General features: G+C 40.9%; 110 protein-coding genes and 1 riboswitch (1 of these 111 cut by a window edge). Of the genes, 10 read left to right on the top strand and 100 right to left on the bottom strand.

Annotated features, from left to right (window positions below):
- From ACYQ1I_RS08265 to ACYQ1I_RS08130, 28 genes are all read right to left on the bottom strand, one after another.
- On the bottom strand, window positions 1-3240 hold the 5' portion of the coding sequence (locus tag ACYQ1I_RS08265) for a right-handed parallel beta-helix repeat-containing protein (RefSeq protein ID WP_459764195.1). It extends 1566 nt beyond the left edge of the window; 3240 of the gene's 4806 nt are visible here — the first part of the coding sequence; the start codon lies at window positions 3238-3240; the stop codon falls past the left edge of the window.
- A 373-nt stretch (window positions 3241-3613) separates the two neighbouring features.
- Entirely contained in the window at window positions 3614-3850 is a 237-nt protein-coding gene (locus ACYQ1I_RS08260; RefSeq protein WP_459764193.1) for a hypothetical protein, read from the bottom strand.
- 158 nt (window positions 3851-4008) lie between these two features.
- On the bottom strand, window positions 4009-4440 hold the full coding sequence (locus tag ACYQ1I_RS08255) for a ferritin-like domain-containing protein (protein WP_459764191.1): 432 nt from the start codon (window positions 4438-4440) through the stop codon (window positions 4009-4011).
- Between the two features lies 1 nt (window position 4441).
- A complete protein-coding gene (locus tag ACYQ1I_RS08250) occupies window positions 4442-4879 on the bottom strand; it encodes a hypothetical protein (RefSeq protein ID WP_459764190.1) in 438 nt (145 codons plus the stop codon).
- A 178-nt stretch (window positions 4880-5057) separates the two neighbouring features.
- Entirely contained in the window at window positions 5058-6230 is a 1173-nt protein-coding gene (locus tag ACYQ1I_RS08245) for an S-layer homology domain-containing protein (RefSeq protein WP_459764188.1), read from the bottom strand.
- A gap of 212 nt (window positions 6231-6442) precedes the next feature.
- Window positions 6443-7297 carry an HDOD domain-containing protein gene (locus ACYQ1I_RS08240; protein WP_459764186.1) on the bottom strand — a complete coding sequence of 285 codons (855 nt, stop codon included), beginning with the start codon at window positions 7295-7297 and terminating at the stop codon, window positions 6443-6445.
- A gap of 116 nt (window positions 7298-7413) precedes the next feature.
- Window positions 7414-7611 (bottom strand): YjfB family protein, encoded by a 198-nt coding sequence (locus ACYQ1I_RS08235; RefSeq protein WP_459764184.1) that lies wholly within the window; start codon window positions 7609-7611, stop codon window positions 7414-7416.
- 201 nt (window positions 7612-7812) lie between these two features.
- Window positions 7813-8181, bottom strand: coding sequence for a DUF8042 domain-containing protein (locus ACYQ1I_RS08230; protein ID WP_459764183.1), 369 nt, complete (start codon window positions 8179-8181; stop codon window positions 7813-7815).
- Window positions 8182-8208: 27 nt separating this feature from the next.
- Window positions 8209-9282, bottom strand: a complete 1074-nt coding sequence (locus tag ACYQ1I_RS08225; RefSeq protein ID WP_459764181.1) for a Gfo/Idh/MocA family protein — start codon at window positions 9280-9282, stop codon at window positions 8209-8211.
- A gap of 13 nt (window positions 9283-9295) precedes the next feature.
- Entirely contained in the window at window positions 9296-10621 is a 1326-nt protein-coding gene (locus ACYQ1I_RS08220; protein ID WP_459764179.1) for a nucleotide sugar dehydrogenase, read from the bottom strand.
- A gap of 12 nt (window positions 10622-10633) precedes the next feature.
- Window positions 10634-11212: an acyltransferase gene (locus tag ACYQ1I_RS08215; RefSeq protein ID WP_459764177.1), complete on the bottom strand. Its 579-nt coding sequence runs from the start codon at window positions 11210-11212 to the stop codon at window positions 10634-10636.
- A gap of 2 nt (window positions 11213-11214) precedes the next feature.
- Window positions 11215-12405, bottom strand: a complete 1191-nt coding sequence (locus ACYQ1I_RS08210; RefSeq protein WP_459764175.1) for a DegT/DnrJ/EryC1/StrS family aminotransferase — start codon at window positions 12403-12405, stop codon at window positions 11215-11217.
- A 25-nt stretch (window positions 12406-12430) separates the two neighbouring features.
- Window positions 12431-14269, bottom strand: a complete 1839-nt coding sequence (locus ACYQ1I_RS08205; RefSeq protein WP_459764173.1) for an asparagine synthase-related protein — start codon at window positions 14267-14269, stop codon at window positions 12431-12433.
- Window positions 14270-14279: 10 nt separating this feature from the next.
- Window positions 14280-17369: a glycosyltransferase gene (locus ACYQ1I_RS08200; protein WP_459764171.1), complete on the bottom strand. Its 3090-nt coding sequence runs from the start codon at window positions 17367-17369 to the stop codon at window positions 14280-14282.
- Window positions 17370-17426: 57 nt separating this feature from the next.
- On the bottom strand, window positions 17427-19892 hold the full coding sequence (locus tag ACYQ1I_RS08195; RefSeq protein WP_459764169.1) for a glycosyltransferase: 2466 nt from the start codon (window positions 19890-19892) through the stop codon (window positions 17427-17429).
- Window positions 19893-20036: 144 nt separating this feature from the next.
- A complete protein-coding gene (locus ACYQ1I_RS08190) occupies window positions 20037-20861 on the bottom strand; it encodes a flagellin N-terminal helical domain-containing protein (RefSeq protein ID WP_459764167.1) in 825 nt (274 codons plus the stop codon).
- Between the two features lie 172 nt (window positions 20862-21033).
- Window positions 21034-21267: a carbon storage regulator CsrA gene (csrA, locus tag ACYQ1I_RS08185; protein WP_459764165.1), complete on the bottom strand. Its 234-nt coding sequence runs from the start codon at window positions 21265-21267 to the stop codon at window positions 21034-21036.
- A gap of 11 nt (window positions 21268-21278) precedes the next feature.
- Window positions 21279-21722 (bottom strand): flagellar assembly protein FliW, encoded by a 444-nt coding sequence (gene fliW / locus ACYQ1I_RS08180; RefSeq protein ID WP_459764163.1) that lies wholly within the window; start codon window positions 21720-21722, stop codon window positions 21279-21281.
- Between the two features lie 42 nt (window positions 21723-21764).
- On the bottom strand, window positions 21765-22328 hold the full coding sequence (locus ACYQ1I_RS08175; protein ID WP_459764161.1) for a DUF6470 family protein: 564 nt from the start codon (window positions 22326-22328) through the stop codon (window positions 21765-21767).
- Window positions 22329-22379: 51 nt separating this feature from the next.
- Window positions 22380-23351 (bottom strand): flagellar hook-associated protein FlgL, encoded by a 972-nt coding sequence (flgL, locus tag ACYQ1I_RS08170; RefSeq protein WP_459764159.1) that lies wholly within the window; start codon window positions 23349-23351, stop codon window positions 22380-22382.
- Between the two features lie 11 nt (window positions 23352-23362).
- Window positions 23363-24847, bottom strand: coding sequence for a flagellar hook-associated protein FlgK (gene flgK, locus ACYQ1I_RS08165; protein ID WP_459764157.1), 1485 nt, complete (start codon window positions 24845-24847; stop codon window positions 23363-23365).
- A 17-nt stretch (window positions 24848-24864) separates the two neighbouring features.
- A complete protein-coding gene (locus ACYQ1I_RS08160) occupies window positions 24865-25365 on the bottom strand; it encodes a flagellar protein FlgN (RefSeq protein WP_459764155.1) in 501 nt (166 codons plus the stop codon).
- A 31-nt stretch (window positions 25366-25396) separates the two neighbouring features.
- On the bottom strand, window positions 25397-25687 hold the full coding sequence (gene flgM / locus ACYQ1I_RS08155; RefSeq protein WP_459764153.1) for a flagellar biosynthesis anti-sigma factor FlgM: 291 nt from the start codon (window positions 25685-25687) through the stop codon (window positions 25397-25399).
- A gap of 72 nt (window positions 25688-25759) precedes the next feature.
- On the bottom strand, window positions 25760-26185 hold the full coding sequence (locus ACYQ1I_RS08150) for a TIGR03826 family flagellar region protein (RefSeq protein ID WP_459764151.1): 426 nt from the start codon (window positions 26183-26185) through the stop codon (window positions 25760-25762).
- Window positions 26186-26205: 20 nt separating this feature from the next.
- Entirely contained in the window at window positions 26206-26910 is a 705-nt protein-coding gene (locus ACYQ1I_RS08145) for a ComF family protein (protein ID WP_459764149.1), read from the bottom strand.
- Window positions 26911-26999: 89 nt separating this feature from the next.
- Window positions 27000-29240 carry an SF1B family DNA helicase RecD2 gene (gene recD2 / locus ACYQ1I_RS08140; protein ID WP_459764147.1) on the bottom strand — a complete coding sequence of 747 codons (2241 nt, stop codon included), beginning with the start codon at window positions 29238-29240 and terminating at the stop codon, window positions 27000-27002.
- Window positions 29241-29348: 108 nt separating this feature from the next.
- The gene (gene metK, locus ACYQ1I_RS08135; protein WP_459764145.1) at window positions 29349-30539 is read right to left on the bottom strand and encodes a methionine adenosyltransferase; all 1191 of its coding nucleotides are present in this window, start codon (window positions 30537-30539) and stop codon (window positions 29349-29351) included.
- 183 nt (window positions 30540-30722) lie between these two features.
- Window positions 30723-30819, bottom strand: a riboswitch (SAM riboswitch).
- A gap of 120 nt (window positions 30820-30939) precedes the next feature.
- Window positions 30940-31407 (bottom strand): COG2426 family protein, encoded by a 468-nt coding sequence (locus tag ACYQ1I_RS08130; protein WP_459764143.1) that lies wholly within the window; start codon window positions 31405-31407, stop codon window positions 30940-30942.
- 202 nt (window positions 31408-31609) lie between these two features.
- Between ACYQ1I_RS08130 and ACYQ1I_RS08125 the strand changes: the two genes are divergently transcribed.
- A complete protein-coding gene (locus ACYQ1I_RS08125; protein WP_459764141.1) occupies window positions 31610-31768 on the top strand; it encodes a hypothetical protein in 159 nt (52 codons plus the stop codon).
- 679 nt (window positions 31769-32447) lie between these two features.
- On the opposite strand, the gene ACYQ1I_RS08120 is transcribed toward ACYQ1I_RS08125, so the two are convergent.
- The 19 genes from ACYQ1I_RS08120 to ACYQ1I_RS08030 form a co-directional block, all read right to left on the bottom strand.
- Window positions 32448-33005, bottom strand: coding sequence for a GerMN domain-containing protein (locus ACYQ1I_RS08120; protein WP_459764139.1), 558 nt, complete (start codon window positions 33003-33005; stop codon window positions 32448-32450).
- 88 nt (window positions 33006-33093) lie between these two features.
- A complete protein-coding gene (locus ACYQ1I_RS08115) occupies window positions 33094-34503 on the bottom strand; it encodes a sensor histidine kinase (RefSeq protein WP_459764138.1) in 1410 nt (469 codons plus the stop codon).
- Window positions 34504-34509: 6 nt separating this feature from the next.
- Window positions 34510-35184, bottom strand: coding sequence for a response regulator transcription factor (locus tag ACYQ1I_RS08110; RefSeq protein ID WP_459764136.1), 675 nt, complete (start codon window positions 35182-35184; stop codon window positions 34510-34512).
- Window positions 35185-35196: 12 nt separating this feature from the next.
- Window positions 35197-36936, bottom strand: coding sequence for a phospho-sugar mutase (locus ACYQ1I_RS08105; RefSeq protein ID WP_459764134.1), 1740 nt, complete (start codon window positions 36934-36936; stop codon window positions 35197-35199).
- Window positions 36937-36993: 57 nt separating this feature from the next.
- Entirely contained in the window at window positions 36994-38562 is a 1569-nt protein-coding gene (gene murJ / locus ACYQ1I_RS08100; RefSeq protein WP_459764132.1) for a murein biosynthesis integral membrane protein MurJ, read from the bottom strand.
- Between the two features lie 138 nt (window positions 38563-38700).
- The gene (gene fabZ / locus ACYQ1I_RS08095; RefSeq protein ID WP_459764130.1) at window positions 38701-39156 is read right to left on the bottom strand and encodes a 3-hydroxyacyl-ACP dehydratase FabZ; all 456 of its coding nucleotides are present in this window, start codon (window positions 39154-39156) and stop codon (window positions 38701-38703) included.
- A gap of 211 nt (window positions 39157-39367) precedes the next feature.
- Window positions 39368-39685: a rod-binding protein gene (locus tag ACYQ1I_RS08090; RefSeq protein ID WP_459764128.1), complete on the bottom strand. Its 318-nt coding sequence runs from the start codon at window positions 39683-39685 to the stop codon at window positions 39368-39370.
- Between the two features lie 34 nt (window positions 39686-39719).
- Window positions 39720-40514: a flagellar basal-body rod protein FlgG gene (gene flgG / locus ACYQ1I_RS08085; RefSeq protein ID WP_459764127.1), complete on the bottom strand. Its 795-nt coding sequence runs from the start codon at window positions 40512-40514 to the stop codon at window positions 39720-39722.
- A 92-nt stretch (window positions 40515-40606) separates the two neighbouring features.
- Window positions 40607-41689, bottom strand: a complete 1083-nt coding sequence (locus ACYQ1I_RS08080) for a flagellar hook-basal body protein (protein WP_459764126.1) — start codon at window positions 41687-41689, stop codon at window positions 40607-40609.
- A gap of 110 nt (window positions 41690-41799) precedes the next feature.
- Window positions 41800-42825: a rod shape-determining protein gene (gene mreB, locus ACYQ1I_RS08075; RefSeq protein WP_459764125.1), complete on the bottom strand. Its 1026-nt coding sequence runs from the start codon at window positions 42823-42825 to the stop codon at window positions 41800-41802.
- Between the two features lie 324 nt (window positions 42826-43149).
- Window positions 43150-44841: a hypothetical protein gene (locus ACYQ1I_RS08070; protein WP_459764124.1), complete on the bottom strand. Its 1692-nt coding sequence runs from the start codon at window positions 44839-44841 to the stop codon at window positions 43150-43152.
- Window positions 44835-45545: a C39 family peptidase gene (locus ACYQ1I_RS08065; protein WP_459764123.1), complete on the bottom strand. Its 711-nt coding sequence runs from the start codon at window positions 45543-45545 to the stop codon at window positions 44835-44837. Before ACYQ1I_RS08065 ends, ACYQ1I_RS08070 begins: the two co-directional genes overlap by 7 nt.
- 183 nt (window positions 45546-45728) lie before the next feature.
- Entirely contained in the window at window positions 45729-46922 is a 1194-nt protein-coding gene (locus ACYQ1I_RS08060) for an IS701 family transposase (protein ID WP_459764122.1), read from the bottom strand.
- Between the two features lie 553 nt (window positions 46923-47475).
- Complete coding sequence (spoIIID, locus tag ACYQ1I_RS08055) at window positions 47476-47730, bottom strand: sporulation transcriptional regulator SpoIIID (protein ID WP_459764120.1); 255 nt, start codon at window positions 47728-47730, stop codon at window positions 47476-47478.
- 147 nt (window positions 47731-47877) lie between these two features.
- Window positions 47878-48696 carry a peptidoglycan DD-metalloendopeptidase family protein gene (locus tag ACYQ1I_RS08050; RefSeq protein ID WP_459764118.1) on the bottom strand — a complete coding sequence of 273 codons (819 nt, stop codon included), beginning with the start codon at window positions 48694-48696 and terminating at the stop codon, window positions 47878-47880.
- A 69-nt stretch (window positions 48697-48765) separates the two neighbouring features.
- Complete coding sequence (gene spoIID / locus ACYQ1I_RS08045) at window positions 48766-49767, bottom strand: stage II sporulation protein D (RefSeq protein ID WP_459764117.1); 1002 nt, start codon at window positions 49765-49767, stop codon at window positions 48766-48768.
- Window positions 49768-49830: 63 nt separating this feature from the next.
- Window positions 49831-51102: a UDP-N-acetylglucosamine 1-carboxyvinyltransferase gene (murA, locus tag ACYQ1I_RS08040; RefSeq protein WP_459765322.1), complete on the bottom strand. Its 1272-nt coding sequence runs from the start codon at window positions 51100-51102 to the stop codon at window positions 49831-49833.
- Window positions 51103-51156: 54 nt separating this feature from the next.
- Window positions 51157-52002, bottom strand: a complete 846-nt coding sequence (locus ACYQ1I_RS08035; RefSeq protein WP_459764115.1) for a YwmB family TATA-box binding protein — start codon at window positions 52000-52002, stop codon at window positions 51157-51159.
- A 192-nt stretch (window positions 52003-52194) separates the two neighbouring features.
- Entirely contained in the window at window positions 52195-52737 is a 543-nt protein-coding gene (locus ACYQ1I_RS08030; RefSeq protein WP_459764113.1) for a YueI family protein, read from the bottom strand.
- A gap of 194 nt (window positions 52738-52931) precedes the next feature.
- On the opposite strand from ACYQ1I_RS08030, the gene ACYQ1I_RS08025 reads away from it, so the two are divergent.
- The gene (locus tag ACYQ1I_RS08025) at window positions 52932-53348 is read left to right on the top strand and encodes a NusG domain II-containing protein (protein WP_459764111.1); all 417 of its coding nucleotides are present in this window, start codon (window positions 52932-52934) and stop codon (window positions 53346-53348) included.
- 60 nt (window positions 53349-53408) lie between these two features.
- Here the strand turns inward: ACYQ1I_RS08025 and ACYQ1I_RS08020 are convergent, their stop codons facing one another.
- The 23 genes from ACYQ1I_RS08020 to prfA all read right to left on the bottom strand — a co-directional run bounded on the left by ACYQ1I_RS08020 (window position 53409) and on the right by prfA (window position 72546).
- Complete coding sequence (locus ACYQ1I_RS08020; RefSeq protein WP_459764109.1) at window positions 53409-53813, bottom strand: F0F1 ATP synthase subunit epsilon; 405 nt, start codon at window positions 53811-53813, stop codon at window positions 53409-53411.
- Window positions 53814-53821: 8 nt separating this feature from the next.
- Window positions 53822-55216, bottom strand: coding sequence for a F0F1 ATP synthase subunit beta (gene atpD, locus ACYQ1I_RS08015; protein ID WP_459764107.1), 1395 nt, complete (start codon window positions 55214-55216; stop codon window positions 53822-53824).
- A 51-nt stretch (window positions 55217-55267) separates the two neighbouring features.
- Complete coding sequence (gene atpG, locus ACYQ1I_RS08010) at window positions 55268-56134, bottom strand: ATP synthase F1 subunit gamma (RefSeq protein ID WP_459764105.1); 867 nt, start codon at window positions 56132-56134, stop codon at window positions 55268-55270.
- A gap of 31 nt (window positions 56135-56165) precedes the next feature.
- Window positions 56166-57683: a F0F1 ATP synthase subunit alpha gene (gene atpA / locus ACYQ1I_RS08005; RefSeq protein WP_459764104.1), complete on the bottom strand. Its 1518-nt coding sequence runs from the start codon at window positions 57681-57683 to the stop codon at window positions 56166-56168.
- 17 nt (window positions 57684-57700) lie between these two features.
- Window positions 57701-58243 (bottom strand): F0F1 ATP synthase subunit delta, encoded by a 543-nt coding sequence (locus tag ACYQ1I_RS08000; protein WP_459764102.1) that lies wholly within the window; start codon window positions 58241-58243, stop codon window positions 57701-57703.
- Window positions 58231-58734, bottom strand: a complete 504-nt coding sequence (gene atpF, locus ACYQ1I_RS07995) for a F0F1 ATP synthase subunit B (protein ID WP_459764100.1) — start codon at window positions 58732-58734, stop codon at window positions 58231-58233. Before atpF ends, ACYQ1I_RS08000 begins: the two co-directional genes overlap by 13 nt.
- Before the next feature lie 77 nt (window positions 58735-58811).
- Entirely contained in the window at window positions 58812-59069 is a 258-nt protein-coding gene (gene atpE, locus ACYQ1I_RS07990) for an ATP synthase F0 subunit C (protein WP_459764098.1), read from the bottom strand.
- 75 nt (window positions 59070-59144) lie between these two features.
- Window positions 59145-59837 (bottom strand): F0F1 ATP synthase subunit A, encoded by a 693-nt coding sequence (atpB, locus tag ACYQ1I_RS07985; protein ID WP_459764096.1) that lies wholly within the window; start codon window positions 59835-59837, stop codon window positions 59145-59147.
- Entirely contained in the window at window positions 59838-60248 is a 411-nt protein-coding gene (locus tag ACYQ1I_RS07980) for an ATP synthase subunit I (RefSeq protein ID WP_459764094.1), read from the bottom strand.
- Between the two features lies 1 nt (window position 60249).
- Window positions 60250-60468 carry an AtpZ/AtpI family protein gene (locus ACYQ1I_RS07975; RefSeq protein WP_459765320.1) on the bottom strand — a complete coding sequence of 73 codons (219 nt, stop codon included), beginning with the start codon at window positions 60466-60468 and terminating at the stop codon, window positions 60250-60252.
- A 295-nt stretch (window positions 60469-60763) separates the two neighbouring features.
- The gene (gene wecB / locus ACYQ1I_RS07970; RefSeq protein ID WP_459764092.1) at window positions 60764-61894 is read right to left on the bottom strand and encodes a non-hydrolyzing UDP-N-acetylglucosamine 2-epimerase; all 1131 of its coding nucleotides are present in this window, start codon (window positions 61892-61894) and stop codon (window positions 60764-60766) included.
- Window positions 61895-62009: 115 nt separating this feature from the next.
- On the bottom strand, window positions 62010-62423 hold the full coding sequence (locus ACYQ1I_RS07965; protein ID WP_459764090.1) for a DUF3842 family protein: 414 nt from the start codon (window positions 62421-62423) through the stop codon (window positions 62010-62012).
- A gap of 256 nt (window positions 62424-62679) precedes the next feature.
- Entirely contained in the window at window positions 62680-63720 is a 1041-nt protein-coding gene (locus ACYQ1I_RS07960; RefSeq protein WP_459764088.1) for an MraY family glycosyltransferase, read from the bottom strand.
- An 80-nt stretch (window positions 63721-63800) separates the two neighbouring features.
- Complete coding sequence (locus tag ACYQ1I_RS07955) at window positions 63801-64244, bottom strand: deoxycytidylate deaminase (RefSeq protein WP_459764086.1); 444 nt, start codon at window positions 64242-64244, stop codon at window positions 63801-63803.
- 145 nt (window positions 64245-64389) lie between these two features.
- Complete coding sequence (gene upp, locus ACYQ1I_RS07950; RefSeq protein WP_459764084.1) at window positions 64390-65019, bottom strand: uracil phosphoribosyltransferase; 630 nt, start codon at window positions 65017-65019, stop codon at window positions 64390-64392.
- Window positions 65020-65106: 87 nt separating this feature from the next.
- Entirely contained in the window at window positions 65107-65571 is a 465-nt protein-coding gene (rpiB, locus tag ACYQ1I_RS07945) for a ribose 5-phosphate isomerase B (RefSeq protein WP_459764082.1), read from the bottom strand.
- Between the two features lie 72 nt (window positions 65572-65643).
- Window positions 65644-66336, bottom strand: a complete 693-nt coding sequence (locus ACYQ1I_RS07940) for a low molecular weight protein arginine phosphatase (RefSeq protein WP_459764080.1) — start codon at window positions 66334-66336, stop codon at window positions 65644-65646.
- A 14-nt stretch (window positions 66337-66350) separates the two neighbouring features.
- Window positions 66351-67406, bottom strand: a complete 1056-nt coding sequence (locus tag ACYQ1I_RS07935) for an L-threonylcarbamoyladenylate synthase (protein WP_459764078.1) — start codon at window positions 67404-67406, stop codon at window positions 66351-66353.
- Window positions 67406-68803, bottom strand: coding sequence for a peptidoglycan D,D-transpeptidase FtsI family protein (locus tag ACYQ1I_RS07930; protein ID WP_459764076.1), 1398 nt, complete (start codon window positions 68801-68803; stop codon window positions 67406-67408). The genes ACYQ1I_RS07935 and ACYQ1I_RS07930 overlap by 1 nt, the downstream gene beginning before the upstream one ends.
- A complete protein-coding gene (locus tag ACYQ1I_RS07925; RefSeq protein WP_459764074.1) occupies window positions 68790-70025 on the bottom strand; it encodes an FtsW/RodA/SpoVE family cell cycle protein in 1236 nt (411 codons plus the stop codon). Before ACYQ1I_RS07925 ends, ACYQ1I_RS07930 begins: the two co-directional genes overlap by 14 nt.
- Before the next feature lies 1 nt (window position 70026).
- Window positions 70027-70467, bottom strand: coding sequence for an FHA domain-containing protein (locus ACYQ1I_RS07920; RefSeq protein ID WP_459764072.1), 441 nt, complete (start codon window positions 70465-70467; stop codon window positions 70027-70029).
- 113 nt (window positions 70468-70580) lie between these two features.
- Window positions 70581-71318: a ZIP family metal transporter gene (locus ACYQ1I_RS07915; RefSeq protein ID WP_459764070.1), complete on the bottom strand. Its 738-nt coding sequence runs from the start codon at window positions 71316-71318 to the stop codon at window positions 70581-70583.
- Window positions 71319-71475: 157 nt separating this feature from the next.
- A complete protein-coding gene (gene prfA, locus ACYQ1I_RS07910; protein WP_459764068.1) occupies window positions 71476-72546 on the bottom strand; it encodes a peptide chain release factor 1 in 1071 nt (356 codons plus the stop codon).
- A gap of 207 nt (window positions 72547-72753) precedes the next feature.
- Here prfA and ACYQ1I_RS07905 point away from each other — a divergent pair, with 207 nt between their 5' ends.
- The 3 genes from ACYQ1I_RS07905 (at window position 72754) to ACYQ1I_RS07895 (ending at window position 74247) form a co-directional block, all read left to right on the top strand.
- Window positions 72754-73095 (top strand): encapsulin-associated ferritin-like protein, encoded by a 342-nt coding sequence (locus ACYQ1I_RS07905; RefSeq protein ID WP_459764066.1) that lies wholly within the window; start codon window positions 72754-72756, stop codon window positions 73093-73095.
- A 17-nt stretch (window positions 73096-73112) separates the two neighbouring features.
- Window positions 73113-73904, top strand: coding sequence for a family 1 encapsulin nanocompartment shell protein (locus tag ACYQ1I_RS07900; RefSeq protein ID WP_459764064.1), 792 nt, complete (start codon window positions 73113-73115; stop codon window positions 73902-73904).
- Window positions 73905-74037: 133 nt separating this feature from the next.
- Window positions 74038-74247: a zinc ribbon domain-containing protein gene (locus ACYQ1I_RS07895; RefSeq protein WP_459764062.1), complete on the top strand. Its 210-nt coding sequence runs from the start codon at window positions 74038-74040 to the stop codon at window positions 74245-74247.
- A gap of 60 nt (window positions 74248-74307) precedes the next feature.
- Here ACYQ1I_RS07895 and prmC read toward each other — a convergent pair whose 3' ends face one another.
- The 4 genes from prmC to ACYQ1I_RS07875 all read right to left on the bottom strand — a co-directional run bounded on the left by prmC (window position 74308) and on the right by ACYQ1I_RS07875 (window position 77943).
- Window positions 74308-75180: a peptide chain release factor N(5)-glutamine methyltransferase gene (prmC, locus tag ACYQ1I_RS07890; protein WP_459764060.1), complete on the bottom strand. Its 873-nt coding sequence runs from the start codon at window positions 75178-75180 to the stop codon at window positions 74308-74310.
- Window positions 75174-76124 (bottom strand): DUF1385 domain-containing protein, encoded by a 951-nt coding sequence (locus tag ACYQ1I_RS07885; RefSeq protein ID WP_459764058.1) that lies wholly within the window; start codon window positions 76122-76124, stop codon window positions 75174-75176. The genes prmC and ACYQ1I_RS07885 overlap by 7 nt, the downstream gene beginning before the upstream one ends.
- Before the next feature lie 120 nt (window positions 76125-76244).
- On the bottom strand, window positions 76245-76982 hold the full coding sequence (locus ACYQ1I_RS07880; RefSeq protein WP_459764056.1) for a YetF domain-containing protein: 738 nt from the start codon (window positions 76980-76982) through the stop codon (window positions 76245-76247).
- 190 nt (window positions 76983-77172) lie between these two features.
- Window positions 77173-77943, bottom strand: a complete 771-nt coding sequence (locus ACYQ1I_RS07875) for a DUF7847 domain-containing protein (protein WP_459764054.1) — start codon at window positions 77941-77943, stop codon at window positions 77173-77175.
- 240 nt (window positions 77944-78183) lie between these two features.
- Between ACYQ1I_RS07875 and ACYQ1I_RS07870 the strand changes: the two genes are divergently transcribed.
- On the top strand, window positions 78184-79470 hold the full coding sequence (locus tag ACYQ1I_RS07870; RefSeq protein WP_459761661.1) for an IS30 family transposase: 1287 nt from the start codon (window positions 78184-78186) through the stop codon (window positions 79468-79470).
- 945 nt (window positions 79471-80415) lie between these two features.
- Here ACYQ1I_RS07870 and ACYQ1I_RS07865 read toward each other — a convergent pair.
- The 5 genes from ACYQ1I_RS07865 to ACYQ1I_RS07845 form a co-directional block, all read right to left on the bottom strand.
- Window positions 80416-80610 carry a hypothetical protein gene (locus ACYQ1I_RS07865; protein WP_459764052.1) on the bottom strand — a complete coding sequence of 65 codons (195 nt, stop codon included), beginning with the start codon at window positions 80608-80610 and terminating at the stop codon, window positions 80416-80418.
- 24 nt (window positions 80611-80634) lie between these two features.
- Window positions 80635-81960: a helix-turn-helix domain-containing protein gene (locus ACYQ1I_RS07860; protein WP_459764050.1), complete on the bottom strand. Its 1326-nt coding sequence runs from the start codon at window positions 81958-81960 to the stop codon at window positions 80635-80637.
- A 939-nt stretch (window positions 81961-82899) separates the two neighbouring features.
- Window positions 82900-83661 (bottom strand): RIO1 family regulatory kinase/ATPase domain-containing protein, encoded by a 762-nt coding sequence (locus tag ACYQ1I_RS07855; protein WP_459764048.1) that lies wholly within the window; start codon window positions 83659-83661, stop codon window positions 82900-82902.
- A 147-nt stretch (window positions 83662-83808) separates the two neighbouring features.
- A complete protein-coding gene (ytvI, locus tag ACYQ1I_RS07850; protein WP_459764046.1) occupies window positions 83809-84900 on the bottom strand; it encodes a sporulation integral membrane protein YtvI in 1092 nt (363 codons plus the stop codon).
- A 114-nt stretch (window positions 84901-85014) separates the two neighbouring features.
- Window positions 85015-86253, bottom strand: coding sequence for an HlyC/CorC family transporter (locus ACYQ1I_RS07845; RefSeq protein WP_459764044.1), 1239 nt, complete (start codon window positions 86251-86253; stop codon window positions 85015-85017).
- A gap of 216 nt (window positions 86254-86469) precedes the next feature.
- Between ACYQ1I_RS07845 and ACYQ1I_RS07840 the strand changes: the two genes are divergently transcribed.
- A complete protein-coding gene (locus ACYQ1I_RS07840) occupies window positions 86470-87549 on the top strand; it encodes an acyltransferase family protein (RefSeq protein WP_459764042.1) in 1080 nt (359 codons plus the stop codon).
- On the opposite strand, the gene ACYQ1I_RS07835 is transcribed toward ACYQ1I_RS07840, so the two are convergent.
- Genes ACYQ1I_RS07835 through ACYQ1I_RS07820 form a run of 4 tightly spaced genes read right to left on the bottom strand, consistent with a single transcriptional unit; the run spans window position 87538 to window position 91411 of the window.
- The gene (locus ACYQ1I_RS07835) at window positions 87538-88659 is read right to left on the bottom strand and encodes a metal ABC transporter permease (RefSeq protein ID WP_459764040.1); all 1122 of its coding nucleotides are present in this window, start codon (window positions 88657-88659) and stop codon (window positions 87538-87540) included. The two genes, ACYQ1I_RS07840 and ACYQ1I_RS07835, sit on opposite strands and share 12 nt — an antisense overlap.
- Window positions 88652-89650 carry a metal ABC transporter permease gene (locus tag ACYQ1I_RS07830; protein ID WP_459764038.1) on the bottom strand — a complete coding sequence of 333 codons (999 nt, stop codon included), beginning with the start codon at window positions 89648-89650 and terminating at the stop codon, window positions 88652-88654. The genes ACYQ1I_RS07835 and ACYQ1I_RS07830 overlap by 8 nt, the downstream gene beginning before the upstream one ends.
- Window positions 89647-90447, bottom strand: a complete 801-nt coding sequence (locus ACYQ1I_RS07825) for a metal ABC transporter ATP-binding protein (RefSeq protein ID WP_459764036.1) — start codon at window positions 90445-90447, stop codon at window positions 89647-89649. The genes ACYQ1I_RS07830 and ACYQ1I_RS07825 overlap by 4 nt, the downstream gene beginning before the upstream one ends.
- A 13-nt stretch (window positions 90448-90460) precedes the next feature.
- The gene (locus ACYQ1I_RS07820) at window positions 90461-91411 is read right to left on the bottom strand and encodes a metal ABC transporter solute-binding protein, Zn/Mn family (protein WP_459764034.1); all 951 of its coding nucleotides are present in this window, start codon (window positions 91409-91411) and stop codon (window positions 90461-90463) included.
- A gap of 260 nt (window positions 91412-91671) precedes the next feature.
- Between ACYQ1I_RS07820 and ACYQ1I_RS07815 the strand changes: the two genes are divergently transcribed.
- The gene (locus ACYQ1I_RS07815; RefSeq protein WP_459764032.1) at window positions 91672-92172 is read left to right on the top strand and encodes a metal-dependent transcriptional regulator; all 501 of its coding nucleotides are present in this window, start codon (window positions 91672-91674) and stop codon (window positions 92170-92172) included.
- Between the two features lie 56 nt (window positions 92173-92228).
- Here ACYQ1I_RS07815 and ACYQ1I_RS07810 read toward each other — a convergent pair whose 3' ends face one another.
- The 8 genes from ACYQ1I_RS07810 to kal all read right to left on the bottom strand — a co-directional run bounded on the left by ACYQ1I_RS07810 (window position 92229) and on the right by kal (window position 99096).
- Window positions 92229-92816 (bottom strand): thymidine kinase, encoded by a 588-nt coding sequence (locus tag ACYQ1I_RS07810; protein WP_459764030.1) that lies wholly within the window; start codon window positions 92814-92816, stop codon window positions 92229-92231.
- Between the two features lie 177 nt (window positions 92817-92993).
- Window positions 92994-93191, bottom strand: a complete 198-nt coding sequence (gene rpmE / locus ACYQ1I_RS07805; RefSeq protein WP_459764028.1) for a 50S ribosomal protein L31 — start codon at window positions 93189-93191, stop codon at window positions 92994-92996.
- Between the two features lie 133 nt (window positions 93192-93324).
- Window positions 93325-94638, bottom strand: coding sequence for a transcription termination factor Rho (gene rho / locus ACYQ1I_RS07800; RefSeq protein ID WP_459765318.1), 1314 nt, complete (start codon window positions 94636-94638; stop codon window positions 93325-93327).
- 130 nt (window positions 94639-94768) lie between these two features.
- Complete coding sequence (glpX, locus tag ACYQ1I_RS07795; protein ID WP_459764026.1) at window positions 94769-95728, bottom strand: class II fructose-bisphosphatase; 960 nt, start codon at window positions 95726-95728, stop codon at window positions 94769-94771.
- 40 nt (window positions 95729-95768) lie between these two features.
- A complete protein-coding gene (glpX, locus tag ACYQ1I_RS07790; protein WP_459764024.1) occupies window positions 95769-96770 on the bottom strand; it encodes a class II fructose-bisphosphatase in 1002 nt (333 codons plus the stop codon).
- 468 nt (window positions 96771-97238) lie between these two features.
- Window positions 97239-97883 carry a fructose-6-phosphate aldolase gene (gene fsa, locus ACYQ1I_RS07785; RefSeq protein WP_459764022.1) on the bottom strand — a complete coding sequence of 215 codons (645 nt, stop codon included), beginning with the start codon at window positions 97881-97883 and terminating at the stop codon, window positions 97239-97241.
- A 1-nt stretch (window position 97884) separates the two neighbouring features.
- Window positions 97885-98703 carry a 3-keto-5-aminohexanoate cleavage enzyme gene (gene kce / locus ACYQ1I_RS07780; protein ID WP_459764020.1) on the bottom strand — a complete coding sequence of 273 codons (819 nt, stop codon included), beginning with the start codon at window positions 98701-98703 and terminating at the stop codon, window positions 97885-97887.
- A 12-nt stretch (window positions 98704-98715) separates the two neighbouring features.
- The gene (gene kal, locus ACYQ1I_RS07775) at window positions 98716-99096 is read right to left on the bottom strand and encodes a 3-aminobutyryl-CoA ammonia lyase (protein ID WP_459764018.1); all 381 of its coding nucleotides are present in this window, start codon (window positions 99094-99096) and stop codon (window positions 98716-98718) included.
- 774 nt (window positions 99097-99870) lie between these two features.
- Here kal and ACYQ1I_RS07770 point away from each other — a divergent pair.
- Both ACYQ1I_RS07770 and ACYQ1I_RS07765 read left to right on the top strand, forming a co-directional pair.
- On the top strand, window positions 99871-101223 hold the full coding sequence (locus tag ACYQ1I_RS07770; protein WP_459764016.1) for a sodium-dependent transporter: 1353 nt from the start codon (window positions 99871-99873) through the stop codon (window positions 101221-101223).
- Between the two features lie 444 nt (window positions 101224-101667).
- Window positions 101668-103017, top strand: coding sequence for a sodium-dependent transporter (locus ACYQ1I_RS07765; protein ID WP_459764014.1), 1350 nt, complete (start codon window positions 101668-101670; stop codon window positions 103015-103017).
- Window positions 103018-103086: 69 nt separating this feature from the next.
- On the opposite strand, the gene ACYQ1I_RS07760 is transcribed toward ACYQ1I_RS07765, so the two are convergent.
- The 9 genes from ACYQ1I_RS07760 to ACYQ1I_RS07720 form a co-directional block, all read right to left on the bottom strand.
- Window positions 103087-106311 carry a hypothetical protein gene (locus ACYQ1I_RS07760; RefSeq protein ID WP_459764012.1) on the bottom strand — a complete coding sequence of 1075 codons (3225 nt, stop codon included), beginning with the start codon at window positions 106309-106311 and terminating at the stop codon, window positions 103087-103089.
- 18 nt (window positions 106312-106329) lie between these two features.
- Window positions 106330-107331, bottom strand: a complete 1002-nt coding sequence (locus tag ACYQ1I_RS07755; RefSeq protein WP_459764010.1) for an S-layer homology domain-containing protein — start codon at window positions 107329-107331, stop codon at window positions 106330-106332.
- Window positions 107332-107541: 210 nt separating this feature from the next.
- A complete protein-coding gene (locus ACYQ1I_RS07750; RefSeq protein WP_459764008.1) occupies window positions 107542-108480 on the bottom strand; it encodes a MerR family transcriptional regulator in 939 nt (312 codons plus the stop codon).
- 71 nt (window positions 108481-108551) lie between these two features.
- Window positions 108552-109406, bottom strand: a complete 855-nt coding sequence (locus ACYQ1I_RS07745) for a MurR/RpiR family transcriptional regulator (RefSeq protein ID WP_459764006.1) — start codon at window positions 109404-109406, stop codon at window positions 108552-108554.
- A gap of 118 nt (window positions 109407-109524) precedes the next feature.
- Window positions 109525-110367 carry a PHP domain-containing protein gene (locus tag ACYQ1I_RS07740; RefSeq protein ID WP_459764004.1) on the bottom strand — a complete coding sequence of 281 codons (843 nt, stop codon included), beginning with the start codon at window positions 110365-110367 and terminating at the stop codon, window positions 109525-109527.
- A gap of 22 nt (window positions 110368-110389) precedes the next feature.
- Window positions 110390-111787 (bottom strand): PTS transporter subunit EIIC, encoded by a 1398-nt coding sequence (locus ACYQ1I_RS07735; protein ID WP_459764002.1) that lies wholly within the window; start codon window positions 111785-111787, stop codon window positions 110390-110392.
- Window positions 111788-111820: 33 nt separating this feature from the next.
- On the bottom strand, window positions 111821-113476 hold the full coding sequence (gene pbp4b / locus ACYQ1I_RS07730) for a penicillin binding protein PBP4B (protein ID WP_459764000.1): 1656 nt from the start codon (window positions 113474-113476) through the stop codon (window positions 111821-111823).
- A 189-nt stretch (window positions 113477-113665) separates the two neighbouring features.
- Complete coding sequence (locus ACYQ1I_RS07725) at window positions 113666-114160, bottom strand: MgtC/SapB family protein (RefSeq protein ID WP_459763998.1); 495 nt, start codon at window positions 114158-114160, stop codon at window positions 113666-113668.
- Between the two features lie 115 nt (window positions 114161-114275).
- Window positions 114276-115010 (bottom strand): GntR family transcriptional regulator, encoded by a 735-nt coding sequence (locus ACYQ1I_RS07720; protein WP_459763996.1) that lies wholly within the window; start codon window positions 115008-115010, stop codon window positions 114276-114278.
- Window positions 115011-115343 lie beyond the last annotated feature (333 nt).

Here is a 115343-nt window from a genome sequence, read left to right as displayed (position 1 = left end):
ACGAATAAAATCAATTCCCTTTACATGCCAATAGTTTCCGCTTAATACAACCCCCTCGGTCTTTTTATCAAAATCAATAATAGGCCTTGCCCCGGGGGCGGCAACCATATATTTCATGGCATCAGCCGTACCATCATTATATTTTTTAATTTCCAGCTTGGCATTACGTACATAGCGGCCATCCATCAACACAATTTTTTGTCCGGGCTTCAAGAAGGCAATGGCGGTATCCAAATCAAGGGGATCATCTGCTGTACCTGTTCCGTTGCCGGTGCCCGTGGGCGAAACATAAATGTTTTCTCCTATATCATAGCTTCTGTTTTCAACAGTAAAATGCTTGATAATCTTATCATAGGAAGTTAAAAGGGCTGTATCATCTGGAATAAAGGTGGCTATAAAACCGGTGGTGCGATTTTTCCCAATTTCTGTAGAAACTTTAAAAATCTCATTTGAATCCAGGGCCTGGTCTTCAATCAAGGTCTTATGGCCCATTTTGAGGGTTAGATAGCCCTTTACATTGGATTTCAACAGTAATTCATAATTGGTGCTTGCGGTTTGCTCCAAAGATAAAAATTCAAAGTCTGGCTCCACCGGAACCTTAGGCGGCTCTACCCTGGGGGCATCAGTGATGGCAGCCGTTACCGAAAGCTCCACGTTGCTGACTTCAATGGTGGCCAATCGGGCCGCATAAAAGCCCACATAAATTTTACCATCCATCACATTCAGCAGCTCCGGCTCATAGAAGATGGCGGTTTCACCGTCATTCAGGCTGGCAGTATAGCCACTGTTGGTCTTGGACAGGGTTAGGCGATAGGGGGCCTGGGGATAGGTGTTGCTTTCCTGTGGTCGCTCTTCCTTCAGCATAATGCTCTTAATTCCCTGACTTCCGGCACCGTCAGGGGATTCTACCCCGGTTCTGATGAAGAATTGTGTCCCATTATCATTTCTTGTTCCTCCGCTGTAGCCCCCAACGGCTGCAATATTTGAAGCAAAAACACTGGCATCACCATGGGGCCCGACGGCATCCCGAGCCATGATTCCAAAGGACTCCTGGCCGTCATGGGGGGTTTTGGCATATTCAATTACCTTAATGTCAGCCGATAGGGTAAAATTATCACTGCCGGCATCGATCTCGGTATAATAGAAGGTGATTCCATCATGGTCTCCTGTAACCTTTCCGCCCCCCTCCAGGGCCACCAGCTCAATGGTACCGTCAGCCCTTACCGTACCGTAATTCCTGCTGTCAGACGAGGATTGCCCAAATCGAATAAACTGCCATTCATGGCTTGGGGCCTGCTGAACGGTTACTTTCAATATAATGGGCTCAATGGATTCATCTGCTGGTAAAATTTTAATATCATAAATACCCGCCTGGCTGGAATCATACTTCCCTAGATCGATTTGATACTGATCTTTCTCCAGTACTTCCTTTTCTCCATTATCGTAGGCCTTTACCACCACTAGACCTGTAGAATCAAAAACTTCTCCTAAATAGTAGGTGGTTTTTGGGTAGCTTCTCACCTCAATTCCCACCAGCTCCCTTTCCTTCACCAGTACCTTAAAGGAAACGGTCGTTCCCTTATGGAAAATAGTTATTTCCTTTTCTCCTGTTGTGGTGGTATCCAGCGCTGATACTGTATATTCTGACCTAGATAGTCTTACGGAACGGTTATCGCTGTATTTTGCATAGACAATCATCCCCTCCAGCTTTAGCTCCTCCCCTGGAAAGTACAGGGTTTTTTCTGGCATACGGATGATTTCCAGCTCTGTAATTTGTGCATTGACTACTGTGACGGTAAAATCCACTGTAACAACGGGGGTATCAATGGCCTGAACAGTAATGATTTTCTCCCCGGGCGTATCAAAGGTATAGCTGGCCTCATCAATTGGCTGGCCATCTATCAGCAATCGATATTGTTCCCTTTCCAGTTCCTCCTGATAATAGCCGTGATTATAGGTGGCTAAAACTGTTAAACCTTGAATTTCAATGGAATCACCAGGATAATAGGTGGTCTTTGCAGGATGATATAAAATGTCTAAGCTGGTAATACTCAATGAAATAATGGTCAGCTTAATTGTGGCAATGGCACCGTTGTAATGAATGGAAATGACCACCTGGCCCGCCTCGCTGCTGTCATAGCCCATTACAATGTAATCATCGCTATTTAAAGCTTCCTCTGTTCCATCGGAATAAAGGGCTTTAACGATTAAGCCTGTTGTATCTAGGGTCTCCCCCACCAGATACTCAGTTTTCATCTGACTGTAGTCAAGGCTTAGCTCTGTCACCCTTCGTTGGTCTATGGTAATGTCAAAGTCACTAAAGGTGATCTCTGCATCTCTGGCTACAAATAGTCCTACATAGGCAGTTTCATCAAGGAGCCCTTCCAATGTAACTGCTTCGCTGATTCCATTGCAGGTAAAGACATAGGTACTGCCTGATTTCCTTAAGCTTAAGCTGTAAACCTCGTCGGCCGTTGGTGCATTGATACCTTCATAGGGGGGCAGCTTTGTCTGGGTTCCCTGGGCCTTATAGAAGCCCTTCATGACGGTATCCAAGGCCCCCACTGCAGCGTAGCTGCTGGTTTGGACAGCTGAATCGCCATCCTCCCCCACCTCGTTTCTTACCATCAAGCCAAAGGATTTTTGATTGGGCGTGCTGATGGTAGCTGTATTGTTAAAGCTATTGACTGTCACCTGGACGGTTAATTGAAAGTTCGTCTCAGAGGGCAGTTCCTGATAAAGGAAGGAAATGCCTTCATCACCGCTGGCAATTTTTCCTCCCGTAGCCCCTATGGTAATGGAGCCATCTTCATTTTCCATGGGTTTTGGATTCCTTTCAGTACTGGTATTACTCCCAAAGGCGCTAAATTGCCAGTCTGAAAGAATTTTAGTCATATGCTGATGGATATCTATATTGTTTTCCAATGCTTCCAATTCTAAATTAGCCTGGTCTTCATCAGGAAGCAGCACTTCTTCTGGCGTAGGGATCTCCCCTTCCTCAACAGCCTCCTCTGTTTCCCGGGGCAATTCCTCCTCGACGGGCCCTTCTGCTTCCTGAGACTCCTCGTCCTCTGGTGCTGTATCCCCCTGCTCTTGAGGCAGTTCTGCTTCAAGGGGTGATACTTCCTGGATAAGGGAATCATCTGGGTCTTGGTCAGCCGCCAGGGCCATTATGGGCATGTTTGCCAGCAGCAATACTAGAACCATCATTAAACTTAAAATACCTCTAAACCTAATCACCTAAAAACCCCCTTTAAATATTTTACCTGGATCTTATCTTTTTGAAGACCTTTGTATCCTTTCCTCCCTTCCTGTCTTGTTAATGGAAAGGCCTAGATTTTCCAGCCTATACCAGAATTGCACACGTGAACAAGTTCTTTTAAAAAAATACCTATCCCATAGATCACAATTCAAGTTTTAGCTTGCACACGTGAACATTTTAAATTAAAAAGAATATTGCTTGATATGTATGAAAACGTTAACATTTAAATTATAATATGACTTTTTTATTGGCACAAGCCCTTTTGCAAAAAAATATTGAATTTTTAAAATTTATTTTTTGAACAGCATCAAGGCCACCAATGTTAATTTGATGGCCCTATCAATCTTTTTTCTATTCATCTTTCTCCTGTATCACGTCGATTTTTCCATCCTTTACATATTTTAAAATTAGCTTCACGTCAACCCCTGTTGCCTCTGATACCTCTAAAACGCTGGCCCCGTAGTGATCATACACATATCTGACCACCTTTTGATAGGGCCCCTCCTCATTACTTAAACAACGAGGACATATTTTTGAGTCAGTACCTTTGAATAATCTACCGCAGACCGTACAATTAAAAAGCGCCATCCTTTACTGTTCTCCCTTCAAATATAATGGGGTATCTAATCTAATTATGTAATGTTATTTTTATTGTACTAGCTTGGAGTGAAGGAGACAATCAGATTTGTAAATCTTTCCGCAGTTTTTTGTTTAAAAAAGGAGCGTACTTTAATTACGCTCCCATCTTATTTTTCTGCATATCTATGTAAAATCCCCTCCAGCATACGAGCGTGTCTGGCCTCGTCCTTGGCTGATTCATTAAAATAATCCCTGGCGGAATAAAGCCCCAGTTCTTCTGCCATTTGGGCAGCCTCACGCTTGCCTTGATTGGCAAAGGTTTCTCCCTCCAACATCTCCTTAATATTTTCAAACAGATCTACCTGGATCATACCGTTTAATTCTGCAAAGTGGGCAGCATGCTCGGCTTCCTCCCAGGCAATGGTTTTTAATACCTCTGCAATTTCAGGGTAGCCCTCTCTTTGGGCTAATCTTGCCATTGCCAAATATAGGCCCGCTTCACTGGTTTCACCCTTGAAATTTTGACTGACGATCCGCTCCAGCTTCGTATCCTTTGTTTCTCCGATAATTGCTTCAATTGTTAATTCCCTCTTTTTCATTTTAGTTCCTCCCAGCTTGTTTAAATTGTTGAAACACCCTTTGGGCGATCTCCTTGTTCTTCTTTTCCAGCTCGCTGATATAAACCAGATTACTGCCCTTATATTCAAGGGAATCACCAATAAGGGCCACCTCAAGGGAGCTTCTGATGATATTAATGATACAATCCTCGTCATGATATACTCTGCAATTTCGACATTGATTTAAAGTAAAGGCGATGGCCCTAATTATTTCTTCCTCGTCGAATAGCTTGGAATCCTCATAGGGAATGTCCTCCATTCCGCCGTCTAAAAATTCTTCTTGGCTCTTTAATGCCGTTACCAAGGCCTGCTTGCAATACCCCACCAAACAGGCCTCATTTTCACAGGAACCACACTGCGTTTCTGTCAGACAGCAGGCACCCACAGCTTCTATTAATCCATTGTAATTAATAGCTTCCATTTAAACACGCTACCTTCCTTCAATATTGATATTTTCCTGACAAGATGACCCATGGTACTAGATACCCTTGTTTTTGACTAATAAGCAGGATTTTTGGTTTATGTTGTATATTTAATGACTTTAAAGCCCGCTTATTTAACAGTCTAGGAAACCGGGCTTCAAAGTCATTTTCAATTTATTAAAGAATATTTTCTAAGATTTCATACATCCACTTGCATAATTCTCCTCGAGTAATATATTCCTTAGGGCGGAATAATTCTCTATCTGCAATTACCTCTTCATCAAGGAAATAGACGATTGCCTCCAGGGCCCTTCGTCTGACACCCTCCAAATCTCCAAAGGGTATGGCATCCCTTGGTATTTCTACAATATTGGGGGCAACATCATCCGGCAATCCATTATAAAGCATAATCAACGCCTCTTCACGGGTGACATATTCCTTGGGATTTATATATCCATACTCATCTGTGGTGACAATCCCATTATCGAAGGCCGTTGCAAAATAATCCCTTGCCCAGCCTACAATTTTTTGATAATCTACTGCGGCAAATTCCTGGCTTATCAGCTCCAAATCGAAGCCATCCACCAGGATTTTTGTCATCTGCTCCCTTGTAACAGGATCATCGGGTAAAAATAAATCGTTGCCGACACCACTGACAATCCCTTTTTCAAATAGTTCTTCTATGTATTCTCGCTTGGGATGATCCACCAGATCAATAAAAAGTACAGGTTTTTCAGCAAAATGATGGATTTCAGGGGTAGGAATCACGAGATCACCCCCTGGCAGTCCACTGGCCGGCAGATGGCTGGCATCAATGGAGGTAACAGGCTGCTGATATTTATCACGAATCAATTGAAAAATTTCCTCTTGAAAGGCCTTTTCACCGGAAACATTGGGATTATTCCTTGCCACCCAGCCATTGTATCCCCATAGGGCAAAGTACCAATGTTCCAATATGTTTGGGTCCATGTTTCCAATTTTGGGATAGGTTGTTCCTGAAGCATACCACCGGCCCAGCAGTATATCTGCTCCGGCCTCTATATTGTATTTGATATCGTATTTTAATTTCTCCTGATCAAAGTGTTTATGTATACTATTAATTTGCATAATTCCTGTGTTGCCTCTGGAAACAAAGGGGGCACCGCTGCTGGTAAACTGTTGATATTGGCTTTCCTTCCAGGCCAAGGCCTTTAAGATTACAGCGGGTATATTTTTTTCCTCCGCTACCTCTTCTATAATCCTTTCTATTTCCTCATAACTTAGATCGGTTGAACCAAAACTGATTAAGGTCTGCATGACAACAGATAATATTAAAGTGAATATAATTATCGCTATTTTCCCTTTCTTCATTAGAATCCTCCCACTATCATTATTTCTTGAACCGCCTGAAAGAACGATTCAAGATTTTGAAGGTGTTTTGACTTTTCCTGTTATTTCTACGTTTCATTATACCTTACTCCTTTGGCCCATGCAAGAATGAACCGGGTAACCCTAATACATAAAAAAACAGCCCCTACGTACATAGCTTTACGTTAGGAGCTGGATTTTTCGGTATAATCAAATTAATAATGGAAGGAATCTTCATCCACCAGAAAATCTGAAGCCTCAGCCATATATTGCTGAAGATCCAACTCATCTAGTTTTAACAGCTCCAGTGCGTGGGGTGAAAAGCGATAGGCCAGACCATCTATGCCCAAACCCATCCCCATCATCATGATCATAGCATCTGACACATGGACAATGGCAGTCATTTTTTCATTCACCTTCGCCCTATCGGGGGTATGATGATAGGCAATGGCCTCTACCAATTCCTCTGGAAGATTCCACTTTTCAGCAATTTTAGCCCCCACTTCTGCATGGTTAAAGCCTAAGATCATTTCCTCAGCCTCTAAAAAGGTTATGCCTCTGGTTTCAACCTCGTTGATCACCTGCTGATACTGTTCTGTAATATAATAGTTTAGGATGACCTTTCCAATATCCCGCAGCAACCCTGCCACATAGGCATTTTCAGCCTTACTGAACCTTAGCTTCTTGGCCAGGAACCTTGATATCATTGCACAGGCCTGGGACTGTCTTAAAAGGGCCTTACTTTCTAGGGCATAGCCTTCAAGCTCTTTATCTAAAATATTACTGACCGTTGCACTGAGGGCCATACTTCTAACAGTTTGAAAACCCAGCAATACAGTGGCTTGGGATATAGTACTGATGGTTCTGGGGTACCCATAATAGGCTGAATTGGCCAGCCTCAATATTTTGGTTGTCAGGCTTTGATCCTTCAACACTTCCCGCTCTATATCCTGCACGGTAGAGTTGGCATCATCGGTTAGCTGAATAATCCTGGTGATGGTATCGGGCAGCGTTGGTATGTCTTCCACACGGCTGATAATTTCCTGCAAAGTAATTTGCTTGGTAGCCATTGGTATGCTCCTTCCGTATATGTTTCCCCTAACTGTCTTCACTAAAACAGCTTTCTTCTATTATAAACAAAAGGTACTGCTCTTTATATAGTTACATTGGCCTATTAAACAGTCTGTTATAGGTAGATATCAATGCTTCCACCTAAGTGGGGATGAACAGACTGCTCCAGGGCCTTATTGGTGCTTTCCAAGGCCTTTATTAATTCAAGTCCCTGGCTTTGAGCTTGATCCATGGTCATTTTCAACACTGAGACAGCAGCCGCCTGCTTCACCTGGGCCATGCTTTGTATGGTAGATAGAGCTTCTATGTTCATAAAAATCACTCACCTTTCCTAGGCGTGTCTGAAAACCCACTCTAGGGCATCTTTCACCGCTTTTTTGTCCCACGCAGCGTTGCTTTTCCTTGACGTACTCCCTGGTATGCACCTTTCGGAGTATTCAGACACACCCTAATTAGTTGTTATATCAATTTTACCAGAAACATATTTTACCATCAAATTAAAGTGAATATTTTTCTATTGCAGTACCAAAGGCCCGATTACTTTTTGTAATTCCTGCTTCCATGCCTGACAGGTCGGAATGAGCTTTTTAGCTGGCCTTTCAGCTGCCATTTCCATTTGGTTACCCTCAATCAGAATGAGTATTTCCTTAATTTCCTTAAGCAGATTATAAATTAAATAATTGATACTATTGTCTGGCAGTTCCTCCTCTATAGGGCTTAGAGACTGGTCAATGGCCTCCAGGGCCTCAGCCACATCATGGAGTAGAATCTTGGCATCTTCAATCTTTTCTTCAGCCAATTTCAATTGTATATGTTCAATTCCTTCCTGCAGGGTGTCGCTTAATTCTAAAATTCGTGTCAGTACCTCTATGTATTTTTCCATTCTTTTTCATTCCTTCCTTCAAAGGCTTTAGTTTTCAATGGAGTAGGCCTTTAGAACGATCTCCAGGGCCTTTTTTCCCTCTTCCCCGTTTACCAGGGGCTCTTGGTCTTTACATATTGCCTCAATAAAGTCTTTATACAGTGGTGTGTGGCCGTTACCATATACACTATCTATTTCTGAGCTTTCGTCAGCTTCATCGTAATCTCTTTTATCGGCAAACTGCCAGGTTTTGATTTCGTTCACTGCCAGGCCCCCAATAACCACTGTTCCCCGCTCTCCAAATATGCTCAGGGTCTCTTCCAGGTTTTTAGGGTAAACGCAGGCACTGCCCTCTACAATTCCTATGGCTCGATTTTTAAATCGGATTAGTATGGCCCCGAAGTCTTCCATCTCTATATTTCTTAAAAAGGTATCCCGTTCTGCATGGATTCTCTCCACCTCTGACCCCATCATCCATTGCAGCAGGTCTATATTATGAATACACTGGTTCATCAGGGTACCTCCATCCAGGGCCCTGGTGCCACGCCAGGGGGCCTGACGATAATAATTGTCATCCCTCGTCCATAAAATTCTGGCGGTGCCGTTGATAATCCGGCCAAATCTTCCCTCTTCTATGGCCCTTCTCAGCTTTTGTATTGGCGGATTAAACCGATTTTGATGGGAGACACAGATTTTTTTATTTTTTTCCCTGGCCAGGGCAATCATTTTATCGGCATCCTCCAGGGAAAGGGCCATGGGCTTTTCCACCAGCACATGGGTGCCGGCCTCCAAGCAATCCAGGGCTATCCTGGCATGGTAGCCGCTTTCTGTGGCTATGGTTACGATATCAATCGTCTCTTTTTGAAGCATTTCTTGATAGTCACGGTACTGGGCTACTGTTTCCCGAGCAGCGGCAATTTCTTCAAGGGGTCCTTTTTGAATATCTCCTTCCTGCTCTTTCAACATCAGCTCTCCATATTGGGTGGCCCTTTGCTCCATCCTTTCGGGTACTAAGTCACACACTGCCACCAGCTCTGCTATTTCTCTATTATTGACAATCCCTTCAATATGCTTATATGAAATTCTTCCGCAGCCTATTAAAGCTATCCTTAGCCGTTTCACCGAAAAACCCCCTTTATAGCAGCTCGATATTGTCTCTGTTTAATACTCTTTTCATGGCATTTTTCGTATCAAATATGTAAGGGGCATTTTGCTGAACAAATTCATAATCAATCACCGTATGGGCCGTAGTAATCACCACTAAATCGACCCCTTGAAGCAATTCAGCCCTTAATTGATCCATTCCAGACTTCTCTTTGCCCTTATATTTATATTCCTTCACAAAGGGATCATAGAAGTCCACCTGGCACCCTTCTTTTTGAAAAATTTCAATGACCTTTAATGCTGGGCTTTCCCGATAATCATCTATATCTTGTTTATAGGCAACCCCCAGGATTAGTATTTTGGCTCCATTCAGGGGCTTTTTAAAGCGATTTAGAATTTTACTGGCCCTTTCCACCACATATTCGGGCATACTATCGTTAATAATGCCGGAGGTTTCGATGAGCTTTGTATGATACTGATATTCCCGAGCCTTCCAGCTTAAATAGTAGGGGTCCAGGGGAATACAATGGCCCCCCAGGCCTGGCCCGGGATAAAATGCCTGAAACCCATAGGGCTTTGTCTTGGCTGCCTCTATGACCTCCCATATGTTAATTCCCATCTTATTACAGATAATTGCCATTTCATTGATTAGGCCAATATTGATATTCCGGTAGGTATTTTCCAATATTTTTTCCATCTCTGCCACCTTTGGTGAGGAGGCTTCAAAAATATCACTGTCCAACACCCTGCGGTACATGGCGGCCGCCAGCTCTGTGGCATCCCTGCCCACTCCCCCTACTACCTTGGGGGTATTTTTCGTCTTGTAGATCAGGTTACCTGGGTCCACCCTTTCTGGGGAAAAGGCCAGAAAAAAGTCTTCTCCACATTTTAGGCCGGAGCCCCTTTCCAGGATGGGCATCAGCAGCTCCTCTGTGGTACCGGGATAGGTGGTACTTTCCAACACTACAATGGACCCCCGCTTTAAATATTTGGCAATCTCAATGGTAGAATCTCTTACATAGCTGATATCTGGCTGTTGATACTCGTCCAGGGGAGTGGGTACACAGATGGCTATAAAATCTGCTTCTCCCACCACAGAAAAATTCGTCGTAGCCGACAGCAGGCCCCGTTCCACGATATCGGTCAATTCTGCATCTACCACATCACCTATATAGTTGTGTCCCTTGTTTACCAGATTGACCTTTTCTTCCTGAACATCAAAGCCAATGGTTCGGTACCCGGCCTTGGCCTTTTCCACCGCCAGGGGTAGCCCCACATAACCCAGACCGATGACCGCCACCTTAGCAGTTCGATCTTCAATTTTATCCATTAACACCTGTTTTAGTCCTTTCTTCATTGGCCCATCACCTTATCCTTTCAACAATATATTATCATCAACCGAGTCATATACCTTATCGCAGGTGTTACACCGATAAGCCTTTTCCCACAATGTTAAGCGGTTTCCACAAATACAAACATAGCCAACCACTCTGGCGGGATTCCCAACTACCAAAGCAAAGTCAGGCACATTCTTGGTAACCACTGCCCCGGCACCAATAAAGGCATACTGACCAATTGAAATCCCACATACAATAGTGGCATTGGCTCCGATAGAGGCTCCCTTCCCTACAAGGGTTGTACGATACTCGTCCCGCCTAATAATAAAGCTTCTGGGATTAATAACATTGGTAAAAACACAAGAAGGCCCTAAAAAAACATCATCTTCACAAACAACCCCCGAATACACCGAAACATTATTCTGGATCTTCACACCATTTCCCAGACGAACTCCCGGGGAAATGACTACATTTTGTCCAATATTACAATTGTCACCAATCACCGAATCTCGCATAATATGAGAAAAGTGCCAAATTTTAGTCCCTTCTCCAATCTTACAGGGCTCGTCTATATAAGAAGACTCATGAACAAAAAAGTTTTTGCCAGCCATATTTAAAGGTTAAACCTCCTTATCATTTCCACAATATATTCCCTTTCATCCGTCGTCAGCTCTGGAAACATGGGAATGGCAAAGGTTCTTTTGGACAAATATTCGGCAGTAGGCAGGTCTCCCTCGGCATAGCCCAGGGAAAGATAAGCCTTTTGCAGATGCAGCGGTACGGGGTAATAAATGCCTGTAGCAATTCCCCTTTCCTTCAAATAGGCCACCAGGGCATCACGCCCTTCCGACTGTATAACATACATGTGATAAACATGCTCATTATCTGCTGCCTCTACGGGCCTGACCAGGTCCATCCCTTCCAGGGCATTATGATAAAAGGCTGCATGGTTCCTTCTGCTGCTATTCCAGGTATCCAGCAGCGGAAGCTTCACCCTTAAAATCGCCGCCTGAACCTCATCCAGCCTGGAATTATGACCAATTAAATAATTAAAGTATTTCAAAGGATTATATACCGTGTTATCGGTAGAAGAATCTACCTCAACCACTTCATCAATACCCTTTAACAGATTATATGCCCTTCGCCCGTTTTCCCCACTGCCATGGGCCCGAAGTCCCCGACAAATCACCGCCAGATCATCGTCATTGGTCACAATCATACCGCCATCACCGGCACAGCCAAGATTTTTCGTAGGAAAAAAAGAAAAGCAAGCAATATTCCCTAAAGAGCCCAGCATCTGACCCCGATATTTACCGCCCACTGCCTGGCAGGCATCCTCAATGACATAGAGGCCATGACGCCGGGCAATATCATTCACCTGGTCCATATCCACCGCCTGACCAAAGATGTGAACCGGCATAATGGCCTTTGTTTTAGCCGTAATCCTATCCTCAATTAGGTTAGGGTCGAGATTGAAGGTATCTGGTCTTACATCGACAAAAACAGGGGTTGCCCCCACAGCCGAAATACTTTCAGCTGTGGCAAAGAAGGTAAAGGGCGAAGTAATCACCTCGTCCCCTTCCCCAATCCCCAGGGATTTCAGGGCTATTACCAGGGCATCGGTACCATTCCCAACTGAAATAGCATGTTTAACCCCTATATATTGGGCAAACTCCTGTTCAAAGGAAAAAACCTCCTTGCCCATAATGTACTGGGCATTGGACAGCACCTCTAGCACCTTGGCTTCTAAGGCATTTTGAATTTGTTTATATTGAGCCTTAAGATTAATTAATGGTATGTTCATTGCTGATCACCTTCTGTCTAATTACTTAATCAATTTTTTGTAGGCCTGCTATAGCAGCTGTTAGTATTTCCTTTAGCTCATTAATAACCGCCGGATCTGCCTCTAAATGTTGATTTTGCTTGAGTAATTTTTGATAGCCATTCATCAATTTATTTGAATACTCGAAATCTAGCAGCTCTACCACCTCAATAGATCCTTCGATTAAACCCTTGTCGAAAATACCTATTTTTAATTGATTTTCAAACATTTTTATTGTTTCCATAAGATCTGTCATGATTCCATATAGATTCACTTTATGGACATATTTTTTTAACTCCCCAGTTTGATCAGGGATTGTTTCACTCAACCTGGTAACGACATCATCTGCTATAAAGGCATTGATATTATATGAATTTGCTGCCTTGGACTTTTCTTTATATTGTTCCAAAGAAATAATTCCATACCATGCCATTGGATGATTGTTATATGTTTGTTCAAGGGCCAGGTCCCTTTCAACATCAAAAATTCCCTTTAAATAGGTTTCTTTTAATGCATGGTCATATTTAAAGTACAAATTGCGATTGATGCGAAGGTTCCATGGAACCTGCTTCCAATATTGTAAAATCTCCTTGTCCCAGAATGGAGTACGCCATTGGAATCCCCAAAATTCATATACCCGGAGGGCATTATTGATAAAATTAGCCTGCCTGTATTGATAATCCCAAGCTTCGATGATGTCTGCCGCTACTTCTCTTCCGTAATTAGTTTTATATTGATGCTGGGAAGAAATCGACGTATTAATCTTATTAATAAAATAATCCCTTGATTTTTGATTAAAGCTGTTTAAATTCCATAACGAATAATGTACAGAAAATAGATACCTGATAATATATTCATGGGGAATTTGTTCATGATTTAAAAATTCCTTAGGAATATGGCTTCCTGCCACCATATCTCCGCTGTATCCTGGAATAAAAATACTATTTTCAGGTATTTTATTATTATGCTTTAATTCCAGTACAGCCGGCCAATCCTGAATGATCGGTATGGCTGCCCCGCTGGATGAATGCTCAAAATATGCTTTCATTTCAGGGGAGTGGTACCATTTATTCCATTTTTCATTACTATACTCAACAAATTCCCACTGGTAGCCCAATAAACGGGCTGTCGCCTCTGAAATTTTAGATTCATGATTTCCTTTAACACCATAGGTGAAGCAGATGACATTTTGATAGCCCAGTCTTTTCAAGGCCACTGCAATACACCTGGAATCGCAGCCTCCGCTGAGGGGTACGACAACCGTTTTGTTTTGAAGGGTTCCTATCATTCTTTTGAAGGCATTCATATAGCATTCATCAAGTCTTTGAAGCATGCTGCTTTCTTCTTCCTTAATAAAGCCGGAATGGTGAAACTGATAATGACTTTGAATTTGAAGCCTTCGGGTATTTTTGTCAAACACCAGAAATTGACCAGCCTCCAGCTTCTTAATTTGCTCATAAATTGTATCGTCTTTAGTAATAAAGCCCGTCATCTTCAGCTCATCTATTGCCAGTTGATCATAGGTTAATTGGCTGATCTTTGACTTAAGGATATCTAAACAATCACTAAGCAGGAGTTCTCCTTCCACAAGGCAGTAAAAAAGAGGAAAGCTCCTGATATGGTCTACACAAGCAATGATTTTATCCGCCATTTCAATAATAATCGAGTAGGCTCCATTTAAGTCCTTTAGTATTTTTTTAAGTTCTTCAATATGCTTGATATTCACCAAACTACTTTTTACCAAATTCAAGTTTTCAGAATACAACTCATTAGTAATATAACCTTTAAAATAAATATTCTCATACTGAGTCCAATCAAAGGGCCCATTACTTAAGTAAATGTTCATTGTATCCCCCTTAAAATAGTTCTTCTTTTAATATATTTGTAAATTTTGAAGCTCCCTTTTTATTTAAATGGGAAGTATCCCAAAAGTCTTGATCGGCAAATTCCCTTGAATCAAAATAGTCTAATACCTTAAAGCTATATTTCTGCTGAAACTCATTCATAATATTATAAAATTTATTTTTTTGATATTGATTTGCAAATTGCCTATGATAATACTTACTTGTAGGCAAAATGACAATGACCGGTTCTATGTTATGTTCCTTTAACAATTTCAGATATTGGTCAAAGAGGATTTTATTTTCTTTAACTGTATCGGGATAATTCATTTGTGCCTGTTTCATTGCAATAGCTTCTTCTTCCTTTATGCTTTCTTTATTTAAAACAGTATTTAACTTGTAATGATGGTAATTGATATAATCTTCTTCATAATTATTTTTTTTATAAAGACTATGGCATAATCTTAAATGCAGAATATTATCATAACGATTGGTTTTTCCCAATTCATAGTAATATCGATGGATACGACTATTTTGAAGGATTGAAGATAAATCATAATCAAAGGCATAATAGGAAATACATATGCACAATTTTTTAATGTGGTTTTTCACTGAATCATAGGACAATAAATACTTTGTCAAATGATAATCATAATACAGATCTTGAGAAGACAATGCAAAATTAAAGGCGCTGTATGGAAATTCTTCTGCATTAATGCCTACCTCTGCATAGGATAAACCCGTAATTAGAAATTCTATCTTACTTTTTTTCAGAAACTCATTTAGCTTTGTTTCAAAGCCTTCAATAAAATAATGGTAAGGATAATTATGGAAATCATATATTTTATCCTTCTTAGTAACCATAGCCAAGTCGTCGATTATTTTTTGAGCCTTGTTTCTATCCTTTGATAATACAATAACATAATCGTGCTGTATTTTTTCTAGGGAATTCATACTAATTTCCTGGTAGGGTTGATTGGTTTTATATTCCTTCAATACTCCTTTTATATTACCAACATCCGTTAATAAACCCATTTCAAAGGGAGTAACCTCATCTCCCGCCAGAATAAAATTATATTTTAATGTCCTTTTAAATGGCCCTAAATGCAAATTACTATTATAAATTTGCTCCTGTATCTTATTGATATGAGCCGCCATTACCTTATTTTTATTGGTCTTTTCAGCCATCTTAAAAAAACGATATGATTCATAATACCGTTGCTGATTCAACAGATTCTGGCCTAAACCGAATAGTAATTTTTCATTGTTGCTGTCGTGCTCAAGATGCTGCTTCAATAATAGTTCTTCCTGACATAGACTTTCTTTGGCTGACATCAGTATTTTTTTATCTGCTTCCATTTGTTTTTTATATTGTTGTGATAGATTGCTGTATTCTTTCTTTAATTCTTCATCAAATATAGAAGCCAGTTTTTCCGTCAAGCCCTTACGTTCAAACTGTTGTACTTCATCGGTAAGTTTTAAGGTTGGCAACGCTCCTTCTTCCCACTTCCGATACATTTCAAATACGAATTTTTCCATTCCCTTTACGTCATGGTATTCTACGTTTCTTCCACGCTCAGTTTTTTTGATTAGTTTTTCCAGCACGCTTCCCTTGGGTGACAGGGATAATATCGGCTTTGACAGTCTTAAATATTCAAAAACCTTTCCGGTATATACGCTATACCACCTTGGGCCCTCACCCGTTATAATTAGCAGCAGGTGGCAACTACTGGCTTTAACGAGACTCTCTCGATGTGATAAGTATCCAATAAACCGAATATTATCTTCCAATCCCAATTTCTTAACATATTCTATGTATGTATCATCATTATCTGTGTGGGTGAAATAAATAATCAGCTTATCTTTTTGGATTTTTCCGGTTTTAATAAGATTACTGATACAATTAATAAAGGTGATGGGTGTTCGATTGCCATATAATAGACCATTGTGGATAATGGAAAATTTGCCTTCCTCTTGCCCCTCTGGGTGAATACCGTCAAAATCTGCTTCATCATATCCATTGGTTATAGAGGTTATTTTGCTTGACGGCACATTAAACAATTTTACATAGTTATCTCTCATAATTGGTGCAGCCACTACAACATGATCGGCATGACTTAAAAACTTATTTTCCAAATGATAATCTATTTTATATTGAATACTGCTACGATTATATTGTGCCATAGGGTTATTGGTCCACTCATCACGAAAATCTATGATCCAGGGCTTGTTGTATTTTTGCTTCAATAAATAGGCTACAGCATGGTCGGAATAGGGGCCCGATGTGGAATAGATCAAATCTATTTCGTTGAAATTGACATGCTGCTCGATGTTCTTTAAAACTTCCTTTCCCCACATGATATAGAAGTCCGGTATAAAAAGAATTTGCTCCAGTCGATCTGGGTTATTATTAAGTAAGTTAATATACTCATTGAGTAATGCCTTATCATCAAGCAAATCATCATAGAGTTTGATTAATTCCTGAACAGCACCATTATTAACCGAACTTGGTTCATCGAATCTAATTACTTCAATATCCTTATCAACCTCTTCACACAGGCTTTCATCCTTCAGGGGGTAATGGGTATGTCCTACGGTTACGACAATTGGCTCCCAGCCAAAGCTTCTAAGATATTTGATAAATTTCAGTGTTCTTTGCACACCTGAGCCCCCAACAGGAGGAAAAATATGAGCAATAACCAATACCTTTTTTCTTACGGCATGTTTTTGGATCACTTCCAATTGATTAAGCTCCTCAAGTTTGCTATGTAACATTTCTCTGGTTTGCGGATCTTGGCAAACCCCATGGGCCTGCCTGTAAAGCTTATAGGCCGTTATATTGTTCTGCCTGGCCTCATTGATATGGGCTAAGTTACACAGTAGATCTACATTATGATGATCCATTTTTAAGCCTGCTTCAATATGGTTTTCTGCCGCTTGATAATCTCCGTTTAAAATATTAATCACGGCTTTAAAGGAGAACATATCAATATCATCACCGGCCATTGCCTCGTATTTTTCAATAATCTGATTGGCCCTTTCATATAGACCCTTTTCAATTAAAATCGATATATTTTCTTTAATCTCTTTTTTTATTTGATCCAATGATTTCTCCAATTTATCACACCTTCATTTCCTTTGTTATTGAAGCGTTAAATAAAATTACTCCCTTATCAGAAGCTCAGATTCCAATAATACCGATTCCATGTCACCTTCAATAATAGAATTATACTCCTTTAATAACAGCCTGGCCTCATGTAAATTGTTATTATTGATTAACGCCTTTATTTTATCCTTGATCGATTCCTTATAATGCTCCAGCTCATCCTGTGGGTGCTTTTGGGAATCAGCTTGATTGTATTGATTATTTAAAGGATTTCCCTTAAGATCAGCGATTAGCTCCTTTAGCTGCTGCCGCTGCTGCTCTGAGCTGGTCGCTAAGATAGCCCCTTCATATAGGGTGATGGCCTCTTTGGTCTGGTTCATGGTTTGGCAGTAGAAGGCACCATTGCATAGCAAATCGAAATTATATAATTCCAATGATAATCCTTCCTTTATGGCTTCCTCTGCCTTAACCCAATTTTTCTTATGCATTTCAATCATCGATTTTATCGAATAAATTGCTATATCCTTCGGGTTGACGGCCTCATATTCCTTTAGTATTTCTTCGGCCGCTTCAATGCTTCCACTTACAATGTAATCGTTGATTGTTGATTTCAATTTTGCAGCGATGCTTAAAAATTCACTGTTGGTGTTCAATCTTTCATCTTTTTCTTTAATTAATAATTCAATCCCCCTGCTCAGCTCAGGTAACACCTTTAAGGCCTTTCTCAGGAGCCTTATCGCGTCGGATGGACTTTCCTCCCTTAGCATTAAATAATGATACATATGGGCAAAGAATACATCTTCATCGGTTTTAAGTCTGTTAAAACAACTTTGATCCTCGATTAGCTGCCGTTGATAGGTGGTGAATAAATCCTGTATACCTTCAAAAATAAAGCCTTTAAACACACCCAGGTAATGTTTGTCTACCAATAATTTATCTGTTAATAAGCACTTTCTGATTACCTTTCTTAACCTAAAATCTTTACAGCCATACAAGTCCTTACTATAGTCTAAAATCAATTGGAACAGTTCCCTTTGGCTATGCCGATTGGAATCAAAAATATACCGGAAAAATTCCGTTAGTTTCCTTTCACTGCAGCCCCGCAGCATTTCAACAATACTATCATTCATTTTAATTTGATACAATAAAATATCGCCATAATATGAAGGCAGCTCGTTAAAGCTCCATTTCCTTGTTTCATCTATTGCATCCTTTTCTTCAGGCCTTATACGAATTTTCATTAGCAAACCGTATTGACCGCTTTCGTCCTTAAAGAGCTCCCATATCTTTCTTCTCACCTCAGGCTCTTCTGCAAGCATGTATTTTTCCAGATCCGAAATAAAATCCTTTTTCTTGTCAGGTAATAACTCACTACTATAATAGTTCTTTAATTCTTCAAGTCTTTCAGTTTTAACACAGGCACCAATAAAGGCAATAGAGATTTTTCCCTTTAATACAGGGTCTTTAAGTAATTTAAATTGAGATAAGGCCATTTCATATTTTTTTTCATTGTAATAAAGAGTGCAGGTTTTGGCCATGACCCTTTCCAGGTACCCAGAAGTTAAGGAGGGCGTTGCAATGTCATTGTAGCCTATAAATTTTTCATAATTACTGGCCATATCAATAAATTTTTCGTAGTTTTCCAGGGCTTCATCAATTTTATTTAGCTTCTCAAGGGCTGCCCCAAGAAAATAATAGACATCTAAATAACCGTCCTGGGTCGAAATGGCTTTTTTCGCCAGTTTTACCGTTTCTTCATTTTTCCCATTGGAAAAAAGCATATTTAATAATTGCATATAAATATACATTCGATGCTTTAAATCCAATTTATTTTTTAAAGCAGTATCATAGGCCCTTTGAATGTATTTTAGTGCGGTAATATTGTCATGATACATTGAATAGGACTGGGATAACTGATATAGAATATAAACGTTTTCCGGGTCCTTTTCCAGCTCCTTTTCCAGAATGGGCACATTTCGCTTAAATTTTTTTTCCATTAATTGAGGATCATCAGAAATATAACCATAATGGCCCAATAGAGAGTTAATGTGATACATGGGCATTTTAAAATTGGGCTGCTCATGAACAGCACCACTGTATTGGAATCCTATTCTTTTGAAGAAGCGGACAATTGTACTGATATTGATGGTCTTTTTTCTAACATCCATGTAGTTTTTGATTTTAAGGGTTGCCGATTGATATTTTTTGTGCTTAGAACCCTTAAAAAAATCGATGATATCTCGGGTATCCTCCAACACCTCATCGCCATCCAGAACAAGAATCCATTCTCCCTTGGCATAGCTGATGGAAAGATTTCTCATGGCAGCAAAATCATCATTCCATTGATGAAAATACAGTTTATCAGTATAGTTTTTTGCAATTTCTGGGGTACGATCATCGGACCCGGTATCAAGGATAATCAATTCTGATGGAATGGAATTCCTTAGGGGCTCAAGACTTTTTAAGGATGCTTCTATATATTTTTCTTCGTTTTTTACCATCATGACAATGCTTAGTTTCATTATTTCGCCTCCTAAACAATTTTGGCTAATTTATAAAAGTTTTGTTTAAAGAAAAAATATTTTTTCCTTAAACAAAGCTTTTATTTGATTTAAAAAAGAGGGTAGACTGGCTACCCTCTTTTCATATGTCACTTTTTACATTAATTATCTTAATAATTGAAGTACCCCTTGAGGTGCTTGATTAGCTTGTGCTAGCATAGCTGTAGCAGCTTGTTGAAGAATGTTAGTTCTTGTGAAGTTCATCATTTCCTTAGCCATGTCAGTGTCTCTGATTCGAGATTCTGAAGCTTGTAGGTTTTCAGCGGCTACGTCTACGTTTTTGATTGTGTGCTCTAATCTGTTTTGAACGGCTCCAAGATCTGCTCTGAACTCAGCTACTTTAATAATAGCATCGTTTACTGTGTTGATTGCAGCTTGTGCAGCTGTTTGAGTTGCTACACTTACTCCGCTCATACTTAAAGCCTCAACAGTAACAGCATTTAATGTAACAGAAATTCTATGGCTAGCTTCGTTGTTTGGCCCAACTTGGAAGTCGATTGAAGTAGTAGTATTAAGAAGTTTTTGTCCGTTGAACTCAATTTTTTCTGAAATGGCATCAATTTCTTTTAGTAATTGAGAAATTTCCTTTTCAGCTAGGTCTCTATCTTCATCTTGGTAAGTTCCATTGGCTGTTTGAACAGCTAGCTCTCTCATACGTTGAAGAATTGCATGAGTTTCATTTAAACCACCTTCAGCAGTTTGAATTAAAGAAACACCATCTTGAGCATTTCTGGAAGCTTGCTCTAAACCTCTGATTTGAGCTCTCATTTTTTCAGAAATTGCCAAGCCTGCAGCATCATCAGCAGCTCTGTTGATTCTTAAGCCAGAAGACAATTTTTCTACTGCCTTGCTTTGATCGCTTCCTGTTAATTTTAATGATCTGTGGGAGTTGATTGCCAACATATTGTTGTTAATTACCATGTTACTCATTTTGTATTCCTCCTTGAATTTTTTTATTTACCCTGACGTCCATGTCTGGGTTGGTAAACCTTTTTGTTGATCCATTTCCATGCCGGCATTATTATGGAAAAAGGATTTTTTTGCCTTACAATATATTTATCGGATAAAAAACAGGATACTTTATAGCATATTATAAATTTTTTTAATCTTTTTTGTAGAAAATCTTTTTCAGCTGCTCTATATTTTTGACATCAACACTGGTGGCTGCCTTGTTTTCTGCCTCGATGGTAACATAGACCTCTTTACGATAAATTTCTACATTTTTAGGCGCCTCAATTCCCAGCTTTACCTTTCCCTCTTCAATTCCCAGAATTTTAACTTCTATGTTTTGTCCTATGATAATGCTTTCATCCTGTTTTCTAGTCAATACCAGCACCGGCGCCCCTCCTATCCTGCCTGCTTTATTTCTTCCAAGATCAAATGCTTGGTATGATACTGCTGCCCCTCTAAAACAATCTGCTTGCCCCGGTTATTCTCTTGATTGATGATAATAGGCGCCATCAGATTAGCGGTCATTTGATTGATATCATTGGGTATCACCACAATGGTATAAATTAAAAGGGACTCTGGAGCGTTGATTTCCAGTCTTTCGACAATTGACTTGGGAATTTGAAAGTCGTAATCTTTTTTGAATAAAAAGGGATTGATAATTACAAAGGCCAGTTGAGGATCTTCAACCGATTGAAGCCAGTGAAAGGGAATTTCTTCTTCAGGATTTTTAATTATGACATATTGAGTCAATTTTTCAAAGCCTGGAATACCGTCTTGAAACATGATAATCTCTTCCTGCTTGATCTCTAATTCCCCAAAATTACGAGTGTGTATCAGCATTAAATTACCCTCCTGCAAATAGATGATAGAAAAATCCTATACTCAACCACCATAAACATCAACATTTTTCCCGACAAACTGTATTTCAACGGAATTCTTCTGCCTTAAATAAATATCCAATTTACCAGGGTAATAATCTATATCAGGCTTAATTTTTCCTGTTTTAACTTCCACATAGCCTTTTTGGTATTGCCCTGTAACCTCCTGGGGAATGACCGTGATTTTAGGCCTGGATTTCGGAATCATTGTATATTGAAATTCTTGTCTTCTGGAATGGTACCTTCTCTTAGCCTGTTTTGCAATGGCCGGTCCCTTATGGATATCTGCCAGCTCCTTACCCTCCCTGGCAATTCTTGCAATCCCCCTCAGGGCATCTCTATGACCCTTTGCCGCATAGTCTCGATTAATTTGCTGTATACCCTTAAGGCCAGCTTCAGCAAAGCACTGGCTTTGGTCTATCAACAAGATCGCATCTGACATTTTAATCTTTAGCTCCGGCTCCACTGCCCTAAGCTCCATGAGCCATTGATGCTGCCTGATGGAATATTGACCATGGGTGGACCCTATTCCTATCAAAGCATTTTGTGACCGAATTTGTATCTGCATTTTCCATCACCTAACTTTCCATCTTCGGCATACGCTATTTGGTTGCCCAATCTAACGGAGGAAATCCAGCAATGAGGGTTGAATAATTCTGGCTCCGATGGACAGGGAAGAGCGATAGACATTTTCCTCTGTCAGCAGATTCATGTATACCTCAGCCAAGTCTGCATCCTCTATTTCTGACTGCAAATTGGTAAAGTTTATTTTATCATCGGCAATACGATTTTGAACCAGTTCCATACGGTTAACCTTGGCACCTACCTGGGCCCGGGCGGTTAAATTGACATTGATGAATTGGTCTATTTTTTCCAGGGCACCGGTCAGCTTCTCGTCATCATCAGCCTGAAGGTACCCTTCAATTTCGCTGATAAAATCAATTAAGCCTACCGAATCACCTGCTGAACAGCTTCTTCCATCTTCTGGATTATCATCTGGATCCACTAAGTCAAAAAGCTCAAAGCCTAGGGTATTGATGGCAATTCGGTCGTTTATGCCCACTTCAAATAGAATCTTATCATCCATTTCTGTAGGGTCGTATTCATCAACCAGGTTAACATTATATTTGTAGGTCTGGTTTACACTGTCATATTCCAAAAGGGGCTTGTCAGATGACTTTCCTGAAAAGATATATTGACCGGCATAGGTGGTATTTCCCAAGGTGACAATCTGATTTTTCAGCTCTGCCATTTCCTCTTGTATTTTAACCCGCTCTTCCACCGTTAAAACGCCATTGGATGCCTGTACTGTCAATTCTCTAATCTTTGACAGGGCATCGCCCATACCCTTAATGGCCAGCTCGGTGGTTTCCAGAAAGGACACCACATCATCAACATTTTTCTTGTATTGCTCCATTTGGCTAAGATCCGTCTTGATTTTCATACTTTTGGTAATGGCCACAGGATTATCTGAGGGTAAATGATACTTTTTACCCGTTGATGCCTGCAGCATGGTTTTATCCATCCGAAGCATATTCCGATTCAGGTTCAGCATCAACTTGCTGATCATCATATTATTGGTAATTCTCATGGCTTACCCTCCTATCTTCCTACGATTCCTATTCTGTTAATGACAACATCCAGCATTTCATCCATGGTGGTCATCATTCTGGCGGCGGCATTGTAGGCATGCTGGAACTTCACCATATTTGAAAGCTCCTCATCCATTGATACACTAGAGACGGCAAGCCTTTGACCATCAATGGTGGCCAAAAGGAACTCCTGGTTACCGGCCATTCGAATGGCCTCCTGGGTATCTACACCGAGATTTCCTATAAGGGATTTAAGATAATCCTCGGGCTTTACATTGCCCGGAAAAATTCCTTTATCCCGTAATGCAATTAGTTCTAATGCATTGGTATTTCCCTTGGGAAGTCCTTCTTCCTTTGCTGCAGCTGCAATTTTATTGGGGTCAGCATCAATATCCAAAGAAATCCTTATATTTTTTGCATTAAGTCCTTCAGCAGGATCAGTCGTAGAAGCAACTCCGTTAACTGTAAAGAAATCAAGATTTTCGCTTCCGTCTAGACCAACACCTTGTCGATGTATCTCATTAACCGCCTCGGCAAACTCCTGTACAAATGTGTTTAATTGCTCAATATAGTAGGGGATACCCTTACTGGTGGCGGTGGCACCATCTCTAATATCTAAAAGCCCCTTCAGCTCTCCCCCAAGGTTTTTGACGCTAAGCATGTCGCCATTGGCCCATTTAACCTGCTTCATTGAAATATTGGGGTCAAAGCTGCTTGGAGTTTCAACGCTGCAGTCAAGCTTGTTGACCCGGTCGTGATATACCAAAGGTTGTCCATTAATTTGAAGCACCATCTTTTCACTCAGGCCGTCATTGTTATCGACCACCTTTACCACGTCAACATTAACCATCTTTGACAGCTCATCTATTAATACATTTCTTCTGTCTCGAAGGTCATTGGCATGGCTTCCGTCAGCCTCTGTACGATATATTTGGGCATTCAGAGCGGCAATTTGTTCCGCATAGGAATTGATGGAATTAACTGTGGTTTGCACCTCATAATTTAAATCCTTAGCCATTTTTTCCAGCTGATTATACATATTGTTTACGGTATTGGTAAAGGTAATGGCTGTTTCCCTTACCAGGGTTCTGGTGGTTAATTTTTCTGGAGTTTTACTGAGCTCCTGAAGGGCATTAAATAATTCATCTACCACAGTGGTGATACCTGAATCTGAGGGTTCGTTGAAGATCGCTTCTATAAAGCTTAGGCCCTCCTGCTTGGCAGCCCAATAACCATATGTAGTAACCTCGCCACGATATTTGTAATCTAGAAATTCATTTCTGACCTGGGTAATCGACAGGGTATCAACGCCGGTTCCCAGCATCCCCTGTCCGCCATAGAGGGCCATGGGGGTACTTTGGGCTTGATTTAGCCTTTGTCTGGAATACCCCACCGTATTAACATTGGATATATTGTGACCGGTGATATCTAAGGCTCTTTGGGCGGCAAATAAACCTGATCTGACTGTATTAAAACCTAAAAAAGTTGAACGCATTTGTAACCCTCCTTTTATTAAACCCTTGCATCGAAGAGGTTTGTCTTAACTTTTCCCTTTCCATCTGCTTTTTTCCCATAATTGTTATCATCAGTTAAATGATCAGTCATTAATTCCAAACTCATTTCAATATATTCCAGATGCTGCTCCATTAGCTTTTGGTTAATTTGATTGGTTTCATGGATTGCCTCAATGGTTTCAAGAAGCTTATATCTTATTTCATCTAATTCATCTATTACCTGTTGATCGGTCAAATGAAGCAAAAACTCTGACAAGCTGTCAATTTCATCTACCTCAAGGGTATCGGCAGCATTGATAAAAACGGATCTTCTAATTCTCTCAAAGGTTCCCATTTTCATCATATATTGCTGCTCTTTTTTAGTCATTTCTTCCAATTCCTTTACCTTGCCCCTTTTAATGACCTCTGTTTTACTCTTTTCAAGATTTAATACCTCTTCATACATTTGGAGCTCTTGAAAAAGTGCCTCTTTTAACTGCTCCACTTCCCTTTCTAGCATATTATCACCTCAAACCCTTCTCCAACGGAGGCTAGATTTTTTTATCAATGTGAATACTGGCTATTATTTTATCGGCAATTTCCTTACCCGAAATATCGTAGGTTCCCTGTTGTATTTTTTCCTTCAGGGCCTTCACCTTTTCTTCTCGAATCTCGGGTAGCTTATTAAAGGCCTTCACTGCCACCTGAAAATCCTTGGCGCCGTCGGATAGCTGCAATTGATCCTTACATCGCTGCGATTCCTTCACCGATGATGCCTGGTGATTGGTTTTATCGTAGATTTTCATAGCCTGAATGACATTGGGATGATGATTAATTTTCATAAAAAAACACCTCAACTCTTTCCGATTTATCTCTCTAACATATTATCGGCAATCGTCAGGTGTTTCTTAAGCTTATTTTAACTTTTTTCTGATTTCTGTAATGTACATCTTGTGTCCGCTTTTGTCTATACGATTCTTTTCACGATTCTTTTCCGGGGCCTTTGGCTTGGTTACTGCTGTAAATTCCCGGTGCATTTCAATAATACATTCATCACAAAATCTTCCGCTTCTAATTGATTTTCCACATCTTTCACAATCCAACAGATAATTATTTTCCTCTCGGATTTCAATTCTATTCTCTCGAAGATAACGCAGTATTTGCTTTTCTGTGACCTGGGTTGCTTCAGAAACCTCGGAAACCGTCGCTCCCGGGTTATCATAAAGGTATTCCTTTACCCTTTTAAAATCATCCTCGTCGTTAGACATACAACGGGAACAAACATCGATTCCATTGTATGCAAATACCCTGCCGCATTTTGAACAATTCCTCAGTTCCATAATAAGATCCCCCTCTCAGACTATACATTCTTTTTAAGACTGCGGGCCAAGGTAAATACTGTCACTGATTTGGCTCCCGCCTCCAGTAATAGCTTGCCGCATGCTTCAACTGTTGACCCAGTGGTCAAAATATCATCAATTAACAAAATATTCAGTCCCATCACCTGATGGGGTTTTTTTAAAGCAAAGGCATCCTTGACATTTTGTCGTCGCTTAAGCCTCGACAGCTGATGCATAACTCTGGTGCTTTTAATTCTGATCAAGTTATTAAGGCTGGTGTCTACCTGACATTCCATTGCAATATATTTTGACAGCAGGGCTGATTGATTAAAGCCCCGCTGGCTGTGTCGTTTTTGATACAGCGGTACGGGTATCATCAAGTCTATATTTAACCGTTCCCGCTGAATATGCAGAGCCATCATCCTTCCCAATATCCTGGCTAAATAAGTTTGATGCTGGTATTTTAGCCTGAATATTAGTTTAACAATATCACCCTGATATTCAAAGACTGAAAACATCCGCATTGATTCAGTGCCCAATAAAACCCCAGATTGTATCCATCTGCCTTGAGGAACAAAGGGAAGCTGATCTCGGCAGCCAGTGCATATATAGGAGCGATCTTTTTCTGTTAGGGAGTTCTTACAGATAATACACTCTGTTTTGGGCGGAAAGATTAAATCTCCAAGGGCTTCAGCATAGGATTGAATATATTTTCTATATTTCATAGCTCACCTGTTTCTTTAATCATATTGAATCCTGTCTTTTAATTCAACATTTTTTTGACTATTTCCTGCCGGAAAAGGAATATTTAAGACTATATTCCCCCCTGTTGAAATTCAAAAAAACCTTTCATCCGTTGCCCAAGGCCTGAATATCGCTGAATAATTCTGTCATTTTTCACCATTTGATTCAGGTAGGCCTCTGTACCTACCATCACCACTAAATTTCTAGCCCTGGTTACGGCGGTGTAAAGGAGATTTTTTGTCAATAGCATCGGCGGCCCCCAGGTTATGGGCATTACCACTACGGGGAACTCACTTCCCTGGCTCTTATGTACCGTCACGCAATAGGCCAGCTCCAGCTCATCCAATTGATTAAACTCATAATTAACCAGACGATTTTCGTCAAAGAGTACGGAGAGCTGCTGCTGCTGGAAGTCAATGGCGTGGACTGAGCCAATGTCGCCATTAAAAACCCCCTCCCCCCGTTCATCTTGTCCCTGGGAATCGATGATAATCCATTGTAGAGAATAATTATTTTTGATTTGCATGACCTTGTCTCCAACTCGATACAGCTTTCCGCCATATTCCTTTTCAGCCTTCCATTTTTCCGGTGGGTTTAAGGATTGCTGCAGGGCTTTGTTCAGATTGATCATACCCACCTCACCCTTTTTCATGGGCGACAGCACCTGAATATCCTTCAAGGGATCAAAGCCATAATGCCTTGGCAGCCGTTCCTTTACCAGCTGAACCAGTGTTTGTAAAAGGACTTCTTTATTATTTCGGCCAATAAAATAGAAATCTTTATCCTTTACATTACATTGGGGAGGATCGCCCTGGTTAATGCGATGGGCATTAACGACAATCATGCTTTCCCGGGCTTGTCTAAAAATTTCTGTCAACCGGACCACCTGAATAATCTTACTTTCGATTATGTCCCTTAATACATTGCCCGCCCCCACAGAGGGAAGCTGATCAACGTCTCCTACCAAAATTAGGCGAGTTCCCGGCCGGATAGCCTTTAACAGGCTATGCATCAATAAAATATCTACCATGGACATTTCATCAACAATAATGACATCGGCCTCAAGGGGGTCCTCCTCATTTTTTTGAAAGCTCATTTCCTGTTCTTCATCGCCATACCCTATTTCCAACAATCTATGAATGGTTTTGGCCTCTTTTCCCGTGGCCTCTGTCATTCTTTTGGCAGCCCTTCCCGTAGGGGCCGCCAGCAGTATTTTTAACTGCAGCTTTTCAAAAATCCGAATTAGCGTATTAATCGTGGTGGTCTTGCCGGTACCAGGCCCTCCGGTGATGACTGTAATGCCGTTTTGTATCGATTGCTTAATGGCTTCTTTTTGATTGGAAGCCAAAAGAATTTCCTCCTCCTTTTCTATTTTATGTAGCTCCTCATCAATATTTAAGCTGGAGGACTGGAAATTAACCTGGGCAAGCTCAATCAGTTTTTTGCATGTATAGGTCTCTGCATAGTAATAGACCATCGAGTAGATATGAAAGGTTTCGCCATTCCTTTCAAGATGAATCTTTTGTTCCAGGGTTAGATGCTGTATGGCATCCTCCACCGATTGAGGGCTTACTCCCACCAGGTCAGTCGTCCTATGGACCAAGTCTGCCCAGGGGGCATAGGTGTGCCCCTCGGTGTGAAAGCTGTTCAACAGATATTTGGTTGCTGCTAAAATACGATATTTTGAATCAAGGGGAATTCCCATGGTCTGGGCAATATGATCTGCCTTTTTAAAACCAATTCCAGTTACATCCTCTGCTAATCGATAAGGGTTTTCCTGAATCAAGGGGATTGTTTTTTCTCCATATTTTTTATAAATTTTGATGGCATAGTTGGGGGTAATACCATATTGAGAAAGAAATAATATAATCTCCCTCAGCTCCCGCTGCTCTCGAAAGGCCTCAGCAATGGAACCGGCCTTTGCTTCTCCAATTCCCGGCACCTCCTTTAGACGATGGGGCTCAGCCTGTAAAATATCAAAGGTTTCCAAACCAAAATAATCTACAATTCTCCTGGCCATCTTTTCTCCGATTCCATGGATCATACCAGATGATAAATAGCTGATCATCCCCTCTATGGTGGAGGGCTTCACCGGCTTATATTCCTGCACCTCCAGCTGTCTGCCATAGCTGGGGTGCATGGTCCACCTACCCTTTACAATGAGGTCCTCCCCTTCCCGGAGGGCAGGCAGGATTCCAACGACGGTGATATCCTCTTCCGCCGCAGACAAAATCCCTACCGTATACCCATTGGATTCATTTTGATATATCACTTCAACTAGTTTTCCTTCTACCTCTATCAGGGTTCTCACCTCTTAAGCAATTGTTAATAGTAATATTATACCATAAAAGTTAGCTGAACATAATAAAGACCCTATTCCATCACGAATAGGGTCTTTATAAATCATCCAAGGGATATCTTATTGTCCCAGGGCCTCTCTTCTAAGAATTTCTGCCTTGTCAGTTTTTTCCCAGGGTAGGGCCAAATCGGTTCTTCCAAAGTGTCCGTAGGCTGCAATTTGTTTATAAATTGGCCTTCTCAAATCTAAGTCTCGAATAATGGCCGCTGGTCTTAAATCAAAGTGTTTCCTCACCAGTTCAACCAGCAATCCCTCATCCACCTTTCCTGTACCAAAGGTTTCTACCAATACCGATACAGGCTGGGCCACCCCAATGGCATAGGCCAGTTCAATTTCACATTTATCGGCAAGGCCTGCAGCCACGATATTTTTTGCTACATACCTGGCAGCATAGGCAGCAGAACGATCCACCTTTGTTGGGTCCTTCCCAGAAAAGGCACCGCCGCCATGACGGGCATAGCCGCCATAGGTGTCAACAATAATCTTTCTACCGGTTAACCCGGCATCACCCTGGGGTCCACCGATTACAAACCGGCCCGTCGGGTTAATATAATACTTGGTATTTTCGTCCAGCAAACCAGCCGGCACCACCTGATTGATCACATGCTTGATTAAATCCCTTTCGATGGTTTCCTGGTCTACCTCAGGGCCATGCTGGGTGGAAATAACAATTGTGTCAATACGCAGGGGCTTATCGCCATCATACTCTACAGTCACCTGGGTTTTTCCATCAGGTCTTAAATAATCAAGGGTACCATCCTTGCGTACATCAGAAAGTCGCTTTGAAAGCTTATGGGCCAAGGAAATTGGTAAAGGCATCAATTCAGGTGTTTCATTGCAGGCAAAGCCAAACATAATCCCTTGATCACCAGCACCGATGGCCTCCAGTTCATCTACCATTTGCCCCTTTTTTCTCTCTAACGCCTCATCAACCCCCATGGCAATATCAGAGGACTGCTCGTCAATGGCTGTTAAAACGGCGCAGGTATCGCAGTCAAAGCCAAACTTTGCACGGGTATAGCCAATTTCTTCAATTGTCTTTCTAACTACCTTTGGAATATCAACGTAGCAATCGGTGGTGATTTCACCGGCCACCAGAACCAATCCAGTGGTAACAGTGGTTTCACAAGCAACTCTGGCCTTTGGGTCCTTTTCAAATATTGCATCTAATACTGCATCAGAAATTTGGTCACAGATCTTATCTGGATGTCCTTCTGTCACTGACTCTGAAGTAAATAGTCTTCGTGCCATTAAAAATTACCTCCCTTTTCCTAATGTTATCAGGCTATCTGTATAATCGAGCTTCCTGAGCGTGAAGGTTTTCTGTACTAATATACCCATCCATGCCAGGAAAATATGCTGATCTGAAATAGGAATAATTGATTGCAATAAAAAAACCTCTTTCAAGAAGAGGCATATCAACTATATATGCTTACCTCATCTTTCAGAATCAGAATCTGTGGGAATTAGCACCGTACGCTACGGTTGCCGGGTATCATCGGGCCCTTCCCTCCACCACTCTTGATAAGGCATCAAGATTTTTATTTAATTGAATTACTAACTCATAATATCATTGAGTTGTATATCTGTCAACATATTTTTTACTAATATGAAACTTTTAAAAAAGCTTGTATTTTCATCTAACCTGCTTCTAAATACTTGTAATAACATAGCTCAAGGTAAACATAATGCTGCCCGCTACGACGGTGCCCAGGGCGATGGCCGGAAAGGCTATTTTGATAGGAATATTAAATATTGTGGCGGCCAGGCACCCTGACCATACCCCGGTGGTTGGTAATGGGATAGCAACAAACAATACCAGGCCCAGGGCACTGTAACGTTTAATTTTATCGCTTTTCTTAATGGTCCTTCGTAAAATTCGGTTCACCAGATTTTTAAAGGGCTTTAAATCTCTAAAGAATAATACAACAGGCTTTAGAAAAAATAACAGAAAAGGTACAGGAATTAAGCTGCCCAGAACCCCCAATAATGTTGCATGTAAAGGATGCATTCCTAAGGAAACCCCCAGTGGGATCGCTCCCCTCAGCTCTGCCAAGGGCATGGCGGCAACCAGCAGCACCATCAGTTCTCGGGTTATCACCTCAAATATTTTTCCCATCAGTTCACCTCAATTCTTCTGTATTACCATTATATCATATATTTTGAAAAAGATTCCTTAGAGGATGGTCTGTTATTTTTAGGAATTTTGTATAATTTTAACTTAAATCTATTGTTTATTAAATGTAATCATTGGTATAATAACATTACATTTAGCTGCATGTTTTCTTTAGACAGCACTTATTGGTTAAGGGGGGCAGAGTATGGATAAAGTGAAGATGCTAAAAAACGAGATTGAATCTTTAAAAGCTCATCTGCGACACCTTATGGAGGAGAAAGCCGACAAACAGAAAATCTTAAAGCTTAATGGCCAGATAGACGACTTAATTAACCAGTTCCACGAATTAAGTAAGAAATCATAGTAAAAACAAAACCTTCGGATGTTCACTTCACACTGAAGGTTTTTTTTTGACCGATCATTAGGTTGATCAAAGGAATACTGAGACTCGACAGGGCCTTTGTGATATATACTCCCTTACCTGACCAAAGCCACGTATTGTTCTGCTCATCTTATGATAGCAGACTTAAAAGGGTGAATCAATGGACAGGGGCTTTTTTTCTGCAAAAAACTATAGGCCCTGATTATCAGGCCTATAGAAGGAGGAGGGGGAATAGAATATATTTCAATATTGAGGGTCTTTCTGCTTTTCATCTCGTCCGTTAAAATCCAGTAAAATATAAAGAGCAATTAAAAATACAATAAAAATTATTTTCATTTATACCACCACCGAAATTTTTCCAAGACTATAATTAGAGTCTACCATAGTTTACAAGAAAAAACTGCTTTGTAATACACTTTTAACATAAGTGAAAAATATGTAATATTCACTTAGCACACCATTGCAATTCCCTATTAGTTGATTTCTTCACAAAACCAATAACAGTTTTTTTCTCTTCCCCCTTATGATAATATGATTGGGTCGTTTACCAAAATCTTCTCATTTATGTTAAAGCTTGTAAAGGGGTCTCTGGTACTAAATGACAAAATCTTCGAAAAAATTTACATAAAAAAATCAGCGAAGGTCTTCGCTGATTTTTTTCTTAGTATCCTATATCCTTTCTGGTTAAGGGTTCCTGAATAAAATAATGAGACATCAGGGTTTCCCTTACACTTCCGTCTACATAAATCTGAACCTGTTCAATACCTTCCAGCTCTGTTAAAGAAAGAATCATCTGGGTCAAAATCGAGGTTTCCTGCAGAGAACCTCCATGGAGTTTATCTCCGGCTAAATTAACATAGGCTGTATTTTCAGCAGTTTCAACACTTAAAACCTTGATTTCTTCTAGGGACGTTGTGATTCCCTCCTCCTGGGGCTGCTTTTGGAGCTCTGCTAAAACCACTTCCTCCAAGGGTTTTTCCCCCACCAGCACTTCTCTCTTGACGGCAATAGCCTTTTCTAGACTTTCATCACCAGTGGCAATATATTCTTCATTCATATAATACAGGGTTACCTCAACCTTTTCCCCCTCTGGCTTGGGATCAATAATAATATCTTGATCCTTGTCAGGGTCCTGGGGTGTTTCTACCGGCTGCCTGCCGCAGGCTGCCAATGATAAAGCCATAATTGCTATCAATAGTATGGTTATTGTTCTTTTCATTTTTTTCTCTCCCTTCCAGACTAATTGCTGCTTTGTAATAACATTATACTCAATATTTATGAAGGGCCGCTGAAGATTTGTAAAGATTCTATGAAGGAAGGCTAAAGGAACCTTTAGGAATGTGGATTGAAAAAATCGTTCCTTCTCCAGACTCGCTCTCAACACTGATTTTCCAGTGATGTACATCAAGTATTCTCTTGACCAGAGAAAGTCCAATGCCTGCTCCCCCTGTATCTCTGGAGCGGGAAACATCGGATCTATAAAATTTTTCGAAAATTGCCTCTCGATCTTCCCTACTTATTCCAACACCATTATCGGCGATCATTAAATGAAGACCATCTCGATTGATTTTATGAGAGATCCTTACAATTTGATGGGCCTTTGATATATCTCGATATTTGATGGCATTATCCATCAGATTGATAAAAACCTCCTGTATTCGATTGGGATCACACTGAACATAAACTGATTGAGGTAGGTCTATCGTGACGGCTACTGCGGTTTGTTGAATCAGCGGCCTTAAAATTTTTACTGTATCGGCCAATAAAAGATTTATATCTATTTCTTTAACTTTGATTCCCTGCTCCTCTAGCTTTGTCATGGTCAATAGGGATTGAATCAAGCTTGTTAACCGATCAATTTCTGAATCCATATCCTGTAAATATTCTCGATAAATAGCCAAATCATCTTCACCATAAAGTAAGGAATCAATTAGGGCCTTCATGGAAGCCAAAGGAGTCTTTAATTCATGGGACACATCGCCTATAAATTGGGTTCTACCCTGATCTATACGATATAGCTCCTGGCTCATTTGATTAAAATTATCTGCCAGTCTTCCCAATTCGTCCTTTGATTTGATTTGTACGGTTTCTCCCAATTGTCCCTGACCAATCCTTTTAGCCGCCTTGGAAAGGGCCGCAATAGGAGCCGCCATTCGACTACTGGCTATAAAGGCTGCCAGCCCCCCCACCAGGGCAGCAGTAAATGAAACCAAATTAAGCTGTCTTCTAAAATCCCTTACCTGTTGATAAAGATCCGTAACGGCAGTGGAGATCAATACAATTCCCACCACCTGCCTTTCCCCTTCAATGGTTCTAAAGATTGGTACAGCCACCTGCAGGATGTCTTCCTGCCGTTCATAATAGCCTAGGGATTCTTGCCCATCCAGGGCTTCCCTTACTTCTTTATTGTTTATCGTCTCCCAATCCAACAGATTATAGCTATCTACCAGCACACTTCTCTGGTCATTTACAATTAGAATTCTGCCTTCTATGGACGACCCGTATTGCTTGGTAATTCTTTTTAGATATACCAGGTCGTTGATGTGGTCTCGACTTAAATTCCCAATAATATTGGCGGTTTTCAAAGTGTTCACCTGAACCTCATTAAATACGGATCGGCTCATATTTTGAACGGCCATGTAATTCACCAGCACTAAAGGAATAAGAATTAAGAGGGTATAGATGACTGTTAGCTTATTTCTGATTGAAAAGAACATGCTTAATCAATCCTTTCTAAAGTAATAGCCTACCCCCCATTTAGTTTGAATATAGGGCTGCTCCTCCTCTTCATCCTTCAGCTTTTCTCTAAGATTTTTTATATGAACATCAATTGTTCTTGTATCAAAGCAGGGCTCGTTCCAAATATACTGAAATATTTGCTCCCTGGTGAAGACCTGGCCCTTGCTTCTGATTAAAAACTCCAAGATATCAAATTCCTTGGGGGTCAGATCAATTATTTTGCTTCCAATCGTGACAGAGCGATCGATGGCATTTACCTGAAGGTTTTTTGAACTGAAGGTCACCGTCTTTTTCTGCTGTTTTTCCATTCGTCTAAAGATGGCCCTGATTCTGGCAATCAGTTCCCGGGTGTTAAAGGGCTTCGTCATATAATCATCGGCCCCCAGCTCCAGGCCTAAGATTTTATCGATGTCTGAGTCCTTGGCTGTTAGCATAATAATCGGCACCTCTGATTTTTCCCTAATCCTTCGACAAAGGCTGATTCCATCGATTTTAGGCAGCATAAGATCTAGAATAACGATATCAAAATCCTTATTCTGGAGAGTGTCCCAGGCCGCCTCCCCGTCATAGGCTGTGGAAACTTGAAAGCCTTCCTGCTCGAGGCTTTTTTTTAGCCCCTTTACCAACAGCTTTTCATCATCAATAATTAATACCTGCATTCAACCACCTCGTTAAGATAATCCCATGACCTCTTCAAAGGCCTCCAATAGATGCTCTAGCTCCAATTGTCCCTCATTAAGGCCTCGAGCCTTGATTCCAGTATAGATTTTAAGCTTCGGCTCGGTTCCTGAGGGTCTCAAACACACCCAGCCCTCGTCCTCCAGCTTAAACTTTAAGACATTTTCCCTAGGCAACTCAATGGTGTAGTGGCGGCCTGTAGCAAAATCATAGGCCTCCCCCTTTAAATAATCCTCTAAAACCTGTACCTCTCTCCCGTGTAATTCCCTAGGCGGATTAACCCTTAAATTCTCCAGGGTTTCTTGTATCTTTTCAATTCCTTCCTTCCCCTTCAGGGTAATGGATTTTAGTCCTTCTAAATAATAGCCATGGCGTTGGTAAAGCCTTTCAAGGGCTTGGTATAAATTTAGTCCCAGGGTATGATAATAAGCGGCCATTTCACAGATTAGCATGGAAGCCACCACTGCATCCTTATCTCTGGCATGGGTTCCTGCCAAATAGCCATAGCTTTCCTCGTATCCAAATAAATATTGATATTCACCGGTTTCCTCAAAATCTTTAATTTTAGCACCAATATACTTAAAGCCCGTAAGGGTATTCAAAGTAGCCACACCATAGGATTCAGCAATGGCTGCCCCCATTTCACTGGTCACAATGGTTTTAATAATGACACCATTTACAGGCAATGTTTTCTTTTCTTTAAGGCCCTTTAATATATAATCCACCAGCAGGGCACCAATCTGGTTTCCGCTTAAGACAATAAATTCCCCGGTCTGATCCTTTACCACAGCCCCCACTCGATCACAATCGGGGTCAGTACCAATGATTAATTCCGCCCCTGCCCTTTCAGCCAGTCCGATGGCCAGCTTAAAGGCTTCCCTTTCCTCAGGATTGGGATATTTCACAGTAGAAAAATTAGGATCGGGACATTCCTGCTCTAAAACTCCGTATACCTGTTGAAAGCCTATTTCCTTTAATACCCGCTTCACCGGCAGATTACCGGTGCCGTGAAGGGGTGTGTAGATAATCTTCAGGCTTTGGCCTGCTTCTTGAATCGACTCCGACCTTAGGGACAGTGACTTGACAGCTGCAATATAGTCATCCTCAAGGCCTTTTTCAATATATTGAAAGAGTCCCAGCTTCTTCGCTTCTTCAAGGGCCATGGCATGTATTTCGTGGTATTGGTTCAGGCGATTTATTTCATTGGAGATTTCCTTTGCACGCTGGGTTGCCACCTGGGCACCGTCATCCCAGTATACCTTATAACCATTATAATTAGAGGGGTTATGACTGGCAGTAATCATTATTCCCGCTGTTGCCCCCAGGGCCCTGACAGCATAGGATAATAAGGGAGTGGGAACCAAGCGCCTGAATACATAGGCCTTGATCCCATTGGCCGCCAGCACACAAGCTGCCTCTTCACTGAATTCCCTAGACATATGCCTGGAATCATAGGCGATAGCTACCCCCTTTTTGGAGACCACCTTGCCAAAGGAAAGAATGTAATTAGCCAGGCCCTGGGTTGCCTTACGAACGGTGTAAAGATTCATTCTATTGGTTCCTGCCCCTAAAATTCCCCGTAGGCCGGCAGTACCAAATTCCAAATCCTTATAAAAACGATCTTCAATTTCCTGATCCTGCCCCCTGAGGGCCCTTACCTCTTCCCTGGTCAATTCATCAAAATAATCATCCTGTAACCAGCTTTCATAATTTTTAATGGTTTTTAAATCCATGGATGCTCTCCCTCCCGATTTGCTTCATTCCCAAATATAATATATTCATTGAATACCTTAAAATTTAAGTATTCCCTTCCGCTTTAAATAACCTTGCCCCTTATTAATAACCAGCTTTAATTCCTTAATGTCCAATAGATAGCATAAAACACCATAGAGGAATCCACCTGCTAGGATAACAAGGGTCAGGTAAATGACACCTGTTGAAAATCCTAATTCAATCCCCCTCCAAACCAGGGGCTTAAACAACCATAGAGTCAGTCCCATGACCCCAGATGCCAGGGATATTTTCAGGGCAGTTTGTAGAAGATAGCTTCCCTTAATGGTCCCTAGCTTTTTTCTTAATACGATCATCATTAAAAGGGCCGACACCAGTGTTGCAATGCTGGTTGCCAGTGCGAGGCCGCTATGCTCCAGGTATCTGATTAAAATCAAATTCAGCGTAACATTGATGAAAACCCCCATTACCCCGATCAGCATGGGGGTCTTGGTATCCTTTATGGAGTAGAACATTTTACTGGCCATTTCCCTGATACCGATCCCGGTTAACCCAATGGAATAAAAAATAAAGGCCATGGAGGTCATTGCAGTGGCGGTTTCATCAAACATGCCCCTCTCAAAAAACAGCTTTACTAAAGGCTGTGAAAGGACAAAGACACCAACCGTTACAGGTATTGTTACCAGTAAAATGAAATTAATGCCATAGGACATGATCTCCTTCATTCCAGTATAATTCCGGTGGGAAAATTCCTTTGTCAGCATGGGAAAGAAAATACTTGAAACTGTTAATATAAACACGCCCACAATAACTTCTTCAAGCTTTGAGGCATAGCTTAGACTGGAAAGGCTGCCGGGCTTCAATTGAGAAGCCAGATTGGTGTCAATGACAGTGTTAATTTGCTGAACTGTTGTTCCAATCATAACCGGAACCGCAAGGCCAAGGGTTTTTTTCAGATAGGGGCTTTGAAAGCCGGTACGCCAGCTGTGTTTATATTTCATTTTTAACAGAAATAGTATCATAATTAATAATTGTATACCATAGCCCACCACCATGGCAGTCATAAGACCTTCAATTCCCTTGATTCCGGCAAACAACAGCAGAAACCCAACTACCACAATATTAAGGGGTATCCCTGAAGCTGCCGGAATGGTAAATTGCTCATGATAATGCATATAAACGGTGATGACGGAGGTAATCATGACAAAGATAATCATGATAAATCCAACCCGAAACAGTTCCACGGCTAAAGAGACCTGTTCTCCCGAAAAACCCGGGCCCAAAATTTTTACGGCCCAGGGCGAGATAATCCAAATGACTAGGGTCAATAGAACCGTAAAAATTCCTGCGGTGTTCATCATTAGACCTGCAAACCCCTGAAGCTCACCTTTTCCCTTTTTTTCATTTATCTCGCTAAAAATGGGCAGTAGCGTCGTGAGTATGGCACTATTGAGTATACTGATAAAAATTCCAATTCCCTTATATACAAGATAATAGGTGTCAGTGGTCTCGCCAGAGCCATATACAGCAGCAATCAATATTTCACGAAAAAAGCCCATGGCCTTGCTGGCTAAGATAAAAGCCATTACAATAACGGCCGATTTCGCAGCCCGTCCACTTTTTGACATAGGTCATCTCTTCCTCTATTGGATCCCTCAGGATCAATTTTATTCACTCAGTTGATATAAAATGTCTTTTATTACCACATTCCGTTCCCTGGTAAGGTCAATTTGCCAGGGATTTACCCGCTGCCCCCTTTTCCTGCATTAAGTAAAAGTTCGAGATCCCTGGGGAGTGTCTACCATTGCAAAGGTTAAATCTGCACTACAGGCGACCTCATTGTCTACCAGGGCCTTAGCCCTTGCCTTTGCGATTCCCTTACGCATGGCTGTAATTTCAACTTCAAGTCTTAAGATATCTCCTGGTACCACCTGTCTCCTAAATTTACATTGATCAATTCCAGTAAATAGCCCCAGCTTTCCTTTGTTTTCTGCCTGCCCCATGCAGGCAACGGCTGCCACCTGGGCCAGGGCCTCAACAATTAAAACCCCCGGCATAATTGGAATTCCAGGAAAATGCCCTTGAAAGAAAGGCTCGTTAATCGTAACATTTTTAATCCCTACAGCCCTTTTACCCGGCTCCATTTCTAAGATTTTATCCACCAATAGAAATGGATAACGATGGGGTATTATACTTTGTATTTCCATATTATTTAACAACATAATTGTATACTCCTTCCATGATAACGCGGCTCTTTATATATTGTTTACGAATGACAATAAAGCCTGTCATTATTTATTTTATCCTACTTTCCACAGGGATACAATTATTAAACAGCAATTCTTTTTAAAGCAAAGGGCATCATAGCTGATTGTGACAATAGTCAGCTATGATGCCCTTCTTTTTTAATATGAGACTTAAACAGCTATCTTTTTATTCCTGTCCTTCATAGGATGGACGCTGATAAAAGGTAGATAACTGCTGATATAATTGTTTGGCAAGACCGAGTCCCTCACCCTGTACCAATTCCTGAGACAACGCTTCATCATACATTGATTCATATATTTCCCTAGCCTGACTTTTTTCTGAATCCACAGGAACGGTGGCCCGCATCTGTTTAAGCATTAGGTTGACCAAAATGCTTTCAAATTCCTTACAGGCCTTCAGCAGCTCCTCGGGTTGTTCCTTTAAATTTTGATCACTTTTTACCGATAAGGATTGATTTATCCAATTAATATTATTAATTTCCATCTACTCCACCTGCCTATTCAAGTCTGTTTCAGGCCTATCGTTTCAGATTATTGGCAATGCCCAACATTTCATCACTGGTTTGAATCGCCTTTGAATTGATCTCGTAGGCTCTTTGGGCGGTAATCATTCTAACCATTTCATCCACCAGCTGTACATTGGAGGTTTCAAGATATTGCTGTAAAATCTCACTGGTACGCTCTTCACCCTCCATGGCGATTTCTTCACCAGATGCCACGGTGGTCTTGTAGAAGTTTTTACCTACTGCCTCTAAGCCTTCAGGGTTAATAAATTTCACCAGCTTTAATCTTCCTACTTCTACAATTTCACCTTCTTGATTTTTGGCGGTAATTAGTCCGTCTGAGGCGATATTGATATCACTCATGTTTTCATCAAAAACAATGACATCGTCAAAATCGCTCAACACAAAGTACCCATCGGATGTCACCAAGGTCCGATCAGTATCTTCAACACTTAGCTTAAAGTTTCCATCTCGAGTATACAGCAGTTCCCCATTGGGGCCTTCAATGGCAAAAAATCCATCCCCGTTAATGGCTACATCCAATGGGCTTTCTGTTCGCTCCATACTTCCCGTTAAGAAATTTCTTGAGGTGGCCACCGGCATGACTCCGTGCCCCACCTGTAAATTGACCGGCTTACCTACACCATCATTTAAATCGGCCCTGCCCAAGGTGGCATATAATAAATCCTTGAACTCAACCCTTTGCTTTTTATAGGAGGTTGTATTGACATTGGCCAGGTTGTTTGATATGGTATCAATATTCAACTGCTGAGCCTTCATCCCCGAAGCGGCTGTCCATAACGCTCTCATAATCTTACTCCTCTCTTATGGCTATTTATCAAATGCTATGCTATATTTCCATTACCCCAGGGCCTAATACCCTTGTTATTTCGTTCAATTTTTTAAACCTTTCCGATATCATTTACTGCCCGCTGTAGAATTTCATCGTAGGCCCTTACAACCTTTTGGTTGGATTCATAGGTACGATAGGCACTGATCATCTCAACCATTTCCCTTATGGGATTGACATTGGAGGCCTCTAAGTATCCCTGAAATACTTCGCCCTGGAAGGGTCTAATCTCTGCTTCTGTATTGGGGGCCATGTAGTAATGACCTTCACCATGCTTTCTGATGTCTCTTTCATTGACAATATCGATAAGGGCCACCCGATCAACGACCTGCCCATTGACCAAAATCTCTCCCTGCTCACTCAGGATAAAATCCTGACCTGCAACAGGAATTGACCAGCCCTGCTCATTTAAGAGATAGTAGCCTTCTGAATTAATAATTTCACCTGCATCATTTAAAGTAAAGGCTCCATCTCTGGTATAAAAGCGTTCTCCCTGTTGATTCATTACCTGGAAAAAGCCCCTTCCCTTAATGGCAAAATGAAGTGGGTTGCCTGTTTCTTCAAGGCCTCCCTGGGAATAGTTGGCCTCTATCATATTGAGGCGAAGTCCACCATTAATGGTACCAATTACATTGGGCCCACCCCGGGTAAGAAGGTTGGCAATGGCCTGTCCATTGACTACAACCTGCCCTCCTGGGCTGATTTCAAAGGGCTGTTGCCCTACATTAACAGGATTCCCACCGTTATCTAATATGAGATAACCATAGGTCGTATCAATATTTCCATCAATATCCCTGCTGTAGGTTCTTAAATACCCTTCTGGGTCAACAGCAAAATAGGTTTCCCTGTTATAGCTGGTTCCATTGGGAGTTTGGGCAGCAAAAAAACCATTATCCGCCGTTAGCTGATAAGCTTCTCCTTCCCTTACAGCAGAAACCCCAGCAGTATAATCAAAGGTTTCTACAGGCAGCTTCCCGTTAATTTTATGAAGCAGCACCTCAGGAAAGGTCTCTGTTACCACCACATCCCTTTTAAAGCCTGTGGTATTGACATTAGCCATATTGTTGGAAATGACATCAATTCGTTTTTCTGTTGTCTGCATCGCCGAAACGGCAGTGTATAATCCTCTTAGCATTTAACCACCTCAAATTATCTTCTCTATAGTATATCGGCTTTTTTATTGAATTCTTTGAGGATATTCTTTAATTTTTCCAATCTAGTGCTGAATACCTATTAAGCTCTTTTTCATCGGTATTTTGTTCTGGAAACCTGCATACCATGTTCTAATATATGCAGCGAGTCTAAGGCCTTTCCCGTTCCCTTTGCCACACAAGAGACCGCATCCTCTGCAATGTAGACGGGAATTCCCGTGCGCTTCTCAATGAGCTTGTCAAGGCCCCACAGCAGGCCGCCGCCACCGGTCATAATAATTCCCTGATCAGCAATATCTGCCGCCAGCTCAGGGGGAGTCCTTTCCAATACACTATGGACGGCGTCGGCAATGGAGGTCACTGATTCCTCCAGGGCCATTTGCATTTCAGAGCTGGTAATTTTAATATTGACCGGTAAGCCCGATACTAAATTTCTTCCTCTTACCTCCATAGCTGCCTCTTCTTTTCTTGGATAGGCGGTACCAATATTAATTTTTAAATCCTCTGCTGTTCTTTCACCAATCATGATATTATGCTTTTTACGCATATATCGAATAATGGCTTCATCAAATTTATCACCGGCAATCTTAATCGAGGTACTGACGACAATTCCCCCCAGGGAGATGACGGCAATATCTGAGGTTCCGCCTCCGATGTCTACCACCATATGTCCATTAGGCTTGGAAATATCCAGGCCTGCCCCAATGGCGGCTGCAATTGGCTCTTCAATAATATAGGTCATTCTAGCTCCGGCTTCGTTGGTAGCATCGATTACTGCTCTTTTTTCAACCTCGGTTACACCGCTGGGTACACAGACAATAATTTTGGGTTTAAAGAAAAGTTTTCTGCCAACGGTTTTGTTGATAAAATACTTTAACATTCTTTCGGTCATTTCATAGTTGGAAATAACACCGTCCTTCAAAGGTCGAATGGCTACGATATTTCCTGGCGTTCTCCCAAGCATTTTTCGAGCCTCATGGCCTACTGCTAAAATTCGATTAGTATTATTATCAATGGCCACAACGGAAGGCTCCTGTAGCACAATACCCTTTCCTTTTACATAAACCAAAACACTCGCTGTACCTAGGTCAATACCAATATCCGATCCAAATCCAAACATGAATTTCCCTCTCTTTCAATATTGTTTATTTTAAAAGACATAGTCCTGTGTCTAAGTCAATTCCAGAATTTTAGTGTCCTTTCAGCAATAAAAACGAAATTCATTCCTAAAACGACATTCAACTATGATAACTTCTATATATTTGTAAAAATCCCTTTATTTTTTTGAAACTTAAATTATTAAAAATGGAATGTAAAACCCTTGAAGGAAGGCAGAATTTATTTCGAAGGACAAAACATAAAATAAGATGGCTCAAACAGGAGCCACCTCATATATACATATTGAATTAAATACTGAACCTTTTAATATTAGACCAAGAAAATACTATCTATTGCTTATGGCCATAATTTTGGCTCGTCTACCGGTGCCAATGATCAAATACTCTGTAAAATCTCCAGAAGGATATTGCGGATAGTAATCATCCATATAGGTAATATTACCTTGTACTTTTACAATGCTGTAATCTTTAATCATATTTTTGCTGGTAAACTCTTCAAAGCCTATCCCTGAATGGAACATAACAGTTTCTAAATCCAGATCCTGCTTTGCTTCATCAGCATTGTATGTTTCTAGTTTTTTAATCACAATTTCTTTAAAACCTTTATCCTGTTGATAAATATTTTTAGAATTCTCTATTAGAATTTTTAAATCAGTAAATAGTTCTTTATCAATCAACTCATTCCAATGATCAAATTCACCAGTAATTTCTGCTAAATAATAATTACATACTGTTATTTCATAATTATTTTTTGGCTCTTCCTCTACAATAAACAGTCGTTCGTCTTTACTTATTGGATTTTGAAAATTTACCTGTATATCCTTTTTGTTATTTCTAAATAGTGCAAAGCCTGCTAAAATCACTAAAAAAACTATTGTTAATGAGATAATTTTCTTTGAAAGCATTGTATTCCTCCATTCAATAAAATGAAAAGTTGTTCTGTTTTCATGATGCTTCCAGTATACAAATTTATCATTTTGAAGACTAATATAATTAGATGACTCTCGTATTGAAGAAAAATCTTTTTTGTAGAGCCTATCTTTACTATAGCTATATATATATCCATATTGTGGAGTTAAAAACATAATAGCATCGTCACTTAAAATAGTCGAGTCAATTATGTCTACTCCCGATCTAATATTTTCAATTAGATATCGCTCAATAATTTCGTTGTTCTGAATTGAATACACTTTTCCACTATCTTCAATGGGGTATTCATAAGCATACTCTGATGTGATTAGAAAATGATTCGTTCCAGTAATATGCATCGACTTATTATCAATAGTATATTTGCCTAATATATCGTCATCCTGTAGTGAATACTTTAAAATGTAATATTTTTCACATTCTTCTAAGTATTCATTGTTAGGCTCTAGCAGTTGGTAATATATTACTTCTTCAGTGCCCCCAGCATATACAACAACTTGACCAGTATATTTTCCATCACTTGAAAATCTATAGCTAGCTGACGCAATAGTATCAATCATATCAGTAGAAGGATTAATTCTAAGTAAATTACTTTTTCCATAAATGTTATAATTTAGTAATATGTTTTCTTTTGAATTATATAAGTACGGCATTCTTTCACAAAAATCCTCATATAGAATTTTTTCATGGTCCGGTGAGATTTCTTTCAATATAAAATACATGCCATCCCCCTTAGAGGATAGCATATTTTTATTTACAATTTCTAGTATTATAACAGAATTACCTAAACTTTTCATTTGAGTCATAATAACATTTGTTTTAGAATTATATATTTCCCGATGAGTTTCCCCTGTAGGAGGAACTAAATATAACCTAACCGTATTATCAAATGTACCATAAATCAACCCTTCCTCAAATTTACCTGCAAAGATAATATGTTTCTCTTCTAAAGAAGGCTCAATCTCTATTACATTTTCAATAAAACCTGGTGATTTTATTAATGAAGCATGTATTAAAACACTAAATAATATACATAGCATTAAAGATCCAAACAAAAGAAATTTTTGAGATTTTTTTGTTCTGATTACCATATAATTGCACTTCTCCAATGTGCTCTATTAGCATTATATAAATCTGTACGTTCATACCATCTGTTGCCTAGACCTGGTCCATATGGATCTGTAATTCTTACTCTATCGCTATGTCTCAAATCCATACCACTTACATTAACAAAGTGTCCACTGGATCTATATGGAAATGCACTAACTTCTCTTGTGTCTATATCTAATACAGCAGGCATATTATTATTTAATCCCCATAACAACTTATCAGTCCAATCTGCCTTTTGAGTAAATGAATAATATACATAGTTTTTTCCAGTAAGTGTTCGTAATTTTTCTGCAATAACAGTCATATCAGTTCCACTTGTAGTTGTACCTAATAGCTTTGCATAGTTGGACTGACTTTCCGAACTTCCCTTTATAAATTGAACAACTTGTTTAACAGTTGCAGGACCGCACCAATAACTTGTTTCTTGTTGATATACGGGAACATTTAATGTTATAAATGGAGCATCCGGATCATATAGTATGCTAAAATCTCTCTTTTCCATTTCTTTAAATTTTTGATTAAGAATATGTGCATCCTCAGGTGTCATAATATAAGGATTGGCACCTTCATCAAGAGATAAGTCTCCATTTACATCTTCATTTGAAGAAGCATAAGAAAAGTTTGCTAAAAATGCAATACAGATAACTGTAAGTATAATGTTAGTTATTACCCTATTTTTTCTCATAATAAAACCTCCCCTTAAATTAAAATGCCGAAATTTAAAAACAGATTAATATTATAAGCATCACTAAGGTGATTTTTTTAAAAAATATTTAAAACTATTCATAATCTCACCCCCCTAATAAGTTAATAACTATACTTGAGAAAAAGTGCTGTAAAAATTTTACATGGACAGGATGCAGTACCCCTAGGATACTTTCATCACTTTGAAAATTTCATTCAATGTCATTTGCTCTTTAGCTTTTTCATAGATCCAAGTAATCTGCTCTTTTTTAATCTGCTTCTGGACTTGTCTCGACCCTTTGGAGAAACTGTATTCCTTACTCTGGGTCATACAATATAAATGGGTTAAAGCAATTAGCGCCAAAAGCTTATCAATGGATTCTGTAGATCTGACCTGGTATTTATTGAGTCCCAAATTGTTTTTAGCTTCTCTGAAAAAAATCTCTATGGGCCACCTCTGACTGTAGTATTCCAGGATTGTCTTTGTCTCTAATTCTGGATTAGTTGAGAGGAATGCCCGGAGGGCTTTGGGGTGATTAAAAGCATCTTTAGGCCAACACATTAAAACAACAGCATTCTCTATCCCATTTAAGGCTCCTTCATATCGATAAACCCAGTCATCTATGCTGTTTACGGTCACGGAGCAAACGTCGCTTTTTTCTATGTACTGGGTAAAATCTTTTATTTTGATTCTAACTCCTTTAGGATAGATGATTCTGTTTGTTTTCAAGGCACCAATGAGATGGTACCCTCTTTTGAAGTGGGCTTGAATGACTTTTTCATTGGTAAACCATGAATCACATAACCCATAGGCTCCTCCTACTGGTATTGGAAGATTTTCTACCAGTTCACATACCATTTCAATTTTGCTTTTGACGTCTTTGACATATCTTTCGATATGATAGATAAAAGACTTTTTACAACAGGAGAGCATCACACAAAGCATTTGGTGTCCATAGACCTGCTTTCTTTTTAGGTGAGAATGATGAAAACCAGCGGCTTCAATAGGACGAATCGCCTGTAACGAAGGCTTTGTCTTTTCAACAATGGTATCATCAAAAATCACGAAGAAAGGCTCTTGAGTATCCTTTGAGAGCTTAAAAATCAGGCTAAGGACTGATTTCTTAATGGCCTGCCACATAAAAGCATGATTCCATTTTCCCTGGCTTAAGAATTTGCCTAAAGACGTTCTGTGACAGGCAGAGAGACTTAAGGTGGCCAAATCAGAGATTGTTCCACGATACCCCTTTTGAACAGCAGCAGTCATAAACTCAAGGATATGGATAAAATTAGGCTTCGTAAAAAACAAAGAGAAATTAAGCCCAATTAAAAACTGGTATATGGGAGACTTTTTTGCTATGATGTATTTAGAAGACATTTACTTCACTCCTGTGTATGGTTTTGGGTTAGAGCTTAACTAATATCACAGAATTGAAGTTTTGTCTTCATTTTTTATGAAATTTTTATGATTGGAAATTATTTGAATGAAATTTTCTCATTCATAGTTAATAAGTATAAAATTTTGAATAGATAGCAGTAATAGACGTCTTCATATATAATTATATTTGCTCTTTATTAATTGATAAGAGAAACCAAAACTCCAGTATAATCCAATAAATACATAAATTAACTATAATTAAATTATATATTATGATTTTTCTAAATACAAGTCCCAATTTATATGTAAAGAAGTTTAGTGACACGTTATTGCTAATTATACATAGTTGTAATTAGTAATAATTAGATAAAATATTTTAATTCTAATTGTTTGTAACTTTCCATTCCATTTAAATTTCTTTCTTAATTTATATCATGTTTATATAAATAGTATATATATAATTTTAGAACAAATTTTGTACTTTTTCAAAAAATATCAAGAGACCCTCTTATGGCTAAGAAGGTCTTTTTTACTGGTTAGTTTATCGTGCTCTCTATTCATTTCCTGCTCTGTACTTTAGCTTTGTTGCTCTTCCACCTCGAATATGTCTTTCAGCCTTATTAATATCAAGAATTTGCTTTACTTGATTGGCCACCAGAGGGTTTATCTTAGGAAGTCTTTCTGTTACATCTTTATGTACGGTACTTTTACTTACTCCAAATACCCGTGCTGTATGCCTGACTGTAGCTCCTTCGTTAATGATGAAATAGGCAATCTCCAATACCCGTTTCTCAATATAATCCTTCAAACCTTTAACCCCCCTCTATTAAAGTGTCTTAATAATTCATATGAGGGAAGGGGCTATTTTAGAATTAAGTTTTCTGGAAAATACAGCCTTTCTTTTCAATTGACTGAAGACAATTGGCTTTATTCGGCAAAATACAGTATATGTGAGCTAGTTTTTCGGTAAATACAGCTGTGGATCAACCGTACGGCTATCAACAATGACTTGGAAGTGCAGCAAAGGCCCCTCTTCTGATTTAATTGAGGCAGTTCTGCCAACACCACTAATGATTTGACCCTTGGTAACATAATCTCCCACCTGAACCATAGCATCGGTGGATAAGTTGCTGTAGCGGGTTAAAACATCTCCTTCATGGGCTAAGGTAATGGTGATTCCCATGATGGTATCATTAACCACCTCGATTACTTCACCCGGCAGGGCAGCCCTGACAGGAGTTCCCTCATCGGCAAGGATATCAACCCCCTTATGGGTGCTCCATTGATCCAGGGTTTTATGATAAACTAATCGGTCATCGGCATAGGGCAGTCCAATCCTTCCAATGACAGGCAATGCCATTACTTCAGTGATGCCACCTTGAACTGGTGCCTCATCCATGGCAGTTTCCTCTGAATCTGATTCAGTCTTTTCTTCTGAATCAGATTGAGGCTCCTCATCTGTATCAGCCTCTGGTGCTGCGGTTTTTTCCTCCTCCGCCTCATCCTTCTTTGGCGACACATTCTCAAAGGTTTCGCTGCTCTCAGGTTCTTCTTCCTCTGATGGTCCCTCCACCAAGGACTGTTCCTGGTCTACCAAGGGAGGCTCCTCTACCATTTGGGGATCCTGATTTTGATTTGATACCCATATGGCAGTGACTGCAACTATGCAGACACAGAGGAATAAAATAATATAGAAGCCCTCCTTGTCTAAAAACTGATACAATGATTTCTTTTGATTTTTCTTATTATTATCTTGGTTGTTGTCAAATGACATAAAATCCACCTCCATTTGCTATTATCACCATTTTCATGGCTTTCATACAAGGTAGGTGGATTATTTTCATTAATGAATATAGCTTTGCAGCTTACTGAGGGTCACACCAAAGTAATAATGCTTTAAAATTTCTTCATAGCTATGGCCCCTTTCGGCCATGCCATTGGCCCCCCATTGACTCATTCCTACTCCATGGCCATAGCCCCGGGTAATGAAGCAAATTTCACCGTCTCTAATTTCAAATTCAAAGTTAGCTGACCTGAGGCCGAAAATCTCTCTAATTTCTCTGCCGGTAAACTCGCCGTTGCCTATTTTTATCCTCCGAACACTTCCTCCATTGGTCCTTTCCAGAATCGATATTTGGCTGCCAAGGCTGTCAGCCTTCAGTCCCAGCTCTGCTTGCTTTTGATTAAGGGTATCAATAAATTGGGAAATATTAATCGACAGCCGATCGACTAATACTGGGGAACGCTCTTCATAGGGGCTGGAAACACTTCTTAAATAGGGCAGGGCCGATGCAAAAACATCCTCTGAATTTTCCGTCTGTCCACCACTGGTCGAATGATAGAGGGGTTCAATAGGCTTCATATCATAGGTCATAATGATCCCTCTGGTTTCTTCAACTGCCTTTTCTATTTTTGGCCAATATTGATACATCCACAGGCGACCATGACGTTCCCTGAGGACTTCCTTTGAAAGCCACTCTTGACAATGGGTATGACTGGTACACAGATCAGCCCCCGGATGGTGGGGATTATTTTTATCAGGATAGGAATTTAATTTCCAAACAGCATAGGTCCTTGCAGCCACAGCTTGGGCCTTCAAGGCTTCCAACTCAAAGGCAGCTGGCATCTCAGCAGCCACTACGTTCAATAGGTAATCCTCCAGATATAGCTCCATAATTTCTCCTGTTTCATGATTTAATACCTTCAACGCCAGATCCGATTCAACGGTTTCCTGTCTTGGCTTGTCTCTTATGGGCGCATTCAATTCACAGCTGGTGACAATTAACATAGGAATCAGCAGGGTGGTAATGATCATAGACAAAATCGCAAAAAAAATACCCTTCATGCAGCATATCTCCTTATCTTAAGACTATAATAAGGTATATGATCGCTTCGAAGGGTTTAGAACCTATTCTATTCCATCTTCTCCCTCTATTCGATAAATCCTGGCTCCTAGATTGCGCAGCTTCTCTTCTATATCTACATAACCTCTGTCAATGTGATTGGTATTGGTAATTTCTGTTTTTCCCTCTGAAACCAGGCCTGCTAAAATCAATGCAGCCCCGGCCCTCAAATCGGTTGCCTTAACCGGTGCCCCCAATAGCTTTCTCTTTCCCTCAACAACAGCACTGCGGCCTTCTATTTTGATATTGGCTCCCATACGTTCCAGCTCACGAACATGCATAAAACGATTTTCAAAAACCGTTTCAATGAAAACACTGGTTCCTTCGGCAATACTCATTAAGGCCATAAACTGCGCCTGCATATCTGTTGGGAATCCCGGGTAAGGCAGGGTTTTAATGTCAACCGCCTTTGGCCTCTCTTTTCCAATTACCCTGATGCCGCTGCCCTCTTCATAGACCTCCATATCACATTCCTTAAGCTTGGCAATAACCGGCTTTAAATGATCAGCCACAACATTATCCACCAATACATTTCCACCGGTTATAGCAGCAGCCACCATATAGGTACCTGCCTCAATTCGATCTGGTATGACGGTATGGGTAGCACCCTTTAGTTTTTTCACTCCATTGATTCGGATGGTATCGGTACCGGCCCCCATAATCTGGGCACCCATTTTATTTAAGAAATTAGCCAGATCAGTAATTTCAGGTTCTTCGGCGGCATTTTCTATTATTGTTTGCCCTTCAGCCAATACGGCTGCCATCATGATATTTTCAGTAGCCCCGACACTGGGGAAATCTAAATAGATTTTGGTACCTATGAGCTTATCGGCCTTAGCCTCAACAAATCCATGACCAAGGGTAATTTCTGCCCCCAGGGCCTTAAAGCCCTTAAGATGCAGGTCAATTGGCCTGGTTCCAATGGCACAGCCCCCGGGCATTGAAATTCTTGCTTCCCCCATTCTTGCCAACAGGGGCCCCATTACCAGGAAGGATGCCCTCATTTTTCTAACCAGCTCATAGGGAGCTTCAAAATTGTCGATGGAGGAGGCATTTACTTCTATTCGTTCACGGTCAAGTCTTTTCACATCGGCCCCCAGACATGCCAGAACCTCACAAATTACATCTACATCATTTAAATCAGGTACATCTTCTAACAGGCATTTTTCTGTTGCCAATAAGGAGGCAGCCAATATAGGTAATACTGAGTTCTTGGCGCCGCTTACTCTTACAGTCCCCTTAAGGGGGCCGCTCTTTTCTATTATAATTTTAGCCAATCTCGTTTCCTCTCTTTCCATTGCCAGCATTCAATCATCCCTTATCCCTGGTTTTTAATAGGTGTTGGTGATCAATGGAGTTGCGATCCACAAATAGGTTTTCTTCTCATAATCATTATATCGAGTTGCCAGCTGAAGGTTTACCCTTTTTCCATTATACGCTAGGGCCCAATCAATAGCCGGTGTATATAGGGTGACACTGTGGTAATGATCATCAGCCGCTTCATCCACCCTTATGGCACCCGAAGCTTCAATCAGTTTATTCATTAATTTTTGGTTTTCAGCCCCTGTCTTTTTGCCTGGACTGACTGCAGTAATCGTTGCTGTTGTTTCGATGGTATCTCCAAACTCCTGGAGCAGGGTCTTATTTTCCTTAATTATTGCTCCTATATCTTTATATCTTTTATTTTGGACGATGTCAATAATAATATACGATTCTTTTATATCCTCCCAGGCAGCAGAATAAAGCTTTAATACCGTTGTATTGCCCATTTCATCCACTTTGGTGGCTAATATTTGTTTTGTTCCAATATCTTCTTGTCTTTCAATATAAATTCGATTGAAGCCCTTTTCAAAATCGGCTCCTCCTTCATATTCATATAAAGGCGGATAATATTCCTGATGCGATAAATTCATTATTTCCCCCTCAAATTTCAAGGCTGTCATTAAATGATCTACCATGGCATCCAGTTCCTCCATGGTATAGGCAGCATCAGGCAAATGAAGGGATGTAAAAACATTTGAGGTTAAAACATCCATACCACTGGCCTCCAGGGTCCTTAAAAGAACCTCGGCCTCGGTTCCTTCCGAAGCAGCTCCTTTAAATATGTACGCTTGAGAGCCGTCAATAACGGCCACTAAAAGTAAAATTATTATACCATAAAATAAGATTTTTCTCATTTCTTTGCCCTCCTGTCTAATACGTCTACATTAAAAAGAGAAGAGAACAAGGTTGCACGCCGATGTTAAAGGGGGACAAAAAACATCTTCCTGACAACTTACTCTCTTCTCTTTGTATTTTAATTATTGACAATTGTAAGGGCCTTATACATTGCTGATAAAAAAACTTGGTTAATTAATGATTTTTTTATTTTATGAATCCTTTTTCTCCCCCTGACAGGCTTTGCAGCCTGTTCCCAGCAGTCTGTCGAGGAAGGAAAGGGGCTTAAATTCTTTTGCAAAGTGAGGTGAAATTTCTTTTAGCTCCTCCATGTGTTTTGAACAAAGACGCTTGGACCCCCTGCCCCTGAATTTTATCGGTATTTCCTTAATGGTGGGAATCACTTCTTGATAGTCTACAGGCTTGTCGCTGGCTACCACAATCCCCATGGCCTCCCTTGCCTCGGTGGAGATTGCCTTGTATTCTATGTTGGCCTCCTTTGCCAGCTTCATATAGCTGCCCTGCTTTTCCATTGAAATTTTATTATTGAGGATTAATCGTTTGGCATCAGGATTTTTTAAGGCTTCGCCCACATAACCGAGGGTTTCCTCTTTATTAATTTCACCCAGGGGAATACCTAAGACCACCCGTTCACGAAATTCTCCTAACCATATTCTCTTTTCATCCGCCTTTAATTCAGGTGCTCCCTTAAGGCCATATTCAACGGTTTTTCTCAATTCATCATGCTCTGCCATGGTGTCTCCCCCTTTTGTCGTTATTGTATCTATTATATTCAAAAAAACTTCTATGTCAAAGTGGTATTTTTCATCTTTATATAAAATGCCCTCTTTAGGGTTGCTTTATTCGAAAGATTATTTGTCAACCTGGCCTAAATGGTTTATAATAGGTGTAGCAGCGCCATAGGCTGCCATTAGTTAGGAGGATTTCAATGAAATTCATGACAACTGCCGATAAACTCTTAATTCTTTTTTTAGTCGTTGCCAGCATTGCTTCAATCTTTGCCATTCCGAGGTTGTTAAACACTGAAGCTGAAGGTAAAAAAATTATTGTTAATTTAGACGGTGAGGTAATTTATACCTTTCCCCTGGTGGATAGCGAGGAATCGGAGCTGATTGAATTTGACTTCACCTATGGTTCCCAGGAATATACGGGTACCCTAGAAATGAAGGATGGCCGTGTCAAGCTTCATCGTTTGCCAGAGGGTATTTCACCCCTGTCAATTCATACTGATATGGGATGGATCAGCGAACCCTATCAGGTAATTATATGCTTACCTATTAAGCTATTTATTACCATTGAGACCACCACACCTGAGGAGCAGCCCTTTGACATCATCTCATTTTAATTTAATAATCTAACCGTAATTGAGATAATAAAAAAACGTCTGCTGACAGACGTTTTTTTATTATCTCTTATTGGCCACATCAATACGATTCAGGGCCTTTTTAAGGGCAATTTCCGCCCTCAGGGTATCTACTTCGCCCCCTTGGGATTTTATTCGACCTTCGGCTCGATTCCTGGCCTCCTGGGCCCGGTTAACATCTATTTCCTCCGGCCATTCCGCAGCATCGGTAATGACTACGGTTTTTTCTCGATCTACATGTACAAAACCCCCTGCTATGGCAGCTTCTCTAGTTTGTCCATCGGCAATCAGTTTTAACTTACCAATGGACAGGGGTGTTACCAGGGGGATATGGTTCTTCAGGATTCCTAAATCTCCCTCAACCGTTCTTAAAACCACCATCTCCACCTCTTCATCGAAAAAAGTTCGATTCGGTGTGATGATCTGTAGATGAAACTTGGCAGCCATCCAATCACCTACTTCCCTTTAGCCTTTTCAACCGCCTCATCAATGGTTCCTACAAACAGGAAGGCAGATTCTGGCAGGTCATCATGCTTACCCTCCAATATTTCCTTAAAGCCCCGTATTGTTTCAGAAAGGGGCACATATTTACCGGGAGTACCTGTAAATTCTTCTGCCACGTGGAAGGGCTGAGACAGGAACCTTTGAATTCTTCTGGCCCTGGCCACGGTCATCTTATCTTCATCTGAAAGCTCATCCATCCCCAGAATGGCAATGATATCCTGCAGCTCCTTATATCTTTGCAATACCTCCTGTACCCCCCGGGCCACTCGATAATGCTCTTCCCCTACAACAATAGGGTCGAGGATTCTTGAGGTGGAATCAAGGGGATCCACTGCCGGATAAATACCTAACTCCGAAATTTGCCTGGACAATACGGTGGTTGCATCCAGATGGGCAAAGGTGGTGGCAGGGGCCGGGTCGGTTAAGTCATCGGCAGGAACATAAACGGCCTGTACCGATGTAATTGAACCTTTTTTAGTGGAGGTGATTCTTTCCTGAAGGGCCCCCATTTCTGTAGCCAGGGTAGGCTGATAGCCTACGGCACTGGGCATACGGCCTAAAAGGGCTGAAACCTCACTACCTGCCTGGGTAAAACGGAATATATTATCTATGAACAAAAGCACGTCTTGTCCTTCCTGATCTCGGAAGTATTCAGCCATGGTCAAGCCGGTTAAGGCCACCCTCATTCTCGCCCCGGGAGGCTCATTCATCTGACCATAAACCAGAGCGGTTTTATCAATAACTCCAGAATCAATCATTTCATGATACAGGTCGTTCCCTTCCCGGGTACGTTCACCAACCCCTGCAAAAACCGATAAACCGCCGTGCTCCTTGGCAATGTTATTGATTAATTCTTGAATCAGTACCGTCTTACCAACACCAGCCCCTCCAAAGAGACCGATTTTACCACCCTTGGCATAGGGGGCAATTAAGTCGATTACCTTAATTCCTGTTTCAAATATTTCTGTTGCAGTTTCCTGCTCATCGAATTCAGGCGCAGAACGATGGATTGGAGCGTTAAATTCTGAGAGAACCGGCTCCTTTTCATCCACTACTTCCCCCAGTACATTAAAAATTCTGCCCAGGGTTGCCTGACCCACAGGCACTGTAATTGGTTTTCCCGTATCAATGGCATCCATACCACGTACCAGGCCATCAGTTGATTTCATTGCCACGCAGCGTACAATCTCATCACCAATATGTTGGGCAACCTCAGCCGTAACCTTTTCCTTTTCGCCATTGATTTCTATCGCATTCAACAAAGCCGGTAAATGGTCTCTGTCAAATCGTATATCCATAACTGGTCCAATAATTTGAACCACTTTGCCGACATTTCCTGCAGCCATTACTTTACCTCCTTCTAACCTAAAGTCCCTCGGGAATAGGCTGTTTTTCGATTACTTCAATGCCTCTGCTCCCCCTACGATTTCTGCTATTTCTTGAGTAATAGAGGCCTGCCTTGCACGATTATATTGCAGCTTTAGCCCATCAATCATTTCCTCTGCATTATCTGTGGCACTTTCCATGGCTACCCTTCGTGCCGCCTGCTGGCTGGTGGAGGATTCCACCAGGGCACCAAAAACCATTCCATCCAGATATTTAGGTACTAGATAATCTAATACCACCTCGGGGGAAGGCTCATAGGCCATTAGGGTTTTGCTTTCCTTTTTACTCTCGTCTGCCGGCACCTCAATTTCTAAGGGCAGCAGTTTAATCAGCTTGGGTTTTTGATTGATGGTGCTGATAAATTCAGTAAAGACAAGATAGACTTCATCCACCAGCCCTTGCTTAAAGAGCTCAAGGCTTAAGCGGCTAATGCTCTGGGCTGTGCTGTAGGATGGATTTTCTGTTACATAGTTAAATTCACCGTCCAGGTCATAGCCTCGCTTTTTAAAGAAATCCCTGGCCTTTGTTCCAACGGTAATAACTGATTTGTTGGGTTTTTCAGCCATATGCTGCTGGGCCGCCTTAATCACATTGGCATTATAGCCGCCGCACAGGCCCCGATCGGCAGATATAACAATGTAAGCGGTTTTCTCGACCTCCCGGGGATTCACAAAGGGATGCTGTATTCCCTTGGTGTTCAAAAATATATCCTGAATGGTTTCTTCCAGCATATTAAAGTAAGGCTTTGTTTTTTCCAGTTCCTCCTTTGCCTTTCTCAGCTTGGCAGAGGAAACCAGCTCCATTGCCTTGGTAATTTGCTTTGTACTGTTGACACTTTTAATTCTTCGCTTAATATCACGCATTCCAAGTCCAGCCAAAATTTCACCTCCCGGTTAACGGCCTACCTGACTATTCCACTTGGGCCTTGAATTGTGCTTTAAATTCTTCAATGGCCTTCTTCAGCTTAGTCTCTGCTTCTTCACTTAGATTACCTGTAGCAGTAATGGTTTGGCCAATTTCTGCATACTGATTTCTTATATGCTCCAGAAGCTGAGCTTCAAATTCCCCCACCTTATTTAATGGAATATCGGTTAGATATTTGTTGGTAACAGCGTATATAATCATAACCTGCTCTTCTACAGGCACAGGACGATACTGGAGCTGCTTCAGAATTTCAACAATTCTTTCCCCTTGAGCCAATCGTTCCTGGGTTTCCTTATCCAGGTCAGAACCGAACTGGGCAAAGGCCGCCAGCTCTCTATACTGGGCCAATTCCAGCCTTAGTTTTCCCGCAACCTTTTTCATGGCCTTAATTTGGGCGCTACCGCCAACCCTCGATACCGATATACCAGGGTTAACCGCCGGACGAACACCGGAATGGAACAGCTCTGATTCAAGGAAAATTTGTCCATCTGTGATGGAGATTACATTTGTTGGAATATAGGCAGAAACGTCACCCGATTGGGTTTCTATAATCGGTAATGCCGTCAGGGAACCGCCGCCATTTACATCACTTAGCTTTGCAGCCCTTTCCAAAAGCCGGCTATGAAGATAGAAGACATCGCCCGGATAGGCTTCACGACCCGGCGGCCGGCGTAATAACAGGGACATGGCCCGGTAGGCAACGGCATGCTTGGACAGGTCATCATAAATAATTAATACATGCTTTCCATTTTCCATAAATTCTTCACCCATGGCGCAGCCGGCATAGGGTGCTATATATTGCAGCGGTGCCAATTCACTGGCCGATGCCGAAACAATAATGGTGTAATCCATAGCACCATTTTGAGATAGTACATCATAAATTTGTGCTACAGTAGACTTCTTCTGCCCAATGGCCACATAAATACAAAGAACATCGGTGTTCTTTTGATTGATGATGGTATCAATGGCAATGGCAGTTTTACCGGTTTGTCTGTCACCGATAATTAATTCCCGCTGGCCTCTGCCGATGGGGATCATTGAGTCAATGGCCTTAATACCCGTCTGTAAGGGCTCATGAACCGATTTTCTTTTAATGATTCCCGGGGCCACCTTTTCAATTTCCCGGTACTGGGTACTGTTAATGGGGCCCTTTCCGTCAATAGGCTGCCCTAAAGCATTGACTACCCGCCCCAGGAGGGCTTCACCAACAGGCACCTCAACAATTCTTTGGGTTCGCTTTACGATATCTCCCTCTTTAATATTATCATCGGACCCCAAAAGTACACAACCTACGTTGTCTTCTTCGAGGTTTAACGCCATCCCATAGACATTTCCGGGGAATTCCAAAAGCTCACCGGCCATACAATTGTCAAGGCCATGGATTCTTGCAATACCATCCCCCACCTGAATAACAGTACCTACATCTTTAACTTCTAATTTATTTTCATATCGTTTAATTTGCTCCTGAATGATGGAGCTTATCTCTTCGGGTCTGAGATTCACGTTATATCACCCCTATCCTATACTATAATTTGCGAAAGCTGCTCCTTCATCTGCGATAAACGGTTTTTTACCGTTCCATCAATGATCTTATCACCAATTTGAATGAGTACACCACCCATGATTTTGTGATCAATTTCATTTTTCAGTGTAATGTTTTTGCCGGAGGTCATGGAAAGCTTGGCTTGTAACCGTTCTATTTCAGCAGCCTCCATGGGCTTAGCGGTTATCGCCACTGCCTCTACCATATTATTGGCTTCCTCTACCATGGCCACATAGGCTTGTACTATATCTTGTAAATGATTTTGTCTTCTTTTGTCTACCAGGATATACAGAAAATTCAGTACCTCTTGGCTAATTCGGCCTTGAAGGATTTTTGCAATAATATCCTTTTTTTCCTGGGCATGAATTTGAGGAGATTTTAACAGCTGGTCAAACTGAGGATGAGCCTTAAGAAGCTCAATAATACCCAGGAGCTCTTCTTTGAAAATTTGCTCCTTGTTCAATTCCAGGGAAACCGCATAAAGGGCACTTGCATATCTGCTTCCTACTAATTCTGCCATTTTGCTTCCCCTACCTCATCAATAAATTGTTTGATTATTTCATCATGCTGATTAGCATCCAGCTCCTTATTAATCACCTTGGCAGCAGCCATAATGACCAGCTCAGACATTTGCTCCTTCAGCTCATTTAAGGCTTTTTGCTTTTCTCTTTGAATATCAACGCTGGCCTTTTCAAGGAGCTTTTTAGCTTCTGCTTCTGCCTTTTTAACAATTTCACCGCCCCGCTCCTCGGCTCGTTTAGTGGCTTCTTTGATAATTTCATTTCTTTCCTGCTTAATATCATTCAGCCTTTGTTCGTATTGGGCCATTAGCGCTTCAGCTTCCTTATTTTTAGCCTCAGCATCCAATATTGAATCTTCAATGCCCTTTTGGCGCTTTTCCATAAACTCTGTTACGGGCTTAAATAGCAGCTTTCTAAGGACTACAAAGATAATAATTGTATTGAGAAGCTGGAACACAATGCTCCAGTTTATACTTACTAAATCCTGCACTGTTTTGCCTCCCTTCATGGAATACTTGGGTAAGAATGAGGGGGAGCAGTTTTTGTCCCCCGATTAACCTCTGCCTGCTATACCAATGGGTTAGCAAATAATAGGATTAGGGCAATAATTAATCCATAAATACCTGTTGTTTCAGCAACGGCTTGTCCTAAAAGCATGGTTTTAATAATATCTCCCTGGGCTTCAGGCTGTCTTCCTACTGCCTCGGCACCTTTACCGGCGGCATAACCCTGACCAATCCCAGGACCAATACCAGCGATGGCCGCCAGACCTGCTCCGATTGCAGATGCTGCTAAAATTAACTCTCTTCCTGTAATTCCTTCCATAATATAATTCCTCCTTTAATTTTCATAATTAGGTTTATTTTAATTGGATAAAATAAAATCCGAATTAAAAACAATTTAATCCATGGCGTTGGAAATGTAAATCATAGAAATCATCATAAAGATAAAGGTTTGAAGGACCCCTGAAAACACATCAAAATACATGTGCAGTACCGCTGGAATCCCTGCTTGCAGAATGGGGATAGGACCAATACTGAAAATGGCTGCCAGACCACTGTAGATCAGGGCCATGATGATTAACCCTCCCACAATATTACCAAATAGACGGAAAGCCAGGGAAATTGGCAAGGCAATTTCGCCTATCAGGTTAATGGGCATCAGCAGGGGAAACGGTTCAAAGTAACCCTTTAAATATCCCCCAAGGCCGCCCTTTCTAATCCCTTGATAATGGATAATTACAAAGGTAATCAGGGATAAGGCAAAGGTGGTATTTAAATCAGCAGTCGGGGGCCTTAGGCCCACCAGTCCTAACAGATTGGCGAAGACAAGAAAAACAAAAAGAGTTCCCATATAGGCACTGAATACCCTTTTATTTTCTCCCATAGTCGAGGCGGTAAAGTTATTAATAATTTCAACCAGGGCCTCAACCACATTTTGAACACCCTTGGGAATCTTTTCAAAGCGTCTGGTGGTTACAAAGGCCAAAACTGTAAGGATCGCCATGATAATCCATGTATTAACCACCGTTTCGGTTATCGGTATTCCACCTAAAATGGGTATTTCATATAATATCTTGGCACCAAATTCCATTTACTTTTCCTCCTTTCTTTTGAAAATTCTTAAGAAAAAATCCTTGTCATTAAATAGTTGATATTTTAAAATTACCAGTTTGATGGCAATCAAACCAACAATTGTACCAAGCACGTTGATATGAGGTCTTTGAATGGAAACATAGAGCACCGCCCCAGTTATGAAATATCTCATGAAATAATTGGTTACGGCATGGATCTGAGCCCTATGGGGCTGCATTTTTACTGCTCGGTTTAAGGTCAAATACAGGAGTCTGAAATTTAATATCCCCACCAGGGTGCCGAAAATAGTTCCTACCACAAAGGGTTTGGGAAATTCCATTAGAAAAACGGCTCCTATACTTACCACAATATTAAGGATAATTGCTCCCTTTATAATTCTTCTTTGAAGCTGTTGTACGGTTTCATCCATGTCACTTCCCTCGCTTCCCAGGCTTGCCCAGGGCTAGCTTAAACAAACTGCTGAAGGAGCCTGCAATTCCTAACAGAATAAATACAAATAAAAAGATTGGCTGAGTATTCAGCCTGTTGTCTATCCACCTTCCAAGATATACTCCTCCAATTATGGGCACAAGCATTGCTATGCCGATTTGACTAATTAAGGCGATATTTTCTAAGGTATGCTTTGACATATTTTTCACCCTTCAAGGCTCCTTCATTCCCATTAACAATGACCTAACCATTTTGGGAAACCAAATTTGATATTTTTTTATCATTAACCCTTGAATATTTATTGGTATTTAAGTTTTTATATTCATGAAAATTAATTAGGATATATTTATCTAATGGTTTAAAATTACTAAAAAATTTATTTCGACACGATCATGTTAAACTCCTCTACAAAATTCAAACAATTTCATTTTAGTAATAAAGAACTAGGTTTTTATGTTAAATAAATAACAACCATTTTTTATCACTTCTTCAGCATCAATTTAGATCTTTTTTTAATTGCCTCAGCAGGGCTTCTACTATCAGCTTAGCAGAATTTCCAGTACCATAGGGGTTAACGGCATTTGCCATACGATCATAGGCCACCTGACTGCTTAAAAGGGCCTCTGTTTCTTTTATAATTGCTTCAAGCTCTGTGCCAACTACCTTTACAGTTCCTGCCTTAACGGCCTCCGGCCGCTCGGTTTCCTCCCTTAATACCAGGATTGGCTTACCCAAAGAGGGGGCTTCCTCCTGGATACCGCCTGAATCGGTTAAAATAAGATAGGACTTATTAAGTAAATTTGCAAAATCCTCATATTCCAGCGGTTCAATTAGGTGAACCCGATCTGTTTGCCCCAGAATATCATCTGCGAGCCTTCTGATATTGGGGTTCATATGCACCGGGTATATCAATGCCGTATCTTGATTGTCTTCAAGGATCCTTTTGACTGCATGAAAAATGTTTTCCATGGGCTTACCCCAGTTTTCCCGTCGATGGCAGGTCATGACGATTACTTTTTGATTTTTATAATCGATTTTGTTTAAGGCCTCATTTTGGAAATGATACTGGTCATTTACCACCGCCAGCAGCGCATCGATGACTGTGTTACCCGTCACAAAAATACCTTCGGGAGAAATACCCTCTCTTATTAAATTATCGCGATTCCCCTGGGTCGGAGCAAAGTGATAGTTCACCAGGCCGCTTGTGAGCCTTCTGTTCATTTCCTCAGGGTAGGGCGAATAAATGTTACCGCTTCTTAAGCCGGCCTCTACATGCCCGATCTTAATCTGCTGATAAAAGGCCGCCAGGGCGCCGATAAAGGTAGTGGAGGTATCTCCATGAACCAGTACTAAATCGGGTCTTGCCTCCTTTAATACCGCTTCCATTCCCTTCAATACGCCCACAGCAATATCTGATAAGGATTGACCATGCTTCATTAAATTCAGGTCATAATCAGGCTTTATATGAAATAGTGATAAAACCATATCCAGCATCTCCCGATGCTGAGCGGTCACACAGACAAGGGACTGGATCTCTTCTCTTTTCTCCATTTCCTTAATTAACGGGGCCATCTTAATGGCTTCCGGCCTGGTACCAAAAATAGTCATAATCTTAAATTGCCTCATTTTTTTCCTCCTCATTAACCGTGCCCACAGAATGGTCTGCTTCCTATTGTCCTATAAAAACACTTCTACAAAGGATACAGTATTCCTCTTGCCAATGTGAAAAACATTTATCTCTTTAGAAGGTCATTCTGCTTAGCTGTAGTATTAGGCTGTCAATCATCTCTGTCATGTTTAACTCTTTAATGCCTGCAACGAAGATACCACAACGATTCATGGGTAATATCATTTTCTGGGCGGGGCTACTGGCCACGGCTGCGGCCATTTCAGAGGTTATTTCCCCCATCATGGCATTGGCCACAAGGATTGCCAAGGGACCAACTATGACATCGACCCTGTTGGCCATTACCTTTATGGCATTTTCACCTGTAGCACCGGAATGGGCCCCCGCCTTCATCATATTTGAGGTAGCCAGGGAATTGGTGCCCAGGGCAATAATCTCTAAATTATCTGACTTTAGCTGATTTTTCATTTTTTCTATGATTGTCCTTCCCAGTCCGCCGCCCTGGCCATCTATTACTGCAATTTTCATAATATATCCCCTTTAAATAATCAATTAAATGAATTTTAAGACATTTACAATTTTACAGGAAAGCCCTGAATAAATCAAGTATCAAGATGTCTTGTCCCATCTGCTATATCTGTATTATTCCCTTGATGATTCCATTTATTTACTATATTCACCTTTATTTGGTATATAAATAGCCCAACAACCACAGGTATGACCTTCATACATTGGATTGCTGGGCTATTTTGACATAATAGCAGACAGTCTATCTTCATTCAATTTATTTAACATTTACGTTGACTTTATTTTTTGCACCTTCTTTAATCAAGCCAAACTTAACGGCCCCATAGGCGATAATTAAGGCCAGTACCACAAGAATACCATAGGCCGTCTTCTTACTGACATCTGAAATAAAGACCGCACTGGCCCCCAGGAAGGAGCTGATTAAATACAGGATCAATACCGTCTGTTTTTGGGAAAGACCCAGATCTAAAAGTCGATGATGCAGATGTCCCTTGTCGGCCTCCATAATGGGCCTCTTATTTAACAGCCTTCGGGTAATGGCAAAGGCCGTATCCAGTACAGGTACTCCCAGGGCCAGAACCGGAATCACCACAGCAATGGTAGCAGCACTCTTAAGAACCCCTTCTACCGAAATGGTGGCCAGTAAAAATCCAATTAATAAAGCACCGGTATCACCCATAAAGATTTTAGCCGGGTTAAAATTATATGGTAAAAACCCGGTTGCACTTCCTGCAAGGATAACCAGCAACAGCGTTACCTCTGTCATGCCTGGAAGGACATTGGAGAAGGATACAAAGGCCAGGGAAAGGGAAGCGATGATCCCTACACCTGCCGCCAGGCCGTCAAGACCGTCAATCAGGTTAACAGCATTGGTAATCCCTACGATCCAAAAAATTGTGGCCGGAATACTAAAGGCACCTAAATTAATGACTCCTCTAATGTACTCAATTCTGACATCACTAAAGATAACCACTAAAGAAGCAATGATTTGAACCAACAGCTTCCATTTTGCAGAAATGGGCTTTACATCATCAACCATTCCCATAAAAACAATAATTGTGGCTCCAACTAATATCCCCAAAAGCTCTCGGCTTAGGGGAGCCATTACCAGGGAAGTCACCAAAAAGGAGGCATAAATCGCTGCTCCCCCTAATCTGGGGATAGGCTTGTTATGTACCCGGCGATTATCCTTAGGTACATCTATGGCTCCAATCCGATAGGCCAACTTGATGGCATAGGGAGTTAATATATATGCAATTGTAACGGAAACCACAAAAGCAATAAGGTATTTTTCCATGTTTCCACTCCTAAAGTTGGTTTTAACCTATTTTAACATCTTACATTATTTTCAGGTAAAAATCAATGGGGGCAACTTCCTTAACCGGTGTATTTTTCTAAAATTATTTCTGCTTCTTCAAGCATTTCCCTTGACATTTCATCGGGATACTCCCCTTGAAACACCACCCGTTTAATCCCTGCATTAATAATGATTTTAGCACAAAGGCTGCAGGGCTGATGGGTTACATAGAGGGTTGCCCCTTGAATGGCCACACCATGATAAGCCGCCTGTACAATGGCGTTCTGCTCTGCATGGATCCCTCTGCAAAGCTCATGTCGTTCCCCTGAGGGCACCTTTAACCGGTCTCGGAGGCATCCCACCTGACTACAGTGTTGAATTCCACTGGGGGCACCATTGTAGCCGCTGGCCAGCACCCGTTTGTCCTTCACCAGGACGGCACCCACCTGTCTTCTACCGCAGGTAGAGCGTTTCTTGGCGATTTCAGCCATCTCCATAAAGTATTGATCCCAAGAAGGGCGCATCCCCATCCCCCTTTTCCATATAACTTATCCATTTCATTCTATTTTAGCACAATTTCTATTTCAATTATACTTTGTCGCTAAAATTTAATAAATTAAGTATTTTAAAAACATCAAAAAAAAGGCATAGAATCTATGCCTTTTTTAGTTATTTTGTTCCGAACAACCGATCTCCGGCATCACCCAGTCCCGGTACAATATAGGCGTGATCATTGAGTTTTTCATCAATGGCTGCTACATAAATATCGACATCGCTATGGGTTTTCTGAACTGCTTCTATTCCCTCCGGCGAGGCGATTAAACAAACCAGCTTAATATTAACCGCACCCTTTTCCTTTAAAAATCGTATGGCTGCAGCGGCCGAGCCTCCTGTTGCCAGCATAGGGTCCAACACAATCAGGTCCCGTTCAACCACGTCACTGGGGAGCTTACAGTAGTATTCCACCGGCACCAGGGTTTCGGGATCACGATACAGGCCCACATGACCCACCTTGGCGGCAGGAATCAGCTCTAATATTCCGTCAACCATCCCCAAGCCTGCCCTTAAAATCGGTACAATACCCAGTTTTTTCCCCGCCAGGGCCTTAGATTTTGTTGCACACACGGGAGTTTCTATTTCTACCTCCTGAAGGGGAAGGTCCCTTGTGATTTCATACCCCATTAACATAGATACTTCCTTCACCAGCTCTCTAAATTCCTTAGACCCGGTGTTTTTATCTCGAATTAAGGTTAACTTATGCTGAATCAATGGATGGTCAATTACAACCACTTTACTCATATTTTTTCCTCCCTCTTCATTTTGTTCCTAAAAAGGGAATTCCCAAAGAACCCTTCTGGAAATCCCCTTTTCATTTTTCCTATTGCTTCACTTTTCCCCCTCATGTTTGCCATACTTTTTTTCTATCTCTGTGATTAAGTCCAGCCTATTTTGATGTCTACCGCCTTCATAGGATGTGTTCAACCATATATCAACAATTTCAAGGGCTAAGCCTTCCCCCAGGACTCGCCCCCCCAGGGCCAGCACATTGGTGTCATTGTGTAGTCGTGTTGCTTTGGCCGAGAAGCAATCTCCCACCAGTGCACACCTGATTCCAGGTATTTTGTTGGCTGCAATCGATACGCCGATTCCCGTTCCACAAACCAGTATACCCCGTTGAAATTCTCCCCTTGCCACGGCCTCTCCCACAGCCAGGGCAAAGTGAGGATAATCACAGGAATCAGTGGACTTTGTACCAAAATCTTCGATTTCCAGGCCCCGCTTCTTTAAATGGGCCTTAATTGCTTCCTTTAGATGATAGCCCCCATGGTCACTTCCTAAAGCGATTTTCATCACAACACTTCCCTTCGACAAAATCTCAAACCTATATACTATTCTACATAATTTGCAGATTTCCTGCATAGATTATTCATTTAATTTGTTAATCAGTTTTTTAATCATTTCCTCTATTTCCACGGCACATTGTCGATACACCTGTACTGGCTGACCGAAGGGGTCCTGTATGTCCAGCTGGGGGATCCTGCTTTTCAAATTCACTAATTGGGCCTCCAGATCCTTTATCTCCTCTCTAAAATCCGCTTCCAGACAATTGACTTCATTATCAATGGCTTCCAGCTGTCGAATCAGCTCCCTGCGCCTGTCCTTCAATTCCATCAATCGTTTTTCATTGACCTCTAGAAATGCTTTTTTCCTTTGGTCAATAATTTGATAGATATGATTCATCTCATCCAGTACCGTATCAATCCCTTCGCCCCCCTCAACATATTCCCGTAGTGTAAAAACCTTACCTCTAGCCTGAGGGGCCAGCTCCAGCACCTGTTTTTTATGGTTGGTGGTCATGGTTAAAATCAAATCTGACTCATCAATCAATTTCTTTGTCAAGGGGGTAGATCGGTGCCCTTTTAGCGAAATTCCCCTCTCGTTCATTACCTCAATGGCCTGGGGCGATGCCTTTTCTCCCTTGACAGCCCCTGTGCCCGCTGAAATGACCTGAATCTTTCCTAACGCCTCAGCCCTCGATTGGAGCTGCTTAAACAATGCCTCGGCCATACTGCTTCTACAGGTATTTCCTGTGCAGACAAATAATAGCTTTTTCATCTGATTTCCTCCTTCTATACCTGAATTAATTGATAACCAGAGGCCTTCAAGAGACGATTCATGACGGCTTGTCCCAGACCCACCGCCTCAACCGTCTCTGACAAAATAATTTGTACATCGGTTTCATCAAATTCCCTAAGAATTTTAAAAAGGTTAACTGCAATGGTCTTAGGGTCTTGACGGCTGCCGATACTCTTGATCACCCAGTCTTCGTCATAATAATGTCTTGTTTCATCACTGCAGATGATTCCTACCCTGAGGCCTGCTCCGCTATGTCTTTGGGCCAGGGCTTTTATTTTGTCTACCGCCTTGTCCACAGCTCCATTTACCAAAATAACTGAAGCCTCAGGGGCATAATGGGTATATTTCATGCCCGGTGCCTTGGGAATCATATGGGGGTCCATTGCTCCCTTCAGGGTCGGGTCCTCCGATACCTGGGGTAAAACCTGCAGCAGCATTTCCCTTGTGACTCCCCCGGGTCTTAAAATCATAGGGGACTCCTGGGTCATATCCAATACGGTAGATTCCAGACCAATCTCACAGTTGCCGCCGGCCACAATGGCATCGACTCTGCCCTTTAAATCCTTCATCACATGCTGAGACGCTGTGGGACTGGGTTTTCCCGACAGGTTGGCACTGGGAGCGGCAAGGGGAATCCCTGCCAGCTCAATTAATCTTCGGGCAATGGGATGACTGGGCATTCTAATGGCCACCGTATCCAGCCCGCCCGTTATTTCAGACGGAACCAATGGACTTTTTTTAAAAATTAAGGTTAATGGCCCCGGCCAAAATTCATCCATAACAGCTTGGGCACCCTGGGGAATCGTCTCCACCAGGGATTGAATTTCTGCTATATGGGCAATATGAAGGATTAAAGGATTATCAGAGGGCCTGCCCTTAACCTGATAAATTTTTCGAATGGCCTCCGGCATCAGGCCATTGGCGCCCAAACCATAAACCGTTTCTGTTGGGAAGGCCACTGTTCCTCCCCGGCGTAAAATATCAGCACATTTCCCCAGGGAAGGGGAGTCTAAATCATCATCATCTATTTCATAAATCATTGTTTCCATTAATCTAATACACCTCTTCTCAAAGCTTCTCTCATCAGTTCCCTTGCGATGGGGGCCGCCGCCGCCCCGCCAGAGCTTCCCTCCTGCTCCAATAAGACTGCCACGGCAATCTGGGGATTCTCTGCCGGTGCAAAGCCAATAAACCATGCATGGTTTTCACCCGATTCATTTTGGGCGGTACCGGTTTTTCCAGCCACCCTTACTCCACTGATGGCAGCATTTTTACCAGTTCCCTCATTGACCACCGCCACCATCATTTCTTTAACCCCTTGGGCAATCTCCGGCTCCAGCACCTGGTTCAATTGTACCTCCCTTTCCCTAAGCTGTTTTCCATCAGCGCCTTTAATTTCCTTCACTATTCGAGGCTGGGGCATCATTCCGTCATTGGCAAAGGTCGACGCCACTGCGGCCATATGCAGGGGTGTTACCAGCAGCTTTCCCTGACCAATGGAAACCGCAGCCAGCTCTGTCGGCTGTAGACTTTGATAGGGGAAGCGGTTCCGCTGCAGCGGAAAATCAGCCTCCAAATTACTGTCCATTAAAAACCGTCTGGCGATTTCCATCACCCGTTGATCTCCCAGCTCCAGGGCCATCTTAGCAAAGCTAGTGTTGCATGACACCACCAGGGATCCCCTCAGGTCTAAATAGCCGTGACCACTGGGATCATAATCTGACAGGGTATAGCCGTCTACCACAAAGCTGCCGGTACAGTCATGCTCCCTTTGAATTTCAGGGTTCTCCAATACTGCTGCCGCCATAATGGGCTTAAAGGTGGAGCCAGGGGGGTAAAGCCCTGAAATGCCTCTGTTTAAGAGAGGACTTCCTTCATCATTAATGAGGGCTTCCCAGGTTTCAACTAATTGATTGGGGTTAAAATCTGGCTTGCTGACCATTGCCAGAATTTCACCGGTCTTGGGGTCCATGGCCACCACAGCCCCCCTCTTTCCCTCCATTAGCCCATGGGCCTTTACCTGTAATTGATGATTTATAGTTAAATACAAATGATTCCCCTTAATTTTCTCATTATGGAACCGATCAATGATTTTTAATACCAGCTGATCATTGGTTAGCCCCAGCAGCTCGTCATTATAATAGGCCTCAATGCCGGAACGGCCATATTGCTTATGACTATACCCCACCAGGTGGCTATAGAGCTGATGATAGGGATAGCTTCTGGTAGTTTCCCCCTCAAGGGTTTCGGCCAATACGGTGCCATTACGATCATAAATGGTACCCCTTACGGTATTTTCCTCCCGAAGCCACTGCCTTCTGTTGTAGGGATTTTTAACAATGGCTGCCGACTGGAATATTTGAAAATACGTAAGGTAAACAATGATGCTTAAAAACAGCAGACTAGTTAATATAATTAAATGAATAATTTTTCTATTGCTCTCCACTTTCTACAAACTCCTCTCGTTCTGGAATTTTTTTAGACAGAGCTTGTAAAATACCAAAGGCGATAAAGGCCGATACCAGAGAACTGCCTCCATAGCTGATAAAGGGTAGTGTAATTCCCGTCAGGGGAATCAGCTTAATCACCCCGCCTATAATGATGAAGGTTTGATACCCATAAATAAGGGTAATGCCCAGGGCTACAATTCGTTTAAAGGTCTCTTGAATTGTAAAGGTGATTTTAAACCCACGATAGATTAAAATAAAATACAAAAGCACCACCGCCATTCCGCCGAAGATTCCCAATTCTTCACAGATGGCGGAAAAAATAAAATCTGTATGGACCTCGGGAATATAGTCGGGGCTGCCTAGTCCCAGGCCTTTACCGAAAAAGCCCCCTTCAGCAATGGCAAAAAGAGATTGGGTAATTTGGTAGCCTCGGCCCGAAATATCCTTCCAGGGGTTCAGCCATGCCTCAAATCGCACCTGAACATGGCCCATGGTTAAATAGGCAAAGACACTCATAACAGCCGAAGCTCCAACATTATAAAAAAATAGTCTTCGGTTTTGATAGTAGATATAGTAGATACTGATAAAAAGACCATAAAAGAGCATGGCCATACCTAAATCCCGCTGCAAAAACAGAAGCATAATGTGAAGGTATACCAGTCCACAAAAAATATATTCATTTTTAAGCTTTTCCGGATATTTGAAATAGGATGCTAAAAAGAACAAATAAAAAAGCTTAATGATTTCAGCCGGCTGAAAGGTAAAATTCCCTATTTTAATCCAATTGATGGCCCCTTTAACGGTACTTCCCAGCAGAAAGGTAATGGCAAAGAGGAATATGCCCCCCGCCAGATACCCGTATACCCATTGATCCCACTGTTGAATCCACCGAAAAATAAAATATGCCATAAAGTACAGGAATACACCTAAGCCATACCAGGTTATTTGCTTGATTCCATAATGGGGATTGAGCCGATAGAGCATAACCACGCCAAGACTGGAAAGGACAGATATGATGATAAAGATATATTGATCTCCCATTTGGCCCTTGACAATAATATAGTAGCATATTACCATCAGGCTGGTTAACAGCGCTCCGGCAATGGGAATGGTTCGATCATAGGGTCCGATCATGATGAACAACAGGCCAAAAAACAACAGGTTAATCAGTATTAGAAGGTTTATGGGCCTGCCTATTATGATTTTCTTGATAAACAATTTAATCCACCTCTTTTACGAACAGGAATTCCACCTGACCAAAACCAATTCGATCACCATTTTTCAGCTCTACAACATCCTGTATTTTAGTACTGTTTAAATAGGTTCCATTGACACTCTCCAGGTCCTCAAGAAAGTAGGCCCCTTCATCCATGGTAATCTTACAATGGAAGGACGAAATATACTTGTCCATCAAGATAATATCATTCTCCTTATTCCGGCCAACGGTGGTGATTTCCTTTAAATCATAAAACTCATGTATTTCAAAATCAAGTCTATCCTTCCGATTAACCAGCTTCAGATAGGCACCCTCCTGCCCTTTTTTGCCTCGTTTGGCTATTGATTGAATATCTAAATAGATTAGCCGAATGACACTGTAAATAAAATAATAGATTAAACCAATAAAAGCATATCGAATAATCCATGAGAGAATCTCAAACATTAAAATCACCTTCGACTTTCGGCTTAATTCCCAATAACTGTGTTTTCACCACAGCAAGGGTATTCCCTCGTTTATCTTATTTTATACAAAATTATGTACTTTAACAATGGAAACTAAAAGGTTTTTGATATGAAAACCCCCAGCATAAAGCCAATTATGGCAAAATAGGTGGAAATTCTGCTTCCATCCAATTCCTTCCCCTTGGGCAGCAGCTCTCCAAAGGTAATAAAAAGCATCGTTCCCCCGGCAAAGGCCAGGCACAAGCCAATGAAACCATAGGCGTAGGCCCCTATCAGCCCCCCTAAATAGGCTCCGACCCCCATCGGCGCACCAGCCAACAGGGTAATAAGAAAGGCCCTGGGCGCCGAATAGCCACCCACCCTCATGGGTGTTGCCATGGCAATTCCTTCTGGCATATTATGAAGGGCAATGACAATGGCCAGCCCTATACCCAAGCGCTGTTGAGCCATAAAGCCTGAACCAATGGCCAGGCCTTCAGGGAAATTGTGCATTGCGATTCCGATTCCCAATAAAATTCCTGCCTTTAAATAGCCTTTCCCTTGTCTTCTTTTTATATAAGCCAGTCTTGAAATAAACTCATCCAATAACGAGGCAACCAGTCCTCCCACTCCCAGACCTGCTATTGTAGGTAGAACTCCCCCCAGCATAAAGGCTTCGGGTAACAGCTCAAAGGTGACAATTGCCAGCATTAAGCCACTCGATAGTCCAATAACACTACTAAGAAATTTTTTGGAGGGGTTCTTCAGAACAAACGCCACAGAACCGCCAGCCCCCGTGCCCACAATTCCCACGAAAAATCCTATTAAGGTTGTTTTCATCAAGCTGCTCAATTGCATCTCCCCCTTAACCGAGCCATCTCTTTCTAATATATTAAAGAAAACTTGGAATTATCATTAAAAGGGGGAATTCCTTAATATATAATTTCCACAGCCGTTGGAAGTAAAAAAAGGTAAGCATATAATTCGCTCACCTTCCTGACCTTTAAAATTATTGTACTTGTTTAAGCTTTTCAGCCTGATCAGAAGTTATCAGGGCATCAAGCATCTCTTCTATTTCACCATCTAAAAACGCATCCAGCTTATAGATCGTCATATTAATCCTGTGATCTGTTATTCTTCCCTGGGGATAATTATAGGTTCGGATTCTTTCGCTTCTGTCACCGGTACCCACCTGACTCTTCCTGTTTTCCGCAATTTCCGCCTGCTGCTCTTGAATTAGCTTATCCATCAGCCGGGATTTCAGAATCATAATGGCCTTTTCCTTGTTTTTGTGTTGAGATTTCTCATCTTGACAGGAAACTACCATGCCTGTGGGCAAATGGGTGACTCTGACGGCAGAGTCGGTGGTGTTAACACTTTGTCCGCCTGATCCAGAGGATCGAAATACATCGATTCGTAATTCATTGGGATTAATTTCAAACTCCACATCATCTACTTCAGGCAATACGGCCACCGTTGCTGTGGAGGTATGAATTCTTCCTCCAGATTCGGTGGTGGGGATTCTCTGTACCCGATGGGCACCGCTTTCATATTTTAGCTTTGAGTAGGCACCTTTTCCTTTAATCATAAAGATAACCTCTTTGTAGCCCCCTACACCGGTTTCATTAACGCTCATCATTTCTGTTTTCCAATTTTGTCGCTCGGCATATCGGGTATACATTCTAAAGAGTACCGCTGCAAAAAGACCTGCCTCGTCCCCTCCAGCACCTGCACGAATTTCAACAATTACATTTTTTTCATCGTTAGGGTCCTTGGGTAATAACAGAATGGTCAGTTCACTCTCAAGCCTTTCCATGGCTTCCTGCATTTCTTCCATCTCCAGCTTTGCCATTTCCCTCAGCTCGCCGTCGGCGGTTTTATCATACAAAATTTCCTTTGCTTCTTCCATGGCTGATTGAGCCTGCTTATATTCTTTGTATTTTTCTACGATTGGGTCTAGCTCTGCATGTTCTTTTACTAATTTTTTCCACTCGTTTTGATTACTGATTACGTCTGGGTCACTGATCTTTTTACTCAAATCAATATGCTTCTCTTCCAAAAAAGCTAGCTTATCTAGCATGATGTTTCACCTCAACCACGATTATTTTAGACATCTAAATATTATATCATAATTATATAGCTTTTGCCATTCCTCTTCTTCTCTATTATATTTTTTTACCATAATCGTAAAATTTTATAATATTATAATGCGAAATTCAATGATGTTATTTATAATAGTATTAAGGGTAATTGTTATTTGTATTGAATATTAGAGGGAGGTTTTCGTATGTCAAATTACCATGAACCAGCGGAAAAGCTAGACGAAAAAACCAAGGACATCATGAGGGCTTTAAACAGTCTGAAGGAGGAAGTAGAGGCGATAGATTGGTATAATCAAAGGGTGGCCGTTACTACCGACCCCCAGCTGAAGGAAATACTGGCCCATAACCGTGATGAAGAGATTGAACATGCCTGTGTTACTCTGGAGTGGCTCAGGAGAAATATGCCTGCCTGGGATGATCAGCTGAGAAATATTTTGTTTAAGGATGGTCCTATTGTGGGAGATCATGGCGATGAACAGGATGAAAAAACCGGTTCATCAGGTTTAAATATCGGAAACTTAAAATAATGGGGGAGGAAAACGACATGGATATGTTAAAAAAATCTTTAGCTCCTTTAACACAGGAAGCCTGGAATGAAATAGAAGCAAAGGCTGCTGAGGTTCTCAAAAACCATCTTTCTGCCCGTCGCGTTGTAAAGGTTGAAGGGCCTAAAGGCTGGAATTATAATGCTGTACCCAAGGGAAGACTGAGACTGCTTGAGGAAAGAACCGGCGAGGTCACCAGCGGTATTTATAATGTACAGCCCTTGGTGGAGACCCGTATTGTTTTTGAGCTTGATCGTTGGGAAATGGATAACATTATCCGTGGCGCCAAGGATGCCGACTTATCACCCCTAGAGGAAGCCGCAGAAAAAATAGCCCTATTCGAAGAAAGTGCTATTTATAACGGATACATAGACGGCCAGATTGACGGCCTGGTGGAGGCGGCTTCACAACAGCTTGAGCTTGGCGATGATGCCGGCAGTATTATGGAGGCCATTTCCAAGGGAATGCTATTATTAAAATCTGCTTATGTTGCCGGCCCCTATAGTCTGATCGTGGGGGATGAAGGCTGGAAGCGAATCAATATGATTGCGGCTGGCTATCCACTGAAAAAAACCATTGAGGAACTATTAGGCAGCAAAATTATCTATGCTCCCACCCTGGAGGATGCCCTGCTTGTGCCCTATGATCATGAGGATTTAGAAATGACCATCGGCCAGGATTTCAGCATTGGCTATGAGGGCCATGATTTGCACAAGGTTAGACTATTTATTACTGAATCCTTTACCTTCAGAGTATTAAACCCAGACATTATCATTCACTTAACCCTCTAAAGGCTCTTGCATAGGTTTAATAATATAGGCACAGGATATTTCAATGTCCTGTGCCTTAACGTTACATATCAGCCTTGAGATTGCCATATAATATACAATAGATGTACCAATTTAAGGGAAAGGAGCCGAAACAATGGAGAAGATGCAATATGTTTGCCCCAAATGCAAGGGGACTGGATTTGAAAGTGATCAATTCCAGGCTACGGGTGGAAATTTCGCCAAAATATTTGATATTCAAAATAAAAAATTTATTACCATCAGCTGTAAAAAGTGCGGCTACACTGAATTATACCGTGGACAAACCTCTGATGGCTGGAATATACTTGATTTTCTAATTAAGTAGCTTCGCTTCACAATAAAAGCTGAGACATTGAACTTTTCCATGATCTCAGCCTTTATTATTTTAAGCGGGCTTGGTACCCTTTACTACCCTATCTAGCCCCGCTAAATCCCTTATAATTTCAACTGCATGAAATCCCCGGGCCTCCAGCAGCTCCTTAACAGCCGGCCCTTGATCAAATCCAATCTCAACCACCAGCCAGCCCCCTGGAAGGATAAATTCCATGGCCCTTTCAACAATTTTTCTATAGAAATCCAGTCCGTCTTCGCCGCCATCCAGAGCGTTGTAGGGCTCATATTCCTTAACCTGGGGGGATAAGGTTTCGATCACTCGCCGAGAAATATAAGGCGGATTTGAAAGGACAAAATGAAAATCCATATGTGCCCGATCCCCTTTTAAGGCCTCAAAAAGATCGCCGTGATAAAATTCAACCTTGTTGGAGACCCCTATTAGATCAGCATTTATTTGGGCCACCTCCAGGGCATCGGCTGAAATATCCACCAAGGTTACCTGGCTTCGATCAATCAGTTTGGCCAAACTAAGGCCAATGGCACCACTTCCTGTCCCTAAATCCAGTAGTTTGACGTTTTCTGAATAAAGCCCCTGCCGATAGAGTCTCAGTACCTCCTCCACCAAAATTTCAGTGTCTCCCCGGGGGATTAACACCCTTTGATCGACATAAAAATCAAGCCCCATAAACTCCTGTCGATTCGTCAAATATTGTACAGGTACCTGTTTTTTTCTTTTCTCAACGACTTCCCAAAATTTTTGACATATTTCCTGGGCAATTTCCCTTTCAGGGTAAATATGGAGCTGAATACGCTCAATATTTAGCAAATAACATAGAAGCACCTCAGCATCCAACTGAGGTGTGTCTATACTTGAACCTTTCAGCTCCTCTGTACCCAATTTAATTAATTGAGCTGCTGTTACCAATCCATTTCCTCCTTATTTTCCACCAGAACACTTTTTAAGGCTTCAATTGCTACTTCAAGTTGGCTGTCGTCGGGCTCCAGGGTGGTAAGCTTCTGCATCATCATTCCAGGATAGCTGACCAAAGCCATGATTGGTGATTGACTTTTCCCAGCAAACCGGATAATCTCGTAGGAAACCCCTGCAATGAGAGGCAGTAATGCCAGCCTTGATGCTAATCTGATCCATATATTAGACCAGCTAATCAGTGAAAACATGATCATGCTTACCATCATAACAATAAAAAGAAAGCTGGTGCCGCACCGGGGATGCAGCGTTGTATATTTTCTTGTGTTTTCTACCGTCAGTTCTTCCCCATTCTCATAGCAATAAATGGCCTTATGCTCTGCACCATGATACTGAAAAACTCGCCTCATGTCTTCCAGCTTAGCGATTAGATACACATAGAGGGTGAAAAGGCCCAGCCGCAATAAGCCCTCTGTTAAATTCAACAGCAGGTGACTGTTGATAAAGCGCTTTAACAGCCCCACCACCATGGTGGGACCCAACATGAAAATTCCCACCGACATGACAAGGGCAATAAAAACAGAGAAATATAGTACTACATCATTGGCCTTGTCTTTAAAAATCTTCTTTAAAAATTGCTCTACCCTGTCGGGTTCCTCTGAAGCCGTGTTTTCCTCCAACAGTTCAGCAGAATAGGTCAGGGATCGAACGCCCAGTACCATGGAATCAATGAGGGCAACCGCCCCCCTAACAAAGGGGATTTTATTAATTTTTAGCTTTTTGGTCAGGCCAGTTACTGCCTCTTTTTTTACAGTAATCTGATTGTCAGGAGTTCTGACAGCAATGGCCACCTCCCTGGGGCCCTTCATCATCACCCCTTCGAAGAGGGCCTGCCCGCCAATACTTGTGGGCCGTGGAGCCTGCTGAATCGTTTTATCCATAGATTTCTTCCTTTCAAGCTGGTTTGATTATCAATATTATATCATATCATCACCCTAATTAATAATTAAGAAACAATAAACTAATTTTAAAAAAAACACCCGGGCCTTAAGGCCCGAGTGTTATTCCTCTTTGGTAAGATCGCTCTCGGAAATATTTCGTTTGTTTTTTTCAAGGTGATCCTGATATAAATCGGCATAGAGCTGATTGTTGTCATCCAGGGTCGCATAATAAACCTCTTTTACATCTTGTATGCCCTGATCATTTAACCGCTTTAGCAGCCATTGAGCTGTTAACCCTCGGTTTTTCAAATTTTCATAAATGAAGCTGCCGGTTACAATCACCTCCAGGGGAATATCCTTTTCCTTAACCTTTAGATTTAAATCTTCAACCGTAACGGCACTTTTTTCTGCCACCTTCATTACGCTCAGTTCTCCATTGGGCTCCAATATGCCGTATTTTACTTCGGTCACATCAAAAACATCTTTTTTTCGCAGTAGTACATTTAAATCTTCAAGGGTATATTGGAATCGACTTAAATTGGCTTCTAATATTTTCCCATCTTGTATCACGACTACGGGCTCTCCCTGAACTAGCTTTGAAAGCAGTCTGTTTTTTCTTACCCCAATGGAAATCAAAAAGGTAAAAAGGCCAAAGAGCAACAGACCGATAAAATGCTGCCAGGTTCGTTGACTTAAATCCGTCGCCAAGGTAGCTGCAATAGACCCAAAGGTAATTCCGTTTATGTATTCCTGTAAGGTTAATTGCGAGACCTGTTGCCTACCCAACAGCCTAGTTAAAAATAAAATTGAAAAAAAGGCCAGTACTGTCTGTAGCACAACTTCAATATATGCTTTCATTGACTATTCTCCTAGCATAAAGTTCTTTCATTTCCCCCATACTACTAATATCGGGCATTTTGTCAAATTTTATTCAGGAGGTAAATCATGAAATTACTGTATCAAGGCTTAATTACCCTGGCCTTTGTTGTTGTAGGAACACTGCTGTTATACTATTTGTACAAGAACAAGAAGATCTAACAGATTTACCTTACTGTATGAGCTCCGGTTCTTGATCAAAGCCATATTTTAAATAGTCCAGGTTTAGAAAGAGAATGGTCGTTGCTACAACCGAATAGCCTCCATAAACCTTGCTTAATATTTCAGTGATTATTCCCCCCAGACCTTCTAAACCTAAAATATCAAGAGGAAGGGCCAAGATCCCCAAAACTAATCCCAGGGCGAAACCAATTACTATTATGAGCAGCATATACCCAAAAACCTTTCCCCATTTTCCCCTGACCAATTCTTTACTATAATTTAGCGCCTTTTTATACTTCACCTGCCTTAATACCACCACCTGCAGCACAAAGGCATAGTACACGGCCCATATAATTCCGGGAATAATTAAAAGTAAAGTCAATCCAACAATAATCAGACCCATTAAAAGGCTGGTCACCCAGCTATCAACCAAAGTGCTCATGGCTCTGGAAAGGGCCTCCCTGAAGATAATTTCTCTTCCCAATACCGACTCTTCAATGGTAATGGCCAGGCCCAAGGTAGCAATGATCCCAACAAAGCCTGTAATAATTGCAAACGCTATGGCTTTAACTAAATAACCCATTCCATAAATCATTAGGTAGTATTTCACGGCAGAAGCATCCAACCCCAATCTGTAGGGGGTAAAATACAGCACTAAAGGCAATAAAATATTAAATATTAGTACAAACTGAAGTATTACCTTAATGTTTTTTCCGAAATGGTGACTCGTCATCGAAAGCCAATCGCCAATTCCCAGTTCCTCATTCCTTAATTTCTCCATAAACAGCCTCCATTCATCTTACTTTATAGATTTTTGATACCTATAATTATATACTTTAATTGCAAATCGAAATGCAACCCTTTCAATTGAAATTAAAATATATAAAGCGATAAAATGAATAAATTCCAGGTGGTTGCAATCTGGCTTACAAAAGATTGGTCTTGAACCAATCTTTTTATTTACAAACCTTTTCTCTGCCATATATTCTAAATGGGTTGGCGGCAAAAAGGAGAGTAAAATATGTCTAAGTTTTTTACATACGAAGAGAGGCTAACCCTTCAAAAATACCTAAAAGAGAGTGTATCATTTAAAGAAATTGCTCGGAGATTGCATAAGAATCCGACAACGATTTCCAGAGAAGTCCGTAAGCATCTTGCAGAAGTAGCCACTGGATATCCAGGGTTTCCATACAATGCTTGCAAAAACCGTATTAACTGTAGAAAGAAAAGGCTCTGCGGCAAGGAATGCTCGAGGCTTTCAGCAGCATACTGCAAACTCTGTCAAAAGTGTAACCACAACTGCCCTGACTTCATTGAGGAAATCTGTACTGCAAGATTTCGGGTACCTTACGTCTGCAATGGCTGCGAGCAGATCAGTAAGTGTACTTTGATGAAAAACCTCTACCATGCGGAGCATGCTCATGTTAAAGCTCATAAAATTATTTCTGAATCCCGTAGTGGTCTGTGTGTCAGCGAAGAAGAGATAGCCAGACTTAATGCAATTATCAGTCCGCTGGTGAAGCAGGGACAATCCATCCATCAGATTTATGTTACTCATCAAGATGAAATAATGTGTAGTGAAAAAACCATCTATAACTACATCGATGCCTGCTTGCTCGATGTGCGCAATATTGATTTACCCAGGAAAGTAAAGTTCCGCGAGCGATATAAAAAGCCGGAATTTAAAGTAGACAAGGGCTGCAGAATTGGTCGCAACTACGAGGCGTTCCAAAGCTTCATTGACGATAATCCTGATACTGCGATCGTCCAAATGGACACTGTAATTGGTTCCCAGGGTGGTAAGTGCCTACTAACAATACATTTCGTAGAAACTAATCTGATGCTTGCTTTCCTGAGGGAATCCAATACCTCTCAATCGGTAATTGATATATTTAATGACCTTGATCAACGGCTCGGACGTGAACCGTTTCGAAAACTGTTTCCTGTTATTCTTACGGACAATGGTAGTGAGTTTTCCAATCCCAAGGCTATTGAGTATGGGCCTGATTTGCGCACACGGATTTATTACTGCGATGCCGGTTGTCCTCACCAGAAGGGGGCTATTGAAGTCAATCATTGCCTGATTCGTAGAGTGCTTCCTAAAGGGACAAGCTTTAATCACCTAGTTCAGGAAGACATCACAACGATGATGAATCATATCAATTCCTACAAAAGAAAAAAGCTGAACAATCGTAGCCCATACGAAACGTTCAGCTTCTACCACGGAGAAGAGGTTTTGCATAAACTCGGATGTTCACCGGTTGCAGCCGATAACATCACGCTAAAACAAAGTCTTCTCAAAAAGTAACATTAGAAACTAAGTACTGCGCTGCCAACTATCCATGCTTAATCCATAAAACAGGGGTGGATTCTCCGATTACAAAAAAATCGAGAGGGAGTCGATCTCTGTTTGGCATGCCCATTTTAACCCATAATACACCAGATTTTTCGGAAAATCAAACTGCATTTGGGTTACAATAGTGGCTTTTTGTTTTCAAAACTGGCTTCTCGAGTACAAAAACTGCGTTTCGTTTACAAATATTCAGTTGTCGGTTTCAAATATTGCGTTTCACTTTACAAAATGGCATCTCGCCTTTCATTTAAGTCTATAATTATATATATTATTAATAGGGGTTGCCCTAGCCCCCATAATAATAAGCGAAATCTTTAATAGTACACGAAAAAATTACAAATTTAGCTATATATATCTAAATTTACCCATTATTTTAGATTATTCTACATATGGTTTCATTTTCCTTTAAAAAAATAATAATTGTATTTTGTATTCCAAAGCAAAATAAAAAATGCTATAATTTTTAGATTTTTCTGTTTATTTTATATTGCTGATGGTATATAATGAATATAAATAGAATCCGGTAGCTCCCTGCCAATCATAGCTTTAAAATGAACAATGGAGTTTTATGTATTTCAGTTTTTTTCAATACCCTGCGTTATTGAAAAGGCAAGCTAGATAAGAGAGCTATATGAAATCTAACCAATTTCCAGGGTGCTGGCCTAACCTTACGGCGATAGTTTAAAGGAATATTTTATTTCAAGGAAGGATGCTGATCATATCGTATGATTAATACCGAGCCACCAAAAACAGAAGATGATTGGCACAGCTACTTCCGACTCTATTTACAATAAACGGGTACTCCTATCAAGAATAAGGGGTACCCGTTTAATTTCTGTGAAATCCTTACCATGGCTGGTTTACCATCCAGTCATTAGCCAAAAGTCTTTACGCTGCTGTTCACTCAGGCATTGGGTCAGGATTCCCCATTGGCCCGGGAATAGTATGGGGTAGCCCACCTTCGGCTACAATTAGCACCCTTCCCTCGTAATTGGGGTTATCCCTTGAAACAGCTTGAATTGGAGAAATAGCAACTACAACTAAAGAAATTAATAATACCATTAATACCGTTGCTGCCATTAGACCTCTTTTCATAGCCTTCCCTCCTGAGCTTGAAGCTTAATTAAAAATGGCAAATTGTTCTCTTAGTTTTTTGGTGTATTCCTTACATTTTTCCTTATTATCCATATCGTTATACAAGTCCACATAGTAGGTATACAGTACTTGTTTTTTACCGGCAATTTCCGACTCCTCCGATAGAATGACTTCCTCAGCCTGCCTAATATATGCCTCAGCCTGCTGGTAATCCTTTAATTCCAGGTACACCTCTGTAAAAAGAAAACAGGTATCGATTAGTCCCTCATTCAAGTCCATCTCCTTTGAAATGCTATGGATCTCCTTCAAGGTTTCAATGGCCTCGGGGTAGGCTTCCACTGCTCTATAATATTCGGCCAGCTGTAACAGGATATTGGGTAGGTATGCCTTCGCAATTTGTTTTTTTAATGTAATGGCCAATTGAATATACTGATAGGCCTTGTGAAAATCTCCTCTGATGCGATATAAAATTGATAAATTGGCATAAAGCAGTGCCTGGGTATCGTTATGCAGCTGATCCTTTCTGAAAACCAGCAGATTCAATATTTTTTCTGCCTTGTCTAAATTACCGATATTCCGGTAGATGGTCGATTCAATCAGCAATAGATTGTTCATTAGCCGTGGTTTGGTTTTTCCTGTATCCATCCCCCGGAATTTTCTGAGCATTTGTAAAGCCTGCTGGTACTTTCCATGCTTGTAATAGGTTAAAATTAGATTATGGATGGCATCAAGCTTGATATGGTTACTAATGTTTTGCTGTACGGCGGTTTCGTAGGCTCGAGAATAGTAAACAATGGCCGTTTCTAAATACAAAAGCATATAGTTACATTTCCCAATCTCGTTATACAGTTTTGCGGTTTCATGATAATTTCTATTGATTAAGTTATATTCCAGAACCTGATTAAAGCAGGCTAGGGCCTTTTTATACTGATATTTTTTATAATGGTACTGACCTTGCCGATAAAGCACTTCATGGTAAACGGAGTCTAATCCATAGTTTTTTGCCAATTGGCCGATATATTGAAAGATGGATTCAAAGTCTTGTTCTTCAACACCTTTTGTTTCTTTTAAGTGCCGCAGCCCTTCAAGCTCCCTGGAAATGTACCGAGCAACCTGCTGCCCTTCAGATTCCATCAAATATTCCGGTGTAATAGCCTTTCCCAGGGGCCTATAATAATGATCAAGACGAGTAGAGATGATTTTGGCCGAGTCCAGGGTGAGCTTACGCTTCCCATTTTCAATCATACTAATTAGGCTTCTTGTCAATAAATCATTTGCCAAATCCCCCTGATTCAGGCCCAGGTCTTTTCTTAGCCTTCTAATCTTTTCCCCAGGCGATAATATCTCCATACTTTATCCCCCTCCAGATAAAAAGTAACTCATTTTTTATCATTTTTTTAATCTTATAACCCATTTATATCGTTTTTATCAATTAACCGCCATTAATTTCAGATTGATGTAACAAATATATGGTTAGTTTTATTAATTCAATACTATCAAAATTTTCCATTGAAATCAATTAATTTCAAAGGGGAATCTTTTTGTTTAATCCAATAAAAGGTCCCTATTCTTTGACGCTTTTTAGTATCAGCAGACCTTACTCGTACACTGATTTTTTGCATCATATATGATAGGGACCTTAACAATTATTCTTTTTACCAGGTATTCCTTACGACTGGTTATCTTTTTTCATTTCATCATTGGACTTTTTAATCAGTATAAAACTTCCAATACAAAATAATACAAATATTACAATCACAACAACTACATCAAGGGACATGGCCTACTTACCTCCCTTCCATTGCTTTTTGGGTTATAAGCAATGGAAGGGAGCCTTAAACCTGCTCATATGTTGATGTGGGTTAATAAGCGCCCTTAAGGTTAAGTTTAACCGGGAAAGAATTCGGCTATTTCGTATGGGATCAAAGGGCGGCTTATGATCAGTCATTGCTTTTAAGGTGATATTAATAAACAATATTACGTGGGATGCGATCTGAAATAATTGGTATATCTCCTGAATTTGTTTAGACTCATTCATGATTATTGGAACTTCCAGCCGGTTATTAATCAAGAAGTATTCCCTGTTATATTCTTGAGTGAATCGATCTATAGGAGCTTCATTTTCATAGGAGGTAATTTGAAAAAAAAGGGACAAAATCAAAAATATAATAATCATTTTACTCATAAGATAATTCTTTTGTCGGCTGATCACTGTTTTTTCCCCTTCCCCAAAATATATACTAATTATATCAAGAATATAGGAAATAGCCACTGAATATTTTGGTAAAGTTACTTAATTTTATATATTTGCTTTGGCTGCTTTAAAGTACTAATAATTGGTTCGATCTGATCTTGAGGATAAAGGATATTTCTACGATTTGAGATTTCATTTAATTCAAGTTTCAATTCCTGGATGACGGCATCGAGATCAATGGGTAAAATATCCTGGAGGGATTGAAGAAGCTCCCTTGTAAAATGAACTCTAAACTGGCTAAAGGCAGGGTTATAGGTTAAAATAAAGGCACTGAGCCTTCCAATATCCTTTTCTCTGTTACCCGTTCGACTATTTTCAAAATCAATTCCGTAAAGCTTATCACCATAAATGAAATTTCTAAGATTCATATCCCCCTTAATATAATCCTTTTTACTCCACTTCTTCATAGCCCGGTAAAAATCACTTAACCATTGGGTTAATTCCCAGACAATGGTGTTGGAATAGCCCCTGAGGGTATCGGCTGAATCATTTTCCTGCCTCAAAATTGTATCTAGCAGTACTTCTCCCTGTATATATTCCATGATGATCAAATTGTTGCTTTTAAAATATACCGTTGGAACTGCCAGTCCTTCTTCCCTTAGGCTCGTCAGTATATCAGCCTCTTTATTACAGCTCCAGTTAGATTGCTTATACTGTTTAACAACAATATCCTTTTTCTGCCCCTGATGATCATAGGTTTTAATCCAGATAACATCATTTTTTTTACTATAAAATTTTTCCTGTATCTGCATCGATTCGACATTGTATATTTCATAGAACTTCTCTGGTATTCTCATGATTTTCACCCATCTCTATTGTAATATTTACTCCTTGTTTATGTAAGCTGATTTCCCAGGAGTAAATTGTTAAATTTTTATCTATACCATTTTTCTTCTACAATAGATTTTATTTTCCTGCCAAATTAATAAGAATTCTTCTACGGATTATTCCAAGGGCCTTCCCGCATCAGGGGGCCTTCGCCACTTAGGCAGCAGTTCGAGTTTTTGCATGGTTAATAATAATATTAAAGCAATGGGCCCCAAAATCATCCCTGCAAACCCAATTAATCGTAAGCCGATATACATGGCTAGTAAAACACTCAGGGGATGAAAACCGATTTGGGTAGCCAGTACCTTGGGTTCTAAAAATCTGCGCAGGATAACGGTAATACCATAGATCACCCCTAGAAAAGCCGCAACAAGGTAATTCCCTTTAATAGTCTGCCAGACAATAATGGGAACAAATACCGTTCCTGTTCCTAAGACAGGCAGGGCATCCAAGAGACTTGCTGTAAGGGCGATTAACAGGGCAAATTCCATTCTTATAAGCAGCAGGCCAATACTGCAGACAATAAAGGTAGGAATCATTAATATAAGCTGAGCCTTAATATAGCCCCCTACTGCTAAAATTAAATCATTTTTAATAATTGTCAGCTTCGGAAACCAGTCAGGGGGAATTTGCAGTTTAATAAAATTGTAGATAAGCTGTCGGTCTCTGGAAATTAAATAGGCCGATATAATGGCGACAATAGTAAAGATAATTAATTCTGGAACAATTGAAAGTGCACTAAAAAATGAACCTAAAAAAATACTGAGCTGACCTGTTACCGCCTTAACAACTCCATCAAAGGCCGTCAGCATGGTCTGGGCAATGTCTGAAGGAATGAGGGTATAATAATCCTGTATTTCCTTCAAAATACTTTGCCCCCTCTCATATATCAGGTTAGCATATTCAGGCAAATATTGATATAAAGCCATCATCTGAAGGGTAATTAAGGTTCCGATGGTGGTGAAAATAGTCAAAACAAGGATCACGAAGAGTACCACACCAATTAAGCTGCTCAAGGCTCGTTTGATTCCCAACCTTCGCTGCATCCAGACGATTAGGGGTTCGATTAAGCCTGCCACCAACCACCCCAAAAGGAAGGGTAATGTCATTAAAATTATTTTTCCACCCCAAAAAAATAATGTTAAAAAAATCAAGACTGCAATCAATAATCTGATAAAATTAGGTAGGTAGTTTCGATAATCCTTCATGATCCTCCGATCCTTTCTTCATTTGCCCCATAGATAATTAATTGATTAGAACCTGATGAATAGAAAAAGCTTACTGAAACTTGACAAGCAGTAAGCTTTAACCGTAATTCCTGACTACGATGAGGTGGTTACCAGCCTCACCTTTTTAATACGATTTCCCTCTATTTCTTCAAGCACTAGCTTAACATGCTGATAATTGACTGATTCACCTTTTTTCGGAAATCTGCCCAGCTCGCCGATGATGAAGCCCCCAATGGAATCAAAATCCTCTGATTCCAAGTTAAGTCCAATCATTTCATTAACTAGCTCTATTTTTACATTTCCTTTCACTAAATATTCATGCTCACTGATCATTTCAAAGTCATTTTCCTGTTCATCATATTCGTCCTGAATATCCCCTACAATTTCTTCAATTAAATCCTCCATTGTAACAATACCTGCTGTTCCACCATATTCATCCAGCACAATGGCCATATGGTTCTTATTTTTTTTCATCTCCTTAAACAGGTCTGCTACTTTCTTGTATTCAAAGGTAAAAAAGGCCTTTCTGAGATAATCCCTAAGACAAAAGGTCTCCTTAATATCCTCCACTGTGAACAGATCTCTTACATTCAATACACCGATTATATTGTCAATTCCCTCATCATATACAGGATATCGGGAAAGTTTCTCGTTTCTGATTAAGTTAATGGTTTCCTCATAATTTAAATTCACATCCAGGGCAATGATATCTGTCCTTTGAACCATCACATCTTTAATCTGGCTGTCTCCGAATTCAAAGACATTATAGATCATTTCCTTTTCGTCTACTTCTAATACCCCTTCCTCTTGACTGACGGTTACAACTGTCTTAAGCTCTTCTTCAGTAATGAAGGGGCGGTCATTATACCGATTGATACCCATTAATTTCATTAAGTTATCTGTAACGAAATTGAACACAATTACAATGGGACGCAAAACCATAACAATCCATGCCATGGGCCTACTGATCTTTAAGGAAATTGCCTCGGCATTTTGAGCAGCTAAAGACTTAGGTGTAATCTCAGAGAAAACCAGTACTGAAAAGGTCATGATCCCTGTGGCAATGGCCACACCATTATTTCCAAAGGCCTCCAGGGCAATAGAGGTTGCCAGGGCTGAAGCTGCTATGTTAACAATATTGTTTCCCACCAAAATGGTTCCCAGGAGCTTATTTGGTTCATCCAACAGCTTAAAGACTGTCTCTGCACCATGAATTTTCTCATCAACCAGATGCCTCACCCTAATTTTGCTCAGAGACATAAGGGCCGTTTCTGAAGCCGAAAAAAAGGCAGATAGCATTAATAATAAGATTAAAACAAGTAGCTCCCACATGTGACTCGGGTCCAAGTTTAACCACACTCCTTAAATGTTTTTAAGAATATTATACCACAAATTTATACGCAAACAACAATAACAATTTCACCGGGCCCATGGGCGTTTTGCACTATTTTAATCATATAAGGTCTTTCACTTATTGATATGGTTATGGTACAATCTTACTATTCATCACAGTTTCTTTCATTTCAATCGAAGGGGAGTTTAACGATCATGAAAAAGAAGTTCTTAAAGGAGGTTTATCTGTTACGGAGTGTTTCTTGCCTAAATGTCGTTTTAGCCCATGGCATTACCCGTACCATTGAGCTTTACGACGGGTCATTGACTGCCGAAAGCAGATTGCTTTTCCTGTCTTTAAGGCTGTTATCCACCTTCGGTACACCTATTTTTATTTTTTTAGCTGAGTTTTTACTGGCTTATTCTTATCGTGATGAAATTCCACAAAATTTCTTAAAAAAACGCTTTCAATATATCTTTATACCCTACCTTTCAATGGGGGTAATTTATGCTATTTTGTCAACCTTTGAGGGAACTGCCTATTTAAACAGCGTTGGCTTGTCCAGCTTTTTGATTCATTTTATTAAAAATGTCTTCCTGGGCTTTTATCGCCATGGCTATTTTATTCTGGTGATCTTTCAATTCTATTTCCTCCATATTAAATTTCATCAAAAAATCAAGGAGCTTTCTCCACCATTGGTATTGCTAGGCTCCCTTCTCATTAATATACTTTATTTGGCCTTTTTCAACCTTACCAGGCCTCCCTTCAGCCATCCCATTGGCCAATATTTATGGGGAGACTTTTCGTGGATTCCCTTTCCCGGATGGATCTTCTATTTCTTTCTGGGCTATTACTGCGGTCATCATTTTGACACCTTTCAAAGGGGACTGCTGAAATATAGGAGGCTCGTGGCTCTGTTTCCCCTGGTCAGCGGCACCGTTGTGTTATCTGTCTACCGCCAGGGAATATTATTGATTAACAGCTCGAAACGGGTCGATATGCTTTTTTTCTCGGTCAGTATGCTGTTTTTTCTCTATTTAATGGCTCTAAAGCTGGATAAAATACCTCAATTTTTTGTCTATATCAGTCGTTACTCCTTTGGTATATATTTATTTCATATGTTGTTTTTAGCTATTTTGGTTTGGCTGATTAAACCAATTAATTATGCCTTTATTCCCCCTCAGCTTATGTTATTAATACTATGGTTACTGGCTACCCTGGGCTCCATCTGGGCCACCAAATATATAAGCCGACTCCCCTTCGGAAGCTATATTGTAGGAAAACTAGAAAGGTAAAATTGATTTTAGCCCCCATAGGGCCTTTTTTCTTCCTTCATCAGTCAACATAAGGTTCTGGCCCTTTTGAACAATCATTCCCTGCTTTTTCAGCTGGTGAATTAATTTCGTTGTAAAGCCCTCTGACCATCGGACAAATTGTCTGATATGTTCTTCACTTGATTCTGTCTTAGTCTCGAGGGTATGTTCATGATGATAAAGATGAATCAGCAGGGTTAGCCTGGCAAAATCCATTTTTCGCTGGCTTCGCTTATAAAATCCCACTATCAGGCCTCTATGGGGAGAGCCTAGGAAAACCAGCAAAAACAACACTCCTGCCACAGTGGCCATGGAACCGGCAATCGATACATCAAACAGTCGGGCTACTTGATAACCTGCCACACCAATTACAATGCCCAACATTCCGCTGGTAAAAAGCATATTTTCCAGCTCGTTGGTTAATAAATAGGCGGTTAACGGCGGAACCACCATCAGTGCCACCACTAAAATGGAGCCAACGGCGTCAAAGGCCCCCACCGCAGTAATTGAAACCACACTCATTAAACAATAGTGTATAATCCAGGGGGATATTCCCAGGGCTGCAGCCAGCCTGGGGTCGAAGGTAACGATTTTTAATTCCTTATAGAATAGGGTAATAAAGAGAATGTTGATGATGAAAATGATTCCCATGACATAGAAGGATTTTGGCCCCAGGTCATAGCCTCCAATACTAAGTCTATGGAAGGGGGCAAAGGCAATTTCTCCCAATAGCACCGCATCAACATCCAAATGAACGTTGCCTGCGTAGCGTGAAATAACGATGACACCAATACTGAAAAGGGCTGTAAAAACCAAACCAATTGAAGTATCTTCTGCCAAAAGTCCGGTTCCCTTCAGAAATTCCACTAACAAAACTGTGAAAAGGCCCGTTGCTGCTGCCCCTAAAATCAACAGTGGTGAATGGATATCATGGGTATAGAGAAAGGCCAGGGCAATTCCTGCTAAAATTGAATGGCTAATGGCATCGCTCATCATGGCCATTTTCCTCAAAACCAGGAAGGTTCCTGAAAGGGTACAGGTTACTGCCACCAGGGCCGCCAGTAATTGTATTTCCATTTGCGGGTTAATCATTGTCTATTACCTCCCCTCTGTCCCTTCTTTCATAAATTTCATTGATTTTCTCCGAGGTCATCCGCCATCCTCCATCGGTGTTTGTTAGAAGATAATCTCTTTTAATGGTACCCTGCTGCTTTTTCTTAAGATAAAGCTGATAAAGCATTCCTCTTTTCGGTGCAAATAATAAGGATAACAATACGATTAAAAATCCAATCAAAACAATAACAGGGCCCGTTGGCATTCGCTGCACCTGGCTGCTGATTATTACCCCTGTGATGCCGGCAAGGACTCCAAAGCAGCCTGACAGGAGGGCCATCAGCTCTAATCGGTTGGTCCATTGCCGGGCGGCTGCCGCTGGGGCAATAATCATGACACTCATTAAAACAACCCCCACCGCCTGAAGGCCTACTACAATTGCCACCACCAAGAGCCCTGTTAACAGGACATCAATTAAACCCATGGGAAATCCCAGGCTGGTGCCAAATTCTCTATTAAAGGCCAACAGCTTAAATTCCTTCCAGAAAATAATGGTTAGTATAAGGGCGGTGCCCCCCAGCAAAGCCATCACCATCACATCCTCCTTTAGGAGGGTAGCCGCCTGGCCGAACAGGTATTTATTTAAGCCTGCCTGCCTGGCATTGGGCTGCTTTTGCACCACGCTCAGCAGCATAAGGCCCAGGCCAAAGAACACTGATAAAATAATTCCCAGGGCCCCATCATATTTAATCGGACTATATTTTACAATCATCATCATGGCCAGGGCTGATATTAATCCTGCTATCAAGGCTCCTGTCAATAAAACCATGGGTGATCGATCACCCGTTAACATAAAGGCCAGAACAATACCCGGCAGGGCTGAATGGGATACGGCATCCCCCAGAAGACTTTGCCTTCTGAGGACCGCAAAGGTTCCCAAAACACCGCTGGTGATGCCTAAAATTGCTGCCCCTGCCATTACCACCAAAAAGGTATAGTCTTGGAATAAATACCCTATCACAGCCATCATAAGACCACCTCTTTATTTTTGCCCTTTTCTTCAGAAGTGGTGAATATTTCTTCTAATTCTTCAGAATTTTTCATAGCCTTGGGTCCATGGCTTCCATAGGTTTGCTTCAGGTTTTCCTTGGTGAAAACCTGTTGCTGGGGCCCTACTGCAATACATTTTACGTTCAATAGCATGACCCAATCAAAATAGCTTGTTACAGTCTGTAAATCATGGTGTACGACAATAAGGGTCTTCCCTTGATTTTTAAGCTCAACCAGGAGCTTAACAATCATTTTTTCTGTCAGGGCATCTACCCCCTGAAAGGGTTCATCCATTAGATACAAATCGGCTTTTTGCACCAAAGCCCGGGCCAAAAATACCCGTTGCTGCTGTCCTCCTGATAATTGACTGATCTGGCGATTATAATAGCCTTCCATGCCCAGCTGGCTCAATGCCTCCATGGCAATGGCCTTTTCCCTTTTACCCGGCCGTCTGATCCATCCCAGTTCTCCGTAAAGGCCCATGGTAACAACGTCTAATACGGTTGTAGGGAAATCCCAATCAACGCTTCCCCGTTGGGGCACATAGGCCACCCGTCTGCGGTTAATCTGATAAGGCTTGCCATAAATCAGTGTCTTACCTGTAATGGGCTTCACAATCCCCAATAGGGCTTTAATGAAGGTACTTTTTCCTGCTCCATTGGGCCCTACAATTCCCAGTAGTGTTCCCGCCGGAACACTGACGCTTACATCCCAAAGCACTGGCTTTTCTTGATAAGCTACGGTTAAGTCATGGATTAACAATGCGGCTTCCTTCATCGTATTTCACTCCTTACTCAGATAATGCTTTGACAATGGTATCAATGTTGTATCTTATCATGCCTAAATAGGTGCCCTCGGGTTGCCCTGGGTCGCCCATGGCATCGGAGTAGAGCTCGCCCCCAATGGCTACTTGAAAGCCCCTGGCTTCAACGGCCTGCTGAAGGGCTTCAATATTTCTGGCCGCCACCGAGGTTTCAACAAAAATAGCCTTTATTTTTCGTTCAGCTATCAGATCAGCCAATTCCCTAATATCTGCAATACTGGCCTCCGATTCGGTGCTGATTCCCTCCAAGCCCAGTACCTCAAAATCGTAGGCCCTTCCAAAGTATTGAAAGGCATCGTGGGCTGTAATTAAGACCCTTTGTTCCTTGGCCAGGCTTTGGGCCCGGTCTGTTACATATTGATTAAGCTCCTTCAGGGCTTCAATATAATCTTCAGCATTCTTTGCATAGACTGCTTCATTGGCCGGATCAAGCTTAATGAGCTGTTCCTTTACGTAAGCTGTCACCTCAATCCAGTTCTCAACATCAAACCAAATATGGGGGTCATGGCTGCCTTCAAATTGATCCTCTCCCGCCATTAATCTGCCCTCCTGAATGCCATCTGTAATGGCATAGGTGGCGATCCCCCTATTGTTCATTTCAATAAACAGGTCATTAATTTTCCCCTCCAGGTGCAACCCATTGTAAAAAATGGCATCGGCTTCCTGAAGCAGCCTTACATCACCCTCTGTAGCCTGGTACAGATGGGGGTCTATTCCCGGCCCCATTAGCCCCTTTACCTCCAGCACTTCTCCCCCCAAGGTCTGAAGTAAATCTGTAATCATGGTGGTGGTGGTTACAACCTTCAAGGGATTGTCGGATGCTGAAGGTGGGTTCGTTTCATTGGATTGCATTGTATAGACAAGGCCCCCTGCAAAAATCACCATAACCAGCCCCAACAGAATTAGCTTTGATTTCAATTTAAACACGCCCTTTCCCAATTTGATTTTTTATATTTACTAAAGTTATCCCTAGTTAAAAAAGTTTGCCTTGACTAACTTTTTTATATAAATACCCTAATTTTGACGGATAAACATATATTTATTTTTTTATATTTCTCTACCAATACGAATAGGATATATTAATACAATTAAAAGGGGAGCCAGAATTCTGGCAGATTAAATGGATAAGTAATAGATTTTTACAGTCATATTCATCATATGTAAAGGTTGTGAAATGTGTGAATCTAAAAAAAAGAAATCAATTAATGAAAACCTATGAGGTGAAACGAGAGCAAAGGGGTGCCTTGACCGCCAGCATGGAGGATTATCTCGAAACCATTTATTTAACCCAGCGTAAGGAAGGTCATGTACGGATGAATATCCTGGCGGAAAAGCTGAGGGTTCAGGTTCCTTCCGCTACCAAAATGGTTCAAAAGCTAACCAGACAGGGGCTGCTGGATTATGAAAAATACGGGCTTATTCACCTAACAGAGGAAGGGGAAGCCCTTGGCAGGTTTTTATGGGAAAGGCATCAAACCGTAGAGGCATTTTTGACTTTATTGGAGGTTGAGGATAATCTCTATCGTAATATAGAGGCGATGGAGCACAGCTTTTCAATGGAAATTTTACACCAGATTCGCCTTTTAAATGATTTTTTCAGAGAGTCACCCCAGGTAATGGAGCAATTCAGGCAATTTAAAAGGCGAAATGAGGACAAAAAAACACCAGACCAAGGTTGATCTCACTTTAACATAGAAAGTGAAGATTAACTGGACTGGTAAACTTTAAAGTCTATCTATTCAGCCACCTCATGGCATTTTCGACATCGTGCTTCATAGGAATCCTTAGCCCCAACCATAATAATGGGATCACTGTATTTGGCAGGCTTACCATTGACCAATCGCTGTGTTCTGGTGGCAGGGCTTTTACAAACCATACAGACTGCCGTTAATTTGGTTACATATTCGGCAATTGCCATCATTTGAGGTACTACCTGGAAGGGCTCTCCTCTAAAATCCATGTCTAGCCCCGAACAAATAACCCGTTTCCCTGCATTGGCCACCCGTTGACATAGGGTTAATATGGCTTCATCAAAGAATTGAATTTCATCAATGGCCAGCACATCAAAATCCTGCTGTTCAATGATCTTTTCAATTTCTAAGGCGTTGTCCACCGGAATGGAAGGGGTCTGTTTCCCATTATGGGAAGTAATGTTATTATCTGAATAACGTTTATCTATTTTTGGTTTAAAGGCCAATACCTTTAAATCGGCAATTTTGGCACGATTGATTCTTCGAATCAGCTCTTCGCTTTTTCCCGCATACATGGGGCCAACGATAATTTCAATACTGCCATTTTGTGAATATTCCACGAGATCAACCACAATTACTCCTCCCCCTTTTGGTTCTATTATCATTATATTGTGATAGCCCTCAACAGAAAAGCCCCGTGATTATCCTATGTAATAATTAGGTCATTGTACCTGTTTTTTACATAAAACTGCATAAAAAATCAAGGCTAGAAGAAAACCCCCAACCTTGATCAACTTTTAAGTGAAAAATTACATACCAAATTTTTTCTTGAATTTTTCTACTCGGCCACCCTTTTCAACTGATTTTTGCTTACCAGTGAAAAATGGATGACATTCTGAACAGATTTCTACTCTAATTTCTTGTTTTGTTGAAGTGCTTTTGAAGCTATTGCCGCATACGCAATGTACCTCAACCTCATGATTTTGTGGATGGATATCCTTTTTCATTTTTTTCACCTCTTCTTTCTGCCGCGCTTATATATCTTATCAGAAATACGCTGATCGCACTCCCAAAATGCTTAGGGCAAATTAACTATTACATTATAGCATAATAAGATAGGGGGTGCAAGAAATAATTCCATTAAATACGCTTCTTAAACATTTCCACAAATTCCCTATTATTCTTAGTTTCCATTAGGGAATTAATTATTTTTTCGGTTACCTCTTGAACAGAGCTGCTGCTCATGGCCCTTCTAATGCTCCAGATACTTTCCAGCTCTGCCTGACTCAGTAATAGCTCTTCCCGTCTGGTACCCGACTTATTTACATCAATGGCTGGGAAAATTCTCTTTTCAGAGAGTTTACGGTCCAGATGAAGCTCCATGTTTCCGGTTCCCTTAAATTCTTCAAAAATGACATCATCCATTCGGCTGCCGGTTTCAATTAATGCAGTAGCAATAATCGTTAGACTGCCACCCTCCTCAAGGTTTCTGGCAGCACCAAAAAATCTTTTTGGCTTATGTAAGGCCCCTGGGTCTAAACCTCCAGATAGGGTTCTGCCTGTGGGAGGAATTGTTAAATTATATGCCCTTGCCAATCTTGTAATACTATCTAATAGTATGACCACATCCTTGCCGTGCTCCACCAGCCTTTGGGCTCGATTTAAAACCATTTCCGCCACCTTGATATGATGACTGGGCAGTTCATCGAAGGTCGAGTATACTACCTCTCCCTTAATGGAACGCTGCATATCTGTAACCTCTTCGGGTCTTTCATCAATTAGTAGAACGATAATATCTATATCGGGGTAATTAAGCGAAATACTATTAGCGATTTTTTGCAGTAATATGGTTTTTCCTGCCTTCGGGGGAGCCACAATCATCCCCCTTTGACCCTTACCAATGGGGGCGATTAAATCTATTAATCGAGTAGAAAGCTCGGTACTATTCAGTTCCAGATTAATTCTTTCCTTGGGGTAAATTGGGGTAAGATCTTCAAAATTAGGTCTTTTTGTAGCGGATTCTGGCTCTAATCCATTGATTTTTTTCACATAGAGAAGGGCTTTAAATTTTTCTCCGCTTTTAGGCGGTCTAGTAATACCTGTAATCATATCGCCGGTACGCATATTAAATCTTCTAATTTGTGAGGGAGATATATAAATATCATCTTCACTTGAAAGGTAATTATTTCGTCTTAAGAAGCCATAACCATCTGTATGAATTTCTAAAATTCCTTGGGCAATGTTAACCTCTTCACCGACTGGGATTTCATCACTTAAATGCTCTGGCAATCCCTGATGCTTGATTTCTGGCCTTGGCTGATTCTCTACTGGAGCAGCAGGACTGACAGGGTTTTGGTTTTCCTTAATCCAGGCAATGATATCATCCTTACGAAGTCTTGTGGTATACTTCATACCCATTTCCTTCGCAATCTTTCTAATATCCTGCACCTTCATGTCCTCCAGATGATTTATGTCCAAATGACCACCTCCTTTTTTTGATCTAAAAAGGGTAATTGAATTCCCTTTTTACCGAGATTCTAACATGTTTATTGGCAAGAGTCAACTAATATCGTAAATTATCGTCTTAATAGGCATACCTTGGCTTCTGATTGAGCTTATGAATGGCTTCAACAAATCGAATGGTTCCTGTTTCCGAGCGCATGACAACGGAATGGGTCTTTGCTACTCCCTTTCCCGGATACACCACACCCTTTAACAACTCGCCGTCTGAGATACCGGTGGCAGCAAAGTAAACCTCATTGCCTTTGACCAAATCCTCCATATACAATACTTTATTAACATCTAATCCCATTTTTATACATCTGCTTCTTTCCTCTTCATTCGTTGGCATTAAGCGCCCCTGGAATTCTCCTCCCATTGATTTCAAGGCCGCAGCAGCAATCACCCCCTCGGGGGCACCTCCAATTCCCAAAAGCATATCCACACCGGTATCAACAAAGCAGGTGGCCATGGCCGCCGCCACATCGCCGTCCTTAAAGAGCTTTATTCTTGCTCCCGCAGCACGACAATGTTGAATTAAAGCCTCGTGTCTTGGCCGATCCAGCATGGTAATGGTTAAATCAGTTATACTTTTGTCCAGGGCAGCCGCCAGGGCCTTCAGATTTTCTTCAAGGGGAGCCTCCAGGTTGACTTTTCCGGCCGCCCTGGGGCCTACTGCGATTTTATCCATATACATATCTGGAGCATTTAATAGACAGCCCCTGGGAGCCATGGCCACCACAGCAATGGCATTGGGTAATCCCTTGGCGACCGAATTGGTTCCCTCTACTGGGTCAACGGCGATATCCACCTCTATTCCACCGTTTCCTACAACCTCCCCAATGTAGAGCATTGGGGCTTCGTCCATTTCTCCTTCCCCAATGACAACCGTTCCTTTGATATTAATGGTATCAAACATTTTACGCATACCATCAACCCCAGCCTGATCTGCTGCTATCTTATCTCCCTTACCCATATACACGGCAGCACCCAGTGCAGCGGCCTCCGTTACCCTTACCAGATTAATTGCTAAGTTCCGATCCATTCTTTACACCTCATTTCTATGATATAAGACATGATTCCATCTACCGTTTGTGTTTTTTGAGTACTTCCTGCAACACCGCTGTTTTGTCTAATCGATGAAGGGCAGTTACAAAGCGAATGGTGCCAGTTTGCCCCCTCATGACAACAGAGTGGGTTTCGGCCATATCATTTCCTTTGTAAACCACCCCTTTTAATAGCTCTCCCTGGGTAATTCCAGTGGCGGCAAACAAACAATCATCCCCTTTTACCAGGTCTTCTAAGGTTAACACCCGATAGATTTCTGCTTCACTTTTTAAGCCCAGCTCGTGACATCGATCTAATTCTTCAGGGCTCATGGGGTGTAATACCCCTTGCATATCTCCGCCCATGGCCTTTAGGGCAGCAGCAGCAATAACACCTTCGGGGGCTCCGCCAATTCCCATTAAAATATCAACCCCTGTATCATCAAACCCCGTAGCAATGGCTGCAGCTACATCGCCATCACTAAAGAGCTTGATTCTTGCACCACTTTCTCTTATGGCCTCAATCATTTCCTGGTGGCGGGGCCTGTCTTGAATAATTACAGTTAAATCCTCTATGTTTTTATCTAGGGCCCTGGCAACGGCCTTTAGGTTATCCTCCACCGAAGCATTAATATCAATGGCTCCCTTGGCTTTAGGGCCTACGGCGATTTTTCTCATATAGGTATCGGGAGCATGTAAAAGACACCCCTTGGGGGCCATGGCCACCACAGCAATGGCATTGGGCAGCCCTTTGGCAATCAGTGTCGTACCTTCCAGGGGATCAACTGCGATGTCTACTTCACTGGCCCCCTCGTCACCACAGCCGACCCTTTCACCAATATAGAGCATGGGGGCTTCATCCAGCTCCCCCTCCCCAATAACAACCGTTCCACATATGGAAATACTGGAGAAGGCCCTTCTCATTCCATCTACGGCTGCCTGATCGGCAGAAATTTTATCTCCTCTACCCATATACCCTGAAGCGGCGAGGGCTGCTGTTTCCGTTACACGAACCAACTCCATTGCTAAATCTCGATCCATTCTTCCTTCTCCTCCTCCAATTTTCAAAACCTTCAAGCTTTAGGCTGTTTATTTTATAATTAAGGCTATACTTTTTCTTTCCTCATTACAATATATTATATGAAATTGTAGATTTACTCAACCTAATTGGATAAAAAAATCTTCCTCTGTTTAACATAACAAGAGCACCTGCCCTTGAGGTGCCCTATAACTATTGTGTTTTTGCTTTTAAAAATCATAACTTAATCACAATATTGGAACTGAATATATTATCTCTATTTAATTACTTTAAGGCGCTTTTTAATTTGAAAGACCTTCCTTTTCTATTTGACATCCTTCAAACTCCTTATTTCAAAGTAAGCTTTTCTTTCTCTTATTGTATCATTCAAAGGGGCCCTTAGTAAGATTAAAATTAAAAAATTATTTGAATTAGGTTGACTTTTTATGAAAAAAGCCCCTCTTTAAAAGCAGGGGCCAAAATACTAATTTCTATTTTACCGCACCCTCCCAATCCTTAAGAAATCTTTCAATACCGCTGTCAGTTAAGGGGTGCTTCACCATTTGCTTAAATACACCATAGGGAACAGTAGCCACGTCGGCTCCCAGCCTGGCCGCTTCGATCACATGGGGGCTATGTCGAATACTGGCTGCCAGCACCTGGGTTTTTATTTGATGTGATTTAAAGATTTCAGCGATCTCTTGGATCAGCTTCATGCCGTTGTGCCCAATATCATCCAGCCTGCCCAAAAAAGGACTTACATAGGTGGCCCCTGCCTTAGCGGCCAATAGGGCCTGGGCGGCAGAAAAGACCAGTGTAACATTGGTTTTAACCCCTTTTTCGGTAAATACCTTCACCGCCTTTAATCCCTCCTCTGTCATGGGTACCTTGATAACAATATTGGGATGAATGGCAGTTAAGGGCTCAGCCTCCTTCACCATCTCCTCGGCCAGTAGACTAACCACCTCAGCACTGATGGGACCGTCGACAATTTCAGCAATTTCTCTGATCACCTGTTTAAAATCTCGACCTTCCTTTGCAATTAGAGAGGGATTGGTTGTAACCCCATCCAATACCCCCCAGCTTGCCACCTCTCTTATTTCATTTATATTGGCAGTATCAATAAAAAATTTCATTTTACGACCTCCTTAATCCTAATATTTTTCTTGCTTCTTTAGGGGTAGCAACTTCCCTTCCCAATTCCTTTGCCAGTCTGACTACCCTTTCCACCATCTGGGCATTAGAAGTGGCCAGTTCTCCTTTTTTATAATAAATATTATCCTCAAAACCAACCCGTACATGGCCTCCCAGGATAATTCCCATGGCAGCCAGGGGAAGCTGGGCCCTTCCGATTCCTGCCACGGTCCAGGTGGAGCCCGGTGGAATGGAACGAATCATATGCATTAAATCCTCTGGATTTCCCGGCGCCGCCCCGGGTACCCCCAAGACAAAATCAAAATGAAGGGGTTCATTGATAAGGCCCTTTTTCACAAGCCTCCTGGCATTTTCAATCATGCCCCGCTCAAATATTTCCAGCTCCGGCTTAACCCCCAATTCCTTCATTCTAAGGGCAAAGCTTTCCATATATTCCTCAGGATTCATAAAGATATCTGAACCAAAGTTGCAGGTACCGCAGCTTAAGGTAGCCATTTCGGGCCTTAATTCCACCGGCTGGAGTCTTTCTTCCGGCTTATGCCATACAGCCCCCCCTGTGGAGGGCTGAAAGATAACATCACATTTAGCCTCAATTTTTTCTTTTATTTCCTTATATATATCATAGGACTGGGTAGGGTTTCCAGCCTCATCCCTGGCATGAACGTGAACAATGGAGGCGCCGGCCTGCCAGCAGCCATAGGCCGCCTCAGCAATTTCATTCGGCGTTAGGGGAAGGGCCGGCTGCTGCTCTCTGGTTACTTCAGCCCCCGTCAAGGCGGCAGTAATGATTAACTTTTCCATCGTGCTCCCTCCCTATGCTCTTTGCTTTTCCTTGGGAACCACACAGGTTCCCACCGCCTTACAAACCACCAGAGGGGTCTTTAATACATCACAGGCGGATTCATTAATATCTGGCCTTGGCGCAATTACCTTCCGGGCCTCAAAGACCATTTTTCTGGAGGTATTTCCGATCTTGACAATTTCCCCCTCTGCCTCAATGTAGTCACCTGCATAGACCGGTGCAGTAAATTCGACCGATTCATAAGCCACAAAGAGTCCCTCGTCACCGTCGTTTCGAATCAGCAATTCCGTTGCCACATCACCAAAGAGCTGAAGCATTTTTGCCCCATCCACCAGGTTGCCCCCATAGTGGGCATCATGGGTACCCATCCTTACTCTGATTAATGCCTTCATCCTTCTTCCTCCTTTAGCCATATTAATTTGCAATACACCACCACTCAATTAAGTGGTTATCAACCAAATCATACTTATTTTGCTTCAATTAATACTCTAATTAATTAAAAATCGAATGCCTTTATAATATGGATATTCGTTTAATCTTTTAAAATCCCTCTCGAAATTACGACATACTTACCTTAAATTTTGAGTCTGATATTTTTTCCGATTTCCAAATGTATTAGGAATACAATTTTATTTAAAATTTCATTTTGAATCTTTAAAATATTTAATTTTAGTAAATAGTATCATTTTCTCGTCTTAATAATTTGCATATTATTAAAGACGTTTTTTTAATATTTAAAGTTAACAAAACTATTGTTTTATTTTATAATTTATTTATTTGTAAATATTATTTAATATGCAAAAATTTGTTAGTTGTTCCCTTCCTATTTTCACCATTGTTATTGGTATCTTCTTTTTATTTGGCTATTTTTTCCCCTTTTATTGGGATATGACATTTTATAGTTATTTTAGTTAAAAATTTAACCCTTGCACAAGTTCCCCTTGGGCTGTATAATTATTAAATAAAATAATATTTAAAATTTTCCCATAGTTATGAAAAAATTATAAGAAAGATTAAATATTTTGAATAAGCCTATTACCGCTTTTATAAGTTTTTTATTAATTCGAATGTTGGTCTTTCTTTGTGGGATAGGGGGTGAATTGTAAGCATATTTGTAATTTTCAGAAGGTTTCAAATCTTAAATCCAATTAAGGAGGGCGATTGTAGTGAATTTGAATGAAACGAAGCAAAGAGACCAATGGGGTTCGAAGATTGGCTTTATTCTCGCTGCTGCAGGCTCTGCGGTAGGACTGGGAAACATTTGGAAGTTTCCTTACCTTGCCGGATCTAACGGCGGGGGCGCATTTGTATTTGTTTATTTTGCAATACTAATAGTCGTAGGTTTTACTTTAATGATGGCAGAGCTTACCATTGGTAGACATACCCAGTTAAGCCCGGTGGGTGCCTATCGAAAGATCAAGGCTAAATGGGCCTGGGTTGGAGCCATTGGTGTAATAGCCGGCTTTTTAATTCTATCCTTTTACAGTGTTATTGGTGGTTGGGTAATTAACTATATCGTTAAATCACTGACTGGTGGATTCCATGTGGCCGATTCCAGTCAATTTGCTACAATCTTTACAAGTTTTATTACCAGTCCTATTGAACCGATCATTTATCAGGCCATTTTTATGGTCCTTACTGTAGGTATCGTTATTGGCGGAATTAGCGGTGGTATCGAAAAATATTCCAAAATATTAATGCCTGGGCTATTTATTATGCTTATCGTGGTAGTATTAAGATCCTTAACCCTTCCCAATGCCATGGAGGGAGTAAAGTTCTTTTTAGTCCCTGATTTCTCTGAAATCACCCCCTCAGTAATATTGTCTGCCCTGGGTCAGGTATTCTTTTCCCTAAGCTTGGGGATGGGAGCCATGATTACCTACGGCAGCTATCTAAGCAAGGAAGAAAACCTGGTAACCAGTTCGTTTCAGATTCCTTTACTGGATACTGCCGTTGCCCTGCTGGCGGGTCTAGCCATTCTTCCTGCAGTATTTTCCTTTGGCTTCAGCCCAGAGCAGGGTCCTGGACTACTGTTCATCACCTTGCCCGCTGTATTTGATGCAATGCCTTTAGGTACTATCTTTGGTTTCCTTTTCTTCGTACTGGTATTGTTTGCAGCTGTAACCTCTTCCATCTCTTTATTAGAGGTAAGCGTATCCTATGTAGTTGATGAATTAAATTGGGATCGTAAAAAGGCCAGTTTACTGTTAGGATTAATCATATTCATCCTAGGTGTGCCTTCTTCCCTTGGCCTAGGTGTTTGGGACCATATTTCGTTAGTTAAAGGAAAGGATATCCTTGACTCAGTCAGCTTTGTGGCTGAAAATATCTTCCTTCCCCTGGGCGGTATGCTGTTATGTATCTTCATTGGATGGGTTTGGGGTCTTGACAATGCCTACAAGGAAGTTACCAATGAAGGTAAAATCAAGTTTGGTTTAATGCATGTTTGGGGCTTCCTAGTGAAGTATGTTGCACCAATTGCTATCCTGATCGTATTTATTCAAGGCATTATGGCATAAAAAATAAAGATTCTGCACCGCTTCTGCGGTGCTTTTTTATTTTCAAATAGATTCCTCTTTACAATTTGTATAGACATCACTTTTCTGGGTTAACATACCTTTAATTTGGAATTATGTAAATTAGCAGAAAATTTTAATTGTTAAAAAAGTAACGCTTGCATCCTGAAGCTAATAAGACTATAATATAAAATTGTAGATTGCAAAAAAATTTTAATAACTATAATATTATAGTAAATTCCTATATTGTCCAATATCAGGAAATCGTTTTCTTTTTGCATTCCTCTAATTGCACCAGCTTTCAATTTAGCCTATGTCTCTATTTTCTGATATAGGTAATCTACATGTATTAGCCCTTTTACCAATTTTGTGGAATTATAGGAGGTGTTAACCAGTTATTATTCTCCACAATTCTAATCTTCTATACAAAAAGGAGGAACCATTTAAATGAACTTAAATGAAAAACAAAGCAGGGACCAGTGGAGTTCCAAAATAGGCTTTATCCTTGCAGCAGCAGGTTCAGCAGTTGGTTTAGGTAACCTGTGGAAATTTCCCTACACTGCAGGACAAAATGGTGGAGGCGCATTCGTAATTGTTTATTTTGCAATGCTTCTATTGGTAGGCTTTACCCTTATGCTAGCAGAATTGGTTCTTGGCAGACACACTCAATTAAATGCCATCGGAGCTTATCGAAAGCTCAAAAAGAACTGGGCATGGGTTGGAGGACTGGGTGTTCTGGCTTCCTATTTAATTCTGTCCTTTTACTCAGTCATCGGCGGATGGGTTATTAACTATATTATAAAGGCCTTAACCGGCGCCTTTAATACAGCTGATTTAGACACCCTAAGCGGAATTTTTGGCGGCTTTATTTCTAATCCTACACAGCCAATTATTTATCAAGCAATCTTTGTTATTCTTACTATGGGTATTGTAATTGGCGGTATTAGCGGCGGTATTGAAAAATACAGTAAAATTTTAATGCCAAGCTTATTTGTTATGATGTTCTTGATTATGGTTCGTTCTATCACCCTGCCAGGTGCTGTAGAAGGAATTAAATATTTACTCGTACCAGACTTTTCTAAAATTGACGGCAATGTTATGTTGGCAGCCCTGGGTCAGGTATTTTTCTCCTTAAGTCTGGGAATGGGGGTCATCATTACCTACGGTAGTTACCTGAGCAAGGATGAAAATCTGCCTCAAAGTGCCTTTACCATTCCCTTTATCGATACCGGTGTTGCATTAATGGCTGGATTAATAGTATTACCTGCTGTATTTGCCTTTGGTCTGGCTCCAGATCAAGGCCCTGGGCTCTTATTTATCACACTGCCTGCTGTATTTTCACAAATGCCTTTAGGTAGTTTATTTGCAGTATTATTCTTCCTATTGGTATTGTTTGCGGCTCTGACCTCTTCTATTTCACTGCTGGAGACATCCGTTTCCTATGTGGTAGATGCCTGGGGATGGAGTCGAAAAAAAGCGACCTGGATTCTTGCCCTTGTGGTCTTCTTAATCGGTGTGCCTTCTTCCCTGGCCCAAGGACCATGGAATCATATTCGACCCTTTAGAGGGCTGGATATTTTCGACTCTGTAGATTTCTTTGCCAGTAATATATTACTGCCCCTTGGCGGTCTGTTCCTATGTATTTTCATCGGATGGATCTGGGGTATTGATAATGCCCTTAAGGAAGCCTCCAATAACGGTAAAATCAGCTTCAAGATGGCAGGCTTCTGGGCCTTTGTGATTAAATACGTTGCTCCAATAGCCATTCTAATTGTATTCATTCAAGGATTAAGATAATAAATAATAAATGAATAGGATAACAGCATATTTTGCTTGCTGTTATCCTTTTTTATTGAAATTAGGCGTTTACCAATATCTGTTCAATTGAAAATCATCCTGTATGGTGCGGTATAGCTCCCACCAGATTACTTCTCCTTTGTTGATGCCCTTTCCCAATAGGTCGGCGTTGGTGGGCCGGTTTTTTCCATAGCTGTTGTATTCGGTGGGGGGGCTTTGGTGCCATTTGTTGTCTTTGGCCCACTGGTCTTCTTTTTGGGTGTAGTCTAGTTCTGCTATGGCTTGATGGCCTTTTTTACCGGTCACCTGGAAGGTGATGAGTACCTGGTATTCTTGTAGTCCTCTTTTCTGGAACAGGTCTAAGGGATAGCCTCTTCTGACAAACTTGGCATGATAGGGCAGAAACAGGTGGCTTTCGTAGGTGTTGTATTTTTCTTTGGCCTGATCCTGGCTGTGACGGATTCTTTGCTGGCTGCCTTCTTCTCTGTCAGCTTCGTAGGGGATGGCTTCTTTGTTTTGGGGCCTTAGGATGATGTTTCTGGATTGTTGGTAATAGTATTGGACTTGTTCATCCCATTGGGGATTGTTGATGTCGTCTATTCTGACGTATTTTCCTGCTTTGTTCAGGAGGTAGATGTCTACATTTTTGTAGAGGTTCCGCTGGTTGTCCAGGGCATGGTATTGTACCTGGATTTGGATTTGGTCCTGGGGATCTTCGTAGCCTATGGTGTCTATTTTGTACCGGGTCTGATAGCCCAGGGCGGTGCCGTGGCCCCATCGGTTGGTGTAGATGGGGAATTCTCTTGTTCTGATTCCCTGGTATTGTAGGGGGGTGGGCTGCCGGTTATGGTTTTGGAAGATGGCCTCCCATTTGTAGTCGGCAATTCCTATGATTCTCAGGTTTTTGATTTTGTTGATGTAAATGGGCGGACTAACGGTGATGGTCTGGTTTCCAGCTCTGTCGGTCTGTTTGATGTGCAGGTACCATAGTCCTTCTTTTTGCTGGCTGTACTGGGGGCTTCCCAGATGGGGGTCTAGTATCTGGGTGCTGCGGCCCAGGTATTGGGTGTAGTCCGGGGGATTCCACCGGGGTTGTATGTGCTCTCTTAGCAGGCTGTTGGTGCTGCTGTAGTGTTGATGGTAGTTTTGCCAGCCTCCCGGCTCGGTGAGCTGCTGATGGCTCTTGGACCAGGCGTATTGTAGTCGACTGCTGTCGGTGTGGCTGTTGTATTGGCCATGGCTGCCGATTCCTGACAGGTTGTCGTCCAGGTGGATTTGTATTTTGTTTTGATTCTGATCCAGGGTGTATTCGAAGCCTGGGGGCTCCTGGGAGACGGTATAGGCCGGAGGCTTCACCGGAACTCTGTCAATGGTTTTGGTGGCCCCGAAGGGGTTGTTGGGGGTCATGCTGAACCTGGCCGGCTCGGGATTGGTTTTGTCCAGGGGCAGGTCTCCCTCGGTCCAGGTGCCATTGGTTGTGACGGTTCTGCCGTTGATTTCTATGATGCCTTTGTTGCCTGCCAGGTCTTGAAGTGTTATTGGGATTTGATAAAGGCCGTCCTGGTTGATGGTGATGCTTTGGCTATAGCTGTAGCTGCTGCTGTGGCTATGGGGTATGTCTCTTTTGCCCATATAGGGCTTGTTGCCTGTATAGCTGTTATTGGTAATGTCTATATGGCTGTTGTTCATGCCTGATACGTTGGCTGCTCCCTGCTGGGATTGGTCGTCGGCCTGGATGGTTATATGGAAGTCGCTGTTGCTCCACCAATCTTTTTGGGGACTGTAGTTGATTCGTATGACTGGTGGGGTTTTGTCTAATGAATAGTGGCCTGACTCTGCCGGGAAGGTGTCGGTGGGCTCTGGCCCCGTCGGTGGCTGCCCCCCTGTCCATCTGGCTGAAACAACTGTTCCCTGGGGCGGTGAGGGATTGGGTTCGCCTGTTTCGATCCATTCTCTGGCCCCTCGATTCCAGCCTGCTACTTGGGCTGTCAGCTTCATATTTTTTTCTTCTTTGGTAATGGTCACGTTGCTGCCATTGGGTATGGTGGTATCAACTCCTGCGGTGCCTGCAATTTTCAGTCTCGCCGGAGTGAATTTTTCGGTGTATTCTTGCTGCTCGCTGCCGGAGCCTGTGCCGGTACGGGTGACGGTGCCGCCACCTGTGCCATCGGGGTTAGGCGGTATAACCTCCTCCCATTGATAGGTGTAGCTATAGCTCCGGCTGGCGGTGTTGGTCATGGTAATTTCTCCTGTGGCACTGACGGTAACGGGTATATCTTGGTTAACCCAATAGCTGTTGTTGTCTCGGGTTTTTCCGCCGATTGCCTGGGTGGAATCGGGGCTGAAGGTAATGGTTACATTCCCCTCTTCTCCGCCGCCTGGTGGTGGGGAATCTCCCTCTATATAGTAGAAGATCACCGCACCGGAAGGATTATCATAGTTAAAATCAAGATTTGTACTGCTGCCATTCTGGCGATGGCCACTTACTGCATTGTACATGGCAGCTTCATCGTTTTCTGCCATGGCCTTTCTATATCCTACTAATTCATGATTTGCAATGTAAGGGGCCGTCACCACGGTTGTACCAGAGGTAACATTCCTTACCTCCGAATTGATTAAAACCCCATTCCCCCTATCATCTGGATCATTTAATTTTCTTGTCTCAACGGTAAGCCTTCCTTCTCTGGCCTCCACATTAACATGAGTATAATACCACCAACCCAGTTCACCTAAAATATTATACCCCAATGATCGTTGTACACCATTTTCAGAGAAATTCCCCATTCCCCAGGGCTCTGTGGGAGGGGAATTATCCCTTACATTTAGATAAAATCTAAACTGGCCTGAATTAGGCAATAGATAATTGGAAAGTAGAGTGGGTTTATGCCCTGAATACCGAACATCTACATTGGTTTCAATGATTTGCAGTTCATAGCTGGTGATGGCTGTTCCTGAACCGATTTCTGAATTATCTTCAATTTGAATGTTATCTCCTGCCAGAGCCTTCAGGGTGGAGGGGGCGGGGGCGCCGTCGCCATACGGATACTTACTCATATCAGTAGTTTGAGATTTCCCTGTATTTGTGTTGAGCAGTGTGAATCCAGCTCTGGGTTTAGTCACTCCCGGAAACTCCATTCGATGATAATCCATTATTCCATCTGAGCCGAACCATGACGGTGGAAAATCAATTTCTGCCCCATAAACTGTATCTAATGGGAGTAAAATCTGACAAACCATGATACAGCATAGTAAAATACTGACTAGAAACTTATATGCTGAATTGCTTTTTTTCATATTGAGTATAACTCCCTCTTAATTAAAATAACCAAACCCATAATCCTCAATAACCCCCGTTATATAATAGTGCTTCTCTTGACCTCTTTTTTGAATCGTGATTCGATAAGTAATTTCCTGACCATTTTTAAAATTGAAGCCGGCCATTGGTACATGAATTATCTTATTACTCCACCCTTTAATAAATGTCCGGTCTCTCCATACAGTCATATCTTGTTTGTATACACCCTTTCCGTCAAAGGCTTCCCAATAATTTAACTCAGGAAAACTAATACACTCCGCCTTAAACAGATATTCGTCGGTATATTCATCAATATTAGCTATCTGGATTGAAAAAACATCTCCTCCCCCTCTAAACATGACATTAGGCTCAACACTTAACTCCGGCTCCACAAAGCCTTCAATAGCACCAGCCACCGGCAGCACTTCTCCTGCCTGTACCTGGAGCATTCTGCTAATAATTGTTGCCGCCTCACCCCGGGTCATATTACGGTCGTAACCAAAGCTGCCATCGGCATATCCATTTACAATATTTAATTCAGTGATAGCATTGATGTATCCCCGGTACTTAACAGGAGTTTGAATGCTATCGCTATAGTGGGTATTCCCTTCTATCGGAGCCAGCTCCAAACCTCGGGCAATCATCCTTGCCATTTCTCCCCTGGTAATCGGGCGGTTGAAGTCGGTACTTGAAAACTCCCCTGGTACTACCAGACTGGCATTTAGAGCGGCATTGATATACATTTGATACCAGGGGCCATCATCAGGAACCATTTCCAGCTCCATCACCTGGGTGACGATCGTTATAAATTCGGCTACGGTAATATTATTATTTGGCTTAAAGGTGCCATCGGCGTAACCTTCAAATATACCCTTTTCTGTCAGCTTCAGTACAAACTCCCTTGACCAATGATTGGTTAAATCCCTGAAGCTGTTTTGTTGAGCTGCCTCTACGGTCGCTGCTGCGGGTACCATTAGAATAGTGATTAATAATACGATTATAAATTCCTTATGTTTCATGCTCCATTTTCCCCTTCCTATTTCTACAATTTTATATAAATTCTACTATAATAATACTATGGTACCATATTATTACACTTTATGAAACTTAAAAAGTTATATTTTATCTTAAAAGTTTAAAGTATAGTGATTACCGCCATGGTCTGATACTAAAAATAGCAACAAATATGTAAAAAAAGAACAGTCAATTAATTGGCTGTTCTCTGGTCATTATTTTTTAAATTGTATATTACCTTCTGAGTCATAGCTTAGCCCCAATTCATCATTAAGCCTTTTGAGGCGTTTTTGGTACTGATCATAATCTTGACTTAGAATACACATATTTTTAATAAATAGATCGTAATAACCAATTTCACTCATCCGTTTTTTAATTGGCTCGTTTACCTGTTTCATTTTATTGTGTAATTCCTGGAAGCTCTCTTTGGCAAGGCTTACCTTAATAGCTTCCATCGTTTCTGTTTTTATATCCTCGAACTCCTGTTCAGATGCCTTAAGCAGCCTGTCCATTCTAGCCTGATTATATTGGGTCATCTCCTCCAGATCTTCCTCAGACATTTGGGCTAAAGCTTTTTCATATTCATCAGGGTATTTTATCACTTCTGGCTTGTCTAAAAAGTGAATGAGCTCTAACCACGCCCGCTTTTTTTCTTCAGTATCAATTTCTTCATTTAAAAAGGGAGCAAAATGAAGGGTTAGAATTTTTCCTAAGGCGCCGGGAAAGATCCTCAACAGCTGTCTTTTCATGTAGCCGTATTTTTCCTGATCCTCCAGCTCCAGGGCATCTTTTAGTTTTTGCAGCTTTACAGTATATTCCTTGGGGGATAAGGTAGGTTTTGCTTCCTGGATTAAATCCTCTATTAAAACCTTATTGGTTTCCAATCGATCCATTTTATGCTTGATTTTTTCCAGATGAAGCGTTAGTATTTCCCTTAATTGATCAGGCTCATTGAGGATTTTCTTAATTTCACTCACACTAAAATCAAGCTGTCGAAGCAGGGAAATTTGCATTAAACGTGAAATTTCATCAGGCCCAAAATTCCGATAGCTGTTCTCCTGATCAACAGCAGGGGTAATTAGTCCTTCCTGCTCATAAAAGCCTATGGCCCTTTTTGTTAACCCTGTCAGCTTCATAACTTCACTGATTTTCATCATAACCACCTCCTATAGACAGTGTAATACGTTACCTAAGGGATCGGTCAATGAAAAATATAAAAAAGCTGCTACTTATCCATTTTAAATTCTTTAAGAATATCACTGGTTTGTTGAATATATCCTGGAATGGTCGAAAAGTTACTCTTTACTATTCCTATAAAAAGTATATCAACAATAGTAAGCTGGGCTATTCTTGAAGCAATGGCTCCCATTCTAAGGGTTCTTTCAACTTTAGTTGTATATATTTTTATATCTGCAAGATCACTTATAGGATTTTTACCAAATCCCGTAACTGAAATTGTTTTGGCTCCCCTTTGTTTTGAAATCTCCATGGCTCTATAGGTCTCTATGGTCTTACCACTATGAGAAAAGGCAATCGCAACATCTTTATTGGTAATGTTAGCAGCAGATACAAGCTGAAGGTGAATATCTGTGTGGATATAAGCAGGCATATCTATCCTAACTAGTTTATACTGAAGGTCTTGTGCGACTAAAGAAGAGCCTCCAACTCCATAAATATTGATTCTTCTTGCAGAGCTTATAGCTTCTATTGCATCGACTAATGCTTTTTCATCTACAAGCTTTACTGTATTTTTAATAGCACTTATACTTTCAGCTGCAAGTTTATTTACAATATCATTCATTGAGTCATGAATAGTTATTTTTTCGTATATTTTGTCCTCGTTAAGTTCATTATGATGTACTTCCTTTGCCAGGGCGATTTTTAGTTCTTGAAAGCCTTCATATCCGAGCTTTTGTGAAAATCGGATTATGCTTGCAGGGCTGGTATTAATAAGATTTGCAAGCTCAGATGCAGTTGAATTGTAAACCCTGTCTACATTACCTATTATAAAGTCAGCTATTTTTTTTTCAGATGAGGTAAAATCATTTTTCAGATTGTTTATTCTAGTAATACTGCTCATAGAAGAACCTCCAAGTTTTCAAATTATCATGTAAGTATTATATCATTCAATGTGTATTAGTAAAACACTGTATCATGAATCAACTTTGAGGTTATTACTTCAGCTGGTTAATATTTTACTATTTATTTTTTATATATGGCTTAAGATTATCATAAACCTCATCAGGTAACCAAATACCACAAATAGGAGTTTTCAACTTATTGTAGTCTCCATGATAGTCTGAACCGCCCGTGAACAGTATATCTTTTCTATTTACAATATTCATTAGCTCAGTTTTAACTTCGTGGTCATTAGCAGGATGGTATATTTCAATTCCATCCAGTAATTCGCTGTTTATAAGTTCGCTATATAGCGCTTCATCCTTCTTCTTGATTTTACCAGGATGGGCTAATACTATGATACCATTATTTCTCTTAATTAGCTTACATATCTGATGAAAATCATAATAGCTGTACGAATCCTCTACATAGTAAGGCGCATCCTTACCAAAAAAGGCTTTTAATGAACTCATAATCTCCTCTTGCTCTAAATATCCGTATTTAGTAAGGGTCTTAAGAAGCTTAGCTCTATATAATGGGCCGCCATGACTTTCTTTAAAAAACTCTTTTTCATCGATTTCAATGCCGTTTGCCTGCATTAGTTTAATTTCCTGCCTTGATTTGTTATTTAGATGATTTAGTAGGTTGCTAGAATACTCCCTTAGCTCTTCAGACTGAAGGTCTATATCATAGGCCAATACATGGAATTTAAGATTATTCTCAACGGCTGTAAATTCAACAGCAGGTATGAACGGAATAGAATATTCTTTACTCATCTTATTGACAATTTCAAGGCCTAATGTAGTATCATGATCAGTAATTGCCAGCGCAGAAAGGCAAGCCTTCTGCGCTATTTCAAAAATTTCTTCAACCTTAGCACTACCATCAGAGAAAACTGAGTGCATATGAAAATCAAACTTCATAGCTATCCCTCCAAGTTTATTACTATTTGATGTTAAGAACTTCGCTTAATACACTATTTTCTTCTACAGATACAGTGTCATCAACCATATCTTCCCATTTTGTGAAATATGTTAGAACAAAACCACCTGCATAGGCTAATAATGTACCAATTAAATAATTTAAAACCATGTCAGAAGGGATTAATAATGTTAAAGGTAAGCCAGATAATCCAATACCAATTGATGCAACCTTAGTTAATGATATATATGCACCACCCACCATTGAACCTAGACAAGCAGTTAAGAATGGTTTGCCTAGTGGTAAAGTAACACCAAACATTAGAGGTTCACCAATTCCTAACATACCAACAGGTAATGAACTACCAATGATCTTTTTAAGTCTCTTGCTTTTTGTTTTAAAGTAAATGGCCAATCCAGCACCTACTTGTCCTGCTCCAGCCATAGCTAGAATAGGTCTTAACAAGTCAAACCCTGTTTCCTTCAGCAGACTTACTTCAATAGGTGTAAGTGCCCTATGAAGACCAGTCATTACAAGTGGTAGGAATGCACCTGATAAAACAGCACCAATCAGTATGCCGCCTTTTTGAATAGATGTATTTACTACCCAACTAAGTCCACCTGATAGGTATGCTCCCAGTGGATGGAAAATATATAGGCTGCCAAAACCTACTACTAAGAGCACAATTGTAGGTGTGGCGATTAAATCAATTACAGAGGGCATAGCTTTTCTAAGTTTCTTTTCGAGCCAAGCACCAAATATAACAGCTATTAATACAGCAATGATTCCACCGGCTTCAGGAACTAGGTTTTCGCCGCCTATGACTACTTTTTCAAGGCTAGAAGAGCTCAAAATACCTGCTATAGCACCACCTAATGATGGACTTCCACCAAATTCTTTAGCAGCATTAATGCCAACCATTATATTCATATACGTAAATATTGATTTACCTATTACAGATAAGATACTATAAGTATTCTCATTAATCCACTCTTGATTTGAAAATATTTTTGCTAGTCCATATATCACTCCACACCCAATGAATGCTGGTATTAGTGGTATAAATATATTAGATAAATGCCTTAGAAATAATTTAAACGGAGTACTATTTTTTGCTTTAAGCTCTTCTTTTCTTACTGTAACTTCATCTTCAACTCCTACCTTGATTCCCGTCAGCTTTCCAAATTCAACAGCTACTTTACCAGCTGTTCCAGGCCCAAGTATTAACTGAAGCTGTCCACTTTGTTCTACAACACCCATTACTCCATCAACTTTGTTAAGGGCTTCTTTACTGATCAGGTTTTTATCCTTAATAACTAACCTTAACCTAGTTGCACAATGTGTTACAGATAAAACGTTTTCCTTTCCGCCGACCTTTTCTAAAATATTCTCACTAATTACCCTAGCATTTGAGCTAGCCATTTAAATAACCCCCTCATTTTTATATTTGATAGTTTATTTACGCTCTAGCAGTGCTTCATAAACTAGAGAAACTATACTCCCATACATTCCTGTTTCATATACGTCACCTTCAAAGCTGTCGTCATTACAAACTGAATGTTTCTTATTAGTTAAAAGAACGATGGCCATATCATGCTTAGGGTCAATTTGTGTAAGTGTTCCAGTCCATCCTGTATGACCGATTGCTATATTACTAGCATAGGGACCAAACTGCCATACCTTATCTGTGTTTCCAGCTCGATTCCATCCCAATCCAAATGTGATATCGTTTTCAGATGGCTTAGTAAACTGATCCAATACTTCCTTATCAAATATTTGAAGGCTGCCATATCCTCCTCGGTTTAAAATTATTTGACATAAAACAGCCATATCTGAAGCGGTAGAAAATAGCCCAGCATGTCCTGAAACTCCACCCATTGAATAGTAAGCCTTCTCATCATGAACCTCACCTTGAAGGGTATAGCTTCTTATACTTGGAAAATCTCTTGATCCTCCCCTTGTATTCCCCATGGTTTCTGTTGCTGCACAGTCTTTTTTTTCAAATCCTTTTTCTAGCGGGTTAAATACTGTATGGGTTAACCCTAAAGGCTTATATATGTTGTTCTCAACATATTCATCTAATCTAACACCAGTAACATTTTCAATGATATATCCTAAAAGCATGTAATCAGTGTCACTGTAGATCGTTTTTGTTCCAGTCGGATATTCTAATGGCGCCTTTTCTAAAAGCTGTAGTGTTTTTTCTCTATCGAGAGAATGGAACGCTTCACCATAAGGATTGTCTGGCATATAGAATTTAATGCTCGCTGCGAATCCAGCTGAATGAGTTAATAAATCTCTAACCCTAATGTTTTCTCTTGTTTCACCAGTAAAACCTGGAATATACTTGCATACTAAGTCGTTTATAGCGATTTTCCCTTCACTGACAAGTTTTTGTATAGCTAAGTTAGTAGCATACATTTTAGTATTAGAAGCGAGGTCAAATAAAGTGTCCGTGTCCATAGCTTCAAAATCATTAAGTATCTTATCGCCATCGTATTTAAGCTTGTATCCATATGCAGTATTTTTGATGATTTTTCCATCCTTCATTATTAACAACACAGCACCGGGAAAGCCTGCTTTCACTTCTTTATTAATAAGCTTATCTATTTGAGCTAATTTCTTCTCTGAAAATCCAACGTCTTTTGGTTTGCCAATTGTAAGTTCGGGATATGGAATAAATATATTTATGTATGAATCCTCAGGTTGGATGTATAAGACCTTCAATGTATTATCTCCTGTAACTGTATACTTGCTTATGTCTATATCAGCTGTTCCATTTTTATCTTTAAGTGCATCATTGATAGATACTAATTTACCATTTACATATACAGAAGCTGATTGTGCACCATGATTTTCTACAATTATTTTGCCTTGACCCTCATATCCTTTAAATACCCTCCTACCTTGAGCATATAGCCGATTAGTAGGCTCTTCTTCAGGAAACCTAGGATCAATTTGAGAATCAACAGGTACCTGATTGACTAAAACTTGCTGTTCATCTGTTATACTACTGATGTTATAATCTACTGCATACCCAGTCAGGCTAGTAGATAATATTAAGGCAAGTAGTAATAAGACTAAAAGCTTTGATTTAAAACGCTTGTTCATGTACATCCTCCTCTTATATTTATTTAATTGCTATTAAAGCCTTTTTTATATGACCCTTGCTTAAAGTAAGGTTTTTTTGTAGCGGTAGCTTCTATATTTTGATGATAGTCATAGTGAAATGTTTTGAAAAAAAAATACTAAAAAACTAATCACTCAATGAAATTTTATTTCTTTATACTTCAAAAAAAATTATATGCTATTTTCGTTTTGTTGTTCTTTGTAACTACTTTTACTCTGTATTCTAAATTTAACTCTCTTTAATATAACCAGTACGCAGCAAACTCCAATAGCAGATACTATACTTAGAAAATAATAACCCATACCTGTGGCGATACCAATACATGCCACCACCCAAAGTGTAGTGGCAGTTGTAAGTCCTGTAACAGAACCTTTGTTATGTATTATTGAGCCGGCACCAAGAAATCCTACACCAGATACAACTTGTGAAATAAGCCTGCTACTATCTGCTTTAAGGGCATTAGATAGTTGTGGAAACGTTACCATCATATTTATTGAATCTTCAACTATGAGTACTTGAATTATAGCAATTATTGCTGCCCCAACACATACCAGTATATGTGTAATAAAGCCGGCGGGCCTATTTTGATATTCTCTCTCATAACCAATAAGCCCTCCAACAAAGATTGAAAGAACAAAACGTAATAATATTTCGTATCTACTCACAGATATCACCTCAAGGCCTATGTAATAATATTAGCAGCTTTTACTCATTTCATTGTAATTGTCAATATCATTTTTTGTCCCCTAATTCTGTTTCTATGTTATTTTAACTTGTCCATTAAGGAGTCAGTATGATCTCGTACTTATACTTATCACTTCTGTATATACATTTTGTATATTCAATTACTCTGCCGTCTACTAAATATGATTTCCTTTTGAATAATAAAGCCATTGTATCCTTCGGTATCATTAACATGCTACTTTCGTACTCATCAGGAATTATTGGCGCTATACTTTGTTTGGCATAGTCCATAACATAGTTATAGTTTTCACTCAAAAGCTTATATAAAGAATTACCTTCAATTGTTTCCTTTGTGATATCTGGACACATATAATGAGGTATACATACTGTCTCCAAGGAAAATGGCTCATTCTCAATAATCATTAATCTTCTTATTTCGATTATTAAATCGTTATCATCAGTCAATTGTAAATGAGCTTTAATTTTCTTAGTTGCTTTTTTAATATTGAAGGATAGAAGTTTAGTGCTTGTTTTTAAACCCTTCTCCTCCATTTCCTCAGAAAATCCTTTTAATTTGGATATTTGGCGTCTTTCTTTTGGTTTTGATACAAAGGTACCTTTTCCTTGCTCTCTATATAACAATCCTTCATTCACTAGGGCCATTATGGCCTTTCTAGCCGTCATTCGGCTTATGTTATGTAATTTACATAATTCAAGCTCAGGGAGGATAGGATCGCCTGGTTTCAACTCTTCATTTTCAATCATCTCAACCAAACTCTCCTTCAGTTGATAGTAAAGGGGCAAAGCACTTTGCTTTGATACTTTTTTCAAAAAACATCACTCCTATAGTTGTACTGCATTTGTTATGTTGTATATACAATTATAAGGAAGCTTGTTTTTTTTGTCAAGTATATCTAGTCTATTATTTTATATTTTCTTGTATAATAGGCACTTTTTACCACCTTGTCAACGATTCCATACCCTCACCCTGGGTAATGGCCCTTAACGTAGTCCTTCAATCGAAAATTCATTTTGCATTCGCCCTTCATTTTTACGCTTGATGCCATAGAGCTTTAACAAAGCTTGTATCGAGTTTCCATAGCGAAGCCACTATATTTATGAATTCTGCTACCCAAAGCCCTTTCAATTTAGAAAGGGAGCAGC

It is taken from the genome of Alkaliphilus crotonatoxidans (assembly GCF_054658015.1).
This window is presented reverse-complemented; position numbering and strand designations above follow the sequence as displayed.

Bases quoted from the DNA above. Each gene is read 5' to 3' on its own strand.
- ACYQ1I_RS07825 (WP_459764036.1), bottom strand. From the start codon at position 90,447: ATGAAGGAAGCCGCATTGTTAATCCATGACTTAACCGTAGCTTATCAA.
- fsa (WP_459764022.1), bottom strand. From the start codon at position 97,883: ATGAAATTTTTTATTGATACTGCCAATATAAATGAAATAAGAGAGGTG.
- ACYQ1I_RS07835 (WP_459764040.1), bottom strand. From the start codon at position 88,659: ATGATTAACCCGCAAATGGAAATACAATTACTGGCGGCCCTGGTGGCA.
- ACYQ1I_RS07860 (WP_459764050.1), bottom strand. From the start codon at position 81,960: ATGGAGATATTATCGCCTGGGGAAAAGATTAGAAGGCTAAGAAAAGAC.
- ACYQ1I_RS08220 (WP_459764179.1), bottom strand. From the start codon at position 10,621: ATGAAGAAAGGACTAAAACAGGTGTTAATGGATAAAATTGAAGATCGA.
- ACYQ1I_RS08145 (WP_459764149.1), bottom strand. From the start codon at position 26,910: ATGAAATATAGAAAATATATTCAATCCTATGCTGAAGCCCTTGGAGAT.
- ACYQ1I_RS08105 (WP_459764134.1), bottom strand. From the start codon at position 36,936: ATGGATTTAAAAACCATTAAAAATTATGAAAGCTGGTTACAGGATGAT.
- ACYQ1I_RS08235 (WP_459764184.1), bottom strand. From the start codon at position 7,611: ATGAACATAGAAGCTCTATCTACCATACAAAGCATGGCCCAGGTGAAG.
- ACYQ1I_RS07885 (WP_459764058.1), bottom strand. From the start codon at position 76,124: ATGGATAAAACGATTCAGCAGGCTCCACGGCCCACAAGTATTGGCGGG.
- rho (WP_459765318.1), bottom strand. From the start codon at position 94,638: ATGAAGGTGCAGGATATTAGAAAGATTGCGAAGGAAATGGGTATGAAG.
- ACYQ1I_RS08000 (WP_459764102.1), bottom strand. From the start codon at position 58,243: ATGGCAGAATTAGTAGGAAGCAGATATGCAAGTGCCCTTTATGCGGTT.
- ACYQ1I_RS08240 (WP_459764186.1), bottom strand. From the start codon at position 7,297: ATGGCTACCAAGCAAATTACTTTGCAGGAAATTATCAGCCGTGTGGAA.
- ACYQ1I_RS08080 (WP_459764126.1), bottom strand. From the start codon at position 41,689: ATGCTAAGAGGATTATACACTGCCGTTTCGGCGATGCAGACAACAGAA.
- flgM (WP_459764153.1), bottom strand. From the start codon at position 25,687: ATGAAAATTAATCATCATCCCAATGTCATTCAGGCTATGAAAATCTAC.
- fabZ (WP_459764130.1), bottom strand. From the start codon at position 39,156: ATGTTGTTAAATAATATGGAAATACAAAGTATAATACCCCATCGTTAT.
- ACYQ1I_RS08030 (WP_459764113.1), bottom strand. From the start codon at position 52,737: ATGGCAGAGCATGATGAATTGAGAAAAACCGTTGAATATGGCCTTAAG.
- ACYQ1I_RS07735 (WP_459764002.1), bottom strand. From the start codon at position 111,787: ATGGCTAGCTCAAATGCTAGGGTAATTAGTGAGAATATTTTAGAAAAG.
- kal (WP_459764018.1), bottom strand. From the start codon at position 99,096: ATGAAGGCATTAATCAGAGTAAGGATGGGTACCCATGATGCCCACTAT.
- flgK (WP_459764157.1), bottom strand. From the start codon at position 24,847: ATGCGTTCAACTTTTTTAGGTTTTAATACAGTCAGATCAGGTTTATTT.
- ACYQ1I_RS08035 (WP_459764115.1), bottom strand. From the start codon at position 52,002: ATGAGAAAAATCTTATTTTATGGTATAATAATTTTACTTTTAGTGGCC.
- atpE (WP_459764098.1), bottom strand. From the start codon at position 59,069: ATGGAAGGAATTACAGGAAGAGAGTTAATTTTAGCAGCATCTGCAATC.
- ACYQ1I_RS07750 (WP_459764008.1), bottom strand. From the start codon at position 108,480: ATGAAAATCAGTGAAGTTATGAAGCTGACAGGGTTAACAAAAAGGGCC.
- ACYQ1I_RS07760 (WP_459764012.1), bottom strand. From the start codon at position 106,311: ATGAAAAAAAGCAATTCAGCATATAAGTTTCTAGTCAGTATTTTACTA.
- ACYQ1I_RS07855 (WP_459764048.1), bottom strand. From the start codon at position 83,661: ATGAGAATACCAGAGAAGTTCTATGAAATATACAATGTCGAATCGATG.
- ACYQ1I_RS08230 (WP_459764183.1), bottom strand. From the start codon at position 8,181: ATGGAAAAATACATAGAGGTACTGACACGAATTTTAGAATTAAGCGAC.
- spoIID (WP_459764117.1), bottom strand. From the start codon at position 49,767: ATGAAGGGTATTTTTTTTGCGATTTTGTCTATGATCATTACCACCCTG.
- ACYQ1I_RS07755 (WP_459764010.1), bottom strand. From the start codon at position 107,331: ATGAAACATAAGGAATTTATAATCGTATTATTAATCACTATTCTAATG.
- mreB (WP_459764125.1), bottom strand. From the start codon at position 42,825: ATGTTTGGATTTGGATCGGATATTGGTATTGACCTAGGTACAGCGAGT.
- ACYQ1I_RS07960 (WP_459764088.1), bottom strand. From the start codon at position 63,720: ATGGAAAAATACCTTATTGCTTTTGTGGTTTCCGTTACAATTGCATAT.
- ACYQ1I_RS07875 (WP_459764054.1), bottom strand. From the start codon at position 77,943: ATGGAGAAATTAAGGAATGAGGAACTGGGAATTGGCGATTGGCTTTCG.
- ACYQ1I_RS08205 (WP_459764173.1), bottom strand. From the start codon at position 14,269: ATGAACATTTACTTAAGTAATGGGCCCTTTGATTGGACTCAGTATGAG.
- ACYQ1I_RS08255 (WP_459764191.1), bottom strand. From the start codon at position 4,440: ATGAAAAAGAGGGAATTAACAATTGAAGCAATTATCGGAGAAACAAAG.
- ACYQ1I_RS07880 (WP_459764056.1), bottom strand. From the start codon at position 76,982: ATGAAAGCATATATTGAAGTTGTGCTACAGACAGTACTGGCCTTTTTT.
- ACYQ1I_RS07905 (WP_459764066.1), top strand. From the start codon at position 72,754: ATGTCAAATTACCATGAACCAGCGGAAAAGCTAGACGAAAAAACCAAG.
- ACYQ1I_RS08025 (WP_459764111.1), top strand. From the start codon at position 52,932: ATGAAATTCATGACAACTGCCGATAAACTCTTAATTCTTTTTTTAGTC.
- wecB (WP_459764092.1), bottom strand. From the start codon at position 61,894: ATGAGGCAATTTAAGATTATGACTATTTTTGGTACCAGGCCGGAAGCC.
- kce (WP_459764020.1), bottom strand. From the start codon at position 98,703: ATGGAAAAGTTAATCATTACTGCCGCCTTGACGGGGGCTGAAGTAACC.
- ACYQ1I_RS07955 (WP_459764086.1), bottom strand. From the start codon at position 64,244: ATGCGCCCTTCTTGGGATCAATACTTTATGGAGATGGCTGAAATCGCC.
- ACYQ1I_RS07935 (WP_459764078.1), bottom strand. From the start codon at position 67,406: ATGGAAACAATGATTTATGAAATAGATGATGATGATTTAGACTCCCCT.
- ACYQ1I_RS07980 (WP_459764094.1), bottom strand. From the start codon at position 60,248: ATGGATGAAACCGTACAACAGCTTCAAAGAAGAATTATAAAGGGAGCA.
- metK (WP_459764145.1), bottom strand. From the start codon at position 30,539: ATGGCACGAAGACTATTTACTTCAGAGTCAGTGACAGAAGGACATCCA.
- ACYQ1I_RS08195 (WP_459764169.1), bottom strand. From the start codon at position 19,892: ATGAAACTAAGCATTGTCATGATGGTAAAAAACGAAGAAAAATATATA.
- ACYQ1I_RS07740 (WP_459764004.1), bottom strand. From the start codon at position 110,367: ATGAAGTTTGATTTTCATATGCACTCAGTTTTCTCTGATGGTAGTGCT.
- ACYQ1I_RS08125 (WP_459764141.1), top strand. From the start codon at position 31,610: ATGGATAAAGTGAAGATGCTAAAAAACGAGATTGAATCTTTAAAAGCT.
- ACYQ1I_RS08065 (WP_459764123.1), bottom strand. From the start codon at position 45,545: ATGAGAAAAAATAGGGTAATAACTAACATTATACTTACAGTTATCTGT.
- ACYQ1I_RS07745 (WP_459764006.1), bottom strand. From the start codon at position 109,406: ATGAGCAGTATTACTAGAATAAACAATCTGAAAAATGATTTTACCTCA.
- ACYQ1I_RS08130 (WP_459764143.1), bottom strand. From the start codon at position 31,407: ATGGGAAAAATATTTGAGGTGATAACCCGAGAACTGATGGTGCTGCTG.
- prfA (WP_459764068.1), bottom strand. From the start codon at position 72,546: ATGCTAGATAAGCTAGCTTTTTTGGAAGAGAAGCATATTGATTTGAGT.
- ACYQ1I_RS08090 (WP_459764128.1), bottom strand. From the start codon at position 39,685: ATGGAAATTAATAATATTAATTGGATAAATCAATCCTTATCGGTAAAA.
- ACYQ1I_RS08245 (WP_459764188.1), bottom strand. From the start codon at position 6,230: ATGAAGAAAGGGAAAATAGCGATAATTATATTCACTTTAATATTATCT.
- ACYQ1I_RS07895 (WP_459764062.1), top strand. From the start codon at position 74,038: ATGGAGAAGATGCAATATGTTTGCCCCAAATGCAAGGGGACTGGATTT.
- ACYQ1I_RS08070 (WP_459764124.1), bottom strand. From the start codon at position 44,841: ATGGTAATCAGAACAAAAAAATCTCAAAAATTTCTTTTGTTTGGATCT.
- rpmE (WP_459764028.1), bottom strand. From the start codon at position 93,191: ATGAAAAAGGATATCCATCCACAAAATCATGAGGTTGAGGTACATTGC.
- ACYQ1I_RS08160 (WP_459764155.1), bottom strand. From the start codon at position 25,365: ATGCTAGAAAGGGAAGTGGAGCAGTTAAAAGAGGCACTTTTTCAAGAG.
- ACYQ1I_RS07845 (WP_459764044.1), bottom strand. From the start codon at position 86,253: ATGTGGGAGCTACTTGTTTTAATCTTATTATTAATGCTATCTGCCTTT.
- ACYQ1I_RS07840 (WP_459764042.1), top strand. From the start codon at position 86,470: ATGAAAAAGAAGTTCTTAAAGGAGGTTTATCTGTTACGGAGTGTTTCT.
- ACYQ1I_RS08115 (WP_459764138.1), bottom strand. From the start codon at position 34,503: ATGTTCTTTTCAATCAGAAATAAGCTAACAGTCATCTATACCCTCTTA.
- ACYQ1I_RS08250 (WP_459764190.1), bottom strand. From the start codon at position 4,879: ATGGAAGCTATTAATTACAATGGATTAATAGAAGCTGTGGGTGCCTGC.
- ACYQ1I_RS08120 (WP_459764139.1), bottom strand. From the start codon at position 33,005: ATGAAAAGAACAATAACCATACTATTGATAGCAATTATGGCTTTATCA.
- ACYQ1I_RS08110 (WP_459764136.1), bottom strand. From the start codon at position 35,184: ATGCAGGTATTAATTATTGATGATGAAAAGCTGTTGGTAAAGGGGCTA.
- glpX (WP_459764026.1), bottom strand. From the start codon at position 95,728: ATGGATCGGAACTTAGCAATTAATCTGGTAAGGGTAACGGAGGCCGCT.
- ACYQ1I_RS08175 (WP_459764161.1), bottom strand. From the start codon at position 22,328: ATGCAGATACAAATTCGGTCACAAAATGCTTTGATAGGAATAGGGTCC.
- atpD (WP_459764107.1), bottom strand. From the start codon at position 55,216: ATGGCTGCAGGAAATGTCGGCAAAGTGGTTCAAATTATTGGACCAGTT.
- ACYQ1I_RS08210 (WP_459764175.1), bottom strand. From the start codon at position 12,405: ATGAACATACCATTAATTAATCTTAAGGCTCAATATAAACAAATTCAA.
- upp (WP_459764084.1), bottom strand. From the start codon at position 65,019: ATGAGTAAAGTGGTTGTAATTGACCATCCATTGATTCAGCATAAGTTA.
- flgL (WP_459764159.1), bottom strand. From the start codon at position 23,351: ATGAGAATTACCAATAATATGATGATCAGCAAGTTGATGCTGAACCTG.
- rpiB (WP_459764082.1), bottom strand. From the start codon at position 65,571: ATGAAAATCGCTTTAGGAAGTGACCATGGGGGCTATCATCTAAAGGAA.
- ACYQ1I_RS07920 (WP_459764072.1), bottom strand. From the start codon at position 70,467: ATGTTTGAGATTCTCTCATGGATTATTCGATATGCTTTTATTGGTTTA.
- ACYQ1I_RS08050 (WP_459764118.1), bottom strand. From the start codon at position 48,696: ATGTCATTTGACAACAACCAAGATAATAATAAGAAAAATCAAAAGAAA.
- ACYQ1I_RS07900 (WP_459764064.1), top strand. From the start codon at position 73,113: ATGGATATGTTAAAAAAATCTTTAGCTCCTTTAACACAGGAAGCCTGG.
- ACYQ1I_RS08150 (WP_459764151.1), bottom strand. From the start codon at position 26,185: ATGGAACTGAGGAATTGTTCAAAATGCGGCAGGGTATTTGCATACAAT.
- atpB (WP_459764096.1), bottom strand. From the start codon at position 59,837: ATGGAATTTGGTGCCAAGATATTATATGAAATACCCATTTTAGGTGGA.
- ACYQ1I_RS07865 (WP_459764052.1), bottom strand. From the start codon at position 80,610: ATGAAAAGAGGTCTAATGGCAGCAACGGTATTAATGGTATTATTAATT.
- flgG (WP_459764127.1), bottom strand. From the start codon at position 40,514: ATGAGAGCGTTATGGACAGCCGCTTCGGGGATGAAGGCTCAGCAGTTG.
- pbp4b (WP_459764000.1), bottom strand. From the start codon at position 113,476: ATGAACAAGCGTTTTAAATCAAAGCTTTTAGTCTTATTACTACTTGCC.
- ACYQ1I_RS07765 (WP_459764014.1), top strand. From the start codon at position 101,668: ATGAACTTAAATGAAAAACAAAGCAGGGACCAGTGGAGTTCCAAAATA.
- ACYQ1I_RS07830 (WP_459764038.1), bottom strand. From the start codon at position 89,650: ATGATGGCTGTGATAGGGTATTTATTCCAAGACTATACCTTTTTGGTG.
- ACYQ1I_RS08215 (WP_459764177.1), bottom strand. From the start codon at position 11,212: ATGGCTGGCAAAAACTTTTTTGTTCATGAGTCTTCTTATATAGACGAG.
- ACYQ1I_RS08060 (WP_459764122.1), bottom strand. From the start codon at position 46,922: ATGTCTTCTAAATACATCATAGCAAAAAAGTCTCCCATATACCAGTTT.
- ACYQ1I_RS07965 (WP_459764090.1), bottom strand. From the start codon at position 62,423: ATGAAAATTGCAGTAATAGATGGCCAGGGCGGCGGACTGGGAAGGACA.
- ytvI (WP_459764046.1), bottom strand. From the start codon at position 84,900: ATGAAGGATTATCGAAACTACCTACCTAATTTTATCAGATTATTGATT.
- ACYQ1I_RS08020 (WP_459764109.1), bottom strand. From the start codon at position 53,813: ATGGCTGCCAAGTTTCATCTACAGATCATCACACCGAATCGAACTTTT.
- ACYQ1I_RS07940 (WP_459764080.1), bottom strand. From the start codon at position 66,336: ATGAAAAAGCTATTATTTGTCTGCACAGGAAATACCTGTAGAAGCAGT.
- murJ (WP_459764132.1), bottom strand. From the start codon at position 38,562: ATGTCAAAAAGTGGACGGGCTGCGAAATCGGCCGTTATTGTAATGGCT.
- ACYQ1I_RS07870 (WP_459761661.1), top strand. From the start codon at position 78,184: ATGTCTAAGTTTTTTACATACGAAGAGAGGCTAACCCTTCAAAAATAC.
- ACYQ1I_RS07975 (WP_459765320.1), bottom strand. From the start codon at position 60,468: ATGTCAAAGCATACCTTAGAAAATATCGCCTTAATTAGTCAAATCGGC.
- fliW (WP_459764163.1), bottom strand. From the start codon at position 21,722: ATGCTGATACACACTCGTAATTTTGGGGAATTAGAGATCAAGCAGGAA.
- glpX (WP_459764024.1), bottom strand. From the start codon at position 96,770: ATGGATCGAGATTTAGCAATGGAGTTGGTTCGTGTAACGGAAACAGCA.
- ACYQ1I_RS08260 (WP_459764193.1), bottom strand. From the start codon at position 3,850: ATGGCGCTTTTTAATTGTACGGTCTGCGGTAGATTATTCAAAGGTACT.
- ACYQ1I_RS08190 (WP_459764167.1), bottom strand. From the start codon at position 20,861: ATGAGTAACATGGTAATTAACAACAATATGTTGGCAATCAACTCCCAC.